General features: G+C 62.4%; 108 protein-coding genes, 1 tRNA gene and 1 pseudogene (1 of these 110 only partly in view). 83 read left to right on the top strand and 27 right to left on the bottom strand.

Going from position 1 to position 113,340, the window contains the following annotated elements:
* Positions 1-386, bottom strand: partial view of a transcriptional repressor LexA gene (gene lexA / locus INS93_RS09115; RefSeq protein ID WP_074855904.1) — the 5' portion only. Its footprint begins 229 nt before the window's first position; 386 of the gene's 615 nt are visible here — the first part of the coding sequence; its start codon is at positions 384-386; its stop codon lies off the left edge, out of view.
* Between the two features lie 228 nt (positions 387-614).
* Here lexA and INS93_RS09110 point away from each other — a divergent pair, with 228 nt between their 5' ends.
* The 4 genes from INS93_RS09110 to INS93_RS09095 are packed head-to-tail and all read left to right on the top strand — an operon-like array spanning position 615 to position 3,658.
* Positions 615-1,322, top strand: a complete 708-nt coding sequence (locus INS93_RS09110) for a TetR/AcrR family transcriptional regulator (protein WP_074855905.1) — start codon at positions 615-617, stop codon at positions 1,320-1,322.
* A gap of 49 nt (positions 1,323-1,371) precedes the next feature.
* Positions 1,372-1,899, top strand: coding sequence for a L,D-transpeptidase (locus INS93_RS09105; protein ID WP_074855907.1), 528 nt, complete (start codon positions 1,372-1,374; stop codon positions 1,897-1,899).
* Between the two features lie 12 nt (positions 1,900-1,911).
* Positions 1,912-2,910: a beta-N-acetylhexosaminidase gene (gene nagZ, locus INS93_RS09100; RefSeq protein ID WP_192981134.1), complete on the top strand. Its 999-nt coding sequence runs from the start codon at positions 1,912-1,914 to the stop codon at positions 2,908-2,910.
* A 10-nt stretch (positions 2,911-2,920) separates the two neighbouring features.
* The gene (locus INS93_RS09095; RefSeq protein WP_074855911.1) at positions 2,921-3,658 is read left to right on the top strand and encodes an S-methyl-5'-thioinosine phosphorylase; all 738 of its coding nucleotides are present in this window, start codon (positions 2,921-2,923) and stop codon (positions 3,656-3,658) included.
* A 150-nt stretch (positions 3,659-3,808) separates the two neighbouring features.
* Here the strand turns inward: INS93_RS09095 and INS93_RS09090 are convergent, their stop codons facing one another.
* Positions 3,809-4,330, bottom strand: coding sequence for a peptidoglycan binding protein CsiV (locus tag INS93_RS09090; protein ID WP_074855913.1), 522 nt, complete (start codon positions 4,328-4,330; stop codon positions 3,809-3,811).
* 13 nt (positions 4,331-4,343) lie between these two features.
* On the bottom strand, positions 4,344-7,781 hold the full coding sequence (gene mfd, locus INS93_RS09085) for a transcription-repair coupling factor (RefSeq protein WP_192981133.1): 3,438 nt from the start codon (positions 7,779-7,781) through the stop codon (positions 4,344-4,346).
* 131 nt (positions 7,782-7,912) lie between these two features.
* Between mfd and INS93_RS09080 the strand changes: the two genes are divergently transcribed.
* The 10 genes from INS93_RS09080 (at position 7,913) to sthA (ending at position 18,287) form a co-directional block, all read left to right on the top strand.
* Entirely contained in the window at positions 7,913-9,379 is a 1,467-nt protein-coding gene (locus tag INS93_RS09080; RefSeq protein WP_192981132.1) for a glyceraldehyde-3-phosphate dehydrogenase, read from the top strand.
* 310 nt (positions 9,380-9,689) lie between these two features.
* Complete coding sequence (locus INS93_RS09075; RefSeq protein WP_192981131.1) at positions 9,690-11,027, top strand: Na(+)-translocating NADH-quinone reductase subunit A; 1,338 nt, start codon at positions 9,690-9,692, stop codon at positions 11,025-11,027.
* Between the two features lie 3 nt (positions 11,028-11,030).
* The gene (locus tag INS93_RS09070) at positions 11,031-12,242 is read left to right on the top strand and encodes an NADH:ubiquinone reductase (Na(+)-transporting) subunit B (RefSeq protein ID WP_160020375.1); all 1,212 of its coding nucleotides are present in this window, start codon (positions 11,031-11,033) and stop codon (positions 12,240-12,242) included.
* Positions 12,235-13,023 (top strand): Na(+)-translocating NADH-quinone reductase subunit C, encoded by a 789-nt coding sequence (locus INS93_RS09065; RefSeq protein ID WP_160020374.1) that lies wholly within the window; start codon positions 12,235-12,237, stop codon positions 13,021-13,023. The genes INS93_RS09070 and INS93_RS09065 overlap by 8 nt, the downstream gene beginning before the upstream one ends.
* Positions 13,020-13,694, top strand: coding sequence for an NADH:ubiquinone reductase (Na(+)-transporting) subunit D (locus INS93_RS09060; RefSeq protein ID WP_178094790.1), 675 nt, complete (start codon positions 13,020-13,022; stop codon positions 13,692-13,694). Before INS93_RS09065 ends, INS93_RS09060 begins: the two co-directional genes overlap by 4 nt.
* Complete coding sequence (gene nqrE / locus INS93_RS09055) at positions 13,694-14,302, top strand: NADH:ubiquinone reductase (Na(+)-transporting) subunit E (RefSeq protein WP_160020372.1); 609 nt, start codon at positions 13,694-13,696, stop codon at positions 14,300-14,302. The genes INS93_RS09060 and nqrE overlap by 1 nt, the downstream gene beginning before the upstream one ends.
* Positions 14,303-14,317: 15 nt before the next feature.
* Positions 14,318-15,541, top strand: coding sequence for an NADH:ubiquinone reductase (Na(+)-transporting) subunit F (gene nqrF, locus INS93_RS09050; RefSeq protein ID WP_160020371.1), 1,224 nt, complete (start codon positions 14,318-14,320; stop codon positions 15,539-15,541).
* A 104-nt stretch (positions 15,542-15,645) separates the two neighbouring features.
* Positions 15,646-16,569 (top strand): FAD:protein FMN transferase, encoded by a 924-nt coding sequence (locus INS93_RS09045; RefSeq protein ID WP_192981455.1) that lies wholly within the window; start codon positions 15,646-15,648, stop codon positions 16,567-16,569.
* On the top strand, positions 16,566-16,796 hold the full coding sequence (nqrM, locus tag INS93_RS09040; RefSeq protein ID WP_160020370.1) for a (Na+)-NQR maturation NqrM: 231 nt from the start codon (positions 16,566-16,568) through the stop codon (positions 16,794-16,796). Before INS93_RS09045 ends, nqrM begins: the two co-directional genes overlap by 4 nt.
* Before the next feature lie 96 nt (positions 16,797-16,892).
* Positions 16,893-18,287: a Si-specific NAD(P)(+) transhydrogenase gene (gene sthA, locus INS93_RS09035; RefSeq protein WP_072425943.1), complete on the top strand. Its 1,395-nt coding sequence runs from the start codon at positions 16,893-16,895 to the stop codon at positions 18,285-18,287.
* 427 nt (positions 18,288-18,714) lie between these two features.
* Here sthA and INS93_RS09030 read toward each other — a convergent pair whose 3' ends face one another.
* The 5 genes from INS93_RS09030 to INS93_RS09010 all read right to left on the bottom strand — a co-directional run bounded on the left by INS93_RS09030 (position 18,715) and on the right by INS93_RS09010 (position 23,196).
* The gene (locus tag INS93_RS09030) at positions 18,715-19,443 is read right to left on the bottom strand and encodes an MgtC/SapB family protein (RefSeq protein WP_192981130.1); all 729 of its coding nucleotides are present in this window, start codon (positions 19,441-19,443) and stop codon (positions 18,715-18,717) included.
* 58 nt (positions 19,444-19,501) lie between these two features.
* Complete coding sequence (mgtE, locus tag INS93_RS09025) at positions 19,502-20,887, bottom strand: magnesium transporter (RefSeq protein WP_192981129.1); 1,386 nt, start codon at positions 20,885-20,887, stop codon at positions 19,502-19,504.
* A 698-nt stretch (positions 20,888-21,585) separates the two neighbouring features.
* Positions 21,586-22,305 (bottom strand): glycerophosphodiester phosphodiesterase, encoded by a 720-nt coding sequence (locus INS93_RS09020; RefSeq protein WP_192981128.1) that lies wholly within the window; start codon positions 22,303-22,305, stop codon positions 21,586-21,588.
* A gap of 2 nt (positions 22,306-22,307) precedes the next feature.
* Positions 22,308-22,610 carry a phosphodiesterase gene (locus INS93_RS09015; protein ID WP_192981126.1) on the bottom strand — a complete coding sequence of 101 codons (303 nt, stop codon included), beginning with the start codon at positions 22,608-22,610 and terminating at the stop codon, positions 22,308-22,310.
* 19 nt (positions 22,611-22,629) lie between these two features.
* The gene (locus tag INS93_RS09010; protein ID WP_192981124.1) at positions 22,630-23,196 is read right to left on the bottom strand and encodes a PilZ domain-containing protein; all 567 of its coding nucleotides are present in this window, start codon (positions 23,194-23,196) and stop codon (positions 22,630-22,632) included.
* Positions 23,197-23,488: 292 nt separating this feature from the next.
* On the opposite strand from INS93_RS09010, the gene INS93_RS09005 reads away from it, so the two are divergent.
* Genes INS93_RS09005 through INS93_RS08995 form a run of 3 tightly spaced genes read left to right on the top strand, consistent with a single transcriptional unit; the run spans position 23,489 to position 26,686 of the window.
* Entirely contained in the window at positions 23,489-24,736 is a 1,248-nt protein-coding gene (locus INS93_RS09005; protein WP_160020364.1) for a lipoprotein-releasing ABC transporter permease subunit, read from the top strand.
* A 19-nt stretch (positions 24,737-24,755) separates the two neighbouring features.
* A complete protein-coding gene (gene lolD, locus INS93_RS09000; protein WP_420707294.1) occupies positions 24,756-25,442 on the top strand; it encodes a lipoprotein-releasing ABC transporter ATP-binding protein LolD in 687 nt (228 codons plus the stop codon).
* Complete coding sequence (locus tag INS93_RS08995) at positions 25,442-26,686, top strand: lipoprotein-releasing ABC transporter permease subunit (RefSeq protein ID WP_192981120.1); 1,245 nt, start codon at positions 25,442-25,444, stop codon at positions 26,684-26,686. Before lolD ends, INS93_RS08995 begins: the two co-directional genes overlap by 1 nt.
* A 37-nt stretch (positions 26,687-26,723) precedes the next feature.
* Here the strand turns inward: INS93_RS08995 and INS93_RS08990 are convergent, their stop codons facing one another.
* Positions 26,724-27,251 (bottom strand): DUF2062 domain-containing protein, encoded by a 528-nt coding sequence (locus INS93_RS08990; RefSeq protein ID WP_192981118.1) that lies wholly within the window; start codon positions 27,249-27,251, stop codon positions 26,724-26,726.
* Positions 27,252-27,377: 126 nt separating this feature from the next.
* Between INS93_RS08990 and INS93_RS08985 the strand changes: the two genes are divergently transcribed.
* The 8 genes from INS93_RS08985 to murB all read left to right on the top strand — a co-directional run bounded on the left by INS93_RS08985 (position 27,378) and on the right by murB (position 34,188).
* Positions 27,378-29,603, top strand: a complete 2,226-nt coding sequence (locus INS93_RS08985; RefSeq protein ID WP_226945404.1) for a DNA internalization-related competence protein ComEC/Rec2 — start codon at positions 27,378-27,380, stop codon at positions 29,601-29,603.
* A gap of 72 nt (positions 29,604-29,675) precedes the next feature.
* Positions 29,676-30,308 (top strand): MotA/TolQ/ExbB proton channel family protein, encoded by a 633-nt coding sequence (locus INS93_RS08980; protein WP_013714801.1) that lies wholly within the window; start codon positions 29,676-29,678, stop codon positions 30,306-30,308.
* Positions 30,305-30,733 (top strand): ExbD/TolR family protein, encoded by a 429-nt coding sequence (locus INS93_RS08975; RefSeq protein WP_160020360.1) that lies wholly within the window; start codon positions 30,305-30,307, stop codon positions 30,731-30,733. Before INS93_RS08980 ends, INS93_RS08975 begins: the two co-directional genes overlap by 4 nt.
* A complete protein-coding gene (lpxK, locus tag INS93_RS08970) occupies positions 30,734-31,735 on the top strand; it encodes a tetraacyldisaccharide 4'-kinase (protein ID WP_192981116.1) in 1,002 nt (333 codons plus the stop codon).
* A 22-nt stretch (positions 31,736-31,757) separates the two neighbouring features.
* The gene (locus INS93_RS08965; protein WP_013714804.1) at positions 31,758-31,943 is read left to right on the top strand and encodes a Trm112 family protein; all 186 of its coding nucleotides are present in this window, start codon (positions 31,758-31,760) and stop codon (positions 31,941-31,943) included.
* Positions 31,944-32,708 (top strand): 3-deoxy-manno-octulosonate cytidylyltransferase, encoded by a 765-nt coding sequence (kdsB, locus tag INS93_RS08960; protein WP_160020358.1) that lies wholly within the window; start codon positions 31,944-31,946, stop codon positions 32,706-32,708.
* Positions 32,708-33,172, top strand: a complete 465-nt coding sequence (locus INS93_RS08955; RefSeq protein ID WP_192981114.1) for a low molecular weight protein-tyrosine-phosphatase — start codon at positions 32,708-32,710, stop codon at positions 33,170-33,172. The genes kdsB and INS93_RS08955 overlap by 1 nt, the downstream gene beginning before the upstream one ends.
* Positions 33,169-34,188, top strand: a complete 1,020-nt coding sequence (gene murB, locus INS93_RS08950; protein WP_192981112.1) for a UDP-N-acetylmuramate dehydrogenase — start codon at positions 33,169-33,171, stop codon at positions 34,186-34,188. The genes INS93_RS08955 and murB overlap by 4 nt, the downstream gene beginning before the upstream one ends.
* Positions 34,189-34,319: 131 nt before the next feature.
* Here the strand turns inward: murB and rne are convergent, their stop codons facing one another.
* The gene (rne, locus tag INS93_RS08945; RefSeq protein ID WP_192981110.1) at positions 34,320-37,370 is read right to left on the bottom strand and encodes a ribonuclease E; all 3,051 of its coding nucleotides are present in this window, start codon (positions 37,368-37,370) and stop codon (positions 34,320-34,322) included.
* 579 nt (positions 37,371-37,949) lie between these two features.
* Between rne and rluC the strand changes: the two genes are divergently transcribed.
* The 3 genes from rluC to sppA are packed head-to-tail and all read left to right on the top strand — an operon-like array spanning position 37,950 to position 40,558.
* Complete coding sequence (gene rluC / locus INS93_RS08940) at positions 37,950-38,903, top strand: 23S rRNA pseudouridine(955/2504/2580) synthase RluC (protein ID WP_160020354.1); 954 nt, start codon at positions 37,950-37,952, stop codon at positions 38,901-38,903.
* Positions 38,896-39,591, top strand: a complete 696-nt coding sequence (locus INS93_RS08935; protein ID WP_192981108.1) for an HAD-IA family hydrolase — start codon at positions 38,896-38,898, stop codon at positions 39,589-39,591. Before rluC ends, INS93_RS08935 begins: the two co-directional genes overlap by 8 nt.
* Positions 39,581-40,558: a signal peptide peptidase SppA gene (gene sppA / locus INS93_RS08930; RefSeq protein ID WP_192981107.1), complete on the top strand. Its 978-nt coding sequence runs from the start codon at positions 39,581-39,583 to the stop codon at positions 40,556-40,558. Before INS93_RS08935 ends, sppA begins: the two co-directional genes overlap by 11 nt.
* A 189-nt stretch (positions 40,559-40,747) precedes the next feature.
* Here sppA and INS93_RS08925 read toward each other — a convergent pair whose 3' ends face one another.
* Complete coding sequence (locus INS93_RS08925; RefSeq protein WP_192981106.1) at positions 40,748-41,329, bottom strand: Maf family protein; 582 nt, start codon at positions 41,327-41,329, stop codon at positions 40,748-40,750.
* Between the two features lie 386 nt (positions 41,330-41,715).
* Between INS93_RS08925 and INS93_RS08920 the strand changes: the two genes are divergently transcribed.
* The 13 genes from INS93_RS08920 (at position 41,716) to INS93_RS08860 (ending at position 51,980) form a co-directional block, all read left to right on the top strand.
* Entirely contained in the window at positions 41,716-42,243 is a 528-nt protein-coding gene (locus tag INS93_RS08920) for a YceD family protein (RefSeq protein WP_017677609.1), read from the top strand.
* 13 nt (positions 42,244-42,256) lie between these two features.
* Entirely contained in the window at positions 42,257-42,439 is a 183-nt protein-coding gene (gene rpmF, locus INS93_RS08915) for a 50S ribosomal protein L32 (RefSeq protein ID WP_003245185.1), read from the top strand.
* Positions 42,440-42,442: 3 nt separating this feature from the next.
* Positions 42,443-43,453 carry a phosphate acyltransferase PlsX gene (gene plsX / locus INS93_RS08910; RefSeq protein WP_192981105.1) on the top strand — a complete coding sequence of 337 codons (1,011 nt, stop codon included), beginning with the start codon at positions 42,443-42,445 and terminating at the stop codon, positions 43,451-43,453.
* Positions 43,454-43,580: 127 nt separating this feature from the next.
* The gene (gene fabD / locus INS93_RS08905) at positions 43,581-44,519 is read left to right on the top strand and encodes an ACP S-malonyltransferase (protein ID WP_160020349.1); all 939 of its coding nucleotides are present in this window, start codon (positions 43,581-43,583) and stop codon (positions 44,517-44,519) included.
* Positions 44,520-44,534: 15 nt separating this feature from the next.
* Positions 44,535-45,278: a 3-oxoacyl-ACP reductase FabG gene (gene fabG, locus INS93_RS08900; protein ID WP_003245179.1), complete on the top strand. Its 744-nt coding sequence runs from the start codon at positions 44,535-44,537 to the stop codon at positions 45,276-45,278.
* A gap of 228 nt (positions 45,279-45,506) precedes the next feature.
* The gene (gene acpP / locus INS93_RS08895; RefSeq protein ID WP_003245177.1) at positions 45,507-45,743 is read left to right on the top strand and encodes an acyl carrier protein; all 237 of its coding nucleotides are present in this window, start codon (positions 45,507-45,509) and stop codon (positions 45,741-45,743) included.
* A gap of 111 nt (positions 45,744-45,854) precedes the next feature.
* Positions 45,855-47,099 (top strand): beta-ketoacyl-ACP synthase II, encoded by a 1,245-nt coding sequence (gene fabF / locus INS93_RS08890; RefSeq protein ID WP_192981104.1) that lies wholly within the window; start codon positions 45,855-45,857, stop codon positions 47,097-47,099.
* Positions 47,099-47,914: an aminodeoxychorismate lyase gene (pabC, locus tag INS93_RS08885; RefSeq protein ID WP_192981103.1), complete on the top strand. Its 816-nt coding sequence runs from the start codon at positions 47,099-47,101 to the stop codon at positions 47,912-47,914. The genes fabF and pabC overlap by 1 nt, the downstream gene beginning before the upstream one ends.
* A 3-nt stretch (positions 47,915-47,917) precedes the next feature.
* Positions 47,918-48,973, top strand: coding sequence for an endolytic transglycosylase MltG (mltG, locus tag INS93_RS08880; protein ID WP_192981102.1), 1,056 nt, complete (start codon positions 47,918-47,920; stop codon positions 48,971-48,973).
* A gap of 9 nt (positions 48,974-48,982) precedes the next feature.
* Positions 48,983-49,615, top strand: a complete 633-nt coding sequence (tmk, locus tag INS93_RS08875) for a dTMP kinase (RefSeq protein WP_160020345.1) — start codon at positions 48,983-48,985, stop codon at positions 49,613-49,615.
* Positions 49,608-50,600 (top strand): DNA polymerase III subunit delta', encoded by a 993-nt coding sequence (locus INS93_RS08870; protein ID WP_192981101.1) that lies wholly within the window; start codon positions 49,608-49,610, stop codon positions 50,598-50,600. Before tmk ends, INS93_RS08870 begins: the two co-directional genes overlap by 8 nt.
* A 126-nt stretch (positions 50,601-50,726) precedes the next feature.
* Positions 50,727-51,083: a PilZ domain-containing protein gene (locus tag INS93_RS08865; protein ID WP_003245164.1), complete on the top strand. Its 357-nt coding sequence runs from the start codon at positions 50,727-50,729 to the stop codon at positions 51,081-51,083.
* Between the two features lie 114 nt (positions 51,084-51,197).
* Complete coding sequence (locus INS93_RS08860) at positions 51,198-51,980, top strand: TatD family hydrolase (RefSeq protein WP_192981100.1); 783 nt, start codon at positions 51,198-51,200, stop codon at positions 51,978-51,980.
* A gap of 496 nt (positions 51,981-52,476) precedes the next feature.
* Here INS93_RS08860 and INS93_RS08855 read toward each other — a convergent pair whose 3' ends face one another.
* On the bottom strand, positions 52,477-53,610 hold the full coding sequence (locus tag INS93_RS08855; RefSeq protein WP_192981098.1) for an aminotransferase class V-fold PLP-dependent enzyme: 1,134 nt from the start codon (positions 53,608-53,610) through the stop codon (positions 52,477-52,479).
* Between the two features lie 75 nt (positions 53,611-53,685).
* On the opposite strand from INS93_RS08855, the gene INS93_RS08850 reads away from it, so the two are divergent.
* A complete protein-coding gene (locus INS93_RS08850) occupies positions 53,686-54,309 on the top strand; it encodes a TetR/AcrR family transcriptional regulator (RefSeq protein WP_003461933.1) in 624 nt (207 codons plus the stop codon).
* Positions 54,310-54,388: 79 nt separating this feature from the next.
* On the top strand, positions 54,389-55,357 hold the full coding sequence (locus INS93_RS08845) for a GTP 3',8-cyclase MoaA (protein ID WP_192981097.1): 969 nt from the start codon (positions 54,389-54,391) through the stop codon (positions 55,355-55,357).
* Between the two features lie 26 nt (positions 55,358-55,383).
* On the opposite strand, the gene INS93_RS24795 is transcribed toward INS93_RS08845, so the two are convergent.
* The 3 genes from INS93_RS24795 to arsB all read right to left on the bottom strand — a co-directional run bounded on the left by INS93_RS24795 (position 55,384) and on the right by arsB (position 57,006).
* A complete protein-coding gene (locus tag INS93_RS24795; RefSeq protein WP_264294422.1) occupies positions 55,384-55,515 on the bottom strand; it encodes a hypothetical protein in 132 nt (43 codons plus the stop codon).
* A gap of 34 nt (positions 55,516-55,549) precedes the next feature.
* Positions 55,550-55,822, bottom strand: a complete 273-nt coding sequence (locus tag INS93_RS08840; RefSeq protein WP_045734583.1) for a hypothetical protein — start codon at positions 55,820-55,822, stop codon at positions 55,550-55,552.
* A gap of 107 nt (positions 55,823-55,929) precedes the next feature.
* Complete coding sequence (gene arsB / locus INS93_RS08835; RefSeq protein ID WP_192981096.1) at positions 55,930-57,006, bottom strand: ACR3 family arsenite efflux transporter; 1,077 nt, start codon at positions 57,004-57,006, stop codon at positions 55,930-55,932.
* Positions 57,007-57,111: 105 nt separating this feature from the next.
* On the opposite strand from arsB, the gene INS93_RS08830 reads away from it, so the two are divergent.
* The 10 genes from INS93_RS08830 (at position 57,112) to INS93_RS08785 (ending at position 65,587) form a co-directional block, all read left to right on the top strand.
* A complete protein-coding gene (locus tag INS93_RS08830; protein WP_160020339.1) occupies positions 57,112-57,888 on the top strand; it encodes a metalloregulator ArsR/SmtB family transcription factor in 777 nt (258 codons plus the stop codon).
* Between the two features lie 50 nt (positions 57,889-57,938).
* Positions 57,939-58,652, top strand: a complete 714-nt coding sequence (arsH, locus tag INS93_RS08825) for an arsenical resistance protein ArsH (protein WP_319017542.1) — start codon at positions 57,939-57,941, stop codon at positions 58,650-58,652.
* An 18-nt stretch (positions 58,653-58,670) separates the two neighbouring features.
* A complete protein-coding gene (locus tag INS93_RS08820; RefSeq protein WP_192981095.1) occupies positions 58,671-59,171 on the top strand; it encodes a tyrosine-protein phosphatase in 501 nt (166 codons plus the stop codon).
* A gap of 13 nt (positions 59,172-59,184) precedes the next feature.
* Positions 59,185-60,189 carry an ArsJ-associated glyceraldehyde-3-phosphate dehydrogenase gene (locus tag INS93_RS08815; protein ID WP_192981094.1) on the top strand — a complete coding sequence of 335 codons (1,005 nt, stop codon included), beginning with the start codon at positions 59,185-59,187 and terminating at the stop codon, positions 60,187-60,189.
* 123 nt (positions 60,190-60,312) lie between these two features.
* Positions 60,313-61,542 (top strand): organoarsenical effux MFS transporter ArsJ, encoded by a 1,230-nt coding sequence (gene arsJ / locus INS93_RS08810; RefSeq protein WP_192981093.1) that lies wholly within the window; start codon positions 60,313-60,315, stop codon positions 61,540-61,542.
* Positions 61,543-61,676: 134 nt separating this feature from the next.
* Entirely contained in the window at positions 61,677-62,279 is a 603-nt protein-coding gene (locus tag INS93_RS08805) for a DUF4823 domain-containing protein (protein ID WP_192981092.1), read from the top strand.
* A gap of 272 nt (positions 62,280-62,551) precedes the next feature.
* Positions 62,552-63,922: a tetratricopeptide repeat protein gene (locus INS93_RS08800; protein WP_192981090.1), complete on the top strand. Its 1,371-nt coding sequence runs from the start codon at positions 62,552-62,554 to the stop codon at positions 63,920-63,922.
* 180 nt (positions 63,923-64,102) lie between these two features.
* The gene (locus INS93_RS08795) at positions 64,103-64,672 is read left to right on the top strand and encodes a DUF1285 domain-containing protein (RefSeq protein ID WP_192981088.1); all 570 of its coding nucleotides are present in this window, start codon (positions 64,103-64,105) and stop codon (positions 64,670-64,672) included.
* Positions 64,673-64,736: 64 nt separating this feature from the next.
* Positions 64,737-65,267 carry a GNAT family N-acetyltransferase gene (locus INS93_RS08790; RefSeq protein WP_160020331.1) on the top strand — a complete coding sequence of 177 codons (531 nt, stop codon included), beginning with the start codon at positions 64,737-64,739 and terminating at the stop codon, positions 65,265-65,267.
* On the top strand, positions 65,264-65,587 hold the full coding sequence (locus tag INS93_RS08785; RefSeq protein ID WP_192981080.1) for a low molecular weight protein tyrosine phosphatase family protein: 324 nt from the start codon (positions 65,264-65,266) through the stop codon (positions 65,585-65,587). The genes INS93_RS08790 and INS93_RS08785 overlap by 4 nt, the downstream gene beginning before the upstream one ends.
* Before the next feature lie 11 nt (positions 65,588-65,598).
* Here INS93_RS08785 and INS93_RS08780 read toward each other — a convergent pair whose 3' ends face one another.
* Positions 65,599-67,371, bottom strand: coding sequence for a S8/S53 family peptidase (locus tag INS93_RS08780; protein ID WP_192981078.1), 1,773 nt, complete (start codon positions 67,369-67,371; stop codon positions 65,599-65,601).
* A 167-nt stretch (positions 67,372-67,538) separates the two neighbouring features.
* Between INS93_RS08780 and INS93_RS08775 the strand changes: the two genes are divergently transcribed.
* Positions 67,539-68,678, top strand: coding sequence for a DUF1624 domain-containing protein (locus INS93_RS08775; protein ID WP_192981076.1), 1,140 nt, complete (start codon positions 67,539-67,541; stop codon positions 68,676-68,678).
* 328 nt (positions 68,679-69,006) lie between these two features.
* Here the strand turns inward: INS93_RS08775 and INS93_RS08770 are convergent, their stop codons facing one another.
* Positions 69,007-71,061, bottom strand: a complete 2,055-nt coding sequence (locus INS93_RS08770; protein WP_192981075.1) for a TonB-dependent receptor — start codon at positions 71,059-71,061, stop codon at positions 69,007-69,009.
* Positions 71,062-71,391: 330 nt separating this feature from the next.
* On the opposite strand from INS93_RS08770, the gene INS93_RS08765 reads away from it, so the two are divergent.
* Entirely contained in the window at positions 71,392-73,065 is a 1,674-nt protein-coding gene (locus tag INS93_RS08765) for a sensor domain-containing diguanylate cyclase (protein WP_192981074.1), read from the top strand.
* 12 nt (positions 73,066-73,077) lie between these two features.
* Here the strand turns inward: INS93_RS08765 and INS93_RS08760 are convergent.
* The 5 genes and pseudogenes from INS93_RS08760 to INS93_RS08740 form a co-directional block, all read right to left on the bottom strand.
* A pseudogene (locus INS93_RS08760) lies at positions 73,078-73,599 on the bottom strand (DJ-1/PfpI family protein).
* A 108-nt stretch (positions 73,600-73,707) separates the two neighbouring features.
* On the bottom strand, positions 73,708-74,292 hold the full coding sequence (locus INS93_RS08755; protein WP_226945403.1) for a hypothetical protein: 585 nt from the start codon (positions 74,290-74,292) through the stop codon (positions 73,708-73,710).
* Positions 74,293-74,437: 145 nt separating this feature from the next.
* The gene (locus INS93_RS08750) at positions 74,438-76,636 is read right to left on the bottom strand and encodes a putative bifunctional diguanylate cyclase/phosphodiesterase (protein WP_192981073.1); all 2,199 of its coding nucleotides are present in this window, start codon (positions 76,634-76,636) and stop codon (positions 74,438-74,440) included.
* A 232-nt stretch (positions 76,637-76,868) separates the two neighbouring features.
* Positions 76,869-77,681: an alpha/beta fold hydrolase gene (locus INS93_RS08745; RefSeq protein ID WP_192981072.1), complete on the bottom strand. Its 813-nt coding sequence runs from the start codon at positions 77,679-77,681 to the stop codon at positions 76,869-76,871.
* Between the two features lie 117 nt (positions 77,682-77,798).
* On the bottom strand, positions 77,799-78,860 hold the full coding sequence (locus INS93_RS08740) for an AI-2E family transporter (RefSeq protein ID WP_192981435.1): 1,062 nt from the start codon (positions 78,858-78,860) through the stop codon (positions 77,799-77,801).
* A 155-nt stretch (positions 78,861-79,015) separates the two neighbouring features.
* On the opposite strand from INS93_RS08740, the gene INS93_RS08735 reads away from it, so the two are divergent.
* Positions 79,016-79,720, top strand: coding sequence for a class I SAM-dependent methyltransferase (locus INS93_RS08735; RefSeq protein ID WP_192981071.1), 705 nt, complete (start codon positions 79,016-79,018; stop codon positions 79,718-79,720).
* A 6-nt stretch (positions 79,721-79,726) separates the two neighbouring features.
* Here the strand turns inward: INS93_RS08735 and INS93_RS08730 are convergent, their stop codons facing one another.
* Positions 79,727-80,116: a GFA family protein gene (locus tag INS93_RS08730; RefSeq protein ID WP_192981070.1), complete on the bottom strand. Its 390-nt coding sequence runs from the start codon at positions 80,114-80,116 to the stop codon at positions 79,727-79,729.
* 130 nt (positions 80,117-80,246) lie between these two features.
* Positions 80,247-80,603, bottom strand: a complete 357-nt coding sequence (locus tag INS93_RS08725) for a DUF7079 family protein (protein ID WP_192981069.1) — start codon at positions 80,601-80,603, stop codon at positions 80,247-80,249.
* A gap of 215 nt (positions 80,604-80,818) precedes the next feature.
* Between INS93_RS08725 and INS93_RS08720 the strand changes: the two genes are divergently transcribed.
* Positions 80,819-82,519 carry an amidase gene (locus INS93_RS08720; RefSeq protein WP_192981068.1) on the top strand — a complete coding sequence of 567 codons (1,701 nt, stop codon included), beginning with the start codon at positions 80,819-80,821 and terminating at the stop codon, positions 82,517-82,519.
* Positions 82,520-83,293: 774 nt separating this feature from the next.
* On the opposite strand, the gene gspD is transcribed toward INS93_RS08720, so the two are convergent.
* Positions 83,294-85,237, bottom strand: coding sequence for a type II secretion system secretin GspD (gene gspD, locus INS93_RS08715; protein ID WP_192981067.1), 1,944 nt, complete (start codon positions 85,235-85,237; stop codon positions 83,294-83,296).
* Positions 85,238-85,241: 4 nt separating this feature from the next.
* On the bottom strand, positions 85,242-85,889 hold the full coding sequence (locus INS93_RS08710) for a type II secretion system protein N (protein WP_226945402.1): 648 nt from the start codon (positions 85,887-85,889) through the stop codon (positions 85,242-85,244).
* A 228-nt stretch (positions 85,890-86,117) separates the two neighbouring features.
* On the opposite strand from INS93_RS08710, the gene gspE reads away from it, so the two are divergent.
* The 22 genes from gspE to ltaE all read left to right on the top strand — a co-directional run bounded on the left by gspE (position 86,118) and on the right by ltaE (position 107,947).
* Positions 86,118-87,605, top strand: coding sequence for a type II secretion system ATPase GspE (gene gspE, locus INS93_RS08705; protein WP_192981066.1), 1,488 nt, complete (start codon positions 86,118-86,120; stop codon positions 87,603-87,605).
* Between the two features lie 123 nt (positions 87,606-87,728).
* Complete coding sequence (xcpS, locus tag INS93_RS08700; RefSeq protein ID WP_192981065.1) at positions 87,729-88,946, top strand: GspF family T2SS innner membrane protein variant XcpS; 1,218 nt, start codon at positions 87,729-87,731, stop codon at positions 88,944-88,946.
* Positions 88,947-88,950: 4 nt separating this feature from the next.
* Positions 88,951-89,376 (top strand): type II secretion system major pseudopilin GspG, encoded by a 426-nt coding sequence (gene gspG, locus INS93_RS08695; RefSeq protein ID WP_192981064.1) that lies wholly within the window; start codon positions 88,951-88,953, stop codon positions 89,374-89,376.
* 91 nt (positions 89,377-89,467) lie between these two features.
* Positions 89,468-89,989 (top strand): type II secretion system minor pseudopilin GspH, encoded by a 522-nt coding sequence (gspH, locus tag INS93_RS08690; RefSeq protein WP_192981063.1) that lies wholly within the window; start codon positions 89,468-89,470, stop codon positions 89,987-89,989.
* Positions 89,986-90,369 carry a type II secretion system minor pseudopilin GspI gene (gene gspI / locus INS93_RS08685; protein WP_192981062.1) on the top strand — a complete coding sequence of 128 codons (384 nt, stop codon included), beginning with the start codon at positions 89,986-89,988 and terminating at the stop codon, positions 90,367-90,369. The genes gspH and gspI overlap by 4 nt, the downstream gene beginning before the upstream one ends.
* 179 nt (positions 90,370-90,548) lie before the next feature.
* Positions 90,549-91,223 carry a type II secretion system minor pseudopilin GspJ gene (gene gspJ / locus INS93_RS08680; RefSeq protein ID WP_192981061.1) on the top strand — a complete coding sequence of 225 codons (675 nt, stop codon included), beginning with the start codon at positions 90,549-90,551 and terminating at the stop codon, positions 91,221-91,223.
* Positions 91,220-92,191 (top strand): type II secretion system minor pseudopilin GspK, encoded by a 972-nt coding sequence (gene gspK, locus INS93_RS08675; RefSeq protein ID WP_192981060.1) that lies wholly within the window; start codon positions 91,220-91,222, stop codon positions 92,189-92,191. The genes gspJ and gspK overlap by 4 nt, the downstream gene beginning before the upstream one ends.
* Positions 92,188-93,327, top strand: coding sequence for a type II secretion system protein GspL (gene gspL / locus INS93_RS08670; RefSeq protein ID WP_192981059.1), 1,140 nt, complete (start codon positions 92,188-92,190; stop codon positions 93,325-93,327). The genes gspK and gspL overlap by 4 nt, the downstream gene beginning before the upstream one ends.
* A complete protein-coding gene (locus INS93_RS08665; RefSeq protein WP_420707287.1) occupies positions 93,327-93,854 on the top strand; it encodes a type II secretion system protein M in 528 nt (175 codons plus the stop codon). Before gspL ends, INS93_RS08665 begins: the two co-directional genes overlap by 1 nt.
* 494 nt (positions 93,855-94,348) lie before the next feature.
* Positions 94,349-95,122: an ABC transporter substrate-binding protein gene (locus INS93_RS08660; RefSeq protein WP_192981057.1), complete on the top strand. Its 774-nt coding sequence runs from the start codon at positions 94,349-94,351 to the stop codon at positions 95,120-95,122.
* Between the two features lie 172 nt (positions 95,123-95,294).
* Positions 95,295-95,984, top strand: coding sequence for an ABC transporter permease (locus tag INS93_RS08655; protein ID WP_169969742.1), 690 nt, complete (start codon positions 95,295-95,297; stop codon positions 95,982-95,984).
* The gene (locus tag INS93_RS08650; protein ID WP_192981056.1) at positions 95,981-96,679 is read left to right on the top strand and encodes an ABC transporter permease; all 699 of its coding nucleotides are present in this window, start codon (positions 95,981-95,983) and stop codon (positions 96,677-96,679) included. Before INS93_RS08655 ends, INS93_RS08650 begins: the two co-directional genes overlap by 4 nt.
* Positions 96,680-96,707: 28 nt before the next feature.
* Complete coding sequence (locus tag INS93_RS08645) at positions 96,708-97,472, top strand: ABC transporter ATP-binding protein (protein WP_160020305.1); 765 nt, start codon at positions 96,708-96,710, stop codon at positions 97,470-97,472.
* Positions 97,473-97,635: 163 nt separating this feature from the next.
* Complete coding sequence (argR, locus tag INS93_RS08640) at positions 97,636-98,616, top strand: transcriptional regulator ArgR (RefSeq protein ID WP_160020304.1); 981 nt, start codon at positions 97,636-97,638, stop codon at positions 98,614-98,616.
* A 372-nt stretch (positions 98,617-98,988) separates the two neighbouring features.
* Entirely contained in the window at positions 98,989-100,209 is a 1,221-nt protein-coding gene (locus INS93_RS08635; RefSeq protein ID WP_160020303.1) for an aspartate aminotransferase family protein, read from the top strand.
* A gap of 163 nt (positions 100,210-100,372) precedes the next feature.
* The gene (aruF, locus tag INS93_RS08630) at positions 100,373-101,389 is read left to right on the top strand and encodes an arginine/ornithine succinyltransferase subunit alpha (RefSeq protein WP_192981055.1); all 1,017 of its coding nucleotides are present in this window, start codon (positions 100,373-100,375) and stop codon (positions 101,387-101,389) included.
* Between the two features lie 81 nt (positions 101,390-101,470).
* A complete protein-coding gene (gene astA, locus INS93_RS08625; protein ID WP_160020301.1) occupies positions 101,471-102,487 on the top strand; it encodes an arginine N-succinyltransferase in 1,017 nt (338 codons plus the stop codon).
* 62 nt (positions 102,488-102,549) lie between these two features.
* The gene (gene astD / locus INS93_RS08620; protein ID WP_192981054.1) at positions 102,550-104,013 is read left to right on the top strand and encodes a succinylglutamate-semialdehyde dehydrogenase; all 1,464 of its coding nucleotides are present in this window, start codon (positions 102,550-102,552) and stop codon (positions 104,011-104,013) included.
* Positions 104,013-105,359 carry an N-succinylarginine dihydrolase gene (gene astB, locus INS93_RS08615; protein WP_192981053.1) on the top strand — a complete coding sequence of 449 codons (1,347 nt, stop codon included), beginning with the start codon at positions 104,013-104,015 and terminating at the stop codon, positions 105,357-105,359. The genes astD and astB overlap by 1 nt, the downstream gene beginning before the upstream one ends.
* Positions 105,360-105,385: 26 nt before the next feature.
* On the top strand, positions 105,386-105,664 hold the full coding sequence (locus tag INS93_RS08610; RefSeq protein ID WP_003461883.1) for a hypothetical protein: 279 nt from the start codon (positions 105,386-105,388) through the stop codon (positions 105,662-105,664).
* A gap of 111 nt (positions 105,665-105,775) precedes the next feature.
* Positions 105,776-106,789 (top strand): succinylglutamate desuccinylase, encoded by a 1,014-nt coding sequence (astE, locus tag INS93_RS08605; protein ID WP_192981052.1) that lies wholly within the window; start codon positions 105,776-105,778, stop codon positions 106,787-106,789.
* Between the two features lie 153 nt (positions 106,790-106,942).
* Positions 106,943-107,947: a low-specificity L-threonine aldolase gene (ltaE, locus tag INS93_RS08600; RefSeq protein WP_192981051.1), complete on the top strand. Its 1,005-nt coding sequence runs from the start codon at positions 106,943-106,945 to the stop codon at positions 107,945-107,947.
* On the opposite strand, the gene INS93_RS08595 is transcribed toward ltaE, so the two are convergent.
* A complete protein-coding gene (locus INS93_RS08595) occupies positions 107,948-108,424 on the bottom strand; it encodes a response regulator (RefSeq protein WP_192981050.1) in 477 nt (158 codons plus the stop codon). It lies immediately after the preceding gene.
* Between the two features lie 393 nt (positions 108,425-108,817).
* Here INS93_RS08595 and alaS point away from each other — a divergent pair, with 393 nt between their 5' ends.
* From alaS to INS93_RS08575, 4 genes are all read left to right on the top strand, one after another.
* Positions 108,818-111,442 (top strand): alanine--tRNA ligase, encoded by a 2,625-nt coding sequence (gene alaS, locus INS93_RS08590; RefSeq protein ID WP_192981049.1) that lies wholly within the window; start codon positions 108,818-108,820, stop codon positions 111,440-111,442.
* A gap of 100 nt (positions 111,443-111,542) precedes the next feature.
* Entirely contained in the window at positions 111,543-112,781 is a 1,239-nt protein-coding gene (locus INS93_RS08585; protein WP_160020294.1) for an aspartate kinase, read from the top strand.
* Positions 112,782-112,972: 191 nt separating this feature from the next.
* Positions 112,973-113,158, top strand: coding sequence for a carbon storage regulator CsrA (csrA, locus tag INS93_RS08580; protein ID WP_003244478.1), 186 nt, complete (start codon positions 112,973-112,975; stop codon positions 113,156-113,158).
* Between the two features lie 61 nt (positions 113,159-113,219).
* Positions 113,220-113,310, top strand: a tRNA-Ser gene (locus INS93_RS08575).
* Positions 113,311-113,340: the final 30 nt, after the last annotated feature.

The following is a 113,340-nucleotide window of genomic DNA, read 5'->3' as shown; positions in this document are numbered from 1 at the left end:
ATGTCTTTCATGCTCATACCGCGTACGCGCAGCAGGTAATCGGCTTTGGGCTGAAAGAACGCCGGGTTGATCTGGCAGGATTCCTCGACATGTTGCTGTGCAAGGATCGGTGCGCCGGCGGCGACACGGCCGATTACCGGGAGGCCCGTATCCTCATTCGCGGCACCTGCCTCGAAGCCGGGAATGCGGATGCCGCGTGAAGCGCCTGGCGTCATCTCGATGGCCCCCTTGCGTGCGAGGGCCTTGAGGTGCTCTTCTGCGGCATTGGGCGATTTGAACCCCAGTTCCTGAGCGATTTCCGCGCGGGTAGGTGGGTAGCCGTTGTCTTCCAGGCAGCGTTTGATGAAGGCGAGGATCTCGGCTTGGCGTGGCGTCAGTTTCAGCATGGCTGGGCTCTGTCTTTTTATACAGTGACTGGAATTATATACAGTAATCGGAGCTTGGCAACGCCCATTTTGCGAAGGCCTGTCGCCCGGCTTGTTACCCATGCCGGGTCATCTGCGTCTCTGCTTGTTGTAAGCTGTGACCCACCGGCCAAAAGACGGCTCATGCGGCTTGACAATTCAGTGGGATGAAACGTATGTTTCAAACAAGTGTTTGTCAGGTGATAGCTCATGGCTCAGTCGGAAACCGTTGAACGCATTCTCGATGCTGCGGAGCAGCTGTTCGCGGAAAAAGGCTTCGCCGAGACCTCGCTACGCCTGATCACCAGCAAGGCTGGGGTCAACCTGGCTGCCGTCAACTACCACTTCGGTTCGAAGAAGGCGCTGATTCAGGCGGTTTTCTCGCGTTTCCTCGGGCCCTTCTGTGCCAGCCTGGAAAAGGAACTCGATCGCCGTCAGGCCAAGTCCGAAACCCAGGTTTCCCTGGAGGAGTTGCTCGAACTCCTGGTCGAACAGGCCCTGGCTGTGAAGCCGCGCAGCGGTAACGACCTGTCCATTTTCATGCGTCTGCTCGGTTTGGCCTTCAGCCAGAGCCAGGGTCACTTGCGCAAGTATCTGGAAGAGGTCTACGGCAAGGTGTTCCGTCGCTACATGCTGCTGGTGCATGAGGCTGCGCCGCGTATTCCACCACTGGAGCTGTTCTGGCGCGTGCACTTCATGCTCGGTGCCGCGGCGTTCAGCATGTCCGGTATCAAGGCTTTGCGCGCGATGGCCGAGACCGATTTCGGCGTCAACACCTCGATCGAGCAGGTGATGCGCATGATGGTGCCGTTTCTGGCTGCCGGCATGCGTTCGGAAACGGGTATCGCCGATCCGGCGTTGGCCGGCGCGCAACTCAAGCCGCGCAGCAAGACACCCAGCGCCGCGCCCAAGGTTTGACCTGGCGGCAGGTGGGCTTGGCTTCGCCCTTCGGCTAAGCTAGCGGCCCATGTCCGATCTAGATCTACTCCATATCTCCATTGCCGATCAGGCGCTCTACGGCTTCAGTGCCGGGCGGCTGCTGCTGAGCTTGCCTGTCTCCACGGCGCTCGTTGGGGCGGGTGAGCTTAACGGCTCAGGTTGTACGCCGCGCGGGCTGCATCAGGTGCGCGCGAAAATCGGCGCTGGTTTGCCTCTGGCGGCCGTATTGCGCAGTCGTCGCTGGACGGGGGAAGTGTGGTCACCTGAGCTGCACGAGCAGTTTCCTGGCCGCGACTGGATTCTCACCCGTATTCTCTGGCTGAGCGGTCTTGAGTCGGGGCGCAATCGCCTGGGCGAGGTCGACACCTTTCGCCGTTATATCTATCTGCATGGCACGCCGGATACGGAACCTATGGGGACGCCGTTGTCCCATGGCTGCATTCGTTTGCGTAACGCCGACATGCTGGCGCTTTTCGAGTGCGTACCGCTGCATTGCAAAGTGCGTATCGATGAGGCGCCGTGCCCGCAGTGGGCTGCAGACCAAGACTTCACCTGAGGAAATAGACTCATGCAAGGCTCTTTGATGATGGACATCGCCGGCACCTGGTTGACCGCTGAGGATCGCCAGATTCTGCGCCAGCCCGAAGTGGGTGGTCTGATCATTTTTGCCCGCAACATCGAATCGCCGCGTCAGGTGCGCGAGCTGTGCCAGAGCATCCGTGCGGTGCGCCCGGACCTGCTGCTGGCGGTGGACCAGGAAGGTGGACGGGTGCAGCGTCTGCGCCAGGGCTTTGTGCGCTTGCCGGCGATGCGCGCCATCGCCGACAACGACAATGCCGAGGTGCTGGCCGAGCACTGCGGCTGGTTGATGGCGACCGAGGTGTTGGCGGTTGGCCTGGACCTGAGTTTTGCGCCGGTACTGGATCTCGACCACCAGCGCAGTGCGGTGGTGGGCAGTCGTGCCTTCGAGGGGGATCCGCAACGGGCCACCACGCTGGCAGCCGCTTTCATTCGTGGCATGCATCAGGCGGGGATGGCAGCTACCGGCAAACACTTCCCCGGGCACGGCTGGGCCGAGGCTGACTCTCATGTCGCCATCCCGCTCGACGAGCGCAGTCTCGATGAAATCCGCGCTTGCGACATGCAGCCGTTCAAGCGTCTGGTGCACGAGCTCGATGCCGTGATGCCGGCGCATGTCATCTATTCTCAGGTTGACGAACAACCGGCTGGCTTCTCCCGTCGCTGGTTGCAGGACATCTTGCGTGGCGAGCTGGGCTTCGAGGGTGTGATCTTCAGCGATGACCTGTCCATGGCGGGTGCCCACGTGGTCGGTGATGCCGGCAAGCGTATCGAGGCGGCGCTCGCTGCGGGTTGCGATATGGGCCTGGTGTGCAATGACCGCGCTTCGGCCGAGCTGGCGCTCAGTGCGTTGCAGCGTCTGCGGGTGACGCCGCCTGCGCGCCTCGAACGCATGCGTGGCCGTGCTCATGCCACTACCGAATACCGCCAGGCCCCACGCTGGCTTACCGCTGTGGCGGCCCTGAGAGCCGCCCAGTTGCTTGACTGAGGATCTGCCAATGACTGTCTACGCCATTATCGGTGGTACCGGCTTGACCCAGTTGGAGGGCTTGACGATTCACGAAGCGCTTCCGCTGGATACCCCTTACGGGGCGCCCTCGGCCGATATCCTGCGCGGCAGTTACGCCGGGCGCGAAGTGCTGTTTCTCGCCCGTCATGGCCAACCGCACCGGATTGCGCCGCATCAGGTGAACTACCGGGCCAACCTCTGGGCGCTCAAGCAGGCCGGCGCCAAGGCCATTGTCGCGGTCAATGCGGTGGGGGGGATTCATGCTGCCATGGGCGCTGGGCATTTCTGCGTGCCACATCAGATCATCGATTACACCTCCGGGCGTGCGCACACCTTTTACGAAGGCGATCTGGAGCACGTGACCCACGTCGATTTCAGTCAGCCGTACGACAAGCAACTACGCGAGGCGTTGGTGGCGGCGCTGCGGGCCGAAAATGCGGCATTCAGCGATCACGGAATCTATGGCTGCACTCAGGGGCCGCGACTGGAAACGGCGGCGGAAATCGCCCGCATGGAGCGCGATGGCTGCGACCTGGTAGGCATGACCGGCATGCCCGAAGCGGTATTGGCGCGCGAATTGGCGCTGCCCTATGCCTGCCTGGCGCTGGTGGTGAATCCGGCGGCGGGGAAATCCAGTGCCTTGATCACCATGGCCGAGATCGAGCGAGTGATCGAGCAGGGCATGGGAACGGTCAAGGCGGTGCTGGCGCGTGTGCTGAGTAACTAGCTCTATAGAGACAGCGGCCAATGCCCGTTAGTCAGGCGTCGACGCGCCGAATCTGCAGGCACGGCGCCTCGCCGCGAATCAGGGCGGCGCGCACTTGAAAAACTTCGTCCTGGGGCTCCTGCGGAAGGCCTGGTGGCATCAGATTTCCGCTCAGAGCGGGCTAATGCGTACCAGTGCGCCCAGGCTGCCATGGTCCAGGTAGGTCAGGCTGTTGTCCTTCAGGCGCTGGGCCACTTTCATGTGCTCGCTGCTCTCGAGCAGGCCGTCGACGCTGAATTGGTTGATCCACAGCTCCAGGTCCAGGTCGGCAAAGCGCTCCTGAGTAAAGCTCAGGGTGCCTTCGACCACGTGATGGCCGAAGCGCTCTTCACCGCTGCTGACGGCCATTCGGCTCGGCGAGCTGCCGATGGTTTGGCTCCAGGCCTTGTGCAGCAATACCTGATAGCCACTGCCCGGATTGAGCTTGGCCGCCTCGCCATCGAGCGTTGTCGGGCGTTCGTTACCGGTGATCGGCAATGCCGTGCCCGCCCAGTCGTCCGGTGCCACTTTGGGCGCGACGACAGGTTCGCCGGCCTGGCGGAATACCAGCAATTCGACCTGATAAAGGCGTTCGGCAAAGGCGCTCGGTGCCAGCAGGCAGAGCAGCAGGGCGATCAAGTGCAGTGGGCGCATGTATGTGAGTCCTTCAGGTGGTGGGCGCGAGGCGCTCGAGCAGGGCTTCCAGGGTGTTGAAGCGCTCTTCCGTCCGCTCCATCGGTACCTGGATCTTGAAGACGGTGGCGCCTTCGAATTTGTAGCGTTTTGGCTGAGCCTGGATCAGCTTGATCAGCGTCAGCGGGTCGACGCAGGTTTCCGCGGCGAACTCGATGCGTCCTCCTTGCGGTCCTGCATCCACCTTGGTGATACCCAGCTTGTCGGCCTGCAGCTTGAGGAGGGTCAGGCGCATCAGGTTCTTGGTCGGCTCCGGTAGCAGGCCGAAGCGGTCGATCATTTCCACCTGCAGCTCCTTGAGGCCGTCCTCGTCGCTGGCGTTGGCGATGCGTTTGTAGAGGATCAGGCGGCTGTGCACGTCGGGCAGGTAGTCCTCGGGGATCAGCGCCGGTACACGTAGGTTGATCTCCGGGCCGCCGCCCAGTGGCTGGTCGAGGTTCGGTTGTTCGCCTTTCTGAATGGCCTTGACCGCACGCTCGAGCATTTCCATGTAGAGGGTGAAGCCGACGGCCTGAATCTGGCCGCTTTGGCCGTCGCCAAGCAGTTCGCCGGCGCCGCGAATTTCCAGATCATGGGTGGCCAGGACGAAGCCGGCGCCCAGGTCCTGGGCGTTGGCGATGGCCTCCAGGCGTTTTTCCGCATCCGGGGTCATCTGCTTGCGCGGCGGGGTGAGCAGGTAGGCGTATGCCTGGTGGTGGCTGCGACCGACACGGCCGCGCAACTGGTGCAGCTGGGCCAGGCCGAACTTGTCGGCGCGGTCGATGATGATGGTGTTGGCACTGGGCACATCGATGCCGGTTTCGATGATGGTCGAGGCCACCAGCACGTTGAAGCGCTTGTGGTAGAAGTCACTCATCACCTGCTCGAGATCGCGTTCGCGCATCTGCCCGTGACCGATGCCGATACGCGCCTCGGGCACCAGTTCGGCCAGATCGGCGGCGCATTTTTCGATGGTCTTTACATCGTTGTGCAGGTAGTACACCTGGCCACCGCGCAGCAGCTCGCGCAGCAGCGCTTCCTTGATGGTCGGCTTGTTGCTTTCCATGACGAAGGTGCGCACCGAGAGGCGGCGTGCCGGCGGCGTGGCGATGATCGACAGGTCGCGCATACCGGCTACAGCCATGTTCAGCGTGCGCGGGATCGGCGTGGCGGTCAGGGTGAGGATGTCCACCTCACTGCGCAGCGCCTTGAGCTGTTCTTTCTGGCGTACGCCGAAGCGGTGTTCCTCGTCGATGATGGCCAGGCCGAGGTTGTGGAACTTGACGTCATCCTGCAGCAACTTGTGCGTGCCGATGACGATATCCACCTTGCCTTCGGCCAGTTGCTGCACGGCCTCGTCGACTTCCCTGGCACTCTTGAAGCGGCTCATCACCTCGACCTTCACCGGCCAGTCGGCGAAGCGGTCGCGGAAGCTGTTGTAGTGCTGCTGGGCGAGCAGGGTCGTGGGCACCAGCACGGCGACCTGCTTGCCGCTATGCACGGCGATGAAGGCCGCACGCATGGCCACTTCAGTCTTGCCGAAGCCGACGTCGCCGCAGACCAGGCGATCCATGGGTTTACCGGCGAGCATGTCGGCGCGCACTGCATCGATGGCGGTCTGCTGATCCGGGGTTTCCTCGAAGGGGAAGCCGGCGCTGAAGGTGGCGTAGTCCAGCGCCGGGTCCTGGAAGGCGAAGCCTTCGCGGGCGGCGCGACGGGCGTAGATGTCGAGCAGTTCGGCGGCAACATCGCGCACTTGCTCGGCTGCCTTGCGCTTGGCCTTCTGCCAAACCTCCGAGCCAAGGCGGTGCAGCGGTGCCAGGGCATCGTCGCTGCCGGTGTAGCGAGCGATCAGGTGCAGGCTGGCCACCGGCACATAAAGTTTGGCTTCGTCGGCGTACTGCAGGGCGAGGAATTCGGCGGCCTGGCCGTCGAACTCCATGGTCACCAAGCCAAGGTAGCGGCCGACGCCGTGATCGATATGCACCACCGGCGCGCCTTCGCGCAGCTCGGTGAGGTTCTTGATCACGTTATCGCCGCCTTCACGGCCTTTTTCGCGGCGGCGACGCTGCATGACGCGCTGGCCGAACAGCGGGCTCTCGGCGATCAGCGCCAGGTCGTCGAGCAGCAGACCCTCATCCAGGGGCGCGATGCAGATGTTGAGACGTTCAGGGCTTGCGACGAAAGCCGGCCAGCCTTCGACTTCCCTGGGCTTGAGCTTGAGACGGGCGAGCAGCTCCAGCAGCACTTCGCGGCGACCGGCCGATTCGGCGCAGAACAGCACGCGGCCCGGATATTCTTCGATAAAGCGGCGCAGCGCCGCCAGCGGCTCGCCAGCCTTGGCCTGAATCGCCAGGTCGGGCAGGGCGCGTGCGTCGAAGCGTGTCTGGCCGACGCCGGGCTCGATGTCGTCCTGGTTGACCACCACTCGCGGCCAGCTCTTCAGGCGGGCGAAGCAGTCCTCGACCGGCAGGAAAATGTCGGCAGGTGGCAGCAGCGGGCGTTCCGGATCGACCCGGCGATCCTCATAACGGTTGCGCGCATCGGTCCAGAAGTGTTCGGCGGCCTTCTCGATGCCGGGTAGAGAGAACACCTGGGTGTCGCCTGGCAGGTAGTCGAACAGGGTGCCCGTCTCTTCGAAGAACAGCGGCAGGTAGTATTCGATGCCGGCTGGGGTGATGCCGGTGGAAAGGTCCTGATAGATCGGGCAGCGACGGAAATCCACGTCGAAGCGCTCGCGGAAACGCCCACGAAARTCGGTGACGGCTTTCTTTTCCAGCGGAAATTCACGCGCCGGAAGCAGGCGGATCGACTCGACCTTGTCCACCGAGCGCTGGGTCTCGGGGTCGAAGGTGCGCAGGGTTTCGATTTCGTCGTCGAACAGGTCGATGCGGTAGGGCGTTTCACTGCCCATCGGGAATAGATCGATCAATGCGCCGCGCACGGCGAACTCGCCATGCTCGTACACCGTATCGACGCAACGGTAGCCGGCGGCCTCCAGGCGCGTGCGCATCTGCTCCACATCGAGTTTCTGGCCGACATCCAGCGCCAGGCTGCCACCCAGCAGGAAGCGCTTGGGGGCCAGGCGGTGTAGGGCGGTGGTGATCGGCACTACGAGGATGCCACGGCTCAGTTGCGGCAGGCGATAGAGCGCCGCGATGCGTTGCGAGATGATGTCCTGGTGCGGCGAGAAGACGTCGTAGGGCAGGGTTTCCCAGTCGGGAAAGTGCAGCACTGGCAGATCGGGGGCGAAGAACGCCAGTTCTTCCTGCAGCCGCTCGGCGCTCTGGCTGCCTTCGGTGAGCACCAACGTGAAGCGTCCAGCACCGCTGGCCGCTTCGGCGATGGTCAGGGACAGGGCGGCGCCAGGCAGGTTGCCCCACTGTTGTTTGCCGGCGCTGGCCGGTAGAGACGGAAGACGCAGTACGGACACGGGCGGCTCACGGTCGTGACGAAAGGCCGGGAATTGTAGCGGGGCTTGGTGGTCAATGTCAGTCGCGACAGGCGCGCATTGCTCATGCCCGCGCGCGCCGTCATAATGTAGCCCCTTTTTTCAGCCCCTACATGTGGAAGGTACTGCCCGTGACTCAGAAGCCCGACCAGTGTCTCGGTGAATGGATCGATCGTGAAGCCCTCGCGGAAGCGATGATTCCGCTGATTGGTCAGCTCTACCGCAACAACAATGTGGTGACCTCGATTTATGGCCGTGGCCTGATCAATCGTTCGGTCATCGACATCCTCAAGGCTCACCGTTTCGCTCGTCATCGCCTTGCCGATGAGACCGAGCTGTCGGTGCACGACACCTTCCCCATGCTCAAGGCCATGAGCGAGCTCAAGCTGGGTGCCGCTTCCGTGGACCTGGGCAAGCTGGTCGCCAAGTTCAAGGCCGAAGGCGCTGGTCGCGGCGTCGAGCAGTTCGTCAAGGACGAGCTGGCCGACGTAGTGGGCAAGCAGAACGGTTCGGCGCGTGAAGGCACCGACGTGGTTCTCTACGGCTTCGGTCGTATCGGCCGTCTGCTGGCGCGCATCCTGATCGAGAAGACCGGTGGTGGCGACGGCCTGCGTCTGCGCGCCATCGTCGTGCGCAAGGGTGCCAGCAATGATCTGGTCAAGCGCGCCAGCCTGCTGCGTCGTGACTCGGTACACGGCAAGTTCAACGGCACCATCACCATCGATGAAGAGAACAACACCCTGACGGCCAACGGCAACCTGATCCAGGTGATCTATGCCAAGGAGCCGAAGGAAGTCGATTACACCCAGTACGGCATCAAGAACGCGCTGCTGGTGGACAATACCGGTGTGTGGCGCGATGCCGAGGGCCTGGGTCAGCACCTGGCTTGCCCGGGCGTCGATCGCGTTGTCCTCACCGCGCCTGGCAAGGGCGCGCTGAAGAACATCGTGCATGGCATCAACCACAGCGAAATCACCGCTGATGACAAGATCATCTCTGCCGCTTCCTGCACCACCAACGCCATCGTGCCGGTGCTCAAGGCGGTCAATGATCAGTACGGCATCATCAACGGTCACGTCGAGACCGTTCACTCGTACACCAACGACCAGAACCTGATCGACAACTTCCACAAAGGCAGTCGTCGTGGTCGTAGTGCCGCGCTGAACATGGTCATCACTGAAACTGGCGCCGCAACCGCTGCAGCCAAGGCGCTGCCAGTGCTGAAAGGCAAGCTGACCGGCAACGCCATTCGTGTGCCGACGCCGAACGTGTCGATGGCCATTCTCAATCTGAACCTCGAGAAGGCCACCAGCCGTGAAGAAATCAACGAGTACCTGCGCCAGATGGCCATGCACTCGGATCTGCAGAAGCAGATCGACTTCGTCAGCTCGCAGGAAGTGGTCTCGACCGACTTCGTCGGTTCGCGCCATGCTGGCGTGGTCGATGCCGAAGCCACCATCGCCAACGACAACCGTGTCGTGCTCTACGTCTGGTACGACAACGAGTTCGGTTACAGCTGCCAGGTGGTTCGCGTGATGGAAGACATGGCTGGGGTCAACCCGCCGGCCTTCCCGCGCTAAGCGCCGGGGGCGCATGAAAAACGGGAGCTTCGGCTCCCGTTTTTTTATGTGCAGAAAATGACCTGGCGGAGGTTGGCGCGTTGATATGGGTCAGCATCGAACTTGTTGCGCCCTGTTACCGAAAAGCCAAAAAAAGCAAGCGCTTGGGTGGTCAGTGAGGGGGGGCGTCTTTATAATCAAGCGGATTTTTTACCCAGGTTTGGCGCCTTCCTCCACGCCCATATCGCATTGGCGTGGTTGGGTCTATTAGACCTTCGCTAGCGCCGCCTGTCCTATAAAAAGCTTTCTAAATCAGTGGTTAGGCAAACCTATGATCAAACTAAAGCATGGGCTTGATTTGCCCATAACGGGTGCGCCGGCACAGCGTATCGAGGCCGCCAGGCCCGTACGCAGTGTCGCCGTCATCGGCTTCGACTATCACGGGATGAAGCCGACGATGGAAGTGCAGGTCGGTGACCGGGTCAAACTCGGTCAATTGCTGTTTACCGACAAGAAGACACCCGGCGTGCGCTACACCGCCCCCGCTGCAGGCGTGATCAGCGCCATTCACCGTGGCGAGAAACGTGTTCTGCAGTCCGTGGTCATCGACATCGATGGCGACGATCAGGAAACCTTCGCTCAGTACGCGGCCGACCAGCTTGAAGCGCTCAGTGACGAGCAGGTTCGCGAGAATCTGCAACAGTCCGGCCTGTGGACCGCTCTGCGCACGCGCCCGTTCAGCAAGGTGCCGGCGCTCGATGCCGTGCCCAGCTCGATCTTCGTGACTGCCGTCGATACGCACCCGCTTGCCGCCGATCCTGCAGTGATCATCGGTGAACATGCCGCTGATTTCGAAAATGGCCTCAAGGTTCTCGGTAATCTGGGCAAGATTTTCCTGTGCAAGGCCGATGGCGTCAGCCTGCCGGGCGAGAAGCTGGCCAAGGTGCAGAGCGAAACCTTTGCCGGCCCGCACCCGGCGGGTCTGCCAGGTACCCATATTCACTTCCTCGACCCGGTCAGTACCCGCAAGAGTGTCTGGCAAATCGGTTATCAGGACGTGATCGCGGTGGGCAAGCTGTTCACCACCGGTCAGCTGTTCGTCGAGCGCGTGGTTGCGTTGGGTGGCCCGGTTGCCGAGCAGCCGCGTCTGCTGCGTACCCGCCTGGGCGCCAGCCTGGAAGAGCTCACCGCCGGTGAGCTGAAACCGGGCTTCAATCGCGTGATTTCCGGCTCGGTATTTGGCGGTCGCACCGCTCAGGGCGCGTTCGCGTTCCTCGGGCGCTACCACAATCAGGTGTCTTGCCTGGGCGAGGGTAACGATCGCGAGATGATGCATTACCTGCGTGCCGGCGTTAACAAGCACTCGGTACTGAACATTTTCGTCTCCAAGCTGGAGGGTGCCAAGCTGTTCAACTTCACCACCACCACCAACGGCAGCCCGCGCGCCATGGTGCCGGTGGGCAACTACGAAGCAGTGATGCCACTGGATATCCTGCCGACTCAACTGTTGCGCTACCTGATCGTCGGTGACACCGAGATGGCCCAGAAACTGGGTTGCCTGGAACTCGACGAAGAAGACCTGGCGCTGTGCACCTACGTGTGTGCCGGCAAGTATGAATATGGCCCGATCCTGCGGGATAACCTCACCCGCATCGAGAAGGAGGGTTAACTCATGGGTATTCGTGCATTGCTCGATAAAATCGAGCACAACTTCGAGAAGGGCGGCAAGTACGAGAAGTGGTATGCCTTGTACGAGGCGATCGACACCTTCTTCTATCGTCCTGGCAGCGTGACCAAGACCACGGCTCACGTGCGTGACGGCATCGACCTCAAGCGCATGATGATCACCGTATGGCTGTGCACCTTCCCGGCCATGTTCTTCGGCATGTGGAACACCGGCTACCAGGCCAACCTGATCTTCGCCCAGAGCCCCGAGCTGCTGGCGAGCCAGGAAGGCTGGCGCTTCGCGCTGATCGGCTCGTTGGCCGGTTTCGATGCGAACAGCCTGTGGGATAACTTCATCCAGGGCGCGGCTTATTTCCTGCCGGTATACGCGGTGACTTTCATCGTCGGCGGCTTCTGGGAAGTGCTGTTCGCTTCGATCCGCAAGCATGAAGTCAACGAAGGTTTCTTCGTCACTTCCGTGCTGTTCGCCCTGATTCTGCCGCCGAGCATTCCGCTTTGGCAGGTGGCCCTGGGCATCAGCTTCGGCGTGGTGATTGGCAAGGAAGTGTTCGGTGGTACTGGCAAGAACTTCCTCAACCCGGCACTGACCGGCCGTGCTTTCCTGTTCTTCGCCTATCCGGCGCAGATGTCGGGTGATGCGGTGTGGACTGCAGTCGACGGTTTCGCTGGTGCTACTTCGCTGAGCCTGGCAGCCTCCGGCGGCATCGAGAACGTGATCAATAACGGCATCACCTGGATGGATGCTTTCGTCGGCACCATTCACGGTTCGCTCGGCGAAACCAGCACCCTGGCGATTGCCATCGGCGGCCTGGTCCTGCTGATCACCAAGATCGCCGCTTGGCGCATCGTCGCTGGCGTGATGCTGGGCATGATCGGTCTGAGCATGCTGCTCAACCTGATCGGCTCCACCACCAACCCGATGTTCGCCATGCCGTGGTACTGGCATCTGGTTGTCGGCGGCTTCGCCTTTGGCATGTTCTTCATGGCCACCGACCCGGTGTCTGCCTCCATGACCAATACCGGCAAGTGGATCTTCGGCGCCCTGATCGGCGTGATGGTCGTTCTGATCCGTGTGGTCAATCCGGCCTTCCCCGAGGGCATGATGCTGGCGATCCTGTTCGCCAACCTGTTTGCACCGCTGATCGACCACTTCGTCGTTCAAGCCAATATCAAGCGGAGGCTGGCACGCAATGTCTAGTCAAAAAGAATCCACCGTCCGCACGCTGACGGTGGCGGTGCTGGTGTGTCTGGTGTGCTCGGTGTTCGTCGCCGGCGCCGCCATCGCACTGAAGCCGACTCAGGTTGAAAACCGCCTGCTGGACAAGCAGCGCAGCATCCTGGCCATTGCAGGCCTGGGCGAAGCGGGTATGTCCGGCGCCAAGGTCAAGGAGCTGTTTGACAGCACCATCACCGCCAAGCTGGTGGATCTTGAGAGCGGCACGTTCTCCGATGCTTTCGATCCGATCACCTTCGATCCGCTCAAGGCTGCCAAGGACCCGAAAACCTCCGAGGCTCTGAAAGGCAGCGAGGATATTGCCGGGATCAAGCGCCAGGAGCGTTACACCACCGTTTACATGGTGGAGAAGGATGGCGAAGTCGAAACCCTGATCCTGCCGGTTCGCGGCTATGGTCTGTGGTCGACCCTGCACGGTTTCATCGCCGTCAAGGGCGACCTCAATACCGTGGTCGGCATGGGCTTCTACCAGCACGGCGAGACCCCGGGTCTTGGCGGCGAGGTGGACAACCCGAAATGGAAGGGCCAGTGGCCGGGCAAGACCCTGTTCGACGACAACGACAAGTTGGCCGTACAGGTGGTCAAGGGCGGTGTCGATCCGCAAAGCCCGAACGCTACCCACCAGGTCGATGGCCTGGCGGGCGCCACCCTGACTAGCGTCGGTGTGGACAACCTGCTGAAGTTCTGGCTCGGCCAGAACGGCTTCGGTCCGTTTATCGCTAACCTGCGTGCAGGGGAGGCTTGATCATGTCGCAGCCGACTATTAAAGAAGTCCTGCTCAACCCGATCTTCAACAACAATCCAATCGGCCTGCAGATTCTGGGCATTTGCTCGGCGTTGGCGGTGACCTCGAACCTGCAGACCGCGCTGGTGATGTCCGCCGCGCTGACGCTGGTGACCGGTTTCTCCAACCTGTTCATCTCAATGATCCGCAGTCAGATTCCGGGCTCGATCCGCATGATCGTGCAGATGGTGATCATCGCCTCGCTGGTGATCGTGGTGGACCAGGTGCTCAAGGCGTATGCCTTCAGCCTGTCCAAACAGCTGTCGGTGTTCGTTGGTCTGATCATCACCAACTGCATCGTGATGGGTCGTGCCGAGGCCTTCGCCATGCAGAACCCGCCTGTGCTGTCGTTCTTCGACGGTATTGGTAATGGTCTGGGCTACAGCGCCATGTTGATTGCCCTGGGCGTTATTCGTGAACTGTTTGGCGCCGGCAAGCTGATGGGCTACGAGATTCTGTCGGTGGTCAACGACGGTGGTTGGTACCAGCCCAACGGTATGCTGCTGCTGCCGCCTTCGGCGTTCTTCCTGATCGGTCTGTTCATCTGGGCCATTCGTAGCTGGAAGAAGGATCAAATCGAGGCCAACGCTTACAAGATGGCGCCTCAGGTATCCAGCAAGGAGGCCTATTAATGGAACATTACATCAGCCTGTTCGTCCGTGCGGTGTTCGTCGAGAACATGGCACTGGCGTTCTTCCTCGGCATGTGTACCTTCATCGCCATCTCCAAGAAGGTGGAAACCGCCATCGGCCTGGGTATCGCCGTGGTCGTGGTGCTGGGTATCACCATGCCGGTGAACAACCTGATCTATACCAACATCCTCAAGGATGGTGCCTTGGCCTGGGCCGGCATGCCTGAGGTGGACCTGTCCTTCCTCGGTCTGCTGACCTTCATCGGCGTGATCGCGGCCATCGTGCAAATCCTGGAAATGACCCTGGATAAGTACGTGCCCTCGCTGTACAACGCCCTCGGCGTGTTCCTGCCGCTGATTACCGTGAACTGCGCCATCATGGGTGGCTCGCTGTTCATGGTCGAGCGTGACTACAACCTGGCCGAGAGCACCGTCTACGGTGTCGGTGCGGGCGTGTCCTGGGCACTGGCCATCGCCGCGCTGGCCGGTATCCGCGAGAAGCTCAAGTACAGCGATGTACCGGCTGGCCTGCAGGGTCTGGGCATCACCTTCATCACCATCGGTCTGATGTCGCTGGGCTTCATGTCCTTCTCCGGCGTGCAGCTGTAAGGAAAGGATGAACAGATGAATTACGAAATTTTCCTCGCCATCGGCATGTTCACCGCCATCGTTCTCGCGCTGGTGCTGATCATCCTCGCCGCGCGCGCCAAGCTGGTCTCCAGCGGTGACGTGAGCATCGAGATCAACGGCGAAAAAACCATCGTGGTACCGGCTGGCGGCAAGCTGTTGCAGACCCTGGCCGACAACAACATCTTCCTGTCCTCCGCCTGCGGCGGCGGCGGCACCTGCGCGCAGTGCAAGTGTGTCGTCGAATCTGGCGGCGGCGAGATGCTGTCCACCGAGGAGTCGCACTTCACCAGGCGCGAGGCCCGTGAGGGTTGGCGTCTTTCCTGCCAGACCCCGGTCAAGCAGGACATGAAGATCGAAGTCCCGGAAGAGGTCTTCGGCGTCAAGAAGTGGGAATGCACCGTCGAGTCCAACCCCAACGTCGCTACCTTCATCAAGGAGCTGACGCTGAAGCTGCCGGAAGGCGAAAACGTCGACTTCCGCGCCGGTGGTTATGTGCAGCTGGAGTGCCCGCCGCACACCGTGTACTACAAGGACTTCGACATCCAGGAGGAGTATCGCGGCGACTGGGACAAGTTCAACCAGTGGAAGTACGTGTCCAAGGTCGAGGAGACTGTGATCCGTGCCTATTCCATGGCCAACTACCCGGAAGAACGCGGTCTGGTGAAGTTCAACATCCGTATCGCCTCGCCGCCCCCTGGCAAGGACGATCTGCCACCGGGCAAGATGTCTTCCTACGTGTTCAGCCTCAAGCCGGGCGACAAGATCACCGTGTACGGGCCGTTCGGTGAGTTCTTCGCCAAGGACACCGACGCCGAAATGGTCTTCATCGGTGGTGGTGCAGGTATGGCGCCGATGCGCTCGCACATCTTCGACCAGCTCAAGCGCCTGAAGTCCACGCGCAAGATCAGCTTCTGGTACGGTGCGCGCTCCATGCGTGAATCGTTCTACAACGAAGAGTACGATCAACTGGCCGCCGAGAACCCGAACTTCCAGTGGCACCTGGCGCTGTCCGACCCGCAGCCGGAAGACAACTGGACTGGTCTCAAGGGCTTCATCCACAACGTGCTGTACGAGAACTACCTGAAGGACCATCCGGCTCCGGAGGATTGCGAGTTCTACATGTGCGGCCCACCCATGATGAACGCCGCCGTGATCAAGATGCTGACCGACCTGGGTGTCGAGCCGGAGAACATCCTCCTCGACGACTTCGGCGGCTAAGCATGAGGTCTGCTGTACTCCAGCCCGTTATCGCTGTCGCCCTGGCGGCAGCCCTAACGGGCTGCTTGTATTCTGAACGGATCGAAGAGTTCGGTGGCCCGACCATGGGCAGCACCTATTCGATCAAATACGTCCGCAGTGAAGGTGTCGCGCCGCAAGCCGAACTCAAGGCCGCGACCGAGGCGATCCTCGCCGAGATCGATCTGCAGATGTCCACCTATCGCGATGATTCGCTGATCGAGCAGTTCAACCGGGCGCCAGCGGGTACCTGCCAGACCATGCCCAAAGGCGTGCTGGACCTGGTTCGCGCCGGCGATCGCCTGCACCAGGAGAGTCAGGGCTATTTCGACCTGACGCTGGAGCCCCTGCTCGACCTCTGGGGCTTCGGGCCCAAGGGGCAGGGCGTGGCGGTGCCGGATGCCGAGCGCCTGGCCGAAGTGCGTCAGCGGGTTGGTCAACAGCACCTGAGAATCGAAGGCGAGCAACTGTGCAAGGACGTTGACGTGGAGGTCGACTTCAACAGCATCGCTGCCGGTTACGCTGTCGATCTGATCGTGGCGCGTCTGGGCGAGTTGGGTGTCACCAGTTATCTGGTCGAGGCCACCGGCGAGCTCAAGGCTGCAGGCTTCAAGCCCGATGGCAGCCACTGGCGTATCGGCCTGGAAGCCCCACGCGACGATCAGCGGGTCGCTCAGCGTATTCTGCAACTCGATGGCTACGGTATCTCCACCTCGGGTGACTACCGCAACTACTTCGAAGAGAACGGCCAGCGCTACTCGCACACGCTCGATCCGCTGAGCGGCAAGCCGGTCAACCACAAGCTGGCGGCGGTGACGGTGGCAGATCCATCGACCTTGCGCGCCGATGGCTTGTCTACCCTATTGATGGTGCTCGGGCCGGAAGCCGGGATGGCCTTCGCCGAGCGTAACGGTATCGCGGCGTTTTTCGTGACGCGTGAGGGCGAGGGATTCGTCACACAGGGCACGACCGCATTCGAGCAGCTATTCGCTGCAGGAGATGAGCAATGACTTTTCTGGTTGTATTTCTGGCCATGATTCTGGTCGTCGGCATGATGGCCGTTGGTGTGATCATGGGGCGCAAACCTATCGCCGGTTCCTGCGGTGGCATCGCCAACCTGGGTATCGAGAAGGAGTGCTCGATCTGCGGTGGTAGCCGCGAGAAGTGCGAAGAGGTCAATCGCGAGCAGAGCGAAGCGCCGAACACCGACCTGGCTTACGACGCGAGCAAGCGCTGAGCTGGCGGTATGGTTTGACAGCCGGTAGTCGCAATCCGCTGCCGGCCCCGCCGAGGGTGCGCCACAAGCGCTCCGGCCTGATCTGAAGGAGTAAACATGGCGGTCTACAACTACGATGTGGTGGTGCTGGGCTCCGGCCCTGCGGGCGAAGGCGCGGCGATGAACGCGGCCAAGGCCGGGCGCAAGGTGGCCGTGGTCGACAATCGTCCGCTGGTCGGTGGCAACTGTACTCACCTGGGGACCATTCCCTCCAAGGCGCTGCGCCACTCGGTGCGGCAGATCATGCAGTTCAATACCAATCCGATGTTCCGCCAGATTGGCGAGCCGCGCTGGTTCTCCTTTCCTGACGTGCTGAAAAGCGCCGAGAAGGTGATCGCCAAGCAGGTCACCTCCCGCACGGGCTACTACGCCCGTAACCGTATCGATACCTATTTCGGTACTGCCAGCTTTGCCGACGAGCAGACGGTGGAAGTGGTCTGCATCAACGGCGTGGTGGAAAAGCTGGTGGCCAAGCAGATCGTCATCGCGACCGGCTCGCGTCCTTATCGCCCGGCCGATGTCGATTTCCGTCACCCGCGTATCTACGACAGCGACACCATCCTCAGCCTCGGTCACACGCCGCGCCGCCTGATCATCTACGGCGCCGGGGTCATTGGCTGCGAGTACGCCTCGATCTTCAGTGGTCTGGGCGTGCTGGTCGATCTGATCGACAACCGCGATCAACTGCTCAGCTTCCTCGACTCGGAAATCTCCGATGCCCTGAGCTATCACCTGCGCAACAACAACGTGCTGATTCGTCACAACGAAGAGTACGAGCGCATCGAGGGTGTGGAAAACGGCGTGGTCCTGCACCTGAAGTCAGGCAAGAAGATCAAGGCCGACGCACTGCTGTGGTGTAACGGCCGCACCGGCAATACCGATCAACTGGGGCTGGAGAACATCGGCATTGCGGTCAACAGCCGTGGTCAGATCCAGGTCGACGAGCATTACCGCACCGAGGTCAGCAACATCTACGCTGCCGGTGATGTGATCGGCTGGCCGAGCCTGGCCAGCGCCGCTGCCGACCAGGGGCGTTCCGCTGCCGGCAGCATCGTCGACAACGGCAGCTGGCGTTTCGTCGATGACGTACCGACCGGCATTTACACCATTCCGGAGATCAGCTCGATCGGCAAGACCGAGCGGGAACTGACTCAGGCCAAGGTGCCTTACGAAGTGGGCAAGGCCTTCTTCAAGGGCATGGCGCGGGCGCAGATCTCGGTCGAGCCGGTGGGTATGCTGAAGATCCTCTTCCACCGTGAAACACTGGAAGTGCTGGGCGTGCACTGCTTCGGCTATCAGGCCTCGGAGATCGTCCACATCGGCCAGGCGATCATGAACCAGAAGGGTGAAGCCAACAGCATCAAGTACTTTATCAACACCACCTTCAACTACCCGACCATGGCCGAGGCCTATCGGGTTGCTGCGTTCGACGGTCTCAACCGGCTTTTTTGAGCGGCTCCGGCCGGCGGCCTGAGCCGGTCGGGGAGACAGGCTGGGTAGTGGCTTCCGAGTGGCGCTGGCCGAATCGGGAGAGCTTCTAGCGTCTCAGGCGGCAGAATGTTGAAAGCGGCCATGTGGCTCATGCAAGTCTGACAAGTCTCGACCTTGGTGCATGCGGGCGTTGCAAGCAGAATCCGATACCTGTTTTCAGGTGTCGGATTTTTTATGCGCGTTTCCTTCCTGCGTGCGTCCTGAGCCTTCTATCGTGCTGCTCAGGAGAGTCTGGGGGCGACGCTGGCAAGTGAGTTTTCAGGCTTGTCGAGTGCACCACCGTCCGCAGAATCTACACGCTACGAAGTCGTCCATTGTCGTAATGCCAGGACGCTTTCGTGACACTGCGCATCTCACTGGCAGCACGGATATCAGCTTGCGGGGGATCTCAACCGGTTGTGCTTGGACTCCAGAATGCCTGTCTTACACCCAGTAATGACGTCAACTTGCGCATCAGAGCATCGAGCTCATCGCCATCGATCGACGTTACGGTGAGAGTGGCTTCGATCTCTACGGCGTCCTCGCCGAAGGCGTTGACTTCCAGATCGCGTACAGGGAAGCGACCACTCTCAAGGGAAGCCTCCAGCGCCTTCATGATTACCTGCTGACGTTCCTTGTCGGCGATCACACAGACCGTATTGGTTACTTCTACCGACTCCACATCGAGGGGTTGGCGATTGATCGCATTGACTATTGGGCGTAGCAAGGTGTTGGCCGACAGCACAAACAGGGTCCCCAGCACGGCTTCTACCAGCATACCGGTACCCGCAGCGACACCCACTGCGGCGGAGCCCCACAGTGTCGCAGCTGTGTTGATTCCCCGAATATTGCCTTCCTCACGCATGATCACGCCGGCTCCCAGGAAACCTACGCCTGAGACCACATAGGCCAGCACGTGCAAAGGGCTTGGGCTGCCGCCGTAGATGGCGTGAAAGCGCATGGCAATATCGACGAACAGTGCGGCACCGACTGCGACCAGTACGTTGGTTCGCAAGCCGGCCGTGCGCTGACGATATTGACGCTCCAGGCCAATCACAGCACCCAGCAGGAACGCAGTCAGCAGACTCGCCAGGGTATTGAGTGACGCGGTCAGATCCATATGTTGAGCGATATACATGCTACCCCCTTAAATAATGAGGCCCAGCCGAGCCGGGCCCCATGGCACGATTGCGCAGTCAGCCAGCTGCCTGGGTCAGCAGGTCGCCCAGGAAGGCGTAGGCAAAGCCGAAGTAGATGAACACGCCCAGCAGGTCCATGATCGAGGTGATGAGCGGCGAGGACAGCGTGGCTGGATCGGTGCCGATGCGTCGAGCGAGGAACGGCAGCAGCGCACCGATGACGCCGCCGAGCACAGTGCATATCAGCATGCTAAAGCCGACTACCATCAGCACATCGAAGCCGACGCCCTTGGCGAAGAACGCCAGGATGACTTCGAGCAACGCGATCACGCCCCCCAGTGCTGCCGCTACGGGTAACTCACGCTTGATGATCAGCCATACATCACGCCATGTGAGCCTGAGTTCTCCGAGGGTCATCGCCCGAATGACCAGGGTGGCCGACTGGCTACCTGTATTACCGCCCATGTCCACGATCGGTGCGATGAACGCAGCCAGTACGATGGCCTGAGTCAGAATTTCCTCCTGCGCTGCCACGAAGGTGCTGGTCAGGATGCCGAAGAACGTCAGGATCACCAGCCAGAACACGCGTACGCTGAACATCTGCTTGAACGGGGACGCGATCACATCCAGGTCGGGGCCGCCCAATACGGCAGTACCGCCGAAACGGGCGAGCTGAGTAGCGTCCTGCTCCTTCTCGATATCCATGGCGTCATCGACCGTGACGATACCGATCATGCGCTCACCACCGTTGATCACCGGTAGTGCCAGCAGATCGTAATGGCGAATCAGTTCTGCAGCCTGCTCACGAGGCCATTGAGCGCGTGCAAAAACTGGACTGCTGCGCATGATCTCGCCGATGGTGGCGTTCGCATCCGCCAGTACCAGATCACGTAGTGATACGGTGCCACTGAGTCGCTGCTCCTGGTCCAGTACATAGATGACATAGATAGTCTCCTTGTCGGGGGCGGTCGCGCGGATATGCTCCAGCGCACAGGCCACTGCCATTTCGGGTGAAACGCGGACGTAATCCGAAGTCGTCACTGATCCGACGGTTCCATCCGGATAGGCAGCCAGCTTGATGATGTCATCGCGCTCGACCTTGGCTAGCGCGGGCAGAAGCTTCTGCTTGGCCCTCTCGCTCAGGCGGTTATAGAGGTCGGCTCGGTCATCCGACGGCATGCGTTCAAACAGCTCTACCACAGCCTCGCGCGGCATCGCACGGAGCAGGGTGTCCTGGCGTTTCTCCGGGATGTGGGCGAAGAGTTCTGCGCGGGCGAGTGGAGCCAGGATCAGCAGTAGAGAGACTGTTTCCGCCGTGTTGAGGACATCGAGTGCCTCTACCAGGTCGGAAGAATGAGTGTGCGTTGCAAGGCTGGCAAAGCTCGCAGCATCGAGCGAGTGAGCCAGGGTGCGAACGGAAAACAGCAGGTCTTCGCGATTCATGGGCATGCTCCTTTCGGGCCTTTCAGGCGGCCGCGGACATGCCTGATCTGTCAGACCATGGGCACGCCCCGACAGCCACAGGCCGATAACGGGGTGAAGTAATTGAGGTTCAAACGGCAAGATCGACCAGGGTCAGGGTCCATGACGGCCTCCAGTAGGTTGATGAAGTGACAAGGGGCTCAAACACCCAGAGCACGTTACGGTTCAATGCCAGAATTCCAGGCAACAGCCTTCCGTCGCAGGAAAAAACTGGTGCTGAAAAATAGAAACGCAAAGGTCTTCCCAGCCGGCGCAGGCAAGTCCACAGGCGCTGAAAAGCCGCCAATGTTTATGGCAACAGACCGGATTTACATAGGAAGTAGTAAGGCGCGACCGAAGTAAGGTCGTTTGATACCACTACCCGCCAGTTCGGCAAGGCAGTGGCGAGAAGAAGATCCCGCGATTACCTTGCCTGTGGTTCGTCGATGCTGGATCGACTACTGGAACCTTCCACAGCAAGAACTCCAGAAATTAGACGGGCGCAATCGTAGTTCCCCATCCAGCGCTTGGCAATCTACTGATTGAATGCTGTTCAGGTTGCATTAAGTGGCACTTGCATTTCCTGAAGGCAAGGCAGGCACGGGACCTATGGTCTTTGAGGTAATGCCCGTGCAGGGGGCCTTGCAGGACAAGAGACTTTGCTCTCCTGTCCTGCGCGACTAGCCGCGCAGCGTCTGCACCGCCAGGCCGGGAAAGTCGGTGATGATGCTGTCGGCGCCGAAGTCAGCCAGGCGGCGCATCAGCGCCGGCTCGTTGACCGTCCATACCGACACGTGCAGCCCTTGCTTCTGCGCCTTGAGCAGGCGCTCCGGGGTGCACAGGGTCCAGTTCAATGCCAGCAGGTGACAGTCGTAGTGCGCCGCCACTTTCAGTGGGTCGAGCCAGGCGTACTCGGCAACCAGACCCAGCTGCAGCTGCGGGGTCAGTTCGCGCGCGGCCTTGAGTACTTCCCGCGAGCTGGAGGTGATGGTGATCTGCTCGCGCAGGCCGAAGCGCTCGACGAGTTCGGCAATGGCCAGCACGGTGCGCGCGGCGCGCACTTTCGAGGCGCTTTTCACCTCCAATTGCCAATGCGCGAATTTGCACTGCTCGAACAATTCTTCCAGGCGCGGAATGGTGCAGGGACGTACCCAGCCGGGGCCACCCTTGCGTGCGTCGTACTTCACCAGCTCGGCGGCGTCGTGCTCGACCACCTTGCCGCGCAGGCCGGTGGTGCGCTTGAGCGTCGGGTCGTGGATCACCATCAGTTCGCCGTCGCGCGACAGATGCAGATCCAGTTCGCAGCGGTCGACGCCGTGTTCCAGGCAGCGCTGGAAACTGGCCAGGGTATTTTCCGGGGCTTCGCCCTTGGCGCCGCGATGGCCGTAGATGTGAGTCACTGTTACTCCTTGACGGTGTCGAGGTGGCGCGGCTGGTGATGGCGCACGCTGTTGATCACGTGATCGTATTCGAAATAGACGCTGAATTCGCGGTAGTCCCAGCGCGTGATCGGTGGCTGGCCGACAGGCTTGTGCTCTTCATCGGCCAGGCCGAAACGCTCCAGCACCGAACGCTTGGACTGGCCTTTGTGCGGCAGGGTGCGGGGGTCGAGTTCGGCGCCCTGGTTGCCCAGAGGAATGGTCAGGGTGTCAGCGAATAGAGCAGTAGGGGCGAGCAGGGTGAAAAGCAGAGCGAGACGATACATGGCGGTTCCTTGGCGGCTGTCATTCGCGGGCTTGGCGACGCTCCAGAGCCTGCTTCTGCAGGATATGCCGAGCCAGCAACTGGCGCTGTGCGTCGGTCAACGCTTCGAACTCGGTGCCGATCTCGAATTGACCGTCCGCGCGTTGACTGCAGTGCACCACCTGGCCACGCAGCAAGAGGCCGAGGGCCTGTGGCATCAGCACCATCTTGATCGCCAGATGGCTACCCGGCGCCACGGCCTGGGCGTTATTGAAGCTGATGCCGCCTTCGGACAGCGAGACCTGGCGTGGCGCGCCGATGTCGCGCAGCAGGCTCTGCGCCACGGCCTGGCCGAGCAGGTCGATGCGCTTGTTGATCACCTTCAGGTAGTTGGCCAGGGTACGGTCGCGTTCGGTGATATGGCGCAGCAGATGCTGGGATTCGAAGTCCGTCAGGTGCAGGTCGCTGAGCAGGTTGAACAGCGGCGATGGATCGTGAAGCGCGTCGCTGGCATGGGCTTCGGCCCCCGACAGCAGGCTGAATTCCAGTGCGATCGTATCGTCGATACGATAGTATTCGCGGCGATCATCTACATCGTTAGTCGACATGGCGAACCCATGAAAGCGGTGGTGGTCGAAGACCCTGTTGAAAGTCTCGCGAACTGGATGCGTGCCAGGCAAGCGTCGCCGAACAAGCCTCGGTTACGAATGGTAAACGAGCATTGCTCGCTTCGCTCGCCCCTTCGGGGCCACACTGAAGTGCGCTAGCCATAAGCGGCTTTCCAAGTGTCTTTAACGCAGCATGCCCGATACGCAGCAGACTTTGAGTTGCTTCTGAGTGTAAGGCTGCTGACCTGGCCCTGCCACAAGGACGTTTTTCTTTCCCTCGAATCTCTCCGACATGTTCAGACCTCTGTTCGTATTCATCGGTACGCGCTACACGCGGGCCAAGCGTCGCAACCACTTCGTCTCCTTCATTTCCCTGACGTCCATGCTCGGCCTCACCCTCGGGGTGATGGTGATGATCCTGGTACTGTCGGTGATGAATGGTTTCGACCACGAAATGCGCACCCGCGTGCTGGGGATGATTCCTCATGCCACGGTGGAATCGCCCACGCCGGTCAGCGACTGGCCGGCATTGGCGCGTCAGGTCGAGCGCCACCCGCGTGTCGAGGCGCTGGCGCCCTTCACCCAGATGCAGGGTCTGCTGACGCACGATGGCAAGGTGCAGAAGGTGCTGATCAATGCCATCGACCCTGAGCAGGAACGCAAGGTGTCGATCATCGACGGCTTCTTCCAGCAGGGCAGTCTCGACAGCCTGAAACCCGGCGATTTCGCCATGGTCATCGGCGACAAGGCAGCGGCCAAGCTGGGCCTGAAACTGGGAGACAAGGTCACCTTCGTCGCGCCCGAGGTCACCGTGACCCCCGCCGGCATGTTCCCGCGCCTGAAGCGCTTTACCGTCACCGGCATCTTCCACGTCGGCGCTGGCGAGATCGACGGTGCACTGGCGCTGGCCAACATCAGCGACCTGGCGCGCCTGCAGCGCTGGAAACCGGATCAGGTACAGGGCCTGCGACTGAAGTTCGATGATCTGTTCCAGGCGCCGCGCAGCGCCTGGGAGATCGCCCAGACCCTCGACGGTGATTTCTACGCCCGCGACTGGACCCGCACCCACGGCAACCTGTACCAGGCCATTCGCATGGAGAAGACCATGATCGGCCTGCTCCTGCTGCTGATCGTCGCGGTGGCCGCGTTCAACATCATTTCCACGCTGGTGATGGTGGTGACCGACAAGAAGGGCGACATCGCCATCCTGCGTACCCTCGGCGCCACGCCGCGGCAGATCATGGCCATCTTCATGGTGCAAGGTACGGTGATCGGGGTGGTCGGCACCTTCATCGGCGCCGTGCTGGGGATTCTCGCAGCACTGAACGTCAGCAGTCTGATCGCCGGCATCGAGCGTCTGCTGGGCATCAAGTTTCTCAATGCCGATGTCTACTTCATCGATTACCTGCCTTCGCAACTGCAGAGCGCCGACGTGGTGATGGTCTGTACCGCGGCGTTGCTGCTGAGCTTCTTCGCCACCCTGTATCCAGCCTGGCGCGCTGCGCGTACCCAGCCGGCCGAGGCCCTGCGCTATGAGTGAGTCCATGAACCAGAACGCCATGAAACAGCACAATGCCGTGCTCAGCTGCCGCAACCTGAGCAAGCGTTACGACGAGGGCCCCGAGTCGGTGGTGGTGCTCGATGGTCTGGAGCTTGAGCTGCTGCCCGGCGAGCGCGTGGCCATCGTCGGCAGCTCCGGTTCCGGCAAGAGCACCCTGCTGAACATGCTCGGTGGCCTGGATACGCCCAGCGACGGCAGTGTCTGGCTTGCTGGCGAGCAGCTGTCGGCGCTGAGCGAGACCGCTCGTGGCCTGCTGCGCAACTGTGCGCTGGGCTTCGTCTACCAGTTTCACCACCTGCTGGCCGAGTTCACCGCACTGGAGAACGTCTGCATGCCGCTGTTGATCGGCAAGACGTCGATCAGCGAGGCGCGCGAGCGTGCCACCAGGCTGCTCGAGCGCGTAGGTCTTGCCCATCGCCTCAATCACAAACCGTCTGAACTCTCCGGTGGTGAGCGCCAGCGTGTGGCGATTGCCCGTGCCCTGGTCAACCGCCCGGGGCTGGTGCTGCTCGATGAGCCCACCGGCAACCTCGATCAGCACACTGCCGAAGGCATTCAGGAGCTGATGCGCGAGCTCAGCCGCGACTCCAACACTGCGTTCCTGGTGGTGACCCACGACATGCAGCTGGCACGCCAGATGGATCGCGTGCTCAGCCTGCAGGACGGCAAGCTGGTGACCCTCTGATGTTTCGTCCGCTGAGTATCTTCATCGGCGCTCGCTACACACGGGCCAAGCGCCGCAACCATTTCATCTCCTTCATTTCGCTGACTTCGATGATCGGCCTGGCGCTGGGCGTGCTGGCGATGATCGTGGTGTTGTCGGTGATGAACGGCTTCCAGAAGGAAATGAGCTCGCGCATTCTCGGCATGGTGCCGCACGCCATGCTCTACGGCGCCGAGCCGGTCGCCGACTGGCGTGCCCTGGCGGACAAGGCCATGGCCAATCCACAGGTGCAGGCCGTAGCGCCTTATGCCGAGTTGGAGGGCATGCTCTCGCATCGTGGGCTGATGCAGCCGATTCAGATCCACGGCATCGACCCGGCGCAGGAGGGTAAGGTATCGATCCTGCCCGAGCACATCCGCCAGGGCAGCCTGAACAATCTGCAGCCCGGCGAATTCGGCGTAGTGATCGGCGATATCACCGCGCGCCGTTTCGGCCTGCAGGTGGGCGACAAGCTGACCTTGATCATTCCCGAGCTGAGCAGCGCGCCCGGCGGCGTCACACCGCGCATGCAGCGCCTGAACGTGGCGGCGGTGTTCAAGGTGGGCGCCGAGCTGGACAGCTCGCTGGCACTGATCAACGTCGCCGATGCCGCTGCCATGCAGCGCCTGCCGGAAGGCACGGTGCCGGGCATTCGCCTGGCGCTGAAAGACCTCTACCAGGCTCCGCAGGTGTCCAAGGCATTGGTCGACGAGCTGGGGACGGGTTATCGCGCCGATGACTGGACTCATACCCAGGGCAGCCTGTTCAGCGCGATGAAAATGGAGAAGACCATGATCGGTCTGCTGCTTTTGCTGATCGTTGCCGTGGCGGCGTTCAACATCATCGCTACGCTGATCATGGTAGTGGCTGACAAGGGCGGCGATATCGCCATCCTGCGCACCCTGGGTGCCACGCCGCGGCAGATCATGGCGATTTTCATGGTGCAGGGCTCGGTAATCGGCCTGGTCGGTACGCTGATCGGCACGGTGCTGGGTGTGCTGGCGGCGCTCAATGTCAGCGCGCTGGTGGCCTGGCTGGAGTCGCTCGCCGGGCAGCAGGTAATGAGCTCCGATGTGTACTTCATCAGCAGCCTGCCATCGGACCTGCAGTGGCTGGATGTGGTGCTGATCTGTTCGGCGGCATTGATCCTGAGTTTCCTCGCCACGCTCTACCCTTCATGGCGGGCGGCGCAGGTGCAGCCGGCCGAAGCTCTGCGCTACGAGTAAGAACGAAAAAGCCGTCAACTTTGACGGCTTTTTCTTTTCAGTGGCGTTCCAGTCGGCGTTTTTCCTGACGCTTGCGCCAACTGCGCTGGACCCACCAGCGCCAGTAGAGCATGGTCAGTACATAGCCTGCCGCCGCGAGAATGATCCCTGCGACGAAGGAGCCCAGATACAGGGGTTTCCACAGCACTGCCACCTCAGCCGTGATCCATTCCAGGCTCAGGGTCGTCGGCATGCGCACCGGAGGCGTCTGCATGATCCACGCGCCCAGCTTGTAGGTGCAGTAGAAAACCGGCGGCATGGTGATGGGGTTGGTCAGCCAAACCAGGCCGATGGAAATCGGCAGGTTGGCGCGCATCGGAATAGCGACGGCGGCGGCGGCCAGCATCTGCATGGGCATGGGGATCATTGCCCAGAACAGACCGATGGCCATGCCACGGGCTACCGAATGGCGGTTGAGATGCCAGAGATTGGGGTCATGAATGAGTTTGCCGAGAAAGCGCAGGGACTTGTTACCCTTGATGCTGTCGGGGTTGGGCATGTAGCGCTTGAATAAACGACGCGGCATGAAGAGTCTCTGGGCAGGCAAAAGCGCCGGTATTATGCACGGATTCAGCCTGGCCAGCGTTTCCATATTGTGACTGGAGGTGAGCGCTGGACGCGCGCACCTTGGCTCGATGAGCAAGGAGAAACCATGCGAACAGGGATGTTGGCACTAGCCTTGGGGCTATTGACGCTGCGCTTTCTGCCCAGCCTGCCGCCGGGCTGGTTGTTGCTGGTGGCGGTCTGCGTCGGCCTGGCGCTGTTGTTCTCACGCTTTTATCCGTTGGGGTTCTTTTTGTTGGGGCTGGCCTGGGCCTGCGGCTCGGCGCAATCGGCACTGGATGACCGCCTCGATCCGCAGCTCGATGGCCGTACCCTGTGGCTGGAAGGCCGAGTGGTCGGTCTGCCGGAGGTGTCCGATGGTGTGGTGCGCTTCCAGTTCGAGGAAGCGCGCTCACGGCGTGCCGAGTTGCCGAAAAAAATGCGTCTGGCCTGGCATGGCGGGCCGCCGGTGCAGGGCGGCGAGCGCTGGCGGGTGGTGGTCAACCTGAAGCGCCCGCATGGGTTGGTCAATCCGCAGAGTTTCGATCACGAGGCCTGGCTGCTGGCCCAGCGCATTGGCGCGACGGGCACGATCAAGTCTGGCGAGCGGTTATCCCCCGCGACAGGTTTGGGTAGCTGGCGCGACAGCCTGCGTCAGCATTTGCTGGCTGTGCCGGCATTCCAGCGAGAGGGCGCCATTGCCGCTCTGGTCCTGGGTGATGGATCCGGTCTGAGCGCGGGCGACTGGCGCCTGTTGCAGCATACGGGCACGGTGCACCTGATGGTCATCTCCGGCCAGCATATCGCGCTGCTGGCCGGCTTTCTTTACGCACTGGTGGCGTTGTTGGCGAGAGTCGGTGCCTGGCCAAGGCGCTGGCCCTGGCTGCCCTGTGCCTGCGCGCTGGCCGTGAGCGGGGCCCTGGTCTATGGAATGTTGGCGGGCTTTCAGGTGCCAGTGCGCAGGGCCTGCGTGATGGTTGCGCTGGTGCTGCTCTGGCGCATGCGCTTTCGTCACCTGGGCGCCTGGTGGCCATTGTTACTGGCGCTGAACGTAGTGCTGCTGCTCGAGCCACTGGCGTCCTTGCAAGCGGGGTTCTGGCTGTCGTTCTCGGCGGTGGCGATTCTCGCGTTGGTATTCGGTGGCCGGCTTGGCGCCTGGGGTTGGTGGCGTGGGCTGACACGGGCGCAGTGGACCATGGCCATCGGTCTGTTGCCGATGATGCTGATCCTCGGTTTGCCAGTCAGCAGCAGCGGGCCACTGGCCAACCTGGTGGCCGTGCCCTGGGTGGGGCTGGTCGTCGTGCCCCTGGCCTTGCTGGGCACTCTGCTGCTGCCCGTTCCCGTGATTGGGGAGGGGTTGTTGTGGCTGGCCGGTGGGGCGCTGCATCTGTTATTCGAATTGCTCGGTGTCGTCGCGGGTTGGCTACCTGCCTGGCTGCCCAGCAACCTGCCGCTCTGGGCCTGGCTACTGGCAGCCGCAGGTGCCTTGTTGTTCCTGATGCCTGCCGGGGTGCCGCTGCGTCTACCCGGCCTTGCGCTGTTGTTGCCTGCCTTGTTGTTGCCCACTCAGCAACTGGACGATGGCCGTGCCGATGTCTGGGTGCTGGATGTGGGACAGGGGCTGGCGGTGCTGGTACGCACCCGAGACCACAGCCTGCTGTACGACGCCGGGCCACGCTTCGGCGATTTCGATACCGGTGAGCGCATTGTCCTGCCTTCCTTGCGTGCGATGAACCTCAGGCGTCTCGATCTGATGCTGCTCAGTCATGCCGACAATGATCATGTCGGTGGCGCCGCTGCGATCAAGGCCGGGATGCCGGTGGCGCGGGTCATCAGTGGCGAGCCGATGCGGGTGGCCAGGGCGCTTGGCGCTGAGGCTTGTCAGTCGGGGCAAAGCTGGCAATGGAATGACGTGACTTTCAGGCTGTGGCAGTGGCAGCGGGCCAGCTCCGGTAATCAGCGCTCCTGCGTGCTACAGGTGGAGGCCGGTGGCGAGCGCCTGCTGTTGACCGGTGACATCGACATCCTGGCCGAACGCGCGCTGATGCAGGCCGACTTTCCCCTGGCCTCTCAGTGGCTGCTGGCGCCTCATCACGGCAGTCGCACATCATCCAGCCGAGCCTTCATCGATGCTGTCGCGCCGCAGCATGCGCTGATCACCCGCGGTCGCCACAATGCCTTTGGGCATCCTCACCCGCAGGTACTGGAGCGTTATCGGGCAGCCGGTGTCGAGGTCCATGACACTGCGTTGGATGGCGCCCTGCATTTGCGTCTGGGTGAGCATGCTGCACCGCATGGGTTGCGACGCGAACCACGTTTCTGGCGGGAAAAATGAGAACAGCGACGGTCGGCGAGGGCGGCACCCTATGCTAGAGTGGCGCCACTTTTTCGAGGGGGATTCTCTACCGTGTGGGAACTGGTCAAAGCTGGCGGCTGGATGATGCTGCCGATCATTCTCTGTTCCATCGCTGCTGCCGGCATCGTCGCCGAGCGCCTGTGGACCCTGCGGCCCGCCCGCGTCACTCCGGCCAACCTGCTGGCTCAGGTCTGGCGCTGGATCAAGGACAAGAAACTCAACAACCAGAAGCTCAAGGAGCTGCGCGAGGATTCGCCGCTGGGGCAGATTCTCGCCGCCGGCCTGGCCAACTCCAAGCATGGTCGCGAGATCATGAAGGAGTGCATCGAGGAGGCCGCCGCCCGCGTCATCCATGACCTGGAACGCTACCTCAATGCCCTCGGCACCATTGCCGGCATCGCGCCGCTGCTCGGTCTGCTCGGTACCGTGCTGGGCATGATCGAGATCTTCAGCTCCTTCATGGGCTCGGGCATGGCCAACGCGCCGATGCTCGCTGGTGGTATCTCCAAGGCGCTGATCACCACTGCAGCCGGCCTGATGGTGGCGATCCCGGCGCTGTTCTTCCATCGCTACCTGCAGCGTCGCGTCGACGAGCTGGTGGTCGGCATGGAGCAGGAAGCGATCAAGCTGGTGGAAATGGTGCAGGGAGATCGCGACGTCGACCTGGGTGAGGGCAAGGCGTGAAATTCCGGCGCAAACCGCGGGAGAACGTCGAGATCAACCTGGCCTCGTTGATCGACGTGGTATTCATCCTGCTGCTGTTCTTCGTGGTCACCACCACCTTCACCCGCGAGACCCAGCTCAAGGTCGACCTGCCCGAGGCGGCCAGTGGCACGCCGCCCGAGCAGACCGAGCTCAAGCAGGTCGAGGTGCTGATTGGCGCCGACGGCGCGTTTTCGGTCAATGGCAAGGCACTGCTGGAGAGCAACCTGAGCAATCTCATGGCGGCTCTGCAGAAGGAATCCGATGGCGACAACAGCCTGCCGCTGATCATCAGTGCCGACGGCAAGACTCCGCACCAGTCGGTGATCACTGCGATGGATGCGGCCGGCAAGCTGGGCTTCTCGCACCTGCGCATCACCACGGTGGAAGCACAGGAAGCCCCCTGAGTGAGCGCTGCCGATCGCTTGCTCCAAGCCTGGTATCGCGGCCACCCGGCGCTGACGCTGCTGCGTCCGCTGGAGTGGCTGTATCGCCGCGTGGTGCAGGGCAAGCGCGCGCGTTTCCTGGCTGGCGAGGGCGATATCTACCGTGCCCCGGTGCCCGTGCTGGTGGTGGGCAACATCACGGTTGGTGGCACCGGCAAGACGCCGCTCATTCTCTTTCTGATCGAGCACTGTCGCGCCCGTGGCCTCAAGGTCGGCGTGGTCAGCCGTGGCTACGGCGCCACGCCACCCAGTCTGCCGTGGCGGGTACGCGCCGAGCAGTCGGCGGCGCAGGCGGGTGACGAACCGCTGCTGATGGTCCAGCGTACGGGTGTGCCCTTGATGATCGACCCGGATCGCAGCCGCGCCGTGCGTGCGCTGTTGGCCGAGGAGCCACTGGATCTGATCCTCTGCGACGATGGCCTGCAGCACTACCGCCTGGCGCGCGATCTGGAGCTGGTATTGATCGACGCCGCGCGTGGCCTGGGCAATCGCCGCTGCCTGCCAGCCGGGCCACTGCGCGAGCCGGCCGAGCGTCTGGATGAGGTGGATGCTGTGCTGTTCAACGGTGCTGAGGCGGACCGCGCCGATGGCTACGCCTTTCGCTTGCAGCCGACCGCACTGGTCAATCTGGTCAGCGGTGAGCGCCTCGGCCTCGAGCACTTCCCACCCGGCCAGGCCGTGCATGCGGTAGCCGGTATCGGCAACCCGCAACGTTTCTTCAATACCCTCGAAGCGCTAAACTGGCGCCCGGTTCCGCATCCCTTCGCCGACCATGCCCAGTACGACGCCGCGCAGCTCAGCTTCGAGCCGCCGCTGCCACTGCTGATGACCGAGAAGGATGCGGTGAAATGCCGGGCCTTCGCTGCCGCCGACTGGTGGTACCTGGCCGTCGACGCCGTGCCCACACCGGCTTTCGTCGACTGGCTGGATAAAGAGTTGGCCCGCCTCATACCGGGGTCTTGATGACCCCATCAAGGACTGCGCCATGGACCTCAAACTGCTCGACATCCTCGCCTGCCCGATCTGCAAAGGCCCGCTGCAGCTTTCCGAAGACAAGACCGAACTGATCAGCAAGGGCGCCGGCGTGGCCTACCCGATTCGCGACGGCATTCCGGTGATGCTGGAAAGCGAAGCCCGCACCCTGAACACCGACGAGCGTCTGGACAAGTAAATGAGCGCAGCCTTCACCGTCGTCATCCCTGCCCGTTACGCCTCCACCCGCCTACCCGGCAAGCCGCTACAGGACATCGCCGGTAAGCCCATGGTGCAGCACGTCTGGGAGCAGGCGAAGAAAAGCTCTGCCAATCGTGTGGTGGTCGCTACCGACGATGCACGCATCGTCGAAGCCTGCCAGGCCTTCGGCGCCGAGGTGCTGCTGACCCGCGAGGATCACAATTCCGGCACCGACCGCCTGGCCGAAGTGGCCACCCAGCTTGGCCTGCCTGCCGATGCCATCGTGGTCAACGTGCAAGGCGATGAGCCGCTGATTCCGCCTGTGATCATCGATCAGGTGGCGGCCAACCTGGCGGCCAACCCGCAGGCCGGTATCGCCACCCTGGCTGAGCCCATCGAGGACGTCACCGCGTTGTTCAACCCCAATGTGGTCAAGGTGGTCGCGGACAAAAATGGCCTGGCCCTGACCTTCAGCCGGGCTCCGCTGGCCTGGGCGCGCGATGCATTTGCCAGGAGTCGCGACGTGCTGCCGGCCGGCGTGCCATATCGACGCCATATCGGCATCTACGCCTACCGCGCCGGCTTCCTGCATGACTTCGTCGCCTGGGGCCCGTGCTGGCTGGAGGACACCGAGTGCCTAGAGCAACTGCGCGCGTTGTACAACGGCGTACGTATTCATGTCGCTGATGCCCTTGAAGCACCGGCGGCCGGCGTGGACACCGCCGAAGACCTGGAGCGGGTGCGCAACCTGCTGGGGGCCTGATGAAGGTTCTTTTTGTCTGTCTGGGCAACATCTGCCGTTCGCCCACGGCCGAGGGCGTTTTTCGCCACAAGCTGCGCGCGGCTGGTCTGGACCATCGGGTCCAGGTGGACTCCGCCGGAACCGGCGACTGGCATGTCGGCAAGGCGCCGGACAGTCGCACGCGTCAGGCAGCCCTGCGCCGTGGTTATGACCTGTCCGCGCAGCGTGCGCGTCAGGTCGAAGCTGCCGATTTCCAGCGTTTCGACCTGATCCTGGCCATGGACCAGAGCAACCTGCGCAACCTCGAGGCATTGCGCCCTGTCGATGCCCGTGCTGATCTGGATCTGTACTTGCGCCGCTACGAACTGGCGCTGGATGAGGTACCTGATCCTTACTACGGTGGCGAGGATGGCTTCGAACAGGTGCTGGACCTGATCGAACAGGCCAGTGACGCGTTGCTGATCGAGATCAAGGGGCGCCTGTGAGCCTGAATATGCAGAGCGACATGTCGCTCAAAGCCTTCAACAGCTTCGGTGTCGATGTGCATGCACGGCACTTCGCCGAAGCGCACGATGATGACGATGTACGCGAGGCGTTGAGCCTGGCGAGTCAGCATGGCTTGCAGCTGCTGGTGATCGGCGGTGGCAGCAATCTGCTGCTCACCCGTGATGTCGAGGCGTTGGTGCTGCGTATGGCCAGCCGTGGCATTCGTATCCTCGAGGACGACGGCGAGCAGGTGCTGGTGGAGGCCGAAGCCGGCGAGCCCTGGCATCCTTTCGTGCAGTGGAGCCTGGCGCAGGGACTGAACGGCCTGGAAAACCTGAGCCTGATTCCCGGCACCGTCGGCGCTGCGCCGATGCAGAACATCGGTGCCTACGGCGTGGAGATCAAGGATCTGTTCGCTGGCCTGACCGCGCTGGATAGGCAGACCGGCGAGCTGCGTGACTTCGCGCTTGATGAATGCGCCTTCGCCTACCGCGACAGCCTGTTCAAGCGCGAAGCTGGGCGCTGGCTGATCCTGCGCGTGCGCTTTCGTCTGAGCCGTCTGGCTTCGCTGCGTCTGGATTACGGTCCGGTGCGCCAACGTCTCGCTGAGATGGGCGTGGAAGCGCCCACCGCGAGCGACGTCAGCCGGGCAATCTGCGCCATTCGCAGCGAAAAACTGCCGGATCCCGCCGAGCTGGGTAACGCCGGCAGCTTCTTCAAAAATCCGCTGGTGCCATTCGAACTGGCCGAGCGCATTCGTGACGAGCATGCCGATCTGGTCAGCTATCCGGCTGGCGCTGGTTTGGCCAAGCTGGCCGCGGGTTGGTTGATCGAGCGGGCAGGGTGGAAGGGCGTGCGTGAGGGTGATGCCGGTGTGCATCGTTTGCAGGCGCTGGTGCTGGTCAACTATGGCAGCGCCACGGGGGCGCAACTGCTGCACCTGGCTCAGCGTATCCAGGGCGATATCCTGGAGAGGTTTGGGGTAGAGCTGGAAATCGAACCCAACGTGCTTTGAGGTGTGACCCGGATGAAATCCGGGGATTGCCACTCCCGGATGTCATCCGGGCTACGCGTTTGAAGTGACAGGGACACGTGCATGAAAAAAGGGGATGCCTAGGCATCCCCTTTTTGGTTACTGCAGAAGGATCAAGCCTGAGGCTTGATCTCCTCCTTGTCGGCTTGTGTTTCTTCTTCCGGCTGCGCTTGCTCTAAGGTCTCGCTCACGCTCTGCTCGCTGACGATCGAGGTGGCTTCGGCTTCGGCTTCGGCTTCGGCGACCGGCTCGACCGCAGGAGCGGTTTCGACGACGACGGCTTCGTCCGGAGCGCTTGCTTCAGTGATCGGAGCGGCTTCGGCTACCGGGGCAGCTTCTACAACCGGGGCTGCAGCGGCGGCCTGCGCAGCTTCGCGCGCCAGGCGCTCTGCTTCACGCTGACGACGACGCACTTCGCGCGGGTCGTTCGGCGCACGGCCGGTAGCGTTGGCCGGCACTGCGGCAGGGGTTTCGGCGACAGGGGCTTCTACGGCGGGCAGCGGCTCCTGTGCGGCTTCTGCAACTGGCTCAGCTTGAACGAGCGGCTCGGCAACTGGCGCTTCAACGACAGCAGGTGTTTCGACTACGGCCGGTTCTGCCTCAACTGCTTTCTCTGCGACCGGAGCGGTTTCGACCACTTCGCTCACTACAGCCTCGGCTTGCGCCTCGACGGGTTGAGCGGCTGGGGCGGCTTCAACCTGTACCGCTGGAGCTTCAATGGCCGGAGCCTCGCTGGCCACGGTGTCGCTGCTGTCGACGCTTTCTGCAACCGCTGCGGCGGCAGTAGCTACTGCGACCGGGGTGACTGCCTGAGCTTCGTTACCGGCCGCTTCGCTGTTTTCGGCGCTTTCGATCAGGTTGCCATCGGCATCACGCTGACGTTCGCGACGATTGCTGCGACGACGTTGACCGCGGGAGCGGCGACGCGGGCGCTCGCCATCGTTGCTGTCCTGTTCGTCGTCCTGCATCTGCTCTTCGTTCGGCAGTGCTTCGTCCTGCAGGGCCTCGGTTTGCTCGGCACGCGGCTGACGCTCTTCACGCGGTTGACGCTGACGCTCCTGACGTTCACCACGCGGCGGGCGCTCGGCACGCTCTTCGCGTTGCTCGTTACCAGCATCGGCATCGAGTGGTTCACGCAGTTCACGTACACGCTCTTCACGCGGAGCACGTTCTTCGCGCGGCTTGCGCTCACGGCGATTTTCCTGTCCTTCGCGTGGCTCGCGCGGAGCGCGTTCTTCACGCGGGGCACGCTCTTCGCGAGGTTGGCGCTCTTCGCGCGGTTCACGGGCCGGACGCTCTTCACGTGGGGCGCGCTCTTCGCGAGGTTTGCGCTCTTCATCGCGGCGACCGCCACGGTTGCGGCTCTGCTGACGACCGTTACGACGCTCTTCGCGTGGCGGACGCTCGTTGCTCTTCTTCTCGACTACTGCAGGCTGGGCTTCTTCTTCCTTGCCGGCGAAGAGGCTGACCAGGGACTTCACCAGACCTTTGAACAGGCTGGGCTCAGGCGCCTTGGTCGGAGCCAGCGGTGCCTGCGGCTCGACAGCGGCTGGGGCACTGCTGCGCGGCGCAGCCTTGATTGCGGCTTCCTGGCGAACCAGAGTGCGCGTGGCGGCGGCTGGCTGGGCAGCGGTTTCTTCGGTTTCCGCAGTGGCGGCGATTTCGTAGCTGGTCTGGCCGCTCAGGGCTTCCGGGCTATCGTCACGCAGGCGTTGCACTTCGAAGTGCGGCGTTTCCAGGTGGTCGTTCGGCAGGATCACGATGCGCGCACGGGTACGCAGTTCGATCTTGGTGATCGAGTTGCGCTTTTCGTTGAGCAGGAAGGCGGCAACCGGGATTGGTACCTGGGCGCGGACTTCGGCAGTGCGATCCTTCAGTGCTTCTTCTTCGATCAGGCGCAGGATGGCCAGCGACAGGGATTCAACGTCGCGGATGATGCCTTGACCGTTGCAGCGTGGGCAGACGATGCCGCTGGTTTCACCCAGGGACGGACGCAGGCGCTGACGGGACATTTCCAGCAGACCGAAGCGCGAGATACGGCCGACCTGAACGCGGGCGCGGTCGGCTTCCAGGGCTTCACGCACCTTTTCTTCGACGGCGCGCTGGTTCTTGGCCGGGGTCATGTCGATGAAGTCGATGACGATCAGGCCGCCGATGTCACGCAGACGCAGTTGGCGGGCGATTTCTTCGGCCGCTTCCAGGTTGGTCTGCAGTGCGGTTTCCTCGATGTCGCTGCCTTTGGTGGCGCGCGCCGAGTTGATGTCGATGGACACCAGGGCTTCGGTCGGGTCGATGACGATGGAACCACCGGACGGCAGCTTCACTTCACGTTGGAAGGCGGTTTCGATCTGGCTTTCGATCTGGAAGCGGTTGAACAGCGGCACGCTGTCTTCGTACAGCTTGATCTTGCTGGCGTATTGCGGCATCACCTGCTGGATGAAGGACAGGGCTTCTTCCTGGGCTTCGACGCTGTCGACCAGCACTTCACCTATGTCCTGGCGCAGGTAGTCGCGGATGGCGCGGATGATGACATTGGATTCCTGATAGATCAGGAACGGGGCAGGGCGACTGGTGGAGGCTTCCTTGATGGCGCTCCACAGTTGCAGCAGGTAATCGAGGTCCCACTGCATTTCTTCGCTGGAGCGACCCAGGCCGGCGGTGCGCACGATCAGGCCCATGTCGGCCGGAGCGTTGAGGCCATTGAGTGCCTCGCGCAGTTCGTTGCGCTCTTCACCTTCGATGCGGCGGGAGATGCCGCCGGCACGCGGGTTGTTCGGCATCAGCACCAGGTAACGACCGGCCAGGCTGATGAATGTAGTCAGGGCTGCGCCCTTGTTGCCGCGTTCTTCCTTCTCGACCTGGACGATGACTTCCTGGCCTTCCTTGAGCACGTCCTTGATGTTGACGCGGCCGCCTTCAGGGGCTTTGGAGAAGTATTCGCGGGAAATTTCTTTGAGGGGGAGGAAACCGTGACGCTCTGAGCCGAAGTCGACGAAAGCGGCTTCGAGGCTGGGTTCAACGCGGGTGATGCGGCCTTTGTAGATGTTGGCCTTTTTCTGTTCGCGGGCACCGGACTCGATGTCCAGATCGTAGAGTTTTTGGCCATCTACCAGGGCAACACGCAACTCTTCAGGCTGAGTCGCGTTAATTAGCATTCTTTTCATGTGGTACCAATGGGTTCCGGGGCTAGCGGAAGCCACGTTAGGCACACACGACTCTCAGGGTCGGTGTCAGGCGCGTCAGAAACGGTCGTAAATCGTTCCACTGTCTAGCGACGGTCAGCCATTATCAGGCCGCGGTCGCGACGGACGTCTCCTGCTTGCTGTGGTGACAGAAAGCACTCAGTCAGGAAGAGGAATCAACTGGCGGTAGCGGACGAGATGAGGCGTCTTTGATCAAGCGATAAGCTACGCAGTCCGACAGTTGTACATCTCCACCCTACACGTATCGCTGAAAATCGGGTGCCGCGCGCGGATTCCGCAGCGGTTGTCAGTTACCGCGACCGCCCGGTGGGCGAATCGCGCATCATACTCAAGGCTTTATTTCCGAAGTCTTCGTGGCCTTTAGCGGCCTTTCTAACCTGAAGAATCCGTCGGACGGCCTCACGTCCAAATACGTTTGCGCGGGCAGGGGATGGCAAGTTTGGCATTCATCCGCAAGCCAGGCCGCTTTTGGCGGCGTTCGCGACTATAGCAGCAATGATTAAGTGCTTCAATTCCATAAAAAATTGTTATGATTGCGCGATGACTACTCCTGCCTCTCCAACCTCCGGCGTTCAGCTGATCGAGGTTGCACCGGAACTCGCCGGCCAACGCATCGACAACTTCCTCAGGACACAGCTCAAGGGCGTGCCCAAGACCCTCATTTACCGCATTCTGCGCAAGGGCGAAGTGCGGGTTAACAAGGGGCGGATCAAACCCGAGTACAAGCTCCAGGCGGGTGACGTGGTGCGCGTGCCGCCGCTGCGCCTGGCCGAGCGCGATGAGCCCGAGCCGCTGGCACAGGGGCTGCTGCAGCGCCTCGAAGCCGCCATCGTTTATGAGGACAAGGCGCTGATCGTGCTGAACAAGCCGGCCGGTATCGCCGTGCATGGTGGCAGCGGCTTGAATTACGGTGTGATCGAGGCGTTTCGCCAGTTGCGTCCCGATGCCAAGGATCTGGAACTGGTGCACCGCCTCGATCGCGATACGTCCGGCCTGCTGATGATCGCCAAGAAGCGCAGCATGCTGCGCCACCTGCACGAAGCGCTGCGCGGCGATGGCGTAGACAAGCGCTATATGGCGTTGGTGCGTGGCCACTGGGCGACCGCCAAGAAGCAGATCGCCGCCCCGCTGCTGAAAAGCAACCTGCGCTCCGGCGAGCGTATGGTCGAGGTGAATCCCGAAGGCAAGGAGGCGCTCACGGTATTTCGCGTGCTGCGCCGTTTCGGTGAGTTCGCCACGTTGGTCGAAGCAAGGCCGATTACTGGTCGTACCCATCAGATTCGTGTGCACGCCCAATATGCGGGTCATGGTATCGCCGGCGACAGCAAATACGGCGACGACGACTTCTCCCGCGAGATTCGCGAGCTGGGCGGTAAACGCCTGTTCCTGCATGCCTATGAGTTGCACGTGCCGCTGCCCGATGGTGGCGTGCTGAAGCTCGAGGCGCCGGTGGATGAGGTGTGGGCCAAGACCCTGGAGCGTCTGAGTGCCTGATTATCAGCTACTGATTTTCGATTGGGATGGCACGCTGGTGGACTCCATCGGTCGTATCGTCGAGGCCATGCACCGTGCTGCCGATGTGGCGGGCGTGCCGCGCTGCACCGATGTCGCGGTACGCGGCATCATTGGTCTGGAGCTGGGTGTGGCGATTCGCACGCTTTACCCGGAACTCGATGAGCCGCTGCGAATCGAAACCATCCGGCGCGCCTACAGCGAGCAGTATCTGGTGCTGGAAACCGAGCCGTCGCCGCTGTTCGAAGGCGTGCGCGAGTCGCTCGAAGTCTTTCGTGATCAGGGTTATCGTCTCGCCGTGGCCACGGGCAAGGGGCGCAAGGGGTTGCATCGGGTGCTGGCTGACAAGGGTTGGCTGGATTACTTCGATATCACCCGTTGCGCTGACGAGACGGCGAGCAAGCCCGATCCGCTGATGCTGCATGAGATTCTTGCGCATTGCCGGGTGCAGCCCGAGCGCGCGCTGATGGTGGGGGACTCGACCTTCGACCTGCTGATGGCGCGCAATGCCGGGATGGATGCCGTGGCGGTAGGTTTCGGTGCGCAGCCGTTGTCGGTGCTGCGCGAGTGCTCGCCGCGTTTGGCGATCAATGAATTCAATGAGCTGCGTACATGGCTGGAAGGCCGTCATGCGCAGCGTCCTGCAGAGGTGAGTGAGAATGTCGGATGAGTGGAAATCATCGTCTTCGTCGGGCGAGGATGCCAAGAGCTGGAAGTTGCTGGAAAAGGCACTGCTTTCCAGTGTTCAGGAGCAGCGTCGTTCGCGTCGCTGGGGTATCTTTTTCAAACTGCTGACCTTTATCTATCTGTTCGGTGCGCTGGCGCTGGTGCTGCCTGCGCTTGATCTGAAAAAAGCCTCGACCACCGAGGCGCATACCGCGCTGATCGAAATTCGCGGCATGATCGCTGATCGTGAAGAAGCCAGTGCCGACAAGGTGGTGGGCAGCCTGCGCGCCGCCTTCGAGGACACCAATACCAAGGGTGTGATCCTGCGCATCAACAGCCCAGGCGGCAGCCCGGTGCAGTCCGGCTACATCTATGACGAGATCCGTCGTTTGCGCGGCGAATATCCGCAGACCAAGGTCTATGCGGTGATCAGTGATCTGGGGGCCTCCGGTGCCTACTACATCGCCAGTGCGGCCGATGAGATCTACGCCGACAAGGCCAGTCTGGTCGGCTCCATTGGTGTCACGGCGGCCAGTTTCGGCTTTGTTGAAACCATGCAGAAGCTTGGCGTGGAGCGCCGTGTTTACACGTCGGGCGAGCACAAGGCGTTCCTCGATCCGTTCCAGCCGCAGAAGGAAGAGGAAACCCGCTTCTGGAAAGGGGTGCTGGACACGACTCATCGCCAATTCATCGAAAGCGTGAAGCAGGGGCGCGGTGAGCGTCTCAAGGCTGACGAGCATCCCGAGCTGTTCTCGGGGTTGGTCTGGTCCGGTGAGCAGGCGCTGCAGTTGGGTTTGGTCGATGCGCTGGGCAGTGCCAGCTATGTAGCGCGTGAGGTGATTGGCCAGAAAGAGATGGTCGACTTCACTCAGCGTGATACGCCATTCGATCGCTTCGCCAAGCGCCTGGGTACCAGTGTGGCGGATCGCATCGCGCTGTGGATGGGCTTTCAGGGGCCGACACTACGCTGATGTATATGAAGAAGGCCCGCGTAGCGGGCCTTCTTCATTGAGGGCTCAGAGGGTGTTTACAAGATAGGCGAACGAAGGCAAGACAAGGCGAAAATGATCGAAAAAGCGGAGTTTACGTGCTGTAAATGAGCATTTCGAGATCGTTTTCAACGCAGTATTGCCAAGTGCAGCCATTTTGTAGACACCCTCTCAAGGAATCTCGACGCCTTCGTTCAGCAGCATGTCCACCAGGCGAATCAGCGGCAGGCCGATCAGGCTGGTGGCGTCTTCGCCTTCGGTGCTGCGAAACAGGCTGATGCCCAGGCCTTCCGATTTGAAGCTGCCGGCGCAGTCGAATGGTTGCTCGCGTTGCAGATAGCGCAAGATTTGCTCGTCGCTAAGTTGACGGAAGTGCACGGTGAAAGGCACGCAGTCCACCTGGCACCTGCCGCTGCTGGTGTTGAGCAGCGCCAGGCCGGTGAGGAAGGTGACGCTGCTGCCGCTGGCGGCGCGCAGCTGTTGCTGGGCTCTCGGCAGATCGTGGGGTTTGCCGAGTATTTGTCCATCGCCGAGTACGGCGACCTGGTCCGAGCCGATGATCAGATGCTCAGAATGGTTGGCGGCGAGGGCGCGGGCCTTTTCTTCGGCCAGGCGCTTGACTAGGTCGATGGCTGCTTCACCGGGCAGGCGGGTTTCGTCGATGCTCGGCGATTGCCAGGCAAAGGGTAGTTGCAGGCGGTCGAGCAGCTCGCGACGGTAGGGTGAGCTGGAGGCGAGCAGCAGCGCGGGCATGTTCTCTTCCTTTATATAGGCGGGTGGGAAATTCTACTGATTGCCGCTACTTGTGGGCGCCTCTAAAAACGTAGGCGACGACTGTAAGGATGCAGGAGGTAGAGCGAAGCAGGAAGCCCGAGCCGAGGCAGTCAGCGCAATACCGATGGCGGCCCCACAAAAGCAGGCGAAAACGACCGGGGTCGCGCCCGACTTTACGCGCTGTAAATGAGCGCTTGATTCGCTTCGCTCACCCCTTTGGGGTCGCGCTAAAGCGCGTTCAGCCTTCTGCTGTGAGTCTGTTTTTAACGCCGCGATGGCAACGCAGGTAGTTTTTAGAGGTGCCCCTGAAGACGGGCTGAATTTCCTTTGACATGGGCGGGGTGCATCCCTAGAATGCTGCGCCTATGTTGAATGGGCCGATTCCACCTCACGTTGATCCGCGCAAGCTCGCCGACCGCGAAGCTACCCTAGAGGGGCAGCTCGAACTGGCCAGCCTGCCGCGTCTCTGCGACCCGCTTTCCGATACGGTTGGCGCGGTGCAGGCGAAGTTTCATTTCGCCCGTGACGAGCAGAAAACTGTGGTTATCCGCAGTGAGCTCGAGGTTGAGGTCAAAATGGTCTGCCAGCGTTGTCTGGAGCTGGTCGCGCTACCCATCCGCAGCGAATGTGAATACGCAGTGGTTCGGGTTGGAGCGAACACTCAGTCCTTGCCTAAGGGCTACGACGTGCTGGAAGTGGGCGAAGAGCCGCTGGAGCTGCTTGGTCTGGTCGAGGAAGAGTTGCTTCTCGCCTTGCCCATCGTTCCTGCTCATGCCCCAGGTGATTGCCAGCAGCCGGACGGTCTCGATGAGCCCGAGCCAGGCGAGGACGAGGTATCGCGGTCCAACCCGTTCAGTGTATTGGCGCAGTTAAAGCGTGACCCAAACGTTTAGGAGTTAATGAATTATGGCTGTTCAGCAGAACAAAAAATCCCGTTCCGCCCGCGACATGCGTCGTTCGCACGACGCCCTCGAGGCCAGCACCCTGTCCGTAGAGAAGAGCACCGGTGAAGTTCACCTGCGCCACCACGTTTCTCCGGAAGGCGTGTACCGCGGTCGTAAAGTGATCGACAAGGGCGCTGACGAGTAATCCTTGTCTGCCTCGATCATCGCGATTGATGCAATGGGTGGGGACTTCGGTCCCCACTGCATTGTTCCGGCCTGCATTTCTGCGTTGGCCGAATTCCCCTCGCTGCACCTGACCGTCGTTGGTCAAGCTCCCCTCATCGAAGAACAGCTCGCTCGCCAGTCCGGCGTGGATCGCTCGCGCCTGCAGGTTCATCATGCCAGCGAAGTGATCGCCATGGACGAACGTCCGGCCCAGGCTCTGCGTGGCAAGCCCGACGCCTCGATGCGCGTGGCGCTGGAGTTGGTGCGGCAGCATAAGGCGCATGCCTGCGTCAGTGCTGGCAATACCGGTGCTTTGATGGCGCTGTCGCGTTATGTGCTCAAGACGCTGCCGGGTATCGACCGGCCAGCGATGGTCAGCCCGATTCCCACTGAGCGCGGTCACTGCTACCTGCTGGATCTGGGTGCCAATGTCGATTGCAGCGCCGAGCATCTCTATCAGTTCGCGATCATGGGTGCCGTGGCGGCAGAGACGCTGGGCGTGTCCCGGCCGCGGGTTGCCTTGCTCAATGTCGGTACCGAAGACATCAAGGGTAATCAGCAGGTCAAGCTGGCGGCCAATATGCTGCAGCAGGCGCATGGACTGAACTTCATCGGCTACATAGAGGGCGACGGCATGTATCGCGGCGAAGCCGATGTCGTGGTGTGCGACGGTTTCGTTGGCAATATCCTGCTCAAATCCAGCGAAGGCCTGGCCAGGATGATCACCGGGCGGGTCGAGACGCTGTTCAGCGAGGGGTTGTTCGCCCAGGCGATTGGTGCCCTGGCGATGCCGCTGCTGCGCCGCCTCAAGGCTGATCTGGCGCCAGCCAGGCACAATGGTGCGAGCTTTCTCGGTCTGCAGGGCATCGTGGTCAAGAGCCACGGTGCGGCAGGCCAGGAAAGCTTTCAGAGCGCCATTCGCTGTGCGCTGCGCGAGGTGCAGGAAAATTTGCCGCAGCGACTGCATGGTCGCCTCGAGGACTTGTTGCTGTAAACTCGTCACGTTTTTCGGGGCGTGACTGGCGGCCTGATGTGACCGCGGCACGCAGCCTGTCATCCAACTGTCAGTTTGCTGCGCCAGGCTCGCCTGGCGTTGGTTTTTCGACTCAAGGGACTTATTCATGTCTGCATCCCTCGCATTCGTCTTCCCCGGCCAAGGCTCGCAAGCCCTGGCCATGCTTGCCGACCACGGCGCCCAGCAGAAGCTGGTGCTCGATACTTTCGGCGAGGCGTCCGAAGCGCTCGGCTACGACCTCTGGGCACTGACCCAGCAAGGTCCGGAAGAGCAACTGAACCAGACCGACAAGACCCAGCCGGCCATCCTCACTGCTTCCATCGCCCTGTGGCGTCTGTGGCAGGCCGATGGCGGTGCCAAGCCGGCTTTCGTTGCCGGTCATAGCCTGGGTGAATACTCCGCGCTGGTCGCCGCAGGCAGCATCGCCTTTGCCGATGCGGTGAAGCTGGTAGAGCGTCGTGGTCAACTGATGCAACAGGCCGTGCCGGCCGGGCAGGGCGGCATGGCCGCCATCCTCGGTCTGGAAGACGCCGACGTACTGGCCGCCTGTGCCGAAGCCGCGCAGGGCGATGTAGTCAGCGCGGTCAACTTCAACGCCCCTGGCCAGGTGGTTATCGCCGGCAGCGCGGCTGCCGTCGAGCGTGCCATCGAGGCGTGCAAGGCTCGTGGTGCCAAGCGCGCCATGGCGCTGCCGGTCAGTGTGCCGTCGCACTGCGCCCTGATGAAGCCGGCCGCCGAGCGTTTCGCCGAGTCGGTCGAGGCGCTGAACTGGCAGGCGCCGCAGATCCCGCTGGTGCAGAACGTCAGTGCCGCCGTGGTGTCCGATCTGGCCACTCTCAAGGCTGATCTGCTGGCGCAGCTCTACAGCCCGGTACGCTGGGTCGAGTCGATGGTGCGGCTGTCAGAGCAGGGTGTGACCGATCTGGTCGAGTGCGGTCCTGGCAAGGTGCTGGGCGGCCTGAACAAGCGCTGTGTCAAAGGCATCAACACTTACAATCTGGATACCCCCGAAGCTTTCGCCGCCGCTCGCGCTGCGTTGGCTTGAGAAAGGAGAACGAATATGAGTCTGCAAGGTAAGGTCGCGCTGGTCACCGGCGCCAGCCGTGGCATCGGTCAGGCAATCGCCCTGGAACTGGGTCGTCAGGGTGCCATCGTCATCGGCACTGCCACCAGCGCCTCGGGTGCCGAGCGCATCGCTGAAACCCTCAAGGCCAATGGCGTCGAAGGCGCCGGCCTGGTGCTCGACGTAAGCAATGACGAATCGGTTGCCACCACCCTTGAACATATTCAGCAACATCTTGGTCAGCCGCTGATCCTGGTCAACAACGCCGGCATCACCCGCGATAACCTGATGCTGCGGATGAAGGACGACGAATGGCATGATGTCATCAATACCAACCTGAACAGCCTCTACCGTCTGTCCAAGGCTGTGCTGCGTGGCATGACCAAGGCGCGTTTCGGGCGCATCATCAACATCGGCTCCGTGGTCGGTGCGATGGGCAATGCCGGTCAGGTCAACTACGCTGCAGCCAAGGCTGGTCTGGAAGGTTTCAGCCGCGCGCTGGCGCGTGAGGTTGGTTCGCGTGGTATCACGGTCAACTCGGTGGCTCCAGGTTTCATCGACACCGATATGACCCGTGAGCTGCCGGAAGGCCAGCGCGACGCGCTGCTGACGCAGATTCCGCTGGGTCGTCTGGGTCAGGCCGAAGAGATCGCCAAGGTGGTCGGTTTCCTGGCTTCTGATGGCGCAGGATACGTCACTGGGGCTACTATCCCGGTGAATGGCGGTATGTACATGAGCTAAAAAGGGCGCCTCCGAATGTCCGGAGGCTCTCGAATGTGACGCGAGCCATCAGAAAACTGTCATAGTCGCTGTCTAAAATCCGTTATAAAGCTGCAACAGGTTTATAGACAGATCGTTGAAGTGTTCCTGGGGGCTCCCCGGCATTCAGCTTGAAATGCTAAAAACCCTTTCTATACACTTGGCCGCTACCAGCTGCCTGGATTTGTCCAATAGGAGTGAAAACAAGGTATGAGCACCATCGAAGAACGCGTCAAGAAAATCGTTGCTGAGCAACTTGGCGTCAAGGAAGAGGAAGTAACCAACAGCGCTTCCTTCGTTGAAGACCTGGGTGCCGACTCTCTTGACACCGTTGAGCTGGTGATGGCTCTCGAGGAAGAATTCGAGACCGAGATCCCGGACGAGCAAGCTGAGAAAATCACCACCGTTCAAGAAGCTATCGACTACGTGACTGCCCACGCGCAATAAGTCACAGTCAGCTTTCTGATCGAGAAAAGCCGCACTGCCCTAATCAGGCGTGCGGTTTTTCTTTACGTGCAAGGCGCATGTGGCGCCTGAGTAGAACAAGAGGAGATTGCTGTGTCGCGTAGACGCGTCGTGGTTACCGGTATGGGCATGCTGTCGCCGCTGGGTAACGATGTGCCGAGCAGCTGGCAGGGCATTTTGGCCGGGCGCAGTGGCATCGGTCTGATCGAGCACATGGACCTGTCGGCCTACTCCACCCGTTTTGGCGGGTCGCTAAAGGGCTTCAACGTCGAGGAATATCTCTCCGCCAAGGAGGCGCGCAAGCTCGACCTATTCATCCAGTACGGTCTCGCTGCCTGCTTTCAGGCCGTGCGTGATTCCGGCCTGGACATCACTGACGCCAATCGTGAGCGTATCGGTGTGGCCATGGGCTCCGGCATCGGCGGCCTGACCAACATCGAGAACAACTGCAAATCGTTGCACGAGCAGGGGCCACGGCGCATTTCGCCGTTCTTCGTGCCTGGCTCGATCATCAACATGATTTCCGGTTTCCTGTCGATCCACCTGGGTCTGCAGGGGCCTAACTACGCCATCGCCACGGCGTGTACCACCGGTACTCACTGCATCGGCATGGCCGCACGCAACATCGCCTATGGCGAAGCTGACGTGATGGTCGCCGGTGGCGCCGAGATGGCGGCCTGCGGCCTGGGCATGGGCGGCTTCGGTGCGGCGCGCGCGCTGTCGACGCGCAACGACGAGCCGACCAAGGCCAGCCGTCCGTGGGACAAGGGCCGTGATGGCTTCGTCCTGTCCGACGGCTCCGGTGCCCTGGTGCTGGAAGAGCTGGAGCACGCCAAGGCGCGTGGTGCCACCATCTATGCCGAGCTGATCGGCTTCGGCATGAGCGGAGACGCCTTCCACATGACCTCACCACCCGAGGATGGCGCAGGTGCGGCGCGCTGCATGGCGGCTGCCCTGCGTGATGCCGGTATCAATGCCGATCAGGTGCAGTACATCAACGCCCATGGCACCTCGACCATGGCAGGCGACCTGGCCGAAGCCGCGGCAGTGAAGAGCGTGTTCGGTGAGTATGCCTACAAGCTGTCGGTCAGCTCGACCAAGTCCATGACCGGTCACCTGCTCGGTGCAGCGGGCGCGGTGGAGGCGATCTTCAGTATTCTGGCGATCCGTGATCAGGTGGCACCGCCCACCATCAACCTGGATGAGCCCGACGAAGGTTGCGACCTGGACTTCGTGCCGCACCAGGCCAAAGCCATGCCGATCGAAATCGCTCTGTCGAACTCCTTCGGCTTCGGCGGCACCAACGGCTCGCTGCTGTTCCGTCGGTTCAACGGCTGATGCTGAGCTGGGTCAACGGCGCGCCCGGCGAGCAGTTGTCGGTTCGTGACCGTGGCCTGGCTTACGGCGATGGTCTGTTCGAGACCATCGCCGTTCGTGGCGGACGCATCCCGCTGCTGGCGCGGCATATGGCGCGCCTGGCTGAGGGCTGTCGGCGTTTGTCCATTCCCCTCGATCTGATGCTGATGAACAGCGAGTTGCAGGCTTTCGCCAGGCAATTGGGCGACGGTGTGGCCAAGCTGATTGTCACCCGTGGCGAAGGTCAGCGCGGCTACGCGCCGCCGCAACCTTGCCAGCCGCTGCGCATCCTGCAGGCGGCGCCGTTGCCGCAGTACCCTGCCGTCCATGCCGAGCAGGGTGTTCGTCTCTTCCCTTGTGTGACGCGTCTGGCCGAGCAGCCCTTGCTGGCCGGGCTCAAGCATCTCAACCGCCTGGAGCAGATACTGGCGCGCGCCGAATGGCAGGACGCCGAGCACGCCGAGGGCCTGATGCGCGACAGCAGTGGCCGGGTTATCGAGGGCGTGTACAGCAACCTGTTCCTGGTCATCGACGGCGGGCTGGTGACGGCCGATCTGTCGCGCTGTGGCGTGGCCGGCGTGATGCGTGCGGAGATCCTGCAGCAGGCGCAGTTGCGCGGGCTGTCTGTCGAGTTACGCGATGTTTCCTTCGACGAACTGCTGGATGCCGATGAAGTCTTTCTCTGCAACAGCCTTTACGGCATCTGGCCTGTGCGGGCATTGCAAGAGCGACACTGGTCGGTCGGGCCGCTCACCCGTAAACTGCAGGCCATCGTCTGCGACCTACTGAGTAAATAACTGGTGCTACGCAAGATCCTGGTGCTGCTTGAGTGCGGCGTGCTACTGGCTGCGCTGCTCGTCGTAGGGGCCGCCTGGCAGCAGCAGAGAGCGCTGGAGCAGCCTCTGCATCTGACTGAGGAAATGCTCCTGGAGGTGCCGTCCGGCGCCACGCCGAGCGGCCTGCTCAATCGCCTGGAGGCGGAGGGCGTGATCGACAACGCGTTCTGGCTGCGCCTTTACTGGCGCTTCAACCTGCGCGCTCCGGCCATGCACAGCGGCGAATACCGCCTGCTGCCGCAGCAAACTGCGCGAGACATGCTCGGCCTGTGGCAACGCGGTGAGGTGGTGCAGTACAGCCTGACCCTGGTCGAGGGCTGGAACTTCCGCCAGGTCCGCGCGGCTCTGGGCCGTGAGGAGCGCCTGGAACAGCGTCTGGCCGATCTCACCGATGCCCAGTTGATGGAACGCCTGGGGCTGGCCGGGCAGAACCCGGAAGGGCGTTTCTTTCCCGATACCTATCGCTACGTAAGCGGCATGAGTGACGAGGACCTGCTCAAGCAGGCCAATGCTCGTCTTGAGAGCGTATTGGCCGAGGAGTGGCACAAGCGTGCCGAAGGTTTGCCTTATCGTGAGCCTTACGATGCGCTGATCATGGCCTCGATGATCGAGAAGGAAACCGGTGTACCCGAAGAGCGTGGCGAGATCGCTGGCGTGTTTGTCCGTCGTCTGCGTATCGGCATGCGCCTGCAGACCGACCCCACTGTCATCTACGGTATGGGCGAACGCTACAACGGCCGCATCACACGCGCCGACCTGCGTACGCCAACGCCTTACAACACCTACACCATCGACGGCATGCCGCCGACGCCGATCGCCATGGTCGGCCGTGAGGCGATTCACGCGGCGCTCAATCCGCTCGATGGCACCACCCTGTATTTTGTCGCGCGAGGCGACGGTAGCCATGTGTTCTCCAACACCCTGGCCGAGCACAACCGCGCGGTGCGCGAATACCAGCTCAAACGTCGCGCCGACTACCGCTCCAGCCCCGCGCCACGCGCGGCGGCCGAAACCGAATAAGGGCAATCCGTGACCGGTCTGTTTATTACCCTGGAAGGCCCGGAAGGCGCCGGCAAAAGCACCAATCGCGAGTATCTGGCAGAGCGCCTGCGCGAGCAGGGCATCGATGTGCTGCTGACCCGCGAGCCCGGCGGTACGCCGCTGGCCGAGCGTATCCGTGAATTGCTGCTCGATCCGAGCGAGGAGCCGATGGCTGCCGATGCCGAGTTGCTGCTGGTATTCGCTGCCCGTGCCCAGCACCTGCAGCAGGTCATTCGTCCGGCTCTGGCCAGGGGCAGCGTCGTGCTGTGCGACCGTTTCACCGATGCCACCTACGCCTACCAGGGCGGTGGTCGCGGTCTTTCCATCGAGCGCATCGCGCAGCTGGAGCAGTTCGTTCAGGGCGAGTTGCGCCCGGATCTGACCTTGATCTTCGATCTGCCCATCGAGATCGGCCTGGCTCGCGCAGCGGCTCGTGGTCGTCTGGATCGTTTTGAGCAGGAAGGCCGTGGCTTCTTCGAGGCCGTGCGCCAGGCCTATCTGCAGCGCGCCGAGCAGGCGCCGCAACGCTATCGCGTGCTGGACGCCGGGCAGACCCTGGCCCAGGTGCAGGCCGATATCGATGCCTTGCTGCCGAGCCTGCTGGAGGCTTGCCGTGGCTGATGTCTATCCCTGGCAACAATCGCTCTGGCAGCAACTGGCCGGGCGCAGCCAGCACGCCCATGCCTATCTGTTGCATGGCCCGGCCGGTATCGGCAAGCGTGCGCTGGCCGAGCGCCTGATGGCGCGGCTGCTGTGCCAGAGGCCGAATGGGTTGGACGCTTGTGGCAACTGCAAATCCTGTCACCTGTTGGCTGCTGGTACTCATCCGGACAACTACGTGCTGGAGCCCGAAGAAGCGGACAAGCCGATCAAGGTCGATCAGGTGCGTGAGCTGGTCGACTTCGTGGTTCAGACCGCTCAGCTCGGTGGGCGCAAGGTGGTGCTGCTGGAGCCGGCCGAGGCAATGAACCTCAATGCCGCCAACGCGCTGCTCAAGAGCCTGGAAGAGCCATCCGGCAATACCGTGCTGCTGCTCATCAGTCACCAGCCCAGTCGTCTGCTGCCAACCATCAAGAGCCGCTGCGTACAGCAGGGCTGTCCATTGCCGAGCGAGGCGATGAGCCTGGCCTGGCTGGCCCAGGCACTGCCGGAGCTGGGTGACGATGAGCGCACTGATTTGCTGACCCTGGCAGCGGGTTCGCCACTGGAGGCTGCGCGCTTGCAGGCACAGGGCGTGCGCGAGCAGCGTGCCCTGGCCGTGGAAGGTGTGAAGAAGCTGCTCAAGCAGCAGGTCTCCCCGAGCCAACTGGCGGAAAGCTGGAATTCACTGCCGCTGAATCTGCTGTTCGACTGGTTCTGCGACTGGGCGCAACTGATGTTGCGCTACCAACTGACCAAGGACGAGCAAGGCCTGGGCCAGGCCGATATGCGCAAGGTGGTGCAGTACCTGGCGGACAAGAGCGCGCAGGCCAAGGTGTTGGCAATTCAGGAATGGCTGCTCGCGCAAAGGCAGAAGGTGATGGGCAAGGCCAATCTCAATCGTGTGCTGCTATTGGAAGCCCTGCTGGTACAGTGGGCCGCCTTGCCAGGGCTGGATCGCGGCTGACCAGCGCGAGAGCCGGATTCGGCAGGGCGTCACATTCTGCTGGTTGCCTGCCACCCGGTTGTTTGCGCATGGGCATGAACAAGCCCTAGAATCAGCCATTAAGCAATAAACGCCAGGAATGCGCTGATGAGCCTGCCACCCAATCTGGGTCCCCGTAACGGAATCTTGTCCCTGACCATCAAGGACAAGTCCGTGCTCTACGCGGCCTACATGCCTTTCATCAAGAATGGCGGTCTCTTCATACCTACCAACAAGAGCTACAAGCTCGGTGACGAAGTGTTCATGCTGCTCAACCTGATGGACGAGCCGGAGAAGATTCCGGTGGCCGGCAAGGTGGTGTGGATCACCCCTAAAGGCGCTCAGGGCAACCGTGCCGCCGGTGTCGGCGTGCAATTCAACGACGGCGATAACACCGCCCGCAACAAGATCGAAACCTACCTCGCTGGCGCGCTGAAGTCCGACCGTCCGACTCACACCATGTAACCCGCTGGCCGCGAGTTTACTGTCTTCGCGGCCGAAGCATCTCCCCCAGAGCGTCCAGGCGTCTGCCACTTTCGATTACAATTCGGGCTTTCCATTTGCCCGAGTTCTCCCGCTGTGCTGATCGACTCCCATTGCCACCTTGATCGTCTCGACCTCGCTGCCCATGGCGGTTCGCTGGATGCTGCTCTTGATGCAGCGCGCGCAGCCGGCGTCGGGCATTTCCTGTGTATTGGCGTCAGCGCTGACAACGCCGCCACGGTCAAGAGCCTGGCCGAGCGTTATGACGATGTCGATTGCTCGGTTGGCGTGCATCCACTGGATCTGGAACCAGGCGCAGAACCTGCACTGGACTGGCTGCTCGGTGAGCTGGCGCATCCGAAGGTGGTGGCCATCGGTGAAACCGGCCTGGATTATCACTACGAGCCGGAATCCGCGGCGCTGCAGCAGGCCTCCTTCCGTCTGCATCTGGAGGCGGCGCGCGTCACTGGCAAGCCGGTAATCGTGCATACCCGCGAGGCTCGCGCCGACACCCTGGCGCTGTTGCGCGAAGCGGCGCTGCCGCAGGCCGGCGTGCTGCACTGCTTTACCGAAGACTGGGAGATGGCCAAGGCCGCGCTGGACATCGGTTTCTATATTTCCCTGTCCGGTATCGTCACCTTCCGCAATGCCGAGGCGTTGCGCGATGTGGCGCGCCAGGTGCCGGTCGACCGCCTGCTGGTGGAAACCGACTCACCTTACCTGGCGCCCGTGCCGCATCGTGGCAAGCCCAATCTGCCGCAATACGTGCGTGAAGTGGCCGAGTACCTGGCGGTGCTGCGTGGCGTCAGCTACGAGACCTTGGCCGAGCAGACCTCGAGCAACTTCAAGCGTCTGTTTCCGTTGGCTGGCGTGGCCTGAAACCATGATGATGTAGCCTGGATGCAATCCGAGGCTGTCGGTGGATATTCCCCGGATTGCATCCGGGCTACGGTCCGCGCTTCTGAGCCCGTAGGGTGCGCCGCGCGCACCAAGCGATGTAAGACATTGAATCGATGGTGGGTTACGCCGCACCCAGATCCGGTGAAACCAGTAACCGTGACAGGCGGCTAACTATGGCGTAGCCCGGATGCAATCCGGGGCCGTCGGTAGATACCTCCCGGATTGCATCCGGGCCACGCTTCGCGTTTCTGGCATCAGGCCAGGCAAAAAAAACCCGGATTCTGGGGGATGAATCCGGGTTAAGACCATTAGGAGTAAATCAAGGTACGCGGTCCACGGTACCTTGGCTGGCGGGGCACTTGGGGGGAGATGCCGCACACCAGTAAATTCCAGTATTGGTCATGATCAGCGAGCGTCCAGGCCAAAGCCTGAGTTTTTTAAACGGATTTGGAATACCGCGGCCGCTGCTGAGTCCTCACCCTTTTGCCAGCTGGGTTAGCAGACCCAGAGTCTCCTCGATCACCTGCTCGCTGGTGTAGAAATGCGGCGACAGGCGTACTCCAGGCCCGCGCTGCACGCAGATTACCTGGTCCTCGCGCAGGCGTTGGTACAGCGCTGGGTTGTCCCAGCCTGCCAGGCTGAAGTTGAGGATGCCGGCGCGGCGCGCCGGGGTGAGCGGGCTATGGATCACTGCGCCGGGTAGTGCGCGAATACCCTCATCCAGGCGCTGCACACGATCTTCCAGGAATGTACCGACCCGCTCCATGCCCACCTCTTCGAGCAACGACAAACTCGCCTCCAGGGCGAAGGCACCGAGCATGTTCGGGCTGCCGCATTCGAAGCGCCGTGCACTGCGGGCCGGTTGCCAATCCTGGCGAGTGTAATCGCCGGCATGCTCCAGCATGTGCCAGCCGTACTCATGCAGCCTCAGTTGATCGCGCACTGCGCTGCGGCAATAGAACACCCCAAGGCCTTCCGGGCCGAGCATCCACTTGTGGCCGTCGGCCATGGCGAAGTCGCAGTCGTAGGCCTGGACATCGAAGGGCAGGGCGCCCAGTTGCTGGATGGCGTCGATGCAGAACAGCACACCATGCTGGCGGCAGCCCTGGCCGAGGCGCGGCAGATCCAGGCGCAGGCCGCTGGCGAACTGCACGGCGCTGACCGACAACAGGCGTGTTCGCGGGGTGAAGGCAGCGAGCAGTGACGCCTCTGGATCGTTGCCCTGCAGGCTCACTTCGATCACTTCCACGCCCTGGGCAGCCAGTGCCAGCCAGACGATACGGTTGGAGGGGAATTCCTCGTCACTGATGATCACCTGGTCGCCGGCTCGCCAGTCCAGGCCGAAGGCCACGAAGGACAGTGCCTCGGACGTGTTCTTGACCAGTGCGATATCACCGGTGCTTGGTGCGTTCATCAGGCGCACAAGACGTTCGCGCAGGCTACGCTCCAGCTTCAGCCAGTCGGGATAGTCACGCGCACCGCTGGCCACGTTCGCTTCCGAGAACCGCCGCACCGCTTCAGCACTGCGTTTTGGCCAGGGGGCGACTGCCGCATGATTCAGATAGCGCAGTCCATTTTCCAGGGGGAACTCATCATGAAACACGTACATGGTCGGATGATCCGTGCAATTTGGCCGCATTTGGGCATAATAGGCGGCTTCGATTTTTGACCCCGTAGTCCCTTTATGCAGAAAGAACCCCGTAAGGTCCGCGAATTCCGTCGCCGCGAGCAAGAAATTCTCGATACCGCGCTGAAACTCTTCCTCGAACAAGGAGAAGACAGCGTGACCGTCGAGATGATCGCTGATGCGGTCGGTATCGGCAAAGGCACTATCTACAAGCACTTCAAGTCCAAGGCGGAGATCTACCTGCGCCTGATGCTCGACTACGAGCGCGATCTCAACGAGCTGCTGCATTCGGCCGACGTGGATCGTGACAAGGAAGCGCTGTCGCGTGCGTACTTCGAATTCCGCATGCGCGATCCGCAGCGCTATCGCCTGTTCGACCGCCTGGAAGAGAAGGTGGTCAAGGGCAATCAGGTGCCGGAAATGGTCGAGCAGCTGCACAAGATCCGGGCTTCCAACTTCGAGCGTCTGACCCAACTGATCAAGGGGCGCATCGCCGAGGGCAAGCTGGAAGACGTGCCGCCGTACTTCCACTACTGCGCCGCCTGGGCCCTGGTGCATGGCGCCGTGGCACTGTACCACTCGCCGTTCTGGAGCAATGTGCTCGAGGATCAGGAAGGCTTCTTCCAGTTCCTCATGGACATCGGCGTGCGCATGGGCAACAAGCGCAAGCGCGACGCCTGATGCCTGGCATGTCGGCCACGGGACTGTGCCGTGGCCGACATAGCGATATACTCCGGTTCTTAACGAATTGGAGCTTTCAATGATCGTCGACCGCCAGGGCAGACGCTTTCGCAACCTTCGCGTCAGTCTGACCGCCGCCTGCAACTACGCCTGCACCTACTGTGTGCCGAACGGCAAGCGTCTGGTCGCCGCTCAGGACGAACTCTCCGCTGACGCCATGGCACGTGGCGTGGCTTATCTGATCGAAGCAGCCGGCATCGAGCGCCTGCGTATCACCGGTGGTGAGCCGCTGGTCAGCACGCGCCTGGAGCCTTTCCTGCGTCAGGTCAGCCAGCTCGGTCTCGACGACATCAGCCTGACCACCAACGGCCAGTTGCTCGAGCGCAAGTTGCCGCTGCTGGTCGAGTGCGGCATCCGTCGCCTGAATGTTTCCCTCGATACCCTCGACGCCGACGCCTTCCGCAGCATCGCCCGTGGTGGCGACCTGGCCAGCGTGCTGGCCGGGATGGAAGCGGCGCGCGAAGCTGGGATGAAGATCAAGGTCAACATGGTGCCGCTGCGTGGGCAGAACCTCGACCAGGTGCTGCCACTGCTGGAGTACTGCCTGGAGCGTGGTTTCGAGCTGCGCTTCATCGAACTGATGCGCATGGGTCACCTGGCGCGTGATCCCAATGCCTTCAACCAGCAATTCATTGGTCTGCCCGAGTTGCTGGAGCTGATCGGCAGTCGTCACCAGTACGTTCAGGCCAGCGCGCCGGTGGACGCTACCGCGATGCGCTACGCCATTCCCGGCGCTGGCCATTTCGGCGTGATCGCCAACGAAAGCGTGCCGTTCTGCCGTACCTGCTCGCGCCTGCGCCTGTCGTCTACCGGTTGGTTGCACGGCTGCCTGTCGTCGAGCAATCGCCACTTCGTTGGCGACCTGCTGGACAAACCTCGTCACCAGGCCTTGCCGGCGCTGCAGCGGCTGTTGGTCAAGGCGCTGGGTGACAAGCAGGATCTGGCCTTCTCCGGCGGTGTCACCGTGATGAAGATCATCGGCGGCTGATGCCGGGTTGGCTGTTCCGGAACGGCTTAGCTACGCAATCCTTTCTCGGCGATTGCCGGCTGCTCTCTGAAAAAGAAAGCGCCGTGGTGTTCTTCATCAGGCTTTCGGTCCAGCGCAAAAGAAAGCCGCCCGAAGGCGGCTGCGAGCGTCAGGCGCATCGTTTTTCCGGACGCCCGACGCTTGTCTCATGAATTACTTCTTCACTGCCTGCAGGTAATCCTTGAGGGTCTGCTCATCAGCTGATTTGACCGTCATGCCCTCCGGGCCGCTGCCGATGTCGGTGAACTGCTTGGCAGGCTCGCCAGTGGCCTTGAAGTCCTTCAGTTCCTGAGAGTTCTCGCGAAATACCCACAGACGGCCGTCCTCGATTTCGGTGACGAAGCCAGGTCGGTCGTACTGGCTGGCCAGCGCAGTGCCGGCGAAGAGGCTGGAGAGCATCAGGGCGGTCAGGGCGATCTTTTTCATCGTTGTGCATCCTAGGGTGTTTTGGGTAGGCACACCCTAGCGCAGGCTATGTGACTTACTTATTACATTATCCGCATATACGTGTAGCCAGATGTAAAATTCCCTGGTTATCGGTGCAAGCCGCGCTCGTACCAGTTGCGACTCTTGTTGACCATGCGTACTAGCCAGAGCATCACCGGCACCTCGATCAGTACGCCGACCACGGTGGCCAGCGCCGCGCCGGAGTCGAAGCCATAGAGCACGATGGCTACCGCCACGGCCAGCTCGAAGAAATTGGACGCGCCGATCATGGTCGAGGGACCGGCCACGTCATGGCGTACCTTGAGTGAGCGGTTGAGCCAGTAGCCGAGCGCGGCGATAAACAGTGTCTGCAGCAGGATTGGCATGGCCAGAATGCCGATCACCAGCGGCTGTTCGACGATGGCCTGGCCCTGAAAGGAGAACAGCAATACCAGGGTGGCCAGCAGGGCGAGGATCGAGAAAGGGGAGATTTTTTCCAGCGCGGCTTCGAGGGCGGGTTTGCCGCGCCTGAGCAGTTGGGCGCGCACGGCCTGGGCGATAGCCAGGGGGATGACGATGTACATCACCACAGACAGCAGCAGGGTGTCCCAGGGTACCGGGATCGACGATACACCGAGCAGCAGGGCGACGATGGGTGCGAAGGCGAACACCATCACCAGATCGTTGAGCGCCACCTGGCTGATGGTGAAATTGGCGTTGCCGTTACACAGGTTGCTCCAGACGAAGACCATCGCCGTACAAGGCGCGGCGCCGAGCAGGATCAGCCCGGCCATGTAGCTGTCGAGCTGGTCGGCCGGCAGCCAGTCGGCGAACAGGATCTTGATGAACAGCCAGCCAATCAGAGCCATGGAGAAGGGTTTGACCACCCAGTTGATGAACAGGGTGACGCCGATGCTGGCTTTCTGTCCGCGCACTTCATGCAGCGAGCCGAAATCGATCTTCATCAGCATGGGGATGATCATCACCCAGATCAGCAGACCGACCGGGATGTTCACCTGGGCAATCTCCATGGCGCCCACCGTCTGGGCGGCCTGCGGAGCGACCAGGCCGAGTGCCGTACCGGCCGCAATACAGAGGAACACCCACAGGGTCAGGTAACGCTCGAAGAACCCCAGGGGCGCGCCCGCGGATTGCTTCAGGGCGGTGTCGCATGCATTTGTCATCTTTGATTCCTGTCCTCGTCAGGGTGAATGGCTCAAACATATTCGCTTTACTGAATATTCGCAAAATAATATATTCGCTCGTGTGCATCCTTGATGGAAATCAACATGAGCCAGAAAAAGCGTGTCCTGTTCCTCTGCGTGGCCAATTCGTCGCGCTCGCAGATGGCCGAAGCGCTGCTGCGCCACACCGACTCAGAACACTTCGAGGCTTTCAGTGCGGGCAGCGCACCCACCGAGATAGACCCGCGTACCCGCGATGTGCTCGAGCATCTGGGTGTCTCGACCGCAGGGCTGTTCAGCAAGTCCGTGGAGCAGGTAGCGGGCGAGCCGTTCGACTATGTGATCACCCTGTGTGACAAGTCTGCGCTGGAGTGCCTGGCGCTGCCTGGTACGGGCGAATACATCGCCTGGAATTTCGAGGACCCGGCGACCAGCTCGCAGAAGGACGCCTATCGCAAGACCCTGCACGAGATCCACGAACGGATAAAGATGTTCGTCTTGATCAAGAGCAAGCCTGCCAGTGTTGCCAGCGATGGCATGACGCCCACCGAACTGTTCAAGTGCCTGGCCGACGAGACGCGAGCGCGTATCGCCATGCTCGTCACCCTGGAGCAGGAGCTGTGCGTCTGTGAACTGACCTCGGCGCTGGAAGAGGCCCAGCCGAAGATTTCCCGGCACCTGGCGCTACTGCGCAGCTGCGGCTTGCTTGAGGATCGCCGCAATGGCCAATGGGTTTACTACCGCCTGCATCCGCAGTTGCCCGAGTGGGTCAGGGATGTGCTCAAGCGCACCCTGGACAGCAATGCCGAGTGGCTGCGCCCGGATGTGCAGCGCCTGTGGCAGATGCGTGACCGCCCTGGCCGCAAGCCAGCCTGTGACTGAGCGGCGAGCCTCGTGAAGACCCTGTTTTGACCCATTTCTGGAGCGATACCGTGCAAGACGATCTGCCCAATGCCGACATGCAACTGCTCGATCTGCTGACTGTGGACAAGCTCACCGTCGAATCGGCCTCGACCCACGCGCCGCGTATCCTGCTGCTGTACGGTTCCACTCGCGAGAAGTCGTTCAGCCGCCTGATGACCGAGGAAGCCGCGCGCCTGTTGCAGCACTTCGGCGCCGAGACGCGCATCTTCGACCCGCGCGGCCTGCCGCTGCCGGACGATGCGCCGGAAAGCCATCCCAAGGTGCAGGAGCTGCGCGAGCTGATGCAGTGGTCGGAAGGCCAGGTGTGGTGCTCCCCCGAGCGCCACGGTGCGATGAGCGCCGTGTTCAAGGCGCAGATCGATTGGGTGCCGCTGGCCATGGGCGCGGTCCGTCCGACCCAGGGCAAGACCCTGGCGGTGATGCAGGTCTGCGGTGGCTCGCAATCGTTCAACGTGGTCAATCAACTGCGCGTGTTGGGGCGCTGGATGCGTATGTTCACCATCCCCAACCAGTCCTCGGTGCCCAAGGCCTTCATGGAGTTCGACGCTGAGGGCCGGATGAAGCCGTCCTCGTTCTACGACCGCCTGGTGGACGTGATGGAGGAACTGGTCAAGTTCACCCTGCTGCTGCGCGATCGCTCCGACTACCTGGTCGATCGCTATTCCGAGCGCAAGGAGTCGGCCGAAGAGCTGTCCAAACGCGTCAATCAGCGTGCCATCTGAGCGAAGGAGCAGCCCGCCATGACTCATCCCTACAATATCTTGCGCGTGCCCGGCCTGGCCGGCGCGCTGATCTTCACACCGTGCCCAGGTACCCGTGAAACCATGCTCGCAGCAGCGCTGTTGGCGCTGAAGCAGGCTGGGGCAGCGGGCGTGATCACGCTGATGCCCCACAGCGAGCTTGCCGCCAACGGCGCCGAGCAGATCGCCCAGCAGTGCCATTCATTGGATCTGGCCTGGTATCACCTGCCAGTGGCTGACGAGCAGGTGCCACTGGAGGACTTCGGCGAAGGCTGGCGGATGTCCCGCCAGGCGATCATCGAGCACCTGCGTGGCGGCCGCTCGCTGGCCATCCACTGCAAGGGCGGCTCCGGGCGCACCGGCCTGATCGCCGCCCGCATCCTCATCGAAGCGGGCATTGCGCGCGATGAGGCCATCGCCCTGGTGCAGGCACTGCGGCCCAAGGCCATCCAGCATCCCGCGCACGTCAACTGGATCAACCAGTTCGACGCGACCCACTGACAGAGGCATCGACATGAGCATCAAAGTAGGCATCAACGGTTTTGGCCGCATCGGCCGTCTGACCCTGCGCGCTGCCTGGAACTGGCCCGAACTGGAGTTCGTGCAGATCAACGACCCGGCAGGTGACGCCGCCACCCACGCGCACCTGCTCAACTTCGACTCGGTGCATGGCCGCTGGCAGCATGAGGCGGGCAGCGATGGCGATTGCGTGGTGATCGATGGCAAGCGCATCAAGGTGACCGCCAACAAGGCCATCGCCGACACCGACTGGAGTGGCTGCGACCTGGTGCTCGAGGCCAGCGGCAAGATGAAGACGGTCGCCGTGCTGCAGGGTTATCTGGACCAGGGCGTGGGGCGCGTGGTGGTCTGCGCGCCGGTCAAGGAGCAGGGCGCGCTGAACGTGGTGATGGGCGTCAACCAGCATTTGTTCGACCCTGCGCAGCACCGCATCGTCACCGCGGCATCCTGCACCACCAATTGTCTGGCACCGGTGGTCAAGGTGATCCACGAGGCGCTGGGCATTCGTCACGGCTCGATCACCACCATTCACGACCTGACCAACACCCAGAGCATCCTCGACCAGCCGCACAAGGATCTGCGCCGCGCCCGCGCCTCGGGTATGAGCCTGATTCCGACCACCACCGGTTCTGCCACGGCGATTGCCGAGATCTTCCCCGAGCTGCGTGGCAAGTTGAACGGCCATGCCGTGCGGGTGCCGCTGGCCAACGCCTCGCTGACCGACTGCGTGTTCGAGGTCGCGCGCGCCACCACGGCAGAGGAGGTCAACGCGCTGCTCAAGGCGGCTGCTGATGGCCCGCTGAAGAACATCCTGGGTTACGAGGAGCGCCCGCTGGTGTCCATCGACTACCGCACCGATCCGCGCTCGTCCATCGTCGATGCGCTGTCGACCATGGTGGTGGCCGGCACTCAGGTGAAGATCTACGCCTGGTACGACAACGAATGGGGCTATGCCAACCGCGCGGTGGAGCTGGCCAGGCTGGTCGGGGCAGTCAATTGATCCGTAGGGTGGATGACGCTTTATCCATCCACCAGATAACCAAGGTGGATGAAAAAGGCGTCATCCACCCTACAGTCTGCTGTCGCGGCTAAAGCCCCTCCCACGGGTTACACAGGATTTGTTATGCATGCCTTATCCCGCCTGGCCCCCGAAGTGCGCCAGTACCTGCTGGTCACCGGCAACTACTGGGCCTTTACCCTCACCGACGGCGCGTTGCGCATGCTGGTGGTACTGCATTTTCACAGCCTGGGCTACACGCCGCTGCAGATTGCTGCGCTGTTTCTGTTCTACGAAATCTTCGGTGTAGTCACCAACCTGGTGGGCGGCTACCTGGGCGCGCGCCTGGGGCTCAACCGCACCATGAACATCGGCCTCGGCCTGCAGTTGCTGGCGCTGTTGATGCTCACCGTGCCGGCCGCCTGGTTGACCGTGCCCTGGGTCATGGGCGCCCAGGCGCTGTCCGGTATCGCCAAGGATCTGAACAAGATGAGCGCCAAGAGCTCGATCAAGCTCCTGGTGCCGGACAGCCAGCAGGGCACGCTGTACAAGTGGGTGGCGATCCTCACCGGCTCGAAGAACGCGCTCAAGGGCGTCGGCTTTTTCCTGGGTGGCGCGCTACTCGCCGTGCTCGGTTTCACCGGCGCGGTGCTGGCCATGGCCGCCGCGCTGGCGCTGATCTGGCTGGCCAGCCTGGTGATGCTGAAGAAAGATCTGGGCAAGGCCAAGGCCAAGCCGAAATTCCGCGACATGCTGTCCAAGAGTCGGGCGATCAACATTCTCTCGGCTGCCCGGTTGTTCCTGTTCGGTGCGCGCGATGTCTGGTTCGTGGTGGCGCTGCCGGTGTACCTGAGCACGGTGTTCGGCTGGGACTTCTGGCTGGTCGGCGGTTTTCTCGCCACTTGGGTGATTGGCTACGGCATCGTGCAGTCATTGGCTCCACGCATTACTGGCAAGCAAAGCGGGCAAGTGCCGGACGGCCGCGCGGCTTTCGTTTGGGCTGTGCTGTTGGCCGGTCTGCCAGGGCTGATCGCCTTGGGGCTGGGCACTGGCTGGTCGGCGCAGGTGGTCTTGCTCGGTGGGTTGATGCTGTTCGGCGTGTTGTTCGCGGTGAATTCCTCGTTGCACAGCTACCTGATCGTCAGCTACGCCAAGGAAGACGGCGTATCGCTGGACGTGGGCTTCTACTACATGTCCAACGCACTGGGGCGGCTGATCGGCACCTTGCTCTCGGGCTGGGTCTTCCAGGCTTATGGGCTGGAAGCCTGCCTGTGGGTGTCCAGCGCGTTCGTACTGGCTGCCGCGCTGATTTCCATCGCCTTGCCCAGACACCACGATGCCGCACGGCAGGCCTGACCAGCCGTTCGCAGGGGAGGCTTTCAGGCCTGCGCTTTAGGTGCGGCAAGATGGGCTTGAATAAGGCTGGCGCAGAATCTGCATCCATGCACTATCCGCCGGTTTTCCGTCACCGGCACGAGGAGGATCGATTCATGCGTAACCTGCTTCTACTGGTGGCGCTGCTGGGCCTGACCGGGTGTATGAAGGTCAGCGATCTGGCCAGCGGCGCCGAGTACCACCTGCGCGATGCCGGGTTTCTCGATCACGGCCGCACCGAGCGCATGGCCTCGCGGCGCCTGCAGCAGGACTCCTTCATCTACATCGCCCAGGGCCACTTCGTGCCGCCGGGCCACGGTTACCCGCGCCCCAACGTGGTGGCCGAAGAAGCCTTCAAGGGCTTCGTCGAATACTTCCCGCTGGTGCGCCGCGCACGTCAGCCGGCAGGCCTGGATGAAGCCATGGCCGAGGCGCGCAGCGCTGGCGCGCATTATCTGCTGTATGCCCGCTTCGCCTACAGCGACGACCGTATCGGCACCGAGGAAGAGTGGGAGGATCAGGAAGCGCTTGATCGTCTCGGCACTGACCGGGCATCGATCCAGCTGATGCTGATCGAAACCAATACCCGCTTTCTGGTGGACACTGCGCGGATTCGCAGCCGTGGCGGATTCCTGACGTTCTACGACGCCCAGCCGCAGGACCTGATCGGCCCGCCGCTGCATGACTATGCGCGCAGCCTGCTTGGCGTAGCGCGCTGAGTCGGGTTTACGAAAAACACTCAGGCGCTCATGAGAGCACCCAGGAAACTGAGACAGCGTCGAGAGATCTTCCCCCTGGGTGCTTACGCTGTGGGAAACGCAGGTATCATGCTCAAGTTTAATGTCAGGGAAGACTCATACGCGCCAAGGAAGGGTTGACTGCTGCTACCTTAGTTTTCCCCTTGGCCCAAATTCCCGCCTGACCGGTTTACGGTCAATGAGTCGTACCTGGCATTCGGTTTGTGTTCCTTATCCACACCGAGATTGATGCCATGTCGCGACTGTTCATTGCCCTGTCCCTCAGCCTGTGTCTCACGCAGGCTGCTTATGCTGCCGATCTTGAAGCACTGTTCAATGAGCAGCGTTACAGCGAGTTTCTGCCAAAGGCCGAAAGCGCAGCGGCGAAAGGCGATACGCTAGCCTTGTTCTTGCTTGGCAAGGCTTATCACCTTGGGCAGGGCGTGGACGAGAGCGAAGCGCTCGCCAGAAGCTATTACGAGAAGGCTCGCGCAGGCGGTTCGGCTCGAGCCAGCCACAATCTTGGCTCTATGCTGATGAGTGAAAAACGGCCCAACGATGCGATTCCCTTGTTTGAGGAGGCCTTGCAGCGCGGCCTGCTGATGCCGACGCTGATCAACCTTGGCCGGGCCTACAGTCCTTCCGATCTCGACTATCAGATCCAACTGCATGGTGGGATTGTCAGAGCGGAGCAGTCGGGTGACTACTTTGCCCAGGCTTATGAACAGGAACCAGACATCGCGTGGCTGACGGAGGCCTCGCGCAATTATCTGCAGGCTTATCTGGCGCTGCGTAACAACTACTTCAGCACCTCGACAGAAGACGACCGCACCCGGCTGCGAGCCAAGGCAGTGGAGTGGCTGGACAAAGGCAAGGCTCGCGATAACGAGCAGTCATGGACCAACTACGGAGTGATGTTGCTGGAAGAGGGGGATTTCAACGGTGCCCGTCAGGCTTTGCAACAAGGCGCTGATCGCAAGGTCGCTGCAGCTCACTATCATCTGGCACGTATGGCCGCCAACGGCTCGGGGCTGCCTGCTGTTGACCGGCAGGCAGCGGCGTATCACTACGAGCAAGCGGCCTTGTTGGGCCTGAAGGCGGCCGCCCGGCCAGCCATCGATCATCTAGTGGAGTTGCTTCGCACCGAGACTGACCTGGCCACTCTCGAGGATGGCGTCAGCCGGTTGGCCTTGTTACAGGGCCCCGAGGGTGATGGCTACCGGACTCGCTCACTAACTTCCCGCCTGGAGTGGGGGCGCTTTCTGCAGCGTCAGCGCGAGCAGGCCAAGGCCTTGCCAGAAAAACCTTTGTACCTACAAGCCTGTGGCCTGGATCTGAACCAGCTATATGGCAGTACTTACAATCTTGGCATCAATACGTCTTGGCGATTGCAGGTTCACCGCTCGCTGGAGCGGCCTGAGTACCTTTCCATCGAAGGACGTGTCGACAAAAACGGTTGCGCCACATTCTCTGAACCTTTGCCGAAACCTATTCGAGCAAGTCTGAATGAGGGTGCTGTGCTGGCACTTGCTTTCCCGAACTTCACTTTGCCGTTGGCCATCAAGGAAACCGATGAAAGCCTGCAACTGGACATGCAGGCCATAGAGTTGCCGATTCCCCAGTGACCGGCGTGCAGGGCAGTGACCACGATTGACTGATTTTCGTGCGTTGGTCTTGGGTCAGCCCGTCGGCTATGGGCGCCGTGACGCAATCCTGGGACGGGGCTGCTGCACATGGATCACCTGTCAGCTGGTGTATCCTCGTTCGTCTGACCCGGCGTGCCGGGTAACGGACGAGGAGAGAGCATGAGCGATCCAGGCAAAGCCGGCGACCTGCTGGCGCAGATCCCCAAGGGCGAAGGCAAGGGCCTGCCCCCCGTGCACCTGTGGAACCCCGATTTCTGTGGCGATATCGATATGCGTATCGCCCGCGATGGCACCTGGTATTACCAAGGCACGCCCATCGGCCGAAAACCCATGGTGCGACTGTTTTCCACCATCATTCGCCGTGACGGTGACGACTATTTTCTGATCACCCCGGTGGAGAAGGTCGGTATCCAGGTCGAGGACGCCCCCTTCGTTGCCGTGACCCTGCAGGTGGAAGGTGAGGGCGAGGCGCAGGTGCTGCACTTCACCACCAATGTCGAGGACGAAGTCGTGGCTGGCCTCGAGCACCCGATCCGTGTGGAGATCGATCCTGCGACACTCGAACCCTCGCCCTACATTCTGGTGCGGCGTAACCTCGAAGCGCTGATTCACCGCAACGTGTTCTATCAAATGGTGGAACTGGCAGTGGAGCGCGAGGTCGACGGAGAACCCTGGTTGGGTGTGTGGAGTGCAGGGGCGTTCTATCCCATTGGGCCTTCTCCGGCCTGAAGGGGCGATGCGCAAGTGGCGCTGGTGCGCGCGGCGCACCCTACGGTAGTGACAGGAGACGCAAATGGATGAGCATCGCATCGAAACCGAACGCCTGACGCTGCGCCCGCCGCAGCCGCAGGATGCCGACGAGATACAGCGCCTGGCCGGTGATTTTCGCATCGCCGATGTCACCCGCAGCATTCCCCATCCCTATCCGCCCGCGCTGGCGCAGCAGTGGATCGAACGCTGCGCGCAGGATTGGGCCAGCGGTGCGGCGGCCAACTTCATCATCACCGAGTCCGGCAGCGGCAAGCTGGTCGGCAGCATGGCACTCATGGATATTGGCCGGGGCGAGGCCGAGGTGGGCTACTGGATCGGCGTGCCCTATTGGAGCCGTGGCTACGCCAGCGAAGCCTGCAATGCCCTGGTGGACTTTGCCTTCCAGCAACTGCGCCTGCGTCGCCTGCACGCCAGCCATCTGGCGCGCAATCCGCAATCCGGCCGTGTGCTGTTCAAGGCCGGGTTCCGCCATCTGGGCCTGGGCCACAGCCAGTGTGGTTGCCAGGGCAAGCTGGAACCGGTCGAACTCTACGAGCGGGTTTCCGGCGAGTGATCCGCGCTCTGTTCATCTGCAGTCGCAACCGTTTGCGCAGCCCGACAGCCGAGCGGGTATTCGCGCAGTGGCCAGGTGTCGAGACCGACTCAGCCGGGCTCGCCCCTGACGCCGAGGTTCGTGTTTCGGCAGAACAGCTCGACTGGGCAACGCTGATTTTCGTGATGGAGAAAAATCAGCGCAGCAAGCTGACGCGCCAGTACCGGCAAGTCCTGGCGGGCAAGCGAGTGATCTGTCTGGATATTCCCGATGACTACGCCTATATGCAGCCGGAGTTGGTCAGCCTGTTGCAGCGCAAGGTGCCTGCTCTGCTGCGTTGAAACGCTCCGGCTCAACGCACCCGATCACGACTCTGTACCGCCAGGTCCAACGCCTTCTGCATATCCAGCCGCGCCGAGCGGCCCACGTCTTTGTCGCTCATCTTGTAGTTGCGCTCCGATGGCAGGATCGGCGCGGTCAGGTCTTCGGCGTCCATCGGTTCGAAGTCGTAATCGCCGCCGATGGTCATGGCGCTGCGGCGTAGCAGCATGCGCACCTGTTCCGGTTCTAGGCGCGGATTGATCGACAGCATGGCGGCGACCACGCCGGTGACCAGTGGCGTGGCGTAGGAGGTGCCGCAATGCACGTCGCCGGTGGCATCGCTCTCGCGTGTCGAGGCGCGAGCACAGGCAGCGGCGGTGATGTCGACGCGCATGTCGACGTTCGACGAGTCGCGCTTGACGACGTAGCCCGGGTCGTCGATCTCGGCGTCTTTTTCCGTGCTGCGCTGATGCCCGCCGACCACCAGCAGTTGCTCGGTGATGAAGGAGGAGGGCAGGCGGTACTCGTCTCTGCCGGAGTAGGACGAACCGTTGCCGGCGGAGTTGATCACCAACACGTCCGGGTGCTCCTCGCGCAACCAGAGAAAGAACTCCTCCAGCAGCTCTTCGTAGCCGCTCATGGCGATGCCGGAGCGCACCAGCGAATCGATCTCGTCGCCTTCGACATTGCGTGTGCCGACGCGGTGGATGCCCCAGCTCCAGTTGAGTACGCGTACGCCATCTTCCACCAGGTTCACCGAGGCAGCGATGTTGGCGGTGATGCCGGCGTCCGAGTTGCGCTCGACGATGACTTCGAAACCCTGGCTGGCCTTGTCCAGCCCGCGCAGGAAACCGGTGTTGCCGCCCTTGTCCCAGTGCGCGGCGAGGATGCCGGCCACGGTGCTGCCATGGTTGTCCGGCTCGTCGGCGTCCCTCGCATAGACGCAGGTACGCGGCTTGCTGTCGGGGCAGGCGCCGAGGTAATCGGCGAAGTCGGGCGCATCGAAATCGACATTGCGTTCGATCACGCCGACGCGGATCGGCTCGACTTCAATGGGTGTATCGCCCGCCGGGATACGCCGCTGGTAATAGTTCACCGCATCCATGAAGCGGTTCGCCGCCCACTCCTCGGAGTTCTTTTCCGGTTTGTGTATCGGCTGACGCGCGGCTTCGCGCTCCTCGCCGCGCTCCGGCGCGCTTTCTTCCACCACCACTGCATCGACGCTGGTTTCGTTGCCGATGCGCAGTACCAGCGCGTCACGCTCGGTCAGGTTGTTCACCGGCAGGCGCAATTGGTAGACGTTCAGCGGGGCAATGGCGCCGACTACCTTGGCGTCGTATTTCTTCGCCAGCCGCCTGGCCTCGTCGAGGCCGTCGTGGCTTTCCTCGATCAGCAGGCTGACCAGATCGACATAGGTGGTCAGGCCATCCATGTTCTTCGCTACTTCATCCGGGCCAGCCGCGAGCACGTGGCTGCGATGCAGCGACAGCCACACCGGATTGCTGGTGCGCGCGCCGTCCTCCAGCCACAGCGGCGCGCTGCGCTGTTCGTCGCTGTTCAGCTGCAGGCGCAGGCCATCGCCACTGCGTTTGACCGCCGAGGCGGGCAGGGTGTCGTCGCCGAGCCGCAATGTGGGCAGCGTAGCGCCCAGGCCGCGCACCTGCAGGCACCAGTCCTGCCGCTCGTTGGCGAGTAGATCGCCGCAGCGTTGCAGGCTCTGGATGCGCAACGGCTCCTGTGCGTCGGCAAGGGGGCTGAGCAGGACCACGACGAAGGCGGAAAGGAGGGCGCGGTTGGGCAGCATGGGGCGGGGGTTCCGTGACGATTGTCCTGCTTTTCCGACTGCCGTTGCCGTGCTTCGTTCAGCCTGGGGCGACCACGGGGGGTGTGATGACGGCGTAGATTGGGCACATCGCTAGCGCTAAAAAGTTATAGTATTACGTTTAATTGAAAGCCCATTCGAAGCACTCCATGTCCTCCAGTCGCCTGCTCTCGATCGACGCCTTGCGCGGTTTGGTCATCCTCTTCATGTTGCTTGATCACGTTCGCGAAACCTTCTACCTGCATCAGCAGGTCGGCGATCCGATGGACGTGACCGCCACCGACCCTGCGCTGTTCTTCAGCCGCACCCTGGCGCATCTGTGCGCGCCGGTATTCATCCTGCTCACTGGGCTTTCGGCATTTCTCTATGGCGAGAAGCAGATGAGCCGCGCGGCAACCAGCGCCTTCCTGTTCAAGCGAGGGTTGTTTCTCGTGGTGTTGGAATTCACCCTGGTCAACTTTGCCTGGACCTTCCAGTTTCCACCCACGGTCATCTATCTGCAGGTGATCTGGGCCATCGGCCTGAGCATGCTGGCGCTCGCCGTGCTGCTGTGGCTGCCGCGTGCGTGGCTGGCGGCGCTGGGCCTGATGCTGGTGGCGGGGCACAACCTGCTCGATGGGCTGCATTTCGGTCCGGGGTCGGCGATGCACATTCCCTGGGCAGTGCTGCATGACCGTGGCTGGATCGAATTTTCCGACACGCTGCGCCTGCGCACCTCCTATCCGGTGTTGCCGTGGATCGGGGTGATTGCCCTGGGGTATGTGATCGGCCCGTGGTTGCGCAGCTCGAGCGCGCCTGAGCAACGTCTGCAAGCACTGGGCAGGGCTGGTTTTGGTGCGCTCGCGCTGTTCGTGTTGCTGCGCCTGGTCAATGGCTATGGTGAGAAACCCTGGGCGGTCGGGGAGACCTGGGTGCAGACGGTAATGAGCTTGCTCAACATCACCAAGTACCCGCCGTCGTTGCTGTTCCTGGCGCTGACGCTGGGTGTCGGCCTGTTGCTGCTGGCGTACTTCGAGCGCCGCAACGATGGACGCATGGTGCGTATCCTGGCTGTGTTCGGTAGTGCACCGATGTTCTTCTATCTGCTTCATCTTTACGTGCTGAAGCTGCTCTATATCGCCGCCTTCGCCATCTGGGGCGCGAACCAGGGGCATTACTTCGGCTTTGATTCGATGGCCTGGGTCTGGGCCGCGACGCTGCTGCTGGCGGTGCTGTTGTTTGCACCCACGCAATGGTTTGCCCGACTCAAGGCGCGGCGTCGTGATATTCGCTGGTTGAAATACCTCTGAGAGCGGCTGTCGTAGGGGGTACCGTGCGCACCGGATGTTTTCGAGGTGCGGCGGTACGCATGGCGCCCCCTGCGGTCGGTGCGATGCCGTGCGTGGCAGGCGCCCGTGTGCGGGTGATGGCTGACTGACGCACTCGCCGGCAAGCCGGCTCCTACAGGCTTGGCTTCGGCCATCTCCAGCCGTAGGGGGCGCCGTGCGCACCGGATGTTTTCGAGGTGCGGCGGTGCGCATGGCGCCCCCTACGCTCGGTGCGATGCCGTGGGTGGCAGGCGCCCGCGTGCGGGCTCCTGCAGGCCAGGGTGCAGCGCTTCTTCAGCGTGGTTGCGGCTTACAGCTTCATGTTCACCGACAGATAGGCCGAGCGGCCCGGAGCGGGGGAGAACATCGGTTGTTCGTCGCCAGCGGCCCAGAAGAAGTTGTCGAACCATACGTACTCGTAATCGCGGTCGGTCAGGTTTTTCATCTGCAGGTCGAGGCTGGTGGTGGCCGATACCTGATAGCGCACGTTGGCATCGAGCACCGCGAAGCCGCCGTACTTGCCCTGTTCGTTGAGCGTGTCGATGTAGTAATCGCCTTGCGCGCGAGCTTGCAGGCCGAAGCGCCAGGCGCCGTTTAATTGATAGTCGACGCCAGCGTTGCTGATATAGCGTGGCGTTGAAATCACCTCGGTGCCTGCCAGCGAGCGACCGCCGTCGGTAAAGGCGCTGACCACCTTGGCCTCCTGGATGGCGTGCGAGCCCCACACTGTCCACTGTTCGTTCAACTGAGCGGTGAGCTGCATGTCGATACCGCGACGTCGGGTTTCACCCAGGCCGACCGTGGTGCCGGTCGCGGGCATGTTGGAAACCTCATCGGTGGCCTCCTGTTGCCACACGGCGATGCGCGCTTCCGAGCCGGCAAAGGGCTTGAACTTCACGCCCACTTCCTTGCCGGTGTTGATCGACGGTTTGTACGAGGCCTGGCCGGCGGTCATGTAAGCCGGTGCGGTGGAGCCGGTAAGGATCTGGAAGGTGCGCCCCCAGTTGGCGTAGACGTTGATGTCCGGGGTGATGCTGTACACCACGCTGAGCTTGGGCTGCTCGATCCAGCCGTAGTCCTGCAGTTCGGCCTTCTCGCCGTTCATCAGCTCGGTATTACCGGAGAACTTGTCGACGCGGTACGCCGGGATGATCTTCAACTGCTCGATGGGCTGGATGATCGCTTGGGCATAGGCGCCGGTGTTGTACAGCGTGTAGCTGTCGTCGTTTTGCGTGCGTGCTGGCGGTGCGTCGAAATCGGTGGGTATGCCGAAGTTGTAGCGGTAGCGGCGGTACTCGTTGTTCTGCTGTTCGTAGTTGATGCCACCGTCGAGGGTCAGCATCTCGTGCGCGCGCCAGGTCAGGTTGCTCAGCACGCCGGTCTGGCGTTCCTCCCACTGGCGGCGCTGGCGCGGAGCATTGCCGACCGGGTAGCGGGTGAAGGTCACGGTGCGGTCATCGTCGTAGCTGTTGTAGTACAGCTTGTTGCTCAGGCTCAGGTCGTCGCTGAGCTGGAAGTCGGCATGCGCGCTGAGGTGCTTCATGTCGCGGTCGTCGCTGTCGTTGGCGTTCTTCTCCGGCGATTGCGAGCGGCTCGCGGCCAGCTCCTGCGCGGTGAGAAAGCCCGGCTCCTCGGCCTGATGGTGATAGAGGCGGGCGATCACGCCGAGTTTCATGGTCTGCTCGTCATCGGTGACGAACCACTTGCCGCCCAGCGAGTATTTGTTGGAGTTGCTGTTGTCGCGGAAACCGTCGGAATCCTGCTTGGCCATGAAGTAGTTCTGCGCGAAGTTGCCTTCCTCGTGGCCGACGGCCAGTTGGAATTCGCGGGTGTTGAAGCTGCCGTAGGTCAGGCGGCCATCGGTGTAGTTGCCGCCCTGGCGGGTGACGAAATTGATGTTGCCACCAATGTTGTGCAGGCCGTAGCGCGGGTCGTTGGTGCCACGCACCACCTCGATGTAGTCGATGTCCAGCGGGAAGACCATGTCGATAAAGCGCTGGTTGCCGCTGTTGACGTTGCTCGGGATGCCGTCGATCAGCGTCTTGATGCCATTGATGTAACCCTCGCCGTTGAAGGCGCGGAAGGTCACTTTGCCGGACTCTGCGCCCATGCGCGTCTCGGTCAGCTGGATGCCGGGCATCTGGCCTACCAGCTCCCAGCTGTTCATCACGTTCTTATCCTCGATCTTGTCGCTGCCCATGATGTCGACCGACGTCAGGATGCTGTCGGTGCGCAGCGTGCCGCTGGCCTCGGGGGTGACGTAGACCGAGCCGAGCGAGACGGTGGAATTGCCGGACGAGGCGGCGTGAAGCGGAGGCGTGACCAGGGCGGTCAAGACGGCGAGGGAGGCCGAGGTGGCTTTCATGGGTATTCCTAGCGTTGCGTTTTCTAAGTGAGGGGAGGGGGGCGCGCTGGCCGGCGCCTCCCCAGGCGGCGGGTTGTCCGTTCGGCCGGGGGCGAATCGACGAATTACATAATAATCAGACGTTATATCATAACAATTTTAATGCGCTCGACCAGTTCTGAATCAAGCTGCGAGGGACGCAGAAGGCTCTGGCCAGAGCCTTCTGTGGCTGAACAATCGGCGCCAAGGCCGATGAGCAGTGGCCTGTCCTGCACGAACGATTAGACGCCAGCCCGCCAATGGCGTATCAATATCAAGCGCTTTCTGCGCTTTTCTCCAAGCAGAATCACTATGCAGCCCCTGTATTCAGTCAATGCGCCGAGCAGCGCCAATGATGAGCAACTCGACGGGGTCGTGCGCCTGGTTAGCCGGTATTTCGACTCGGTCGCCGTGCTGGTCTGCGGCGCTGGCTCTGCGCGCCATATCTGGGCCAGCCCTGGCCTGAGCGATGCGCGGCTGGCGAAGATCATCGGCATCGGCGAAACCACGCCCACCACGCTCGTCTGGCCATTGCAGGTGCAGGCAGGTACCCGGCTCGGCACGCTGTACCTGCAGTTCGACCGGCCACATACACTCGACGCCAAACAGCGCGAAGCCCTGCTGGATTTCGCCGCCCTGGCCCTCGATCTACTCGCACGCGAGGCCGACGAAGCCCGGCAGCGTCATGAGATCGCCGCCCTGCGCGATAGTGAACGACGCATGGCGCTGGCCATCGCCGGTAGTGGTACCGGCATCTGGGACCGCGACATCAGCAGCGGCGAGATTTACTACTCCAGCAGCTGGAAGGCGCTGCTCGGTTACGCCGACCACGAAATCGGCAATCGCATCGAGGAGAGCTACACCCGCGTACATCCCGGCGACCTCGACTACGTGCGCGAGACCATCCAGGCGCATCTGGATCAGCGTACCGATGCCTATGAAGTGGAGCACCGCCTGCGTTGCCGTGACGGTCAGTACAAATGGGTGTGCAGCCGCGGCAAGGTGGTCGAGCGCGACAAGCACGGCAAACCGCTGCGAATGATCGGCACCACCACCGACATCACCGCCATGCGCCGCCTGTCCGAGCAGGTACAGCAGACCGCCACCCTGATGACCGACCTGACCAATGAAATCCCCGGCATGGTCTTCCAGGTCCGCCGGCAGAGCGATGGCAAGTACGCCGTTACCTACGCCAGCGCCGGCGCGCAAGCCATCTGTGGCCTCAGCGCCATGCAACTGATGCAGGACGCTGAGGCGCTGACGGCCATCGTTCACCCGGATGATCGTGTGGCTTTCATCGATTCCTTCCAGCTATCGGCCGAGCAACTCACACCTTGGCATCTGGAGTTCCGCGTGCAGGTGCCGGGGCGTCAAGTCGCCTGGTGCCAGGGTGAAGCCTGTCCGCGTCGCGAAGAAGACGGCAGTGTTATCTGGCATGGCTTCATGACCGACGTGACCGAACGCAAGCAGATCGAGGCCGAGCTGCAGGCCTTCGCCACTACCGACTTCCTCACCCAGCTTGCCAACCGCAGGCACTTCATGTGTCAGCTCGAAGCAGAGCTGGCGCGCCTGCAACGCAGCCCTGAACAGAGTGCAGCGATCCTGATGTTCGACCTGGACTACTTCAAGACCATCAACGACCGCTGGGGCCACGATGTCGGCGATCAGGCCTTGCGCCATTTCGCGGGAATTCTAAGCAGCCAGCTGCGCAAGACCGACACTGCCGGGCGCCTGGGTGGCGAAGAGTTTGCCGTGGTGCTCAGCGATGCGAGTCTGGACAAGGCCATGCACTTCGCCACGCGCATCCAGAGCGAACTGGCCAGGGCGCCGATCCTGCATGCCGGGGAACCGATCTTCCTCGCTGTCAGTGTCGGCATCTCATCGCTCAGCGCCAGCGATGCCAGCGTCGAGGCTGCCCTGTCGCGCAGTGATATCGCCCTGTACTGCGCCAAGCGCGGCGGGCGTAATCGCATCGAGCATCATTGACGGGAGGCTGGCTCAGGCCGTCTGCAGCGCCTGGCTGATCGCCTCGTTGAACGCAGGAATATCGTCGGGGTTGCGCGAGGTGATCAGCGTCCAGTTCTACCCAGGGCAAACTTGCACCTCGGCGTCTAACCAGCTCGCGCCTGCGTTGGCCAGATCCAGGCGTACGCTGGCATACGATCAGCACCTTGCCTGGCACCACGCCAGCATCGATCAGCAGCCAGGGCAGATCGCAGCGCCTGGTGCCGGCGTCACGAAACTCCTGTACCAGGCGCTGCGCGTCTTCATCCTGACGCAGGTTGTCGGGTCAGGGATCACCAGCAGATCGTAGTCAGCCGCGCTCATTCCCTTGAGCTGAGTATCGGACTGCACGCTGACGTCCTTCTTGCTGTCCTTCAGCCAGGTTTCGCCCTAGCCGCCCTTGACGCTGGCGCACTGATCCTTCATCGCCTGCATCGGCTTGAGCAACTCGTCGCGCTCGATGCCTGTGTTGGCGGTGATGAATAGCACCTTCTTGCCCTGTAGATTCGAGCTCATGATCGATACCGCGCGGGCGCAGTGAATGTTCGCGTTGGTGAACGCGGCATGTATCAAGGTGGAGAGGCGCAGGGCGTAGAAGTCCGAACAGATTGGCAGGCCGAGCATTCAGTCACTGGTTTTTTCGGCAGTATTGGTTGGCAGCGGATAGATCACTTCATGCGTGGTCAAATCGCGAATTTCGGAATGGATGGTAATGGTCGAGACCTCACGTCCCGGCGGCCCACTGATATCTTCGCGAGTAGAAAAGTCCACCACGTAGCGCTGCCCCGCGCGGAACTCGATGTCCTGCGCACCGAAGCCGCACTTCGCTCCGCCCGTACCCAGTGCATTCATGGATACCCAGCACCAGCTCAGAGAGTGTTTGCCTGGCGTCAGCCGTAGAGCCTGCTTGCCGGACACATCGAGGATTGAGCGGCGCCCGGCGTCCGGCAGTTGCTGACCATCCACATGCGTGGCCAGCAGTAGACGATGAAAAGGCACACCCAGCGCGCGATATCGCGTGGTTGCAAAGTACACAACGGGTGAGTCGGGCGTGTTGTTGGACAGGTCATGAGGCGTCATCGACTCCGGCGCCCAATCACCCTGGTAATCCTTGTACTGATAGTTGGAGCAGGCCGTCATCAGACCCGCGACCAGCAGGACGCCAGGCAGTTTGAGACGGGATACAAATGAGCAATGGCGCATCGTCATTCGTGCTTCCTTGCTGAATTGGGCTGCGGAGGATAGCGGGTCGAAAGCAGGTCCGTAAATTATCGCTATGACCACTCCGGCAGACTCGCTGACAGTTCGTGGAAGCAGTGCAGCGAGGGGCCTGCCTTCAAAGAAAACCTGTCCTTTACCCCCTCAGGAAAACCTCAAGAGCTTCGTAATTCATCGGTTTGGCAAAGTAATACCCCTGCAACACATCGCACCTGCTGCCCTTTAAAAAAGCCGCCTGAGATTCGGTTTCAACACCTTCAGCGACCACTGTCAGGCTGAGGTGGTGTGCCATGGAGATAATGCCCTGAATGATTGCGGCATCGTGGCAATCCGTGTCGAGCTCCTGGATAAACGAGCGGTCGATCTTGATCTTGTCTATCGGCAAGCGTTTGAGATAGCTGAGACTGGAAAATCCGGTGCCGAAATCATCGAGCGCAATGCGCACGCCCAAAGCCTTGAGCCGGTGCAATGTGTCGATCGCTTGTTCAGCGTTATGCAGCAACAGCGATTCGGTGATCTCCAGTTCCAACTGCTCACCACAGAGTCCGTGCTTCTCCAGGATGTTTTGGACAAATTGAACGAAATGACCACGCTGGAAATGCATTGGCGAAATGTTCACAGCCATCGAGATGCCAGTGATGCCTTGTTCGCCTAGCTGGCGCAGTTGAGCGCAAGCCGTATCGAGTACCCAAAGGCTCAGCGGGATGATCTGGCCGCTGTCCTCTGCCACTGGCACAAACACCGCGGGTGAGATAAATCCTCTCTGCGGATGCTCCCAGCGCAATAGCGCTTCGATCCCGGACACTCGCCCCGTACGCGTTTCTATCTGCGGCTGATAATGCAACTCGAGCAATTCAGTATCGATAGCCTTCTGTAGGTCGTTGCGTAGTCTCGCGTGTTCACAAACGCGCTCATTAAGATCGCTGGTGTACCACTGAAAATTATTGCGCCCTTGCTGCTTGGCTTTGTACATGGCCATGTCAGCCTGCTGAATGAGCTGCATCGGTGGCTCGGTATAACCATCGCTCAGGGTAATGCCGACACTTGCGCTCACGTGCAGGTCAATGCCCCGGATGCAGTAGGGCCTGGCTATGCCAGCCATCAGTCGTTCGGCCACCGATACAACATCGTCATCACGCAGCAGGTTCGGCAGCAGAACGATAAATTCGTCGCCGCCCATGCGCACGATGGTATCGCCGGGGCGAACGTGCTGGGCCATACGCTGCGCCACTTCAATCAGTACTTGATCGCCGAAACAGTGCCCAAGCGAATCGTTGATGGATTTGAATCCATCCAGATCGATGCACATTACCGCCATGCGACGCTTGTGCCGACGACTGATGTGACAATCCTCAATAAGCCGATCTTCAAGAGTTACACGGTTAAGCAAACCCGTCAGGCGATCGTGGCAGGCGTTGTAGCTCAACTCGCGCTCGTAGTGCTTCTGCTCGCTGATATCCCTGACCACTGCGAATACCCCGACGATCTCGTCATTGACCCTGATCGGCAGGTTGGAAATGTCCATGGTCAACAACATGTCGCTCGCGTCGCGAAGCCGTGCTTCGAAACGTTGGGGCTCTCCGGTGCAGGCTGCAGAGAAATGTCGACCTACCCGTTGCTGCTCCTCCTCGATCACCAGGTTGACAAAGTGATGACCGACCAATTCGCCAGTGGTGCATGGCTTGAGCCTCAAACTTGCGGGATTCGCATTCTGGATTCTGCCGGCCAGATCGAGGGCGAATACCGGATTGGGGTTGTACGTGAACAGTGAACGAAAACGTTGTTCGCTTTCCTCCAGGCTTCGGCCGTCACACTCACGGCGGATCGCAATGGCAGCCAGTTGGGCCGCGCAACCCAGTCGTTGAATCTGCGCCTCGTCCGGCTTATGGGTGCGGTTCTGGTACAAGGCAAACGTACCTAACACGCGTCCTTGATGGGAGAGCAAGGGCATCGACCAGCACGAGTGCAGGTTATGCCCCAAGGCCAGACTACGGAAACGCTCCCAGCTTGGGTCACGCGCGATGTCTTCGGTAACTACCAGCTCACGCCGGAACGCAGCGGTACCGCAGGTTCCCTCCTGCGGGCCTATGGCCATTCCATGAATCGCCTGGCTGTATTCAATCGGCAAACCGGGCGCCGCACCGTTAAGCAAACGTTTGCCTTCGGCATCAGCAAGCAGAATTGAACTGAAAATTTCGGGGGACTGTGCGTCCAACATCTGACAAATGGCGCAGAGTATTTCGTTCAGATGACGGTCGGTTGCGATCATGTCGAGGATGTCACGCTGCGACTCGGAAAGTGTCTTGCTGTTAAAGCTCTTGAAACAAGTATTCATGCGGGATCTTGAAGACTCTCGATATCATCCGATCTTCAGAGAGCCTGAAATAGTGAGCGATCGAGCACTTTCGACTAGCGCATCGGGGGCCCCTTTATAAGGGCACTGAACCAGCCAGAAAAGGCTCAGATTGGCCACGGAAAACCATATCAGATACGTCCTCTTTGGCTGGTTTCGCTGCACTCGGTCTCGGTGCGCGTCAAAAGTAGTTAAGTAGCCAAGCCACCCAAGATTACTCGCAGGCGAGCCGTGCACAAATCATCGGCGCTGCGGCATACAGGCAGGAGTAATGAGAAAACCCCTCCATCCGCTCGACGCGTGCCTTGCGTGAGAAGCGTTCGGCCATATAGGCCGACATAGCGAAAGGCGACCAGTTGTCCTCAGTGCCGTGCCATAGGCAGACATCTGTCTCGCAGGTGAAGACCTTGGCTGACCAGGGCTTCAGGTACTGCTGGATATCCCGCGTATAGCCGGACGCGCCTTGGGCAAAGCATTGCTGCAATACCTGGCAGATAAGCGCTTTGAACTCAGGTGATTTCACCAGCTCCCGATCCTGCCCCTGGGCGCTGGCGAACAGCATGCGAAACAGCATCTGCGGTGCTCGTTTGGCCAGTAGCGCCTGCCACTTCACCAGCCACTGGAACAAACCTGGGCTGCGCTTGGCCAGTGAGAACACGGCCTTGCCCGCCATCTGATCGAGGAAGTCCCCACCATCGAGCGGGGCGGCGGCTGAAACCAGATGCAGGCTACGAACCTGGCGCGGCATGAGGGCGCTGACTTCCAATGCGGCATGCGTGCCGAGGGAAAAACCGATGAAGTCGACCCGAGCACCTTGTACTGTCCCGCTGATCGCCTGGGCAATCTGTCGGTAGTAGTCAGAGTCGGTAACGGAGTGGTCGATGGCGAAACGATCGAAACAGAGAATGCGCAGGCCCTTTTCTCGGGCTGGCGTGTCGAATACGGCACTCTCATACGGCGAGCCCGGCACCCCGTGGAAGTAAACGACCGGTTTGCCTGCCGGGTTTCCGTATTCGCTGAAGTCCATCTCTAGTTCCGAGCAAAGTGACGTCTCGGTCTTTTATCACCGCTTTACTGAATATGCGCCAGGGCTAACTGCCGCACTGCCTTCTGGGTTCGAGCGCCTGCATGAGCCTCGCTTGGCTTACTGCGGCAACCTGACCGTCTTCTTTGCCCCGAACAGATTCCAGCTGGCGACGAACAGCGCCGCTACCAGCGGGCCGATCACGAAGCCGTTCAGGCCCAGCAGGGCCAGGCCGCCGAGGGTGGAAACGAGGATCAGGTAGTCGGGCATGCGGGTGTCCTTGCCGACCAGGATGGGGCGCAGGATGTTGTCCACCAGGCCGATCACCAGCACGCCGAAGGCGGTGAGGATGATGCCTTGCATCAGGCTGCCGCTGAGCATCAGGTAAATGGCCACAGGCGCCCAGATGATGCCGGCGCCGGCTGCCGGCAGCAGTGACAGAAAGCCCATCAGCACGCCCCACAGCAGCGGGCTGTAGATGCCCAGCGCCCAGAAGATGAAGCCACCGAGTGCGCCCTGTACGGCGGCGACCACCACGTTGCCTTTTACCGTGGCGCGCACCACGCGGGTGAACTTGATCTGCAAACGCCGTTTGGTGGTGTCGGCCAGCGGGATGGCGGTGCGGATTCTATGCACCAGGTACTTGCCGTCGCGCAGCAGGAAGAACAGCAGGTAGAGCATCACGAAGAAGCCGATGAAGAACTCGAAGGTGCCCTGGCCGATGGCGAACACCTTGGTGGCCAGATACTGACTACCGGCCATGGCACCCTTGGATATCTGTTCGCGCAGGCCGTCGAGGTTGGAGATGCCGACACGGGCGAGTTGTTCCTGCATCGATGGCGGCAGCATGCGTATGCCGCTGGTGACGTAGGCGCCTGCATCCAGCTCGCCTGACTCCAGTTTCTGATACAGGGCGGTGCCTTCGGCCACCACGGCTGAGGTGATGAAGATCACCGGCAGAATCGCCACCAGCAGGCAGATGATCAGTGTCAGCAAAGCGGCCAGATTGCCTCGGCCGCCCATGCGACGGATCAGGCGCTCCTGCAGGGGGGAGAACACCACGGCCAGGACCATGGCCCAGAACACCGCACCGTAAAACGGCAGCAGTATCCAGAAGAAGGCAATGGTCACCAGGACGAGCAGGAGGATGAAGGCTTTCTGTTCGAAGGTCGGGCTCTGCATATCGAGTTCGCTAGGAAGGGACATGCCAGTTAGTCCCCCGATGCTCTGGCAAAGTGCCGACAAAGTTGGATTGGGCTTTGGGCGATGCAGTGGGGGGCTTGACAGCTCTGGGATACTGGAAGGCGTGAGGGTGATCATTCGACGGAGGCATGGCCATGCGTGACGAGGAAATCAAGGCGCTGTTCGATCAGCAGGCAGCGGGCTACGACAAGCAGTGGGCGGGGATGGCGCCGATTCGTGAGGCGCTGTATCTGCTGCTCGATGCACTGTTCATCGACCTGCCGGCTGACGCGCGGATACTGTGCGTGGGCACCGGCACGGGCGCGGAAATCGCACACCTGGCCGAGCGCTTTCCAGACTGGCGTTTCACCGCGCTCGACCCGTCCGGGGCGATGCTCGAGGTGTGTCGCCTGCGTGCGGAGCGCGGCGGCTTTGCCGAGCGGTGCGACTTTCACCAGGGCTATCTGGATACGCTGGCGCCTGGGGCGGCCTACGACGGCGCCACCTGTTTCCTGGTGTCGCAGTTTTTGCTCGAACCTGCCGCGCGCACCGGGCTCTTCGGCCAGATCGCGCAGCGCCTGAAACCCGGCGGGCTGTTGGCCAGTGTCGACCTGGCAGCGGATGTCCAGTCGCCGGCCTACGAGGTATTGCTGCCTGGCTGGATGACGCTGATGGCAGCGGCCGGGGTCGATGCGCAGACACTGGAGCGTGCACGTGCAGCCTACGCCCGAGATGTGGCGGTGCTGCCGGCGCAGCAGGTGGCTGGCATCATCCAGGCCGCGGGTTTCAACGCGCCGGTGCAGTTCTTCCAGGCGGGGCTGATGCACGGTTGGATAAGCCGGCGCGAAACCGATGCTTGAGCGGTTCTACTCGTGGCGCGTGCTGCGGTCGCGGTCGCGCGCGTAGTGGCGGTCGAAGGGCAAGGGCGGTAGCCAGGCTTCGCGGCGGATGGTCCAGAGTTCGTAGGTGGGGGTGAACTGGTTCGGTTCGTCCAGCGAGCCGACGTTCACCTCTACTTCATCCCCCGAGCGTGCGAACACCGGCGAGCCGCAGCGCGGGCAGAAGTGGCGGCCGGCGTACTGGCCGGTTTCGCCCTCTACCTTCACCGCGTCCTGCGGGAATATCGCCGAGGTGTGAAAGAGGGCGCCGTGGTGCTTGCGGCAGTCCATGCAGTGGCAGACGCCGACCCGATAAGGCTGGCCGCTGGTTTCGAAACGCACCTGGCCGCAGAGGCAGCCGCCGGTGAGGTGGGTCATGGCGATGTTCTCCTGTTTCGTGTTCGGGGACTGAGAACATAGCAGGAGGCGGCGTAATGCTCGCCAGTTAAGAGCAAGACGATGATGCTTGCGGGCGATCCTGATAAAAGCATCGCCCGCAAGCGGGCTCCTACGGTTCGAGATCCAGTTCCTGCTCGATCCTCGCCCATTCCGCTTTCAGGGCACGCCTCAGGTAGGCGATGAAGAGTCGGTCGCGCAGGCGGCGCAGGGTGGAGCTTCGTCGCGCGGTCTGGGCTCGCTCGATGGTTTCGCTGAGCCAGGCGCTGTCGAAGCCTGTCCAGATCGGTGGGATGGGCGCGAGCATGTTGGAGTAGCACGCAGGAGCGACGTCCTCGTAGAAGGCGGCTTGTACTGTGGCAGGGGCGAAACCTGCCACCTGACGGGCGATGTATCCGTAGTCGACTTCGTTGTCGACGAATACGTCCGACAGCGCCGACCACAGATGAATGCGTTCTTCGCGGGTCATAAGCCTGTTCTGCCCAATGCTGCGTAATCGGTGGCGAGACTGTAATGGCTGGCGCGCATCCTGGCCATTGGCGCGGGCTGCTGCGAAGGCCTGGTGGGATGTATCATCGGGCACATAGTTGCATGACTGAATCTGCCCGTGAGCGTCGGTCGTGCAAGCGCTGTTTTCGTATCCGTGGCCGTAGACGCGGCCCGCCATTTGCGAGTGATGACACAATGATCGAGGTAACCGAAGTTTCCATTGCCGAGTTGCGCGCGGCGCTGGAGTCCGGCCGCACCACGGCGGTCGAGCTGGTCAAGGCCTACCTGGCGCGTATCGACGCCTACGATGGCCCGGATACGCCGACCCGACTCAATGCGGTGGTGGTGCGCAACCCCGATGCACTGAAGGAGGCCGAGGCCTCCGATGCGCGCCGCGCCCGTGGCGAAACCCTCGGCCCGCTGGATGGTATTCCCTACACCGCCAAGGACAGCTACCTGGTAAAGGGCCTGACGGCGGCCTCCGGCAGCCCGGCGTTCAAGGATCTGGTGGCGCAGCGTGATGCCTTCACCGTCGAGCGTCTGCGTGCGGCAGGCGCCATCTGCCTGGGCAAGACCAACATGCCGCCGATGGCCAATGGCGGCATGCAGCGCGGCGTCTATGGCCGTGCCGAAAGCCCGTATAACGCCGATTACCTGACGGCCCCGTTCGCCTCGGGCTCGTCCAACGGTGCCGGCACTGCCACCGCCGCCAGTTTCTCCGCCTTCGGCCTGGCCGAGGAAACCTGGTCCAGCGGACGTGGCCCGGCCTCGAACAACGGGCTGTGCGCCTATACGCCGTCGCGCGGGGTGATCTCGGTGCGCGGCAACTGGCCGCTGACGCCGACCATGGATGTGGTGGTGCCCTATGCCCGGACCATGGCCGACCTGCTGGAAGTGCTCGACGTGGTGGTGGCCGACGATGCCGACAGCCGTGGCGACCTGTGGCGTTTGCAGCCCTGGGTGCAGATCCCGAAAGCCTCCGAGGTGCGTCCCGCGTCCTACCTGGCGCTGGCGGTCAAGGCCGATGCGCTGAAGGGTAAGCGCCTTGGCGTACCGAAAATGTTCATCAACAAGGACGATCTGGCAGGTACCAGCGAGAACCCTGGCATCGGCGGGCCGACGGGCCAGCGCATTCACACCCGGCCGACGGTGATCGACCTGTGGGAAGCGGCGCGTCAGGCACTGGAAGCCGCTGGCGCCGAGGTGGTCGAAGTGGACTTCCCGCTGGTGTCCAACTGCGAGGGCGACCGCCCCGGTGCGCCGACCGTGTTCAACCGTGGCATCGTCACGCCCGAGTTCCTGCATGACGAGCTGTGGGAGCTGAGCGGCTGGGCTTTCGACGACTTCCTGCGCGCCAATGGTGATCCGAAACTCAACCGCCTGGCCGATGTGGACGGGCCGCAGATTTTTCCGCATGACCCCGGCACGCTGCCGAACCGTGAGGGCGACCTGGCGGCGGGCATGGAGGAATACGTCAACATGGCCAAACGCGGCATCAAGCCCTGGGATCAGATCTCCACGCTGCCCGACGGTCTGCGCGGCCTCGAGCACACACGCAAGATCGACCTGGAAGACTGGATGGATCAACTGGGCCTGGATGCGGTGTTATTCCCCACCGTGGCCGACGTCGGCGCGGCCGATGCCGACGTGAATCCGGCATCCGCCGATATCGCCTGGAGCAACGGTGTGTGGGTGGCCAACGGCAACCTGGCGATCCGTCATCTGGGTGTGCCGACCGTCACCGTGCCGATGGGCGTGATGGCCGATATCGGTATGCCGGTGGGGCTGACCTTTGCCGGCCGTGCCTATGATGATTCGGCACTGCTGCAGCTCGCGGCGGCCTATGAGTCGACTGGCAGCAAGCGTCAGGTTCCGCCGCGTACGCCTGCGTTGTGACGTGAACCTGCCACCCTTCAGGAGGGGCTTCAGCCGCGACTGCTGCAGCGATTGTCGCCGCTAAAGCGCCTCCCACGGGTTGTGGTGCCCCACAATTCAGCGCGCAGGGCGGGTGCAACCCGCCATCGCCATTCTGGCGGGTTTCACCCGCCCTAAGACTGCCTTTCGCGAGCAGAGGCACATCGATCCAGCTCTCTCCCGTAAGCGGGAGAGGGGAGGCAAGTCGTGCTGGCTCAGTGGGAGGGGCTTCAGCCGCGACTGCTGCAGAGCTTGTCGCCGCTAAAGCGCCTCCCACGGTTTGTGGTGCCCCACAATTCAGCGCGCAGGGCGGGTGCAACCCGCCATTGCCATTCTGGCGGGTTTCACCCGCCCTGCGATGTATCGTTCACCTGTGGATTGGAGAGAGGAGGCAAGTCGCGCTGGCTCAGTGGGAGGGGCTTTAGCCGCGACTGCTGCAGCGATTGTCGCCGCTAAAGCGCCTCCCACGGTTTGTGGCGCTCCACAATTCAGCGCGCAGGGCGGGTGCAACCCGCCATTGCCATTGCGGCGGGTTTCACCCGCCCTGCGATGTATCGTTCACCTGTGGATTGGAGAGAGGAGGCAAGTCGTGCTGGCTCAGTGGGAGGGGCTTCAGCCGCGACTGCTGCAGAGCTTGTCGCCGCTAAAGCGACTCCCACGGTTTGTGGCGCTCCACAATTCAGCGCGTAGGGCGGGTGCAACCCGCCATTGCCATTGCGGCGGATTGCACCCGCCCTACGGGATGACGCTCTATCGTTACTGGCGCAAATCCACCGCCGGTGCGCCCTGGCCGTCGAACAACTGGCTCGGGGTGCTGGGCAGGATGCTGGGGCGGCCGTTGTCCGGGCCGCCGTTGCCGATGATGCGAATGTCGCTGTATTTCTTGCCCGACAGTGCAGCCAGGCCAGCGCCGTCGCGGACGATGGTCGGCCGCAGGAAGACCATCAGGTTGCGTTTGATGTGGGATTCGCGGGTGGAGCGGAACAGCCCGCCGAGCAAGGGAATGTCGCCCAGCAGAGGCACCTTGGAGATGGCTTGGGTGACGTCGTCCTGAATCAGGCCGCCCAGCACGATCACCTGACCGTCGTCGGCGAGGATGGTGCTCTTGATCGAGCGTTTGTTGGTCACCAGGTCAACCGCCTGGGCGTTGAGCCCGGTGCTGGGAGCGATGGAGGAGATTTCCTGCTCGATCTCCAGGCGCAGCGTGGCGCCTTCGTTGATGTGCGGGGTGACCTTGAGGGTCACGCCGATGTCCTGGCGTTCGATGGTGGTGAAGGGGTTGCCGGCACCCGAGGCATCGGTTGTGTAGGAGCCGGTCTGGAAGGGCACGTTCTGCCCGACGAGGATTTCCGCCTTCTGGTTGTCCAGGGTCAGCAGGCTCGGCGTGGACAGCAGGTTGCTCTTGCTGTTGGCCGAGAGTGCGGTGATCAGTGCGCCGAAACGATCACTGCCGATGCCGATGATGGCGCCGTCGGGCAGGGTGAGGTCTTCCGGTATTTCGTCACTTTGCAGGATCTGCAGCACGCTGCCCACCGACAGGCCGGTGCCGGAGAAGTTGACCCCGCCCAGGCCGCCTTTGCCGCCACGAGCATCCACGGCCCACTGCACGCCGAGAGCGTCGGTGATGTCGCCGGAGACCTCGACGATGGCCGCTTCGACCATCACCTGTGCGCGCGGTACGTCGAGCTGACGCACGATGTCTTCGAGGGTGGCGACCAGATCGGGCTCGGCCAGCAGCACCAAGGCGTTGAGGCTCTCGTCGGCGCGGATGAGGATGTTCGACTGCCTGCCGGGGGTTTCACTGTTTTCCTGATTCTTCAGGCCTTCGGAGATCTCCCCGAGGGTTTCGGCCAGGGACTTGGCATCGTTGTGGCGCAGGCGGATCACGCGGGTGTTGGCCGAGCGGCTGGTGGGGCTGTCCAGCGAGCGGGCAAGGTCGGCCAGTTTGGCGCGGGCGTCCGGTGGGCCGAGCAGAATCAGGCGGTTAGTGCGTGCGTCGGCCACCACCTGGGTGGCGCTGGTGCCCTTGGCCTGGCCGCGGGCAATGGCGGTGTTGAGCACTTCGGCGGCGTCCATCACCCAGGCGTGCTGCAGGGTGACCACGCTGAAGTCCTGCGCGCCGCTGCGGTCAAGCTGGCGCATCAGGTCTTCGATGCGTTCGATGTTGGCGCTGCGGTCGCTGATGATCAGCGCGTTGGACGAGGTGACGGCAGCCAGGTGGCCATACTGCGGCACCAGCGGACGAATCAGCGGGATCAGCTCGGCCACTGGCGCGTGCTGTACCTGGATCAGGCGGGTTTCCAGGCGGTCCGGCGCCGGGCGGCCGGCATCGGCTTCGGCCTTGGCCTCGGCGTTGGGCACGATGCGCGCCTGGTCGCCCTGGGTCAGCACGCTGAAACCGTGGGTGGCCATCACCGAGAGAAACAGTTGATAGACCTCGGACAGCCCCAACGGCGTGCTGGAGATCACGTTGACCTGGCCTTTCACGCGCGGGTCGACAACGAAGGTCTGCCCGGTGATGGCGGCGACCTGATCGATGAACTCGCGGATGTCGGCGCCCTTGAGGTTGATGGTCCAGCGTTCTTCCTGCTGATTGGCGCTGGCCGGTACCTGCTCGATTTGCGCGAGCGAAGGCAAGGGGACAGCAGCCAGGCCGGCGGCGAGGATGGCGAGGGTCAGTCTGCTTCGGAGAACATGCATCGGTTCAGTCGCTTTCCATGAGCTGATCGGCGGGCGTTTCCTCTGGCAGAGTGCCAGAGGCTTCCATCTGTTCGCGCAGGTCTTGCATGCGCTGACGCAGTTGTTCGAGGTTGTTCTGGTCGAGCTGATCGAGTTGTTCGACGGGGTCGTTGATCGTTTCTTCCGCTGGTGTATAGACGCTGTACTGGCCACTCTGCTGACGAGGGAAGGCCAGGCTTTCGCGGCGGCCATTGCGCAGCAGTTCGACGTGATCGGCATAGACGGCATCCAGGCGCACGCCACTGTCCACATCCATGCCGACGGTATAACGCTGGGCGCTCTGGCCCTGGCGCTGGAGCACGGCGCTGGAACGTTGCGGGTCACTGTGGACGAAGCTGCCGAGCAAGGTCAGTTGCAGGTTGGTGGCCGGTGGCGGGCCGCTGTCGGCCTGGCGTGGGCTGCCGAACAGCTGGGCGATGGGCGCCTGCGCGCGCTGTTGCAGGTCGGGGGCAGTCTGACTGAGCGGTTGCTGCACGGGGCCGCGCACCAGACGCAGCAACTCTGCGCTTTGCCAGGCCAGACTCACGCTCAAGGCGATCAGCACGAGCATGCCGATCAGGCTCGGGGCATTGTCCTTGATCCGCTGGGAAAGGGCCGAGATGGGCAAAAGCATCACTCCGAAAACGACAGTCCAATTCTTCTTATGTGCTGGGCGTCGCGCGCTGATCATAGCAGTCTGCGCGAGGTTGGCATCCCCTAAATAGGGTGGGTGTACAGTTACAGACGATGTGTTAAAGATAGTCGAATGTATGCACAAAAAGACCGTTCCAGAGGTAGCCATTGGGTCGAACAGTCAGATTTGGCTGTGTTGCCCGAATAAGGTTCTGTTCTAAGGTCACACATGAACACTTCGTTGCTGGAAATTCCGCTGCGCCGTCTGCCCTTCAGCTTTGCCAAGCGTCACGGTGTGGTGTTCGTCATGCAGGACGAACGCACCAGCCTGGCCCATCGCGCCGATTGTGACCCGGTGGCGCTGGCCGAGGCGCAGCGCTTCGCCGGGCGCCGCCTGCCGCTGCAGGTGCTGAGTGCCCCTGAGTTCGCCCAGGTGTTGGGTGCTGCCTATCAACACGATTCAGCGTCCATGCAATTGGCCGAGGATATCGGTGGCAGTTTCGATCTGGCCTCTCTGGCCGATCAGGTGCCGGAAACCGAAGACCTGCTGGAGCAGGAGGACGACGCGCCAATCATCCGCCTGATCAACGCCATCCTGGGTGAAGCGATCAAGGAAAACGCTTCCGACATTCACCTGGAGACTTTCGAGAAACGCCTGGTGGTGCGCTTTCGCGTCGACGGCATCCTCCGTGAGGTGCTCGAACCCAAGCGCGAGCTCGCCGCGTTGCTGGTCTCGCGGGTGAAGGTCATGGCGCGGCTGGACATCGCCGAGAAGCGCGTGCCGCAGGACGGGCGCATTTCGCTCAAGGTCGGTGGGCGCGAGGTGGACATTCGTGTGTCCACATTGCCCTCGGCCAATGGTGAACGGGTGGTGCTGCGTCTGCTCGACAAACAGGCCGGGCGCCTGTCTTTGCAGCACCTGGGCATGCGCGCCGAGGACCGCAAACTCATGGAGGATACGGTGCGCAAGCCGCACGGCATCCTGCTGGTTACCGGCCCCACCGGCTCGGGCAAGACCACCACGCTATACGCCAGCCTGGTCAGCCTCAACGACCATACGCGCAACATCCTCACCGTCGAGGACCCCATCGAATATCACCTCGAAGGCATCGGCCAGACTCAGGTCAACACCAAGGTGGACATGACCTTCGCCCGCGGTCTGCGCGCCATCCTGCGCCAGGACCCGGACGTGGTGATGGTCGGCGAGATCCGCGACAAGGAAACCGCCGAGATCGCCGTACAGGCTTCGCTGACCGGCCACCTGGTGCTCTCCACGTTGCACACCAACAGCGCCATCGGCGCCATCACCCGCCTGGTGGACATGGGCGTAGAGCCCTTTTTGCTGTCGTCATCCTTGCTGGGTGTGCTGGCCCAGCGCCTGGTGCGGGTGCTGTGCCCGTCGTGCAAGGAACCCTATGCGGCCGATGCAGCCGAATGCGCGTTGCTCGGCGTGCCGGCCAGCTCGCCGCCGACCCTGTATCACGCTCGCGGCTGCGCTCACTGTCATCAGCAGGGCTACCGTGGGCGTACCGGTATCTACGAACTGGTGGTCTTCGATGAAGCCATACGCACGCTGGTGCACAGCCGCGCTTCCGAGCAGGACTTGACTCGCCACGCCCGCACCCTGGGCCCGAGCATCCGTGACGATGGCCGGCGCAAGGTGCTGGAGGGGGTGACCACGGTCGAGGAAGTGCTGCGCGTGACGCGAGAGGAATGATGGCGAGTGGGATGTTGGCATTGGCTCCTGTAGGAGCGGCTGGGCGGCATTCCGTTTCGGCCGCGGGTCGGCGCAGATCGCGGCTAAGGCCGCTCCTACGGGAACAACCGGAGCGATTTGCCGATGGCTGCCTTTGAATATATCGCCCTCGACGGGCGCGGCCGCCAGCAGAAGGGCGTGCTGGAAGCCGACAGCGCGCGCCAGGTGCGCCAACTGCTGCGTGAGCGCCAGCTGGCGCCGCTGGAGGTCAAAGCCACGCGCAGCCGCGAGCAGGACAGCGGGCAGGCGCGCCTGGGTTTTGTACGTGGCCTGTCGGCGCGCGACCTGGCGCTGGTCACTCGCCAGTTGGCGACGCTGATCCAGGCGGCGCTGCCCATCGAAGAAGCGCTGCGCGCCGCTGCTGCGCAATCCACCCGTTCGCGTATCCAGAGCATGCTCCTGGCGGTGCGCGCCCGCGTGCTCGAGGGCCACAGCCTGGCCGGCAGCCTGAAGGAATTTCCGGCCGCGTTTCCCGAGCTATACCGCGCCACGGTGGCGGCGGGGGAACATGCCGGGCACCTCGGCCCGGTGCTGGAGCAATTGGCCGACTACACCGAACAGCGTCAGCAGTCGCGACAGAAGGTGCAGTTGGCGTTGCTCTACCCGGTGATCCTGATGTGTGCCTCCTTGCTGATCGTCGGCTTTCTGCTCGGCTACGTGGTACCGGACGTGGTCAAGGTGTTCGTCGATTCCGGGCAGACCCTGCCAGCGCTGACGCGCGGGCTGATCGCCCTGAGCGACTGGGTCAAGGCCTGGGGGCTGGTTGCCCTGGTGGCGCTGATACTGGCGGTCGTCGCCTTGCGCGCAGCCCTGCGTGACGAGGCGTTCAGGCTGCGCTGGCATCGGTTTCTGCTGCGCATACCGCTGGTTGGTCAGCTGGGCCGCGCCACCGATTGCGCGCGTTTTGCCTCGACCCTGGCCATCCTCACCCGCAGCGGTGTGCCGCTGGTGGAGGCGCTGGCGATTGCCGGCGAGGTGATCGGCAACCGGGTGATCCGTGGCGAGGTGCTGGTGGCGGCGCAGAAGGTGCGCGAAGGTGGCAGCCTGACCCGCTCGCTGGAGGCCACCGGACAGTTCCCGCCGATGATGCTGCACATGATCGCCAGCGGTGAGCGCTCCGGTGAGCTGGATCAGATGTTGGCGCGTACGGCGAAGAACCAGGAGAACGACCTCGGCGCTCAGATCGCTCTGCTGGTCGGATTGTTCGAGCCGTTCATGCTGGTCTTCATGGGGGCAGTGGTGCTGGTGATCGTTCTGGCCATCCTGCTGCCGATTCTTTCTTTGAACCAGATGGTGGGGTAGCAAGGTGAATAGCAGACAAGCAGGTTTCACCCTGATTGAAATCATGGTGGTGGTGGTGATCCTGGGCATTCTGGCGGCGCTGGTGGTGCCGCAGGTGATGAGCCGGCCTGATCAGGCCAAGGTCACCGCCGCGCAGAACGACATCCGCGCTATCGGCGCGTCGCTCGACATGTACAAGCTCGACAACCACAACTACCCCAGCACCCAGCAGGGCCTGGAGGCGCTGGTGAACAAGCCGAGCGGTAACCCACAAGCGAAGAACTGGAACAAGGATGGCTACCTCAAGCGCCTGCCCATCGATCCCTGGGGCAACCCGTATCAGTACCTGGCCCCCGGTACCAAGGGTGCCTTCGATCTCTACTCGCTCGGCGCCGACGGTAAGCAGGGTGGCAGCGATCTGAACGCCGATATCGGCAACTGGGATCTCTGACCCGACCATGCCGCTGTTCGCCTGTGGGAGCGAGCGTCGCGAGCGAAGCGTTCGACATCGCCCATGTTCGCGAGCAGCGCTCGCTCCTACGTTGAAGGCGCAGCGCGGCTTTACCCTGATCGAGCTGCTGGTGGTGCTGGTCATTCTCGGCAGCCTGATCGGCCTGGCGGTGCTAAGCACCGGCATCGCCGGGCCGTCGCGCGAGCTGCGCAGCGAGGCCGAGCGCCTCGGTGGGCTGATCGGCGTGCTGGTGGATGAAGCGGTGCTGGACAATCGCGAATACGGGCTGAGTTTCACCCGTGAAGGCTATCGGGTGCTGCGCTACGACCCGCAGCGCGGCGAATGGCAGGCGCTGGATCGCCAGGCTCATCGCCTGCCGGAGTGGGCCGAAGTGACGCTTGAGGTGGAGGGCAACGTGGAAGGTGAGGCTTTGAACCTCGGGGGCGAGGCCAGTGCTGATGCACCGCAGTTGCTGATCCTTTCCAGTGGCGAGCTGACTCCGTTTCGCCTGCGTATCGCCGAACGCCGTCGTGACGGCCTGCGTCTGCAACTGTCTAGCGATGGCTTCGGTCTGCCGCGTGTCGAGGAACTGGGCACGGGGCGCGCCAGATGAGATCGACGCGAGGCTTTACCCTGCTCGAAGTGCTGGTGGCCCTGGCCATCTTCGCCCTGATTGCCGCCAGCGTGCTGACTGCCAGCGCACGCAGCGTGCGCACGGCCAGCCAGCTTGAGAACAAGACCCTGGCCATGTGGGTGGCGGACAACCGACTGACCGAGCTGCAACTGGCCGACACGCCACCGGCTGATGGCCGCGACCAGGGCCAGGTGGAGTTCGCCGGCCGTCGCTGGTCGTGGCAAAGCGAAATCCAGGCCACCAGTGAGCCGGCCATGCGCCGCGTGACGTTGTGGGTCGCCGCCGAGGAGCGGGGCGCTTCGGGCGATCTGCGTGAGCGGGCGCAGGTCACGCTCAGCGGTTTCCTGGGGGCGCCATGATGCGTAGGAGCGAGCTCTGCTCGCGAATCCGTGGCGACGCCATTTCGCTCGCGACGCTCGCTCCAGCCCGTAGGATGGGCCGGGCGGCGCTCCGCTTCAGCCCACCAACAGCGGCCAGCCTTGGTGGGCTAAAGCCCACCCTACCAACTGGTGACCCTCAGCGGTTTCCTGGGAGCTCCATGATGTGTGGGAGCGCTCAGCGCGGCTTCACCCTGCTGGAGCTGCTGATCGCCATCGCCATCTTCGCCCTGCTGGGCCTGGCCACCTACCGCATGCTCGACAGCGTGCTCAGCGCCGATGCCGTCACTCGCGAGCACGAACGTCAGTTACGCGAGTTGACCCGCGCCCTGTCAGCCTTCGAGCGCGATCTGCGCCAGGTCACGGTACGGCCGATTCGCGATGCTTTCGGTGATGCCCAGCCGGCGCTGCACGGCGATTTGGCTGATGCCACGGCGCTGGAGCTGAGTCGTGTCGGCTGGCGCAACCCGCTCGGCCAACCGCGTGCCGAGGTACAGCGGGTGCGTTGGCAGCTCAGTGGCGAGCAGTGGCAGCGGCGTTACTGGCGCGTGCTGGATCGCGCGCAGGACAGCACGCCGCAGATCCAGCAGGCGCTCGATGGCGTCGAGTCATTGAGCCTGCGCTATCTGGACAAGGACGGCCAGTGGCAGCCTGACTGGCCGCCAGCCAATGCCTCTGGCGACGGTCTACTCACAGAGCTGCCACGCGCTGTGGAGCTACGCCTGCAGCATCGCCGCTATGGCGAGCTGCGCCGTCTGCTGCGCCTGCCCGATCTGCCGGCGCAGAACTCTGCTGGCGCGCCGCCGGAAGATCCTGATCAGGCGCCGCAGTCATGAAGCGGCAGAATGGGGTGGCGTTGATCACTGTGCTGCTGGTGGTCGCCGTGGTCACGGTGGTGTGTGCGGGGCTGATCGCCCGTCAGCAGCTGTCGATCCGCAGCAGCGCCAACCAGTTGCACGTGACCCAGGCCTGGCACTACGCCCTGGGGGGCGAGACGCTGGCCAAGGCGGTGCTGGAGCGCGACCTGCGCCGGGGTGATCCACGTCAGCCGGTTGATCACCTGCTGGAACCTTGGGCCAGGCCGCTGACGTTCCCGCTGGATGAAGGCGGCGAGCTGTGGGTGCGCATCTCCGATCCCGGCGGCCGCTTCAACCTCAACAGCCTGGTGCGCCAGGGGCGGCCCAACGAGCTGGCGGTGCTGCGCCTGCGCCGCCTTTTGTTGCGTTTGGGCATCGACAAACCCTATGCCGAGCGCTTGCTGGATTGGTTCGATAGCGACAGTGAGCTGCGGGGCGGCAATGGCGCCGAGGACGGCCAGTATCTGCTGGCGACACCGCCTTATCGCACTGCCAATCGCGAGATCACCGACGTGTCCGAACTGCGCCTGCTGTTGGAAATGGAGGAGGCCGACTATCGCCGCCTGCAGCCTTTCGTCAGCGCGCTGCCGAGCGAGGCGCTGCTCAACGTCAACACCGCTAGCGCGATGGTGCTCTCCAGCCTCTCCGATGGACTGACACCGGATGCGGCCCTGGCGCTGATCGCCGGGCGTGGTGACGAGGGGTATCTCAGCCCGGCTGCATTCGCTGCTCAGCCTGCGCTCGCCGGGTTGGGTGAACAGGTGGTACAGGGGCTGGCGGTCGGTAGCCAATATTTCGAGGTGTTCAGCGAGGTGAGCCTGGGCGAACGCCGGGTGGTATTGCGTAGCCTGCTGCAGCGCAGCAATGATGGCCAGGTCAGTGTCCTGGCGCGTGATCTGGGGCAGGGCGGCGTGCCGCTCCGGCCTCTCGAGGAACAACAAGAATGAACCCGACATGGATTTATCTGCCGCCTGAGGCGTGCCACGCGCTCTCAGCGGATCTACCCGTGCAGCGCGTCACGGCAGACAGCAGTCGCTCTCTTGGTCTGGCCGAGGCCCTGGCCGATTTGCCGGCACACTGGGAGCTGGTGCTGCCGGTGGAGGCGGTCACCGCCTGCGCCGTGCGACTGCCGACGCAGAAGGCGCGCTGGATGCGCCAGGCGCTGCCGTTCGCGGTGGAGGAGTTGCTGGCCGAGGATGTCGAGCTGATGCACCTGGCGCTGGGTGAGCCACTGGCCGATGGTCGTCACCGCGTCTATGCGCTGCGCGCCAGTTGGTTGCGCGAGTGCCTGGCCCTGTGCGCGGCGCAACCGCCGCAGGCGATTCGCGTCGATGCCGATCTGCTGCCACGCCAGGGCAGTCAGTTGCTCTGGTTGCAGTCGCGCTGGCTGCTCGGTGGCGAGGCGCCCTGGCGCCTGGCTTTGCAGGACGAGGATTGGCCAGCGCTGGCAGGCCGTTGCCCATCGCCATGCATCGCCAGTGCGCCGGCTGGGCAGGCGCTGCCCGGCCCGGTCGATGAGGTGCATCTGCTGGAGGACGCGCATCAATGGCTGGTGCTTCAGGGCAACGGTGTCGATCTGGCTCAGGGGGAGTTCGCCCTGCGCCAGAGTGGCGACGGTTGGCGGCGTTGGCGCCCGCTGGCCGGGGTACTGGCGCTGTGCTTCGTACTGCAGTGGGGCTTCACGCTCGCGCAAGGTTGGTACCTGCAGCGCGAGGCCGATGCTTACGCTGCGTCCAGCGAGGCGCTGTACCGCGAGTTGTTTCCTCAGGACAGCAAGCTGATCAACCTGCGTGCGCAGTTCGATCAACATCTGGCGCAGTCCACGGGCGGCGATAGTCCGGTGCTGGGCCTGCTGGCCGAGGTGGCGGCGGCGCTGCAGGCCGAGGGCACAGCGCTGGTGCAGGTCAATCAGCTCGATTACAGCGCGACCCGTGGCGATCTGTCGTTGCAATTGCAGGCGCCGGGCTTTGCCGAGCTGGAGCGTTTGCGTGAGCGTCTGGAGGAGTCCGGCCTGTCGGTGCAGATGGGCTCGGCCAGCCGTGAAGCCGAGGGCGTCAGTGCACGCGTGGTGATAGGAGGATGATGGGCATGTCGAGGACGGGGTTGAGCGAAAGTCTGCAACTGCACTGGCAGCGCTCGCCGCTGGCGCAGCGCTGGCAGACGCTGCCGGCGCGTGATCGCCTGGCACTTTTGGCGCTGAGCGTTTTCCTGCTGTTGGTGCTGTTTTATCTGGCGTTGTGGCAACCGGTGCAGCGTCATGCTCAGGCCGCGCGTAGCGCATTCGAAGAGCAGCGGGCCCTGTACGCCTATATGCAGAGCCGTGCGCCACAGGTGCAGGGGCGCGACTTGCAGCCACGCGCCAGCCTCGACCCGGCACGCCTGCAGGGGGTGGTCACGGCGAGTGCGGCTGAGCAGGGGCTGGTGATCGAGCGTCTGGATACCGAAGGCTTTGGCGTGGTGCAGGTCAACCTGCAGCCGGTGGCATTCGCTCAGTTGCTGCGCTGGATTCAGGCGCTGGAGGGGCAGGGCGTGCGCGTCGAGGAAGCCGGGCTGGACCGCGCCGAGGAAAACCGCGTGAGCGCACGCCTGAGCCTGCGCGTCGATGGGTAGGGTGCGCCATGCGCACCGGCTTCTTGTGGTTTTCGCTATCAGGCTCGGTTCTCTCGGTGCGCACGGCGCACCCTACGGTTTGAGTGGCGCCGCGGTAACAGTGCGCACTCAATTGGGCGGTTAGGGAACGTGGGCGTGCCGATACGGTGCATATTTCAGCGCGGGTTGGAACGCGTTAGAGGCGTTGATGCCCATGAAATGGGCATTCGTTGATTCCTGGCCTGAGTATTGCTGTGAGTATCCGTTTGTCCTTTTCGCTTGATCACTCCTTTGCCTGGCTGTCAATATCTGTCGCCGGCGCTTCCTGTGCTTCTGTAATTAGTTGTCGCATTGAGGAAATATCGCCTCATTGCCTGCCGCTAGAATGCCGCACACCCAGCCAAGGCCCCTGTGTCGCTCGTCCACCACGACAGCGCAGCACCGCCTTCTACAATCCTTAAAAGGCCCGGGCCCCTCACTGCCTCGATGTCATACCCAATTCGAAGGAGCAAAGAATGAAGAAGATCGCACTGCTCGGCGCCCTGGCGCTGTCCCTGATGTCGCCCCTGGCCATGGCCGAGAAGCCGCTGCGCATCGGCATCGAGGCGGCTTACCCGCCCTTCGCATTCAAGACTCCCGATGGCCAGATTGCCGGCTTCGACTACGACATCGGCAACGCCCTGTGCGAAGAGATGAAGGTCGAGTGCAAGTGGATCGAGCAGGAGTTCGATGGCCTGATCCCGGCACTGAAAGTGCGCAAGTTCGACGCCGTGCTGTCTTCCATGTCGATCACCGAAGACCGCAAGAAGTCCGTGGACTTCACTGGCAAGTACTACGCCACCCCGGCCAAGCTGGCGATGAAGGCCGGTACCGAGATCAAGGACCCGCTGGTCGACCTGAAAGGCAAGAAGATCGGCGTGCAGCGCTCGTCCGTGTATGACCGCTACGCCACCGACATCTTCGCCCCGGCTGGCGCTGAAGTCGTGCGCTACAGCTCGCAGAACGAAGTGTTCCTGGACATGCAGTCCGGCCGTCTGGATGCCACCCTGGCCGACTCGGTGAACATCGATGACGGCTTCCTCAAGACCGACGCTGGCAAGGGCTTCGCGTTCGCCGGCCCGGACTTCACTGACGTGAAGTACTTCGGCGAAGGCCAGGGCATTGCCGTGCGCAAGGGTGACAAGGCGCTGGCCGACAAGATCAGTGCTGCCATCCTGGCCATTCGCGCCAACGGTAAGTACAAGGCAGTGCAGGACAAGTACTTCGACTTCGACGTTTACGGCGAGTAAGCGTCCCAGGCAGATGAAGTGGCACTAACCTTCTGAGGTTGTGCCACTTTTTTCTTGGTTCTGCGGAGTCGGTGAATACCCATGCTGGTATTCACCCTGCGGCCCGTCGCGTGAGCGACATGAATTTTCTTTGTGCTAGGCGGCGCCTGGGGTGCCTGAGAGGTATTAGCGCATGCTTCAAGGCTACGGCTCGACCATTCTCGATGGTGCCTGGCTCACTCTGCTTCTGGCGCTGACGTCGATGGCAGTAGCGATCTTCCTCGGGCTGCTGGGTGCGGCCTTTCGTCTGTCGCCGATCCGCTGGCTGGCGGCGTTGGGCGATACCTACGCCACGGTGATTCGCGGCATTCCCGACCTGGTGCTGATCCTGCTGATCTTCTATGGCGGCCAGGACATGGTGAACCGTGTCGCGCCGATGCTCGGCTATGACGACTACATCGACATCAATCCCTTCGTCGCTGGCGTCTTCACCATGGGCTTCATCTTCGGCGCCTACCTGTCGGAAACCTTCCGTGGCGCCTTCATGGCGATCCCCAAGGGGCAGGCGGAAGCGGGTGCAGCCTATGGCATGAGCGCGATGCAGGTGTTCTTTCGCATCCTCGTGCCGCAGATGATCCGTTTCGCCATTCCCGGTTTCACCAACAACTGGCTGGTGCTGACCAAGGCCACCGCGCTGATTTCCGTGGTCGGCCTGCAGGACATGATGTTCAAGGCCAAGAGCGCGGCCGACGCGACGCGTGAGCCGTTCACCTTCTACCTGGCAGTGGCGGGGCTGTACCTGGTACTGACCAGTGTTTCGCTGCTGGCGCTGCGCTTTCTCGAGAAGCGCTACTCGGTGGGTGCCAAGGTGGCTGACCTATGATCTTCGACTATCAAATGATCTGGGAGAACCTGCCGCTGTACTGGGGCGGCGTGCTGGTCACCCTGAAAATCCTGCTGATCTCCCTGGCGTTCGGCCTCAGCCTGGCGCTGCCTCTGGCGCTGATGCGGGTGTCTAAATCGCCTTGGGTCAACTTCCCGGCCTGGCTCTATACCTACGTGATTCGCGGCACGCCGATGCTGGTACAGCTGTTCCTGATCTATTACGGCCTGGCCCAGTTCGAGTTCATCCGTGACAGCTTCATGTGGCCGTATTTCTCCAGCGCCACCTTCTGCGCTTGCCTGGCGTTTGCCATCAACACCAGCGCCTACACGGCGGAAATCCTCGCCGGCAGCCTCAAGGCCACGCCGCCCGGCGAGATCGAGGCGGCCAAGGCCATGGGCATGTCGCGCAGCAAGCTCTACCGGCGCATCCTGCTGCCGTCGGCGTTGCGCCGTGCGCTGCCGCAGTACAGCAACGAAGTGATCATGATGTTGCACACCACCTCGCTGGCCTCGATCGTGACCCTGATCGACATCACGGGTGCCGCGCGCACCGTCAGCGCGCAGTACTACATGCCGTTCGAAGCCTTCATCACCGCCGGCCTGCTCTACCTGGCGCTGACCTTCATCCTGGTGCGCCTGTTCAAGCTGGCCGAGCGCCGCTGGCTGGCCTACATGGCGCCGCGCAAGGCTTGATGCCTTGACGATTCAAGAGAACCCGAACATGTACAAACTCGAAGTTCAGGACCTGCACAAACGCTACGGCAGCCATGAGGTGATCAAGGGCGTGTCGATGGCGGCCAAGGCGGGCGACGTGATCAGCATCATCGGCTCCAGCGGCTCGGGCAAAAGCACCTTCCTGCGCTGCCTGAACCTGCTCGAGCAGCCGCATGCCGGCAAGATCCTGCTCAACAATGAAGAGCTGAGGCTGGTATCGGCCAAGGACGGTTCGCTGCGCGCCGCCGATGCCAAGCAGCTGCAGCGCATGCGCTCGCGCCTGGCCATGGTGTTCCAGCACTTCAACCTGTGGTCGCACATGAGCGCCCTGGAGAACGTGATGGAAGCGCCGGTGCACGTACTCGGCATGAGCAAGGCCGAAGCCCGCGACAAGGCGGAACATTACCTGGCCAAGGTCGGCGTTGCGCACCGCAAGGACGCCTACCCCGCGCATATGAGTGGTGGTGAGCAACAGCGCGTGGCAATAGCCCGTGCTCTGGCCATGGAACCGGAGGTGATGCTCTTCGACGAACCCACTTCGGCGCTCGACCCCGAGCTGGTCGGCGAAGTGCTCAAGGTGATGCAGGACCTGGCCACCGAAGGTCGCACCATGGTGGTGGTGACCCACGAAATGGGTTTTGCCCGCGAGGTGTCGAATCAACTGGTGTTCCTGCACAAGGGGCTGGTCGAGGAGCGCGGTTGCCCGAAGGAAGTGCTGGCCAATCCGCAATCCGAGCGACTGCAGCAGTTCCTTTCCGGCAGTCTCAAATAATAAGAAGCTAGACTGCGTCTCAAAGCCTGTTCAAAGTCTTGCGAGCTAGAGGCATGCAAGGCAAAAACAGGCGAGGAAGCGGAGTGTACTTTTGTACATGAGCATTCCGAGCCTGTTTTTAACGCAGCAGGCCCGACGCGCAGCAAACTGTGAACAGGCTTTCATGACCCCCCATCGAATTGGCTTTTTATACTGGCCCGGCACCAAGGCCCTGACCCTGTCCCTGGCGGAGGAGGCCCTGCGTGTCGCCCAGCGCGTGCATCCGGAAGTGGTGTACGAGCTGGTGTTCCTCCAGGCCGAGCCGCTGGCGGCCGGTGACTGGCGTCTGCCGGGCGAGCCCTGGGCCGGGCATCTGGAGGGGCTGGACAAGCTGTTCCTGTTGGCCGATGCGCCGCCGGCGCAGGTTTCTGCCGGTCTGGCGGCTGCGCTCAAGCAGCAGGTGCGCAGTGGTTGTGTGATTGGCGGGCTGTCTGCCGGGGTCTATCCGCTGGCTCAGCTCGGTTTGCTCGATGGTTATCGCGCAGCAGTGCACTGGCGCTGGCAGGACGATTTCTCCGAGCGCTTCCCTAAGGTCATCGCCACCAGTCATCTGTTCGACTGGGATCGTGATCGGCTGACCGCCTGTGGCGGCCTGGCGGTGCTCGATCTGCTGCTGGCAGTGCTGGCACGCGATCACGGCGCCGAACTGGCCGGTGCGGTGAGCGAGGAACTTGTGGTCGAGCGCATTCGCGAGGGCGGTGAGCGTCAGCGTATTCCACTGCAGAATCGCCTGGGCTCCAGCCATCCGAAGCTGACCCAGGCCGTGCTGCTGATGGAAGCCAACATCGAGGAGCCGCTGACCACCGACGAGATCGCCCAGCATGTGTGCGTGTCGCGTCGTCAGTTGGAGCGCATCTTCAAGCAGTACCTCAACCGCGTGCCCAGCCAGTATTACCTGGAGCTGCGCCTGAACAAGGCGCGGCAGCTGCTGATGCAGACCAGTAAGTCGATCATCCAGATCGGCCTGTCCTGCGGCTTCTCTTCGGGGCCGCACTTCTCCAGTGCCTACCGCAACTTCTTCGGCGCCACGCCGCGCGATGATCGCAACCAGCGTCGCAGCAACAGCCCCTTCGAGCTGACCTCCACGCCGGTCGAGCGTGGTTGATCGGGGCGGTCGCGGCTAAAGCCCCTCCCACGGTATGCGCTGGCGGTAGCCCGGATGAAATCCGGGGCGATCTGTTGTCGGCCCCGGATTGCATCCGAGCTACGCAAGCAGGACTTTCGATACCGACCGGTCAGCCTGCGGAGAATTTTTCCAGCGGCGTGCTCCAGGCGGCGATCTGCGATTAAACTGCGCCTTTCCGACGCTTTCTGTCGCTTGGACGAAAACCCGCGGAAAACCTGGGGTGGCGCTGTAAGAAGTTGTCGCATGGCGACAATGCCGGCCCCGATTCAGTCCCTACAATCCTTGCATTCCCTGTCGTTTCGGGCGCTTCGCCGCCTGCAACGGCCGGTATTTCTCATCAGGAGAGCTTTGATGTCCGTTCAGCACGATGCGGTGCAACGCGCCGATTTCGACCAGTTCATGGTCCCCAACTACGCCCCTGCTGCCTTCGTCCCCGTGCGCGGCCTGGGTTCGCGAGTCTGGGACCAGAACGGTCGAGAGCTGATCGACTTCGCCGGCGGCATCGCCGTCAACGTGCTTGGCCACTGCCACCCGGCGCTGGTCGCGGCGCTGACCGAGCAGGCCAATACCCTGTGGCACATCTCCAATGTCTTCACCAACGAGCCAACCCTGCGCCTGGGCAAGAAGCTGGTCGAGGCGACTTTTGCCGAGCGTGTGTTCTTCTGCAACTCCGGTGCCGAGGCCAACGAGGCGGCGTTCAAGCTGGCCCGTCGCGTCGCCCATGACCGTTTCGGCCCGGAAAAGCACGAGATCATCGCCGCCACCAACAGCTTTCATGGCCGCACGCTGTTCACCGTCAGCGTCGGCGGTCAGCCGAAGTACTCCGACGGCTTCGGCCCGAAGATCCAGGGCATCACCCATGTTCCGTACAACGATCTGGACGCGCTGAAAGCCGCCATTTCCGACAAGACCTGCGCAGTGGTGCTGGAGCCCGTGCAGGGCGAGGGCGGCGTGCTGCCAGCGGACAAGGCTTATCTGGAAGGCGCCCGCGAGCTGTGCAACGCACACAACGCGCTGCTGGTGTTCGATGAGGTGCAGAGCGGCATGGGCCGTACCGGCGAACTGTTCGCCTACATGAACTACGGCGTGGTGCCGGACATTCTCTCCAGCGCCAAGAGCCTGGGCGGTGGTTTCCCCATCGCGGCGATGCTCACCACCACCGATCTGGCCAAGCATTTCTCGCCTGGCACCCACGGCACCACCTACGGCGGCAACCCGCTGGCCTGTGCAGTCGGTGAGGCGGTGCTGGATATCGTCAACACCCGCCAGACCCTGGACGGTGTGAAGGCCAAGAGCGAGCAGTTCAAGACGCGCCTGCTGGCTTTGGGCAAGCAGTACGGTCTGTTCGAGCAGGTGCGTGGCATGGGCCTGCTGCTCGGCTGTGTACTCAACGAGGCGTGGATGGGCAAGGCCAAGCAGGTGCTCGATGCCGCCACTGCCGAAGGCCTGATGATTCTGCAGGCAGGCCCGGACGTGGTGCGTTTCGCTCCGAGCCTGGTGGTCGAAGAGGCCGATATCGACGAAGGCCTGGCGCGTTTCGAGCGTGCGCTGAGCAAACTGACGGCCGCCTGAGTTTTTGCCGACTTGCCGTGGGAGTGGCTTTGGCCGCGACAATCGCCGCTGCGACTGCATGGATGCAGGAGGTAGAGCGAAGCAGGATGCCCGAGCCGAAAGCGCCTCCCACGGCTGTTTGCCCGACCCGGGCTACGAATACCCTGTTAAGAAGGAGTGACCCATGCTGGTGATGCGCCCTGCGCAAATGGCGGACCTGGCCGAAGTGCAGCGACTGGCTGCTGACAGCCCGGTGGGTGTCACTTCGTTGCCCGACGATGCAGGCCGGCTGGGCGACAAGATCGCCGCCTCGGATGCGTCGTTCGCCGCCGAGGTCAGTTTCAATGGCGAGGAAAGCTACTTCTTCGTCCTCGAGGACACCGAGAGCGGCCGCCTGGTAGGTTGTTCCGGCATCGTCGCCTCGGCGGGCTATTCCGAACCCTTCTACAGCTTTCGCAACGAAACCTTCGTGCACAACTCGCGTGAGCTGAAGATCCACAACAAGATTCACGTGCTGTCGCTGTGTCACGACCTGACCGGCAACAGCCTGCTCACCAGCTTCTACGTCGAGCGCCCGCTGGTCAGCAGCGTGTTCGCCGAGCTCAATTCGCGCGGGCGCCTGCTGTTCATGGCGGGTCACCCGGAGCGCTTCGCCGATGCCGTGGTGGTGGAGATCGTCGGTCACAGCGACGAGAACGGTGATTCGCCGTTCTGGGACGCGCTGGGACGCAACTTCTTCGACATGACCTACGCCGAGGCCGAGCGCCTGTGCGGGCTCAAGAGCCGCACCTTCCTCGCCGAGCTGATGCCGCATTACCCCATCTACGTGCCGCTGCTCTCGGACGAGGCGCAGGAGGCCATGGGGCAGGTGCATCCGCGCGCGCAGATCACCTTCGACATCCTCATGCGCGAAGGCTTCGAGACCGATCACTACATCGACATCTTCGACGGTGGCCCGACCCTGCATGCACGCACCTCGGGCATCCGCAGCATCGCGCAGAGTCGCCTGGTGCCGGTGAAGATCGGTGAGGCCGATGTGGGCGGACGCCAGTACCTGGTGAGCAACGGCCAGTTGCAGGATTTCCGCGCCATCGTCGCCGACCTCGACTGGGTGCCGGGCAAGCCTGTTGTACTCAGCGCACAAGCGGCCGAGGCCCTGGGTGTCGGCGAAGGCGCCAGCGTCAGGTTGGTAGCGGTTTAACAGGCTCTCTCCGGCTGGAGTGGGCGCCCTTCAAGGGCAGAGGAGAGTGCCGGCGGCGCTCTTGAGGAATCTGGAGGCTTTATGATTGTTCGTCCCGTGCGCAGTGCCGACTTGCCGGCCCTGATCGACCTGGCTCGCAGCACCGGCGCCGGCCTGACCACGCTGCCGGCCAACGAGGAGCGCCTGGCGCACCGGGTCGGCTGGGCGGAGAAGGCATTTCGTGGCGAGGCCGAGCGGGCCGACGCCGACTACCTGTTCGTGCTCGAAGACGATGCCGGCAAAGTGGTGGGCATTTCTGCGGTGGCCGGCGCCGTCGGCCTGCGCGAGCCCTGGTACAACTACCGTGTGGGCCTGACCGTCAGCGCCTCGCAGGAGTTGAATATCCATCGCCAGGTGCCGACGCTGTTCATGGCCAACGACCTGACCGGCAACTCCGAACTGTGCTCGCTGTTCCTGCACGCCGATTACCGCACTGGCCTCAACGGACGTTTGCTGTCGAAGGCGCGCTTTCTGTTCATCGCCGAGTTTCGCGAGCTGTTCGGCGACAAGGTGATCGCCGAGATGCGCGGCATGTCCGACGAGCGTGGGCGCTCGCCATTCTGGGAGAGCCTCGGCCGGCATTTCTTCAAGATGGAGTTCTCTCAGGCGGACTACCTCACCGGCGTCGGCAACAAGGCCTTCATTGCCGAGCTGATGCCGAAGTTTCCGCTCTATACCTGCTTTCTTTCCGAGGATGCGCGCGCTGTGATCGGCCGTGTGCACCCGGACACCGAGCCAGCGCTGGCCATGCTCAAGGCCGAGGGCTTCAGCTATCAGGGTTATGTCGACATCTTCGATGCAGGTCCGGCCATCGAGGCGGAAACCGCGAAGATTCGTGCCGTGCAGGGCAGCCAGAACCTGGTACTGGCCATCGGTACGCCGGGTGATGACGCCAAACCGTTCCTGGTACACAACCGTAAGCGCCAGGACTGCCGCATCACCGCTGCGCCTGCGCGCCTGGCGGCCGGCACTCTGGTGGTCGATCCGCTGACCGCCAAGCGTCTGCGCCTTTCCGCTGGTGATCAGGTACGTGCCGTGGCGCTGGCGGCGCACGGCTGAGTTAGGGTTTTGCGCGGCGGCCCGAGCAGGCCGCTGGAAAATGCTGGGAGTGGTAAAACAAAATGAACACTCATTACATCGCAGGTCAGTGGCAGCCCGGTCAGGGCGAGTCGCTGCAATCGCTCGACCCGGTCAGCCAGGCCGTGCTCTGGCAGGGTCGGGGCGCTACCGCTGCGCAGGTCGATGCAGCCGTTGCCTCTGCGCGTGGCGCTTTCTCATTGTGGGCCGCGCATTCGCTGGATGGCCGCATCGCCGTGCTGGAGCGCTTCGCCGCCTGCCTGAAATCGCGTGCCGACGAAGTGGCCCGGGCAATTGGCGAGGAGACCGGCAAACCATTGTGGGAAGCTGCCACCGAAGTGAACAGCATGGTGGGCAAGGTCGCCATTTCCATTCAGAGCTATCGCGAGCGCACAGGTGAGAAGAGCGGCCCGCTGGGCGACGCCACTGCGGTGTTGCGCCACAAACCGCATGGGGTGGTCGCGGTGTTCGGTCCCTACAACTTTCCCGGCCACTTGCCTAACGGCCATATCGTGCCGGCGCTGTTGGCTGGTAACTGCGTGCTGTTCAAGCCCAGCGAGCTGACGCCGAAGGTAGCCGAGTTGACCGTGCAATGCTGGATCGAGGCCGGGCTGCCCGAGGGCGTGCTCAGCCTGCTGCAGGGCGGCCGCGAAACCGGTGTCGCCCTGGCCGGCCATCCTGGTATCGACGGGCTGTTCTTCACCGGCTCCAGCCGCACCGGCAACCTGCTGCATGCCCAATTCGCCGGGCGCCCGGACAAGATCCTGGCGCTGGAGATGGGCGGCAACAACCCGCTTATCGTCGATCAGGTCGCGGACGTCGATGCCGCCGTGTACACCATCGTTCAGTCCGCGTTCATTTCTGCCGGCCAGCGCTGCACCTGCGCGCGCCGCCTGCTGGTGCCGCAAGGGGAGTGGGGCGACGCTCTGCTGGCGCGTCTGGTGCAGGTCGTCGGGCAGATCAAGGTCGGTCGCTTCGACGAGCAGCCGGCGCCGTTCATGGGCTCGGTGATTTCCCTGCAGGCCGCCGCGCAACTGATGCAGGCCCAGCAGGACCTGCTGGCGGGCGGCGCCACCGCATTGCTGGCGATGACCCAGCCGCAGGAAGGTGCCGCGCTACTGACGCCCGGCATTCTCGATGTCACAGCGGTTGGCGAGCGTCCTGACGAGGAGTTCTTCGGCCCGTTGCTGCAGGTGATCCGCTACGACAGTTTCGAGGCTGCCATCGCCGAGGCCAACGCCACTGCTTACGGCCTGGCCGCCGGCCTGCTGTCCGACTCACGTGCGCGCTTCGAGCAGTTCTGGCTGCATAGCCGCGCCGGCATCGTCAACTGGAACAAACAGCTCACTGGCGCCGCCAGCACTGCGCCTTTCGGTGGTATCGGCGCTTCGGGCAACCATCGCGCCAGTGCCTATTATGCAGCGGATTACTGCGCGTACCCGGTGGCCGGGCTCGAGAGCGAAAGCCTGGCCTTACCCGCGACTCTGACCCCGGGAGTGATTCTGTAATGACCGCTTATGAAATGAATGTCGACGGCCTGGTCGGGCCGACTCACAACTACGGTGGATTGTCCTACGGTAACGTCGCGTCGCAGAGCAACAGTCAGGCCGTGTCGAGCCCCAAGGAGGCTGCCAAGCAGGGCCTGGCGAAGATGAAGGCGCTGATGGACATGGGCTTCAAGCAGGGCGTGCTGGCCCCGCAGGAGCGTCCGGACGTCGCTGCGTTGCGCAGCCTGGGCTTTACCGGCAGCGACGCGCAGGTGATCGCCAAGGCTGCCAAGGGCGCCATGCCTTTATTGGTTGCGAGCTGTTCGGCCTCCAGCATGTGGACCGCCAATGCCTGCACTGTCAGCCCCAGCGCCGACACGGCCGATGGACGCGTGCATTTCACCGCTGCCAACCTCAACTGCAAGTTCCATCGCAGCATCGAGCACCCCACCACCAGCCGCGTGCTGCAGGCGATGTTCGCCAGCGATGCGCACTTCGCTCATCACCCGGCGCTACCGGCGGTGAGCCAATTCGGCGACGAGGGTGCGGCCAACCACACGCGCTTTTGCAAGGGGTACGGCGACGCCGGTGTGGAGTTCTTCGTCTACGGCCGCAGCGCTTTCGACAGCCGCTATCCGGCCCCGCAGCGCTACCCGGCGCGGCAGACCCTGGAAGCCTCTCATGCGGTGGCTCGCTTGCATGGCCTGGGCAAGGCCGGGGTGGTGTTCGCCCAGCAGAATCCGGAAGTGATCGATCAGGGCGTGTTCCACAATGACGTGATCGCCGTGGGCAATGGCGAGGTGTTGCTCTATCACCAGGATGCCTTCCTGGGTACTGACAAGGTACTGGCCGAACTGGGTGAAAAACTGGCTCGGCGCGGCGGCAACTTCCAGGCCATCTGCGTGCCAGCTTCTGCCGTCAGCGTGCAGGATGCGGTGCGTTCCTATCTGTTCAACAGCCAACTGCTGACCCGCGCCGATGGCGGCATGCTGCTGGTGGTACCGGAGGAGTGCAAGAGCAACGCCAGCGTCTGGCGCTACCTGGAGCAACTGACCGCCAGCGGCGGTCCGATCCGTGAGGTGCGCGTGTTCGACCTCAAGCAGAGCATGCAGAACGGCGGTGGTCCGGCTTGCCTGCGCCTGCGTGTGGCGCTGAATGAGCAGGAGTTGGCTGCGGTAAATCCGGGCGTGCTGATGAGCGATGCGCTACACGACACTCTGGTGGCCTGGGTCGACAAGCATTACCGCGACCGCCTCAGCGAAGCCGATCTGGCCGACCCGCAATTGCTGACCGAATGCCGCACGGCATTGGATGAACTGACGCAGATCCTTAAACTGGGCTCGGTCTATCCTTTCCAGATAGCCTGAACCTGACCTCGATTCCCGGAGATTTTATGAGCGACGCGCTGCAACTGATTCTTGAAGACAACGACGGTACCCAACTGGAAACCTCCTGCAGCCGCTTTGCCGTGGTCTGGCAGGGCAAGGAGCTGTGGGTCCAGGCCGTTGGCGATCAGTTGCTGATCGGTGTCGATGTGGAAGAGGGCGATACCGAGTACGTCAACCTGCTGTTGCGTCCACAGGCCACCAACCTGGTGAGCCTGCAGCTGGAGATGGAGCCGATGATCGCCGATGAGGATGATCATGTTCATGGTCCGGACTGCAACCACTGATTGAATCTTGTAGGGTGTGCCGGGCGGCGCTCCGCTTCAGCCCACCAAGGCTGGCCGCTGTTGGTGGGCTTAAGCCCACCCTACAAAAATGCTGCTAACCAAGGAGTCCCCATGCTTGCCCTCGGCAAACTGCTTGAACTGACCCTGGCCGGCCACGAGCCGTCGGCGAAGATTCAACTGACGCCCGATGGTACGCGTCTGCGTTGGCTCGACGAAGGTGCGCTGGAGGTGACTCCGCCTGCAGCGCGCGACAATGGCCTCGACCTGCTGCTGTCTGCCGGTGTCCACGGCAACGAAACCGCGCCAATCGAGCTGCTCGATCGTCTGCTGCGTGGCATCGCGCGCAATGAGCTGCATCCGGCTGCGCGTATTCTCTTTCTGTTCGGCAATCCCGAGGCGATGCGCCACGGTGAGCGCTATATCGAGCAGGACCTCAATCGCCTGTTCAGTGGTCGTCACGAGCAATCCAGTGGCTTCGAGGCCATTCGGGCCTGCGACCTGGAGCATCTGGCCGCCACCTTTTTCGGCAAGCAAACGGGTCGCACTCGCCTGCACTACGACCTGCACACGGCTATTCGCGGCTCGAAGATCGAGCAGTTCGCCCTCTATCCCTGGCAGGAAGGTCGCGCCCACTCGCGTCGCGAGCTGGAGCGCCTGCGCGCTGCCGGTATCGAGGCGGTGCTGTTGCAGAACAAGGCGTCGATCACCTTCAGCGCCTACACCTATGCGCAGCTCGGCGCCGAGGCCTTCACCCTGGAGCTGGGCAAGGCACGTGCCTTCGGCCAGAACGAGTTGGTCAACCTCGATCTGCTGGAGCATGCGCTGCACGCACTGATCGAAGGGCGCGATGTGATCAGCGGCGAGCCGACGCTCGATGGCTTGCAGCTGTTTTCGGTATCACGCGAGGTCATCAAGCACAGCGACAGCTTCCAGTTGCACCTACCGGAGGACATCGAAAACTTCACCGAGCTGGAGCCTGGCTCCCTGCTCGCCGAAGACATCGCCGACAGCCGCTGGATAGTGGAAGAGAAGGGGGCGCGGATCATCTTCCCCAATCCCAAGGTCAAGAACGGCCTGCGCGCAGCCATTCTGATCGTCCCGGATGACGGTGCCGGCTTGCTGTAGTCCCGGATGCAATCCGGGGATGACCGGCACATTTTCCCCGGATTGCATCCGGGCTACGGTGTCGGCAAGTTGCTTTATCGCGCAACTGTATCTTTCACCGTCTGTGCGACCTCTTTAGCATGAGCCTTTCGCCAATTGCCGGGAAAGCCTGTCATGCCCCTGATCGACCTGCGTAGCGACACCGTCACCCAACCTACCGCCGCCATGCGCGAAGCCATGATGGCTGCCGAGCTGGGTGATGATGTATACGGCGAAGACCCCACGGTAAACCGTCTGGAGGTCTGGTTGGCCAATGAGCTGGGCTTCGCGGCGGCGCTGTTCGTCCCCACCGGCACCATGAGCAACCTGCTGGGCCTGATGGCCCACTGCGAGCGGGGTGACGAATACATCGTCGGCCAGCAAGCGCACACCTACAAGTACGAGGGCGGCGGTGCGGCCGTACTCGGCTCCATCCAGCCTCAGCCGATCGACGGCGAAGCCGATGGTTCTCTGGACCTGGCCAAGGTCGAAGCGGCGATCAAGCAGGACGATTTCCACTTCGCCCGTACCCGTCTGCTGGCGCTGGAAAACACCATGCAGGGCAAGGTGCTGCCGCTCGACTACCTGGCTGCCGCCCGCGAACTCACTCGTCGCCGTGGCTTGAGCCTGCACCTCGATGGCGCCCGCCTGTACAACGCGGCGGTCAAGCTCGGTGTTCCGGCGCGCGAGATCACCCAGCACTTCGATTCGGTCTCGGTGTGCCTGTCCAAGGGGCTCGGTGCGCCCGTTGGCTCCGTGCTCTGCGGCAGCGCTGCGCTGATCGCCAGGGCGCGCCGTCTGCGCAAGATGGTCGGTGGTGGTATGCGTCAGGCTGGTGTGCTGGCGGCGGCAGGCTTGTATGCGCTGCAGCATCAGGTCGAGCGCCTGGCCGAGGATCATGCCAACGCGGTACGCCTGGGCAGCGCTCTGACCGAACTGGGCTACAGCGTCGAGCCGGTGCAGACCAACATGGTCTACGTGCAGCTCGGTGAGCGGGCCAGCACGGTCAAGGCCTTCATGGCCGAGCGCGGTATCGCGGTGACGGCCGCGCCCCGCTTGCGCCTGGTCACCCATCTGGATGTGGGGGCTGGGCAGATCGAGCAGGTTGTGCAGGCCTTTACCGAGTTTTCTGGCGTCTGATCATCTCGGGAAGTTCTGCAGGCACAGGCTGGTGGATGGGCTCTGTAGCTCGCCGTAATGGGGAGGTTCGATGCCCACCGGGAGCAGCAGGGATATCGCTTTGTAGGATTCCAGCAGCCTGCGCAAGGCGGGTGGAGCGGAGGGTTTCTGCAGGAAGCCCAACGCCTGTATGCCAACCTGTCTGGCCTTCAGGGTTGCTTGCTCGAGCTGTGCGCGGTGACTGTTGCCGTGCACGATCAGGGCGTAGAAGGCGCGTTGCTCGCTCAATTGTTTGAGCCAAGCCAGGCGAGCTTCGTCATCAGGCTGCAGGTCGCTAATCAGGATGTCCGGGCTGCCCCGGCGCGCCATCAGGTCAGCGGCCTGCGCAGTGTCGTCGGCGGTCATGACCTGGTAGATCCCGCAAGCGTTCAACTGCTGATGCATGGCCAGCAACTGGTAGGGGTTGTGCTCGAGAAGAAGTATCTTGAGTGCGCGCATGGGGCCTCCCGACTGACGACAGCTGCGGGCACTCTAAAGATGGGAGGGTAGGGGCTGTATAAGACGTATCTGAAAAACCCGTGGTTCCTGCTTCCATTGTATCGATGGTCCTTTGCTCGATTTTCTGCAGGTGATAGGGCAGCACTATCGAGAAAGGCACTAGCCGCGGGCTGTGGGCCCTATATAATGCGGCCCTTTCAGACTGCGCGAAATCTGCTGCGCTCGGTCATGTGGCGTCAAAAACAGGCTGCTCGCCAGCTCGGTCGACATGCTCATTTACAGCTTGTACACCGCGTTTTCTCCTGTTTGACCTTGCCTGGCCCTTGCTCGCCCTGTTCGCGTGGTCTGCTTTGCCGGCTTTTGCCGTGGCCGCCTGACTCCGTGGATATCCCTATGAAAAGCGCAGAAATCCGTGAAGCCTTCCTGAGCTTCTTCGAAGAAAAAGGGCACACCCGTGTCGCTTCCAGCTCGCTGATTCCGGCGAACGACCCAACCCTGCTGTTCACCAACGCGGGCATGAACCAGTTCAAGGACTGCTTCCTGGGCCTGGAAAAGCGCGCCTACACCCGCGCCACCACCAGCCAGAAGTGCGTGCGCGCCGGCGGCAAGCATAACGACCTGGAAAACGTCGGCTACACCGCGCGTCACCACACCTTCTTCGAAATGCTGGGCAACTTCAGCTTCGGCGACTACTTCAAGCGCGATGCCATTCATTACGCCTGGGAATTCCTGACTTCCGACAAGTGGCTGAACCTGCCCAAGGAAAAGCTCTGGGTCACCGTCTACGCCACCGATGACGAGGCCTTCGAGATCTGGAACAAGGAAATCGGTGTTCCCGCCGAGCGCATGATCCGCATCGGTGACAACAAGGGCGCGCCGTACGCCTCCGACAACTTCTGGGCGATGGGTGATACCGGTCCGTGCGGCCCGTGCACCGAGATTTTCTTCGACCATGGCGAGCACATCTGGGGCGGCCCACCCGGCAGCCCGGAAGAAGATGGCGACCGCTACATCGAGATCTGGAACAACGTGTTCATGCAGTTCAACCGCACTGCTGACGGTGTTCTGCATCCGCTGCCGGCTCCGAGTGTGGATACCGGCATGGGCCTGGAGCGCATCAGCGCCGTGCTGCAGCACGTCAACTCGAATTACGAGATCGACCTGTTTCAGAACCTGCTGGCCGCTTCGGCCAAGGCCGTCGGCTGCGCCAATGAAGGCCAGGCCTCGCTGAAGGTGGTGGCGGATCACATCCGTTCCTGCAGCTTCCTGATCGCCGACGGTGTGACCCCGTCCAACGAAGGCCGTGGCTACGTGCTGCGCCGCATCGTGCGTCGCGCTTGCCGCCACGGTAACAAACTGGGCGCCAAGGGCAGCTTCTTCTACCAGATCGTCGCCGCGCTGGTGGCCGAGATGGGCGAAGCCTTCCCCGAACTCAAGCAACAGCAGGCGCACATCGAGCGCGTGCTGAAGACCGAGGAAGAGCAGTTCGCCAAGACTCTGGAGCAGGGCCTGAAGATTCTCGAGCAGGATCTGGCCGGCCTGCAGGGCTCGGTCATCCCTGGCGATATCGTGTTCAAGCTGTACGACACCTACGGTTTTCCGGTGGACCTGACTGCCGATATCGCCCGCGAGCGCGAGCTGTCGGTGGACGAGGAAGGTTTCGAGCGTGAAATGGAGGCACAGCGCGAGCGCGCCCGTTCCGCCAGTGCCTTCGGCATGGACTACAACGCCCTGGTCAAGGTCGACAGTGACACCCGTTTCCTCGGCTACGAAGGCACCAGCGGCAGCGGCAAGATCATCGCCCTGTTTAAGGCCGGCAGCGCCGTCGACAGCCTCGCCGAAGGCGAGGAGGGCGTGGTGGTGCTGGATCAGACCCCGTTCTACGCCGAATCCGGTGGTCAAGTCGGCGACTGCGGCTACCTGGAAAGCGCTGGCGTGCGTTTCGATGTGCGCGACACCACCAAGGCCGGCGGCGCCTTCCTGCACCACGGTGTGGTGGCCAAGGGCGGTCTGAGTGTCGGCACCAGCGTCAAGGCCGAAGTCGAAGCCGGTGTGCGCCAGGCGACCGCGCTGAACCACTCCGCGACCCATCTGCTGCATGCCGCGCTGCGTCAGGTGCTGGGCGATCACGTTCAGCAGAAAGGCTCGCTGGTCGACAGTCAGCGCCTGCGTTTCGACTTCAGCCACTTCGAGGCGATCAAGCCCGAGCAACTGAAGCAGTTGGAAGACATCGTCAACGCCGAGATTCGCAAGAATTCCGAGGTCGAGACCGAGGAAACCGATATCGAGACCGCCAAGGCCAAGGGCGCCATGGCGCTGTTCGGCGAGAAGTACGGCGACCAGGTGCGGGTGCTTAGCATGGGCGGCGACTTCTCCGTCGAGCTGTGCGGTGGCACTCACGTATCCCGTACCGGCGATATTGGCCTGTTCAAGATCACCAGCGAAGGCGGCGTGGCCGCTGGCGTGCGTCGTATCGAGGCGGTCACTGGCGCGCAAGCGCTGGCCTGGCTCAACGGTGCCGAGGAGCAGCTCAAGGAAGCCGCGTCCCTGGTCAAGGGCAGCCGCGATAATGTGCTGGACAAGCTATCGGCGCTGATCGAACGCAACCGTCAGCTGGAAAAGGAGCTGGAGCAGCTCAAGGCCAAGGCCGCCAGTGCTGCCGGCAACGACCTGGCCGGTTCGGCCGTGGACGTCAAGGGTACCAAGGTGCTGGCTGCGCGTCTCGATGGTCTGGACGGCAAGGCGCTGCTGGCACTGGTCGACCAGTTGAAGAACAAGCTGGGCAGCGCTGTGATCCTGCTCGGCGGTGTGTTCGACGAGAAGGTGGTGCTGGTCGCCGGCGTGACCCAGGATCTGACCGCCAGGGTCAAGGCCGGTGACCTGATGCGTCAGGCCGCTGCAGCCGTGGGTGGCAAGGGCGGTGGTCGCCCGGACATGGCTCAGGGCGGCGGCGTCGATGCCGGCAAACTGGATGAAGCCCTGGCTTTGGCCGCTACCTTGGTCGAGCAGGCTTCGTAACGAGCGAGAGCGGGGCCCGCAGTGCGTCCGGCGGGCCTTGGCAGTATGACCCGATGCGGGTTTAATGGGCGCCCTTCGAGGAATCAGGCGGCTTTTTGAAATGGCTTTGATCGTACAGAAGTTTGGGGGCACCTCCGTCGGCACCATCGAGCGTATCGCGCAGGTGGCCGACAAGGTGAAGAAGTTCCGCGAGAACGGTGACGACATCGTCGTCGTGGTTTCCGCCATGAGCGGCGAAACCAACCGCCTGATCGATCTGGCCAAACAGATCACTGATGGCGACCCGGTTGCGCGTGAGCTGGATGTCATGGTGTCCACAGGCGAGCAGGTGACCATCGCCCTGCTGGCGATGGCGCTGATCAAGCGTGGCGTGCCGGCGGTGTCCTACACCGGCAACCAGGTGCGCATCCTCACCGACAGCGCACACAACAAGGCGCGCATTCTGCAGATTGATGACCAGAAGATTCGCGCTGATCTCAAGGCCGGTCGCGTCGTCGTTGTCGCTGGTTTCCAGGGTGTCGACGAACACGGCAGCATCACTACCCTTGGGCGTGGTGGTTCAGACACTACCGGTGTGGCCCTGGCTGCGGCGCTGAAAGCCGACGAGTGCCAGATTTACACCGACGTCGATGGTGTCTACACCACCGACCCGCGCGTGGTGCCCAAGGCCCAGCGCCTGGAGAAGATCACCTTCGAAGAGATGCTGGAAATGGCCAGCCTCGGTTCCAAGGTGCTGCAGATTCGCTCGGTGGAGTTCGCCGGCAAGTACAACGTCCCGCTGCGCGTCCTGCACAGCTTTCAGGAGGGCCCGGGCACCCTCATTACCCTTGATGAAGAGGAATCCATGGAACAGCCGATCATTTCCGGCATCGCTTTCAATCGCGACGAAGCCAAGCTGACCATCCGTGGGGTGCCGGATATCCCCGGCATCGCCTTCAAGATTCTCGGCCCGATCAGCGCGGCCAACATCGAAGTGGACATGATCGTGCAGAACGTCTCGCACGATAACACCACCGATTTCACCTTCACCGTGCACCGCAACGACTACAACAACGCCCTCGGCGTGTTGCAGAAGACTGCAGACGAGCTGGGTGCTCGTGAAGTGGTCGGGGATACCAACATCGCCAAGGTGTCCATCGTCGGTGTCGGTATGCGCTCCCATGCCGGCGTTGCCAGCCGCATGTTCGAGGCTCTGGCCAAGGAGACCATCAATATTCAGATGATCTCCACCTCCGAGATCAAGGTTTCCGTGGTGATCGAGGAGAAGTATCTGGAGTTGGCGGTACGCGCTCTGCATACCGCTTTCGAACTGGATGCCCCGGCCCGACAGGGCGAGTGATTGCACTTATTTGAAAGGCGCGGCTGGTTCCGCGCCTTTCGTCTTTTTGACTCGCACGTGGGAACTTTCTTTCTACGCGGGCTGGTCAATACTTGGGTGGAGGCTTTCAGGCTTGATTTAGCAGGAAGCCGGCACCATTTTCTTTTTGCAGACTGTTGTCCTGAGAAATGTAATCCGTTGAGGAGAAAGGAATGCTGATTCTGACTCGCCGGGTCGGAGAGACCCTGATGGTCGGTGATGATGTGACTGTCACCGTGTTGGGTGTGAAAGGTAACCAGGTGCGCATTGGTGTCAATGCGCCGAAAGAGGTTGCCGTACACCGTGAAGAAATCTACCAGCGCATCCAGAAAGAGAAGGGTGACGAACCAAGCCACTAATTTTTCTACAAATTTTTGTTTGCAAACGGGGAAAACATGTTTATCATGCGCCCCGTGTTGCGGAGAGGTGGCCGAGTGGCCGAAGGCGCTCCCCTGCTAAGGGAGTACACCTCAAAAGGGTGTCGGGGGTTCGAATCCCCCCTTCTCCGCCATTATTCAGCGAGTCGGGCGTAAGCCGGGCT

This window comes from Pseudomonas sp. EggHat1 (assembly GCF_014892995.1).
GTDB lineage: Bacteria > Pseudomonadota > Gammaproteobacteria > Pseudomonadales > Pseudomonadaceae > Aquipseudomonas > Aquipseudomonas chaetocerotis.
This window is presented reverse-complemented; position numbering and strand designations above follow the sequence as displayed.

Bases quoted from the DNA above. Each gene is read 5' to 3' on its own strand.
- argR (WP_160020304.1), top strand. From the start codon at position 97,636: ATGACCCCCCATCGAATTGGCTTTTTATACTGGCCCGGCACCAAGGCC.
- xcpS (WP_192981065.1), top strand. From the start codon at position 87,729: ATGGCTGCCTTTGAATATATCGCCCTCGACGGGCGCGGCCGCCAGCAG.
- INS93_RS08965 (WP_013714804.1), top strand. From the start codon at position 31,758: ATGGACCTCAAACTGCTCGACATCCTCGCCTGCCCGATCTGCAAAGGC.
- INS93_RS08645 (WP_160020305.1), top strand. From the start codon at position 96,708: ATGTACAAACTCGAAGTTCAGGACCTGCACAAACGCTACGGCAGCCAT.
- INS93_RS08610 (WP_003461883.1), top strand. From the start codon at position 105,386: ATGAGCGACGCGCTGCAACTGATTCTTGAAGACAACGACGGTACCCAA.
- astE (WP_192981052.1), top strand. From the start codon at position 105,776: ATGCTTGCCCTCGGCAAACTGCTTGAACTGACCCTGGCCGGCCACGAG.
- csrA (WP_003244478.1), top strand. From the start codon at position 112,973: ATGCTGATTCTGACTCGCCGGGTCGGAGAGACCCTGATGGTCGGTGAT.
- INS93_RS08710 (WP_226945402.1), bottom strand. From the start codon at position 85,889: ATGCTTTTGCCCATCTCGGCCCTTTCCCAGCGGATCAAGGACAATGCC.
- INS93_RS08720 (WP_192981068.1), top strand. From the start codon at position 80,819: ATGATCGAGGTAACCGAAGTTTCCATTGCCGAGTTGCGCGCGGCGCTG.
- INS93_RS08665 (WP_420707287.1), top strand. From the start codon at position 93,327: ATGGGCATGTCGAGGACGGGGTTGAGCGAAAGTCTGCAACTGCACTGG.
- INS93_RS09015 (WP_192981126.1), bottom strand. From the start codon at position 22,610: ATGTATCGTCTCGCTCTGCTTTTCACCCTGCTCGCCCCTACTGCTCTA.
- INS93_RS08845 (WP_192981097.1), top strand. From the start codon at position 54,389: ATGATCGTCGACCGCCAGGGCAGACGCTTTCGCAACCTTCGCGTCAGT.
- INS93_RS08770 (WP_192981075.1), bottom strand. From the start codon at position 71,061: ATGAAAGCCACCTCGGCCTCCCTCGCCGTCTTGACCGCCCTGGTCACG.
- INS93_RS08795 (WP_192981088.1), top strand. From the start codon at position 64,103: ATGAGCGATCCAGGCAAAGCCGGCGACCTGCTGGCGCAGATCCCCAAG.
- gspK (WP_192981060.1), top strand. From the start codon at position 91,220: ATGAAGCGGCAGAATGGGGTGGCGTTGATCACTGTGCTGCTGGTGGTC.
- INS93_RS09005 (WP_160020364.1), top strand. From the start codon at position 23,489: ATGTTCAGACCTCTGTTCGTATTCATCGGTACGCGCTACACGCGGGCC.
- INS93_RS08840 (WP_045734583.1), bottom strand. From the start codon at position 55,822: ATGAAAAAGATCGCCCTGACCGCCCTGATGCTCTCCAGCCTCTTCGCC.
- INS93_RS08745 (WP_192981072.1), bottom strand. From the start codon at position 77,681: ATGGACTTCAGCGAATACGGAAACCCGGCAGGCAAACCGGTCGTTTAC.
- INS93_RS09090 (WP_074855913.1), bottom strand. From the start codon at position 4,330: ATGCGCCCACTGCACTTGATCGCCCTGCTGCTCTGCCTGCTGGCACCG.
- rne (WP_192981110.1), bottom strand. From the start codon at position 37,370: ATGAAAAGAATGCTAATTAACGCGACTCAGCCTGAAGAGTTGCGTGTT.
- kdsB (WP_160020358.1), top strand. From the start codon at position 31,944: ATGAGCGCAGCCTTCACCGTCGTCATCCCTGCCCGTTACGCCTCCACC.
- INS93_RS08650 (WP_192981056.1), top strand. From the start codon at position 95,981: ATGATCTTCGACTATCAAATGATCTGGGAGAACCTGCCGCTGTACTGG.
- arsJ (WP_192981093.1), top strand. From the start codon at position 60,313: ATGCATGCCTTATCCCGCCTGGCCCCCGAAGTGCGCCAGTACCTGCTG.
- INS93_RS08995 (WP_192981120.1), top strand. From the start codon at position 25,442: ATGTTTCGTCCGCTGAGTATCTTCATCGGCGCTCGCTACACACGGGCC.
- rpmF (WP_003245185.1), top strand. From the start codon at position 42,257: ATGGCTGTTCAGCAGAACAAAAAATCCCGTTCCGCCCGCGACATGCGT.
- INS93_RS08920 (WP_017677609.1), top strand. From the start codon at position 41,716: ATGTTGAATGGGCCGATTCCACCTCACGTTGATCCGCGCAAGCTCGCC.
- fabG (WP_003245179.1), top strand. From the start codon at position 44,535: ATGAGTCTGCAAGGTAAGGTCGCGCTGGTCACCGGCGCCAGCCGTGGC.
- nqrF (WP_160020371.1), top strand. From the start codon at position 14,318: ATGAATTACGAAATTTTCCTCGCCATCGGCATGTTCACCGCCATCGTT.
- INS93_RS24795 (WP_264294422.1), bottom strand. From the start codon at position 55,515: ATGCGCCTGACGCTCGCAGCCGCCTTCGGGCGGCTTTCTTTTGCGCTG.
- INS93_RS08765 (WP_192981074.1), top strand. From the start codon at position 71,392: ATGCAGCCCCTGTATTCAGTCAATGCGCCGAGCAGCGCCAATGATGAG.
- nagZ (WP_192981134.1), top strand. From the start codon at position 1,912: ATGCAAGGCTCTTTGATGATGGACATCGCCGGCACCTGGTTGACCGCT.
- INS93_RS09045 (WP_192981455.1), top strand. From the start codon at position 15,646: ATGGGCAGCACCTATTCGATCAAATACGTCCGCAGTGAAGGTGTCGCG.
- INS93_RS08805 (WP_192981092.1), top strand. From the start codon at position 61,677: ATGCGTAACCTGCTTCTACTGGTGGCGCTGCTGGGCCTGACCGGGTGT.
- INS93_RS09065 (WP_160020374.1), top strand. From the start codon at position 12,235: ATGTCTAGTCAAAAAGAATCCACCGTCCGCACGCTGACGGTGGCGGTG.
- mgtE (WP_192981129.1), bottom strand. From the start codon at position 20,887: ATGAATCGCGAAGACCTGCTGTTTTCCGTTCGCACCCTGGCTCACTCG.
- INS93_RS08990 (WP_192981118.1), bottom strand. From the start codon at position 27,251: ATGCCGCGTCGTTTATTCAAGCGCTACATGCCCAACCCCGACAGCATC.
- INS93_RS09075 (WP_192981131.1), top strand. From the start codon at position 9,690: ATGATCAAACTAAAGCATGGGCTTGATTTGCCCATAACGGGTGCGCCG.
- INS93_RS08725 (WP_192981069.1), bottom strand. From the start codon at position 80,603: ATGACCCGCGAAGAACGCATTCATCTGTGGTCGGCGCTGTCGGACGTA.
- astB (WP_192981053.1), top strand. From the start codon at position 104,013: ATGACCGCTTATGAAATGAATGTCGACGGCCTGGTCGGGCCGACTCAC.
- gspJ (WP_192981061.1), top strand. From the start codon at position 90,549: ATGATGTGTGGGAGCGCTCAGCGCGGCTTCACCCTGCTGGAGCTGCTG.
- INS93_RS08790 (WP_160020331.1), top strand. From the start codon at position 64,737: ATGGATGAGCATCGCATCGAAACCGAACGCCTGACGCTGCGCCCGCCG.
- INS93_RS08585 (WP_160020294.1), top strand. From the start codon at position 111,543: ATGGCTTTGATCGTACAGAAGTTTGGGGGCACCTCCGTCGGCACCATC.
- INS93_RS08740 (WP_192981435.1), bottom strand. From the start codon at position 78,860: ATGCAGAGCCCGACCTTCGAACAGAAAGCCTTCATCCTCCTGCTCGTC.
- INS93_RS08855 (WP_192981098.1), bottom strand. From the start codon at position 53,610: ATGTACGTGTTTCATGATGAGTTCCCCCTGGAAAATGGACTGCGCTAT.
- INS93_RS08750 (WP_192981073.1), bottom strand. From the start codon at position 76,636: ATGAATACTTGTTTCAAGAGCTTTAACAGCAAGACACTTTCCGAGTCG.
- nqrE (WP_160020372.1), top strand. From the start codon at position 13,694: ATGGAACATTACATCAGCCTGTTCGTCCGTGCGGTGTTCGTCGAGAAC.
- INS93_RS08755 (WP_226945403.1), bottom strand. From the start codon at position 74,292: ATGACGATGCGCCATTGCTCATTTGTATCCCGTCTCAAACTGCCTGGC.
- INS93_RS08775 (WP_192981076.1), top strand. From the start codon at position 67,539: ATGTCCTCCAGTCGCCTGCTCTCGATCGACGCCTTGCGCGGTTTGGTC.
- gspI (WP_192981062.1), top strand. From the start codon at position 89,986: ATGAGATCGACGCGAGGCTTTACCCTGCTCGAAGTGCTGGTGGCCCTG.
- INS93_RS08815 (WP_192981094.1), top strand. From the start codon at position 59,185: ATGAGCATCAAAGTAGGCATCAACGGTTTTGGCCGCATCGGCCGTCTG.
- INS93_RS09030 (WP_192981130.1), bottom strand. From the start codon at position 19,443: ATGTATATCGCTCAACATATGGATCTGACCGCGTCACTCAATACCCTG.
- INS93_RS08985 (WP_226945404.1), top strand. From the start codon at position 27,378: ATGCGAACAGGGATGTTGGCACTAGCCTTGGGGCTATTGACGCTGCGC.
- INS93_RS08925 (WP_192981106.1), bottom strand. From the start codon at position 41,329: ATGCCCGCGCTGCTGCTCGCCTCCAGCTCACCCTACCGTCGCGAGCTG.
- astA (WP_160020301.1), top strand. From the start codon at position 101,471: ATGATTGTTCGTCCCGTGCGCAGTGCCGACTTGCCGGCCCTGATCGAC.
- INS93_RS08780 (WP_192981078.1), bottom strand. From the start codon at position 67,371: ATGCTGCCCAACCGCGCCCTCCTTTCCGCCTTCGTCGTGGTCCTGCTC.
- astD (WP_192981054.1), top strand. From the start codon at position 102,550: ATGAACACTCATTACATCGCAGGTCAGTGGCAGCCCGGTCAGGGCGAG.
- INS93_RS09070 (WP_160020375.1), top strand. From the start codon at position 11,031: ATGGGTATTCGTGCATTGCTCGATAAAATCGAGCACAACTTCGAGAAG.
- INS93_RS08595 (WP_192981050.1), bottom strand. From the start codon at position 108,424: ATGCGCGCACTCAAGATACTTCTTCTCGAGCACAACCCCTACCAGTTG.
- fabD (WP_160020349.1), top strand. From the start codon at position 43,581: ATGTCTGCATCCCTCGCATTCGTCTTCCCCGGCCAAGGCTCGCAAGCC.
- gspD (WP_192981067.1), bottom strand. From the start codon at position 85,237: ATGCATGTTCTCCGAAGCAGACTGACCCTCGCCATCCTCGCCGCCGGC.
- gspE (WP_192981066.1), top strand. From the start codon at position 86,118: ATGAACACTTCGTTGCTGGAAATTCCGCTGCGCCGTCTGCCCTTCAGC.
- INS93_RS09080 (WP_192981132.1), top strand. From the start codon at position 7,913: ATGTGGAAGGTACTGCCCGTGACTCAGAAGCCCGACCAGTGTCTCGGT.
- INS93_RS08730 (WP_192981070.1), bottom strand. From the start codon at position 80,116: ATGACCCACCTCACCGGCGGCTGCCTCTGCGGCCAGGTGCGTTTCGAA.
- nqrM (WP_160020370.1), top strand. From the start codon at position 16,566: ATGACTTTTCTGGTTGTATTTCTGGCCATGATTCTGGTCGTCGGCATG.
- rluC (WP_160020354.1), top strand. From the start codon at position 37,950: ATGACTACTCCTGCCTCTCCAACCTCCGGCGTTCAGCTGATCGAGGTT.
- pabC (WP_192981103.1), top strand. From the start codon at position 47,099: ATGCTGAGCTGGGTCAACGGCGCGCCCGGCGAGCAGTTGTCGGTTCGT.
- INS93_RS09095 (WP_074855911.1), top strand. From the start codon at position 2,921: ATGACTGTCTACGCCATTATCGGTGGTACCGGCTTGACCCAGTTGGAG.
- INS93_RS08655 (WP_169969742.1), top strand. From the start codon at position 95,295: ATGCTTCAAGGCTACGGCTCGACCATTCTCGATGGTGCCTGGCTCACT.
- INS93_RS09010 (WP_192981124.1), bottom strand. From the start codon at position 23,196: ATGTCGACTAACGATGTAGATGATCGCCGCGAATACTATCGTATCGAC.
- INS93_RS08735 (WP_192981071.1), top strand. From the start codon at position 79,016: ATGCGTGACGAGGAAATCAAGGCGCTGTTCGATCAGCAGGCAGCGGGC.
- gspL (WP_192981059.1), top strand. From the start codon at position 92,188: ATGAACCCGACATGGATTTATCTGCCGCCTGAGGCGTGCCACGCGCTC.
- aruF (WP_192981055.1), top strand. From the start codon at position 100,373: ATGCTGGTGATGCGCCCTGCGCAAATGGCGGACCTGGCCGAAGTGCAG.
- INS93_RS08820 (WP_192981095.1), top strand. From the start codon at position 58,671: ATGACTCATCCCTACAATATCTTGCGCGTGCCCGGCCTGGCCGGCGCG.
- INS93_RS08830 (WP_160020339.1), top strand. From the start codon at position 57,112: ATGAGCCAGAAAAAGCGTGTCCTGTTCCTCTGCGTGGCCAATTCGTCG.
- INS93_RS09105 (WP_074855907.1), top strand. From the start codon at position 1,372: ATGTCCGATCTAGATCTACTCCATATCTCCATTGCCGATCAGGCGCTC.
- INS93_RS08850 (WP_003461933.1), top strand. From the start codon at position 53,686: ATGCAGAAAGAACCCCGTAAGGTCCGCGAATTCCGTCGCCGCGAGCAA.
- arsB (WP_192981096.1), bottom strand. From the start codon at position 57,006: ATGACAAATGCATGCGACACCGCCCTGAAGCAATCCGCGGGCGCGCCC.
- INS93_RS08635 (WP_160020303.1), top strand. From the start codon at position 98,989: ATGTCCGTTCAGCACGATGCGGTGCAACGCGCCGATTTCGACCAGTTC.
- INS93_RS08660 (WP_192981057.1), top strand. From the start codon at position 94,349: ATGAAGAAGATCGCACTGCTCGGCGCCCTGGCGCTGTCCCTGATGTCG.
- sppA (WP_192981107.1), top strand. From the start codon at position 39,581: ATGTCGGATGAGTGGAAATCATCGTCTTCGTCGGGCGAGGATGCCAAG.
- lolD (WP_420707294.1), top strand. From the start codon at position 24,756: ATGAAACAGCACAATGCCGTGCTCAGCTGCCGCAACCTGAGCAAGCGT.
- INS93_RS08865 (WP_003245164.1), top strand. From the start codon at position 50,727: ATGAGCCTGCCACCCAATCTGGGTCCCCGTAACGGAATCTTGTCCCTG.
- INS93_RS08800 (WP_192981090.1), top strand. From the start codon at position 62,552: ATGTCGCGACTGTTCATTGCCCTGTCCCTCAGCCTGTGTCTCACGCAG.
- alaS (WP_192981049.1), top strand. From the start codon at position 108,818: ATGAAAAGCGCAGAAATCCGTGAAGCCTTCCTGAGCTTCTTCGAAGAA.
- INS93_RS08955 (WP_192981114.1), top strand. From the start codon at position 32,708: ATGAAGGTTCTTTTTGTCTGTCTGGGCAACATCTGCCGTTCGCCCACG.
- ltaE (WP_192981051.1), top strand. From the start codon at position 106,943: ATGCCCCTGATCGACCTGCGTAGCGACACCGTCACCCAACCTACCGCC.
- sthA (WP_072425943.1), top strand. From the start codon at position 16,893: ATGGCGGTCTACAACTACGATGTGGTGGTGCTGGGCTCCGGCCCTGCG.
- acpP (WP_003245177.1), top strand. From the start codon at position 45,507: ATGAGCACCATCGAAGAACGCGTCAAGAAAATCGTTGCTGAGCAACTT.
- INS93_RS09110 (WP_074855905.1), top strand. From the start codon at position 615: ATGGCTCAGTCGGAAACCGTTGAACGCATTCTCGATGCTGCGGAGCAG.